Here is an 88,505-nt window from a genome sequence, read left to right as displayed (position 1 = left end):
AGCCAACCTCATCCCCTACCCAAGGATACCTCCACGTTTCCATCATTTCTGAAGCGCCGTTCTCTCTCGAATGCGGGTGCAAAAGTAATGCTATAAAACATACGGTCCAAATTTATCGGGCATTATTTTTCAAGTTTTTTTTCACGAGGGGGATCGCATACGTTAATAATACGTCGATATCCATTCTTGGCTCATGTGGCCCACCACGTGGCCTAACGTGTCACCACACGCACTTGAAACAAGTGCTCCACGAGTACATTCGCACGTAATAAAAACGATGAACATCATCTTGGCCCCGATAGGAAATCACACAGAAAAAACGGCTTTTAGCTCATGAAATCATGCGAAATGCACTTGGTTTTAGTGCTTTCGGATCACGTAAACGTGGGTAAGGACCCATTATATCGCCCCCCAAAGACCCAAAAAGCCGAAGAGGGAAGAACCACACAAACAACTGTATATCCACATGTTAAGGCATCAGGAAAATTCCCCGGTAAAAATCCTAGGGCGCAAAAGGCGCATCTTTACGCTTTCAAAGAAACATTTTTAGAAAAATAATATTTACATCACTCTACAGACAAGAGGGGTATAAACGTTATTTACAGAAAAAGTTTTAGAAACATACATAAAGATGCGCCCTTTGAGCCCTAACCTATCAGCAACATCCCTGATACGGGATACAAAAAAGCCAATGGGACACGGCCGCAAAGCCATTGAGACAACACCTCTATCCCATTGACTTTACAAACCTATCCCTTTGAGATACCAACCCTATCCCATTGAGATGCTATTGACAACCGGGCACTTAAAGAACAAAAAGTGAATGCACAACCGTATATTCCTATTCAATGAACGTGAATGCACTACCGCTGAAAGAATACGTCCTTGCCCATTCTCCAAATTGACGATTTCAAATCTGTCCTCTTCCAAGTGCTCCATCTCGATTTTCCCGTCATATAATTTAGGCCGCCCTCTTTTACCTGTAGGCTCTTCCGTGATGAGATAACGGAAATAGGCGTCATCTCTAAATCGGCTGATTACATGAAATCCCATTTCAAATGCGCCATACACAAAGGTGGATTTGGAGAAGTAGGCATCCGCAACCACATAGTTTGCCAGTCGCTGAAGTGTTTCCTTGCGTGTACACGGCACATGTAGATACCAGTCTATTAATGTGTATGTAACTTGCTCCGGTGTTTTTATCGGCGGTGTTTGAACCACTTCCGGGTGGAAGCAGGCATGAAAGTCCGATAGCGTTGTTCACCAAAGCGACCATAACGACCCGGTTGAAGGAAATTAATCCGCCCGGGGATAATCAAATATAAAAGTAGGACTTCAAGCATAAACTTCTCACGCCATTTGTTTAGCTTTACCGCTGATTTAAGCAGCACACTATTTATTAGCTCTAAATATTGGTCAAGTTCGTTCAGATTCATTTTTTCAGGATGTGGAAACCCTTAATATAATGAATCGGGAGGACTTGACCTACTTTTTATTTGTTAATTCAAAACTTAACGAACTATTGCATAGGGAAGATCTCCAGAAATTGGCAGAAGAAGATAATCCCATCATAATATTAATGGAATAATTTTTGGTGGTACGAGCGAACTGTGTCAACTAAATATTTTTCATCCGTTGTCATATCCGGCTGAGCCAAATAGACATGAACCTATCATACACGATATACCCATCCGGTTGCCTCAATATAAACTCCTTATCTATTAATATCCTTAAGGAAGTATTCACGTTACTCACCGCCTTCAAATCATACTTTTTGATGAAGGCGGCAGCATTGACCTCCCGGACGATCCCTTCCTTGGCGATCGCTTTCAATAGCTGGGTTTGATTAAATGTCAACAATTGGAAATAAGTCTGGTAGGTATATTCTTCTTCCTGTAGGATCTCCATCATGAGAGAATCAAGAAGCTCCGGAGAAAGTGTTTTTTCCGGTAAAGCGAAGAGACGGTTCAAAAGATATTGCACATACCAAGTATGCCCATCTACCCATGTGTACACCTTATCAAATATTTCTTCCGGAAGCTCCTTCCCTTCCTTCTCGAAGAAAGAATGGGCAAAGGAAAAATACACCTCCTTGCTGATCTTGTCTAAAAATAATTTTGGGGTGGATTGATAGAAGGGGCGCTTGATTGAGAAGAATATATATTCCATCAAGTGCTTTTTACTCCCCGAAAAGATAAAATGAACATTCGGCAAAAATTGAATATAAGAACGCAATAGGCCTTCCACCCCTTTCTCAGGATATTCCATGATTTACTGGAACTCGTCAATAGCCAGATAACATTCTCTTCCAGACTGCCGCAAGTAGTCGAAAATCTCCTTCAGCGTAGATTGCGAGAGGTTATCCGGCTTACCAACGTGATATTTCTCCCATTATGAAGAGCGGATAAAATCACTTCTGTCTCTTTCTCCCGATCACAAAAATATTCTGGACCTTGATAACCAACTATTAAAAAAGGATTATTCATATTCAGCATCTTATCTGCGTTTCGCAATTCACGTAACGCAAATTACGTAATAAAAAACCAGAATAACAAGTAAACCGACTACTACTTACATATCCCGACACTCACCGACACTCGCCGATTCCCGTTTTTCAGAGGGTCTATCTTTGCATTGTCATTAGTAATTAACCTTTTAAAATTTAAAATTATGGCAGTGAAATTTAAAGTAGTAAAGCGTAAGGTATTGAACGGCGCAGAGAAAGACTCAGTAAAGAACTACGCGATCGCTAAAACGTCGGGGACTTCGGACCTCAACAAATTATGTAAACTGATTTGCTCTCGCTCCACGCTTTCGTCGGCGGACGTGAAAGCGGTGCTCGATTCATTAAACTGGGCGATGGATCTGGAACTGTCCTCCGGCAACGTGGTGCAATTGGGAGAATTTGGTAACTTCCGTATGTCTATTAACTCCGAAGGAACGAATACTCCCGAGGACTTCGACGCCACCAAGATAAAGGGGGTACGTATTATCTTTTTCCCGGGCTCGGCCCTGCGGACTACCCGCAATGAGGTGAATTTCGAGCCTCTGGAGGTTACGAAAAAGAGCGCAGGTTCTGATAGCGAAAGCCCGGACGAGATATGAGAAAAATTGACCTGATCATGATTCATTGCTCGGCAACCCGTGAGAATACGGATTATAGCCCGGAGCAACTGGAGAGTGACCACAAGGCACGGGGATTCCTCCGTGCCGGTTACAACTTCTACATCCGTAAATCGGGAGAAGTGGTGAACCTGCGCCCGCTAGAGCAAATTCCGGCTCATGCGAGAGGACACAACAAACACAGCATCGGGATTTGCTACGAGGGTGGACTGGACATCACCGGACAGTCACGGGATACCCGCACACAGGCTCAAAAGACCTCGTTGTTACGTTTGATCCGGCATCTCTTAATCTGCTTTCCCGGCTCATGGGTCTGTGGGCACCGGGATCTCTCGGAGGACTTAAACGGAGACGGGACGATCTCGCCGGATGAATGGATCAAACAATGCCCCTCATTCAACGCAATCTCCGAATACAAAGAACTCGTGTATGAGCTACGAAAAAAATAAGTAAAAAATCCATGCTCCCACTAAGGGTTTTCAAATTTGGTTGCGACTATTAGTATAGAAACAACTTAAAATGGAGAATAGCATAGATCATATTATCACAAGGATATTAAGTGGCAACAGCTCCTCGGAAGATTTTCTTTCGCTGAGCGAATGGCTGAACGCAGACGAAAAGAACAAAAAAGAATTTCGGTTGCTAAAGAGTTATTGGGATGCGGAAGTCTCGTTCAGCCATTCCTTAATGCCTAATGTGTCCCTCGATAATTTGAGAAAGAAGATCGACGATCAAAGCAGGCAAAAGAGATTGAGGCTGATCCGTTTCATCGCTACTCCCATTGCGGCGGCAATCGCCTTTCTTGTTCTGTTTTTCGCAACAATACACTTAAATACCCGGGAAGCTAAGGTTCAGCAATTCTATACCTATATAACCGATAAAAATAAATCTCATTTTACGCTAGATGATGGTACGAAGATCATTTTGAACCGGAATAGTCGCTTTACCTACTCTGACGCATACGGTACGGATCAGCGAAAGGTTAATTTGGAAGGAGAAGCCTATTTCGAGGTGGCGAAAAATCCGGAAAGACCTTTCATCGTCGATATGGGAAATGCCTCCATACGGGTATTAGGTACGACCTTTAGTGTAAAAGCCGATAAAGGGAAGGATCAGATCACGGCCGTCCTGCTGGAAGGGTCTATCCGTTTCGAAAGCCCGACACAACAAGTCTTACTCGCTCCCGACCAGCAACTTACATTCATCCGTTCAACGAACAAGATTGATATCCAATCCGTCAACGCAAAAGAAAATCTGGCATGGAAAGACGGCTTGCTAAAGTATAAATCGATTGCGCTTTGTACCTTGCTGAATGAGCTTGAGAAAAGATACGAGATTCCGATCCATATAGAAAACAAGAGATTGCTGGACCCGAATGTCACTGTATCCGGAACATTCAGTGAGGATCAATCTTTAAAGGAGATTTTACAAGTGATCTCTCGTAGTTTGCCGATCAAATGGTCACAAAGAGATGGAACTTACTATATTCAATAAAATAAAAATATCAACACATCTTAAAAAACAAGCAATGCCTATGAGATAACAGGGATCCTATCTTTCAAAAAAACAAAACCGGCTGCAAAAATACAGCCGGCCCCATTAAAAAGAATTAATTCCTGCTTCTGCTACTCCACGACCAAATTTTGTGGCAGACGCATATTATCAACCTTTTATCAGTACAAAAATATGGAAAATGTTTCGTATTATAGGTCTTTTAGGTCCAAAGACTTAAAAAAAATGCTCTCGGTCCTAAAAATGTCCTTTATTTTACTTTTCTTGACACTGTTCCAAGCGGTAGCGACTAATTCCTATTCACAATCTGTAACGATTTCCGTGAAGACGGATCAAGCCCCGCTAACCGATCTATTCGCTATTATAGAAAAACAAAGCGATTTCTTATTCTTCTATGTGGATTCTGACGTAAAGAACGTAAAAGTGAGCGTGAACGCAACCGATAAGTCCATAGAAAATATCTTATCGCAAGCACTACGCAACACGAGTTTGAAATATTCGATCGAAGGACGAAATATCAATGTATTTAATAAAAACATTGTTGCCCAACAGACTAAGAAACGCATCACCGGTGTCGTTAAAGACCCGGAAGGAAACGCTATTATCGGTGCTAACGTAGTCGAGAAAGGCACGACCAACGGCACGATTACAGATCTGGATGGTAAATACGTTATGGAAGTATCCTCAAACGCGACCCTTGAGTTCTCCTATATCGGTTACATGACACAGTTGCAACCGGTAGGCGGCAAAAACGAGATCAATGTAAACTTGAAAGAGGACACTCAAAAACTGGATGAGGTAGTCGTAGTGGGTTACGGTACGCAGACGAAACGTGAGATTACCGGTTCTATCACCAACGTGACCGCTGAGGATTTCAACCAAGGTCTGACTCGTAACGCAGCGGATTTGTTGCAAGGTAAGGTGGCCGGTTTAACGATCAATACAGGTTCCGGCGACGTAACGGGCAACTCGACGATTCAATTAAGAGGTCTATCCACTTTGCAAAACGACCAAGGCCCGTTAATCGTTATCGATAACGTGCCGGGCATGGACATGTCTACGGTTAATCCGCAGGACATCGAATCTATCTCTATCTTGAAAGATGCCTCTTCAGCCGCTATCTACGGTTCCCGTTCAGCGGATGGTGTTATCCTTATCACGACTAAGAAAGGTTACGCCAGCAAACCGACCATCGCTTATAATGGAGCGTTCGGTGTATCTACCTTGGCTAACAAGCCGAATCTGCTAACAGCGGACCAATGGCGTAGCTATACTTCCTCTACCCCGGGTAAGGACGGTAAGGATTTTGACATGGGAGCGAACACGGATTGGTTCGACGAGATCACGAGAATCGGTTTCCAACAGGATCATGCCGTGTCTTTATCAGGAGGTGGTTCACACCATAACTATAGAGGTTCCCTTTCTTATATGCAACGTGAAGGTATCGCACGCGATAACTCCATGAACCGTTACAACGCCCGTTTCCAATTCTCCCAACGTGCTCTGGAGGATCGTTTGAAAGTAAGCATCACCGGCGTGGCTACCGTTACAGATAACGCGCCGACCAATGCGACCAATTTCTTACTTGCCTACAATATGATTCCCGTTCGCCCGGTTAAGCTAGAGGATGGATCTTGGTTCGACACACGTGAATACGACCAAGGAAACCCGGTACGTAACCAGAAAGAGAATACACATAAGAACCGCATCAATAATTTCTATGGAACCGCTGATGTCGGTTATACGATTATCGATGGCTTAGAGGCTAAAGTTCTTTTAGCTAAAAGCCGGAATACGGAAGATGAGAGCAAATACAACAGTATCGAGTCTCAAGCCGGTTACAACGATGGCGGTAAGGCCGAACGTTGGTCCAGACTACGTGATAAAGACTTGATGGAATGGACCGCCAATTATTCAGCTGAGTTCAATAAGCATAAGATCAATGCCTTGATCGGTTACTCTTGGGAAGAAGAGAATTATGAGGAGACTCACGTACAGACCCGTGGTTTCGTCACTGATTTATTAGGTGCTAACAATTTAGCCGCGGGACAAAATCTGAATCCGGGAGACGCAGAGTCTCAAAAATGGCAAAGTCGCCTGATCTCTTTATACGCAAGAGCCAATTATAGCTTCAATGAGAAATATATGTTGACAGCTACCGTACGCCGGGATGGTTCTTCTAAATTTGGAACGAATAACAAATGGGGTACCTTCCCTTCCGTTTCCGTGGGTTGGAATATCACCCAAGAGTCATTCATGGAAAAAGTAAACTGGCTTAACGACTTAAAGTTAAGTGTCGGTTATGGTATCACTGGTAATCAAACAGGATTGGACCCCTACAAAACCCTCGAGCTTTACGGCACAGATGGTGTATATTATGATACCGGTTCTTGGCTACCTTCTTATAAAATCAGCCAAAACGCAAACCCAGACTTAAAATGGGAACAGACAGCGATGTTGAACATCGGACTTGATTTCTCCGTATTGGATAGCCGCCTAGGTGGTCGTATCGAATGGTATAACAAAAAGACCTCTGACATGCTTTATACCTATCCGGTGCCAACCCCTCCTTACCTATATAGCGAGATCATGGCTAACGTGGGCGATATGCGTAATACGGGTATCGAGTTGAGTTTGAACGCAGACGCTATCCGCACGAAGGATTTCGATTGGAACATCTCCTTAAACTTGGCTCATAATGAGAATGAAGTGACTCGTCTATCCAACGACGTATTTACAATGGATAAGATCTTATTAGGTGACGTATTCATCCGGGGTGGAAGCTCCAGCGGTACACACGTATTGGAAGAGGGACGCCCTATCGGACAATTCTATGGCTTGGTTTGCAACGGTATCGATGAGAACGGCAGATATATCATGGTAGATAAAGACGGTGACGGCGAGATTTCCGATCCGGCGGATTATGACTACATCGGATCCGCTCAACCGAAACTGACATATGGTATCACCAATACTTTCCGCTACAAGAATTTTGATTTGTCATTCTTCTTGCGTGGAACGATCGGTAATGATATATTGAACGCGACCCGCATGGCATACGCTCAATCCGGATTCTTGCCGGGAACAAACGCATTGGATGATCCATTGACCTATACGTTAAGCGAAACTCCAAGATTCTCCAACTATTACTTAGAGAAAGGTTCTTTTATGCGTCTCGACAACTTGACTTTAGGTTATAAGATCAAAGCATTGAATGGTATCCGTGTTTATTTCACGGCGCAAAACCTATTCGTTATCACGAAATATAAAGGTCTTGATCCCGAAGTTCCTATGGATTCAGGAGACGGTTTGACCCCGGGTGTAGAACCTCGTGAATTTTATCCGAAGGCACGCACATTCTCTGTTGGATTAAACTTGAATTTCTAATACACAAACAGTAACGATCATGAAAAGATTATTCAAAAATATAATATGTGCCGTACTCGCTCCGGTAGCACTTGTCTCTTGCATGGATTTGGACGAGAACGTATACGACAAGCTTCCTACCGACGAATTCGGGACAACAGAAAAGCAGATTAATGCGATCATGGCTCCGGCATACCAATCCCTAAAGAACATGCTGGCTTATGACGGTCCTTGGGGAGCGGCCGATATGACAGCCGATATCTTGATAGCACCGACACGTGTAGGTGGCGACTGGTGGGACGGCGGACAATACATGGAACAATGTATGCACAGTTGGAAACCGAACTCTTACTCCGTAGAGAATTGCTGGACATATTGTACGGAAGGTTTAACCACAGTTAATTCCGTATATAATATTATAGAGAAAAGCGAGGCGATGAGCGATGAACTTAAGCTTCAATACTTGTCTGAGCTAAGAGGATTACGCGCTTTCTGGTATTATGTAATCGTAGATATTTTCGGTAACGCTCCATTAGTGACAGATTTTGAGGATACCTCCTTGCCCTCCATCACGAGCCGTGCGGATCTGTATAAATACGTGGTGAAGGAATTAACCGAGATCATCCCGAACCTACGCTCCGATGTATCAGACGCCAGCTACGGTAAGTTCACGCAAGGGGCTGCCCGTATGGTATTGGCAAAGATGTACCTCAACGCCGAGGAATGGATCGGCGAGCCGAACTGGAAAGGTGTAGTGGAGCAGTGCGACGAGATCATGAAACTCGAATATATCATCGAGCCGAATTGGAAAACCAATTTCGAGGTTCATAACGAGGTATCACGAGAGATTATTTTCCCGATCTGCTACAAGGCATCTGATGCTTGGGGTAACTCCATTCATCTTTGGACATTGCATTATCTGGATCCCGATGTATTAGGTTTCACCGGCGGTATGTGGAATGGTATCAACGCCCAGCCGGATTTTGTCCGCACATTTGATACGGAAGATCCTCGTTACGAAGGTTCGTTCTTGATTGGCCCGATGATCGACCCTAGCACGGGAGAGATTTTGAAAACGACCCTAGGACATGACTTGATCCATACGATCGACTTAAATGTGGTACCGGGAACTGAGAAAACCGATGCGGATGGTAACTTAACCCCGTGGGGCGAGGTTCACCAAGAAGACGGCGCACGTATCAATAAGTGGGTATATGAGAAAGGCATGCAAAATACCAATATGGAGAACGATATCGCTATCTTCCGTCTGGCCGATGTATACCTGATGAAAGCGGAAGCCTTGGTTCGTATGGGCGGGGATCTCGGTGAAGCTACTCGTCTGGTAAACGCTATCCGGGAAAGGGCTTACGGCAATTCCGATCATAATTACACGAGCGTGACATTGGACGATATCTATAACGAGCGTGGTTATGAGTTGGCATTCGAATTTGTCCGCCGCCAAGATATGATCCGCTTCGGGACTTATCTGAAACCGAGATATATGAAGCCGAAACAGACTCCGGAATATCGTAAGATCTTCCCGATCCCGTTCAAGGCTTGGCAGAAGAATAATAATTTGGTTCAGAACCCGGGATATCCGGCATTCTAATCATATCAGTCTGTTTTTAATATCAATTCTTTAGACCCCAATTCAATTATTAATCATAATATGAACAAATTTATGAAAGAGGTAAATAAACAATCCTGTCCGACTGGAATCTCGAGAAGGGAATTCCTTGGGATGGCAGCCACAGGTGCTGCCGCCCTTACGATCCTGCCCAGTTTTACCGTAGCGGGATTAGGACACGTAGCTCCCAGCGATAAGCTTTATATCGCGAAAATAGGCTGTGGCGGTATGGGAGCCGCCGATTTGGGTAGCTTGATGAATACGCCGCACAAAAACGCAGCGATCACCTGTCTGTGCGACGTAGACGACCGTCAGTCTGCCGACGCTCGTAAGAAATACCCGAAGGCGAAGTATTTCAACGACTTCCGTGAGATGTACGACAAGGAAGGCAAGAACTTCGATGCCGTATGTATCTCCACCCCGGATCATAACCATGCGATCCAAGCTTTCGGCGCTATGCGGATGGGTAAGCACGTATATCTGCAAAAACCGATCGCGCACGATATTTACGAGGCACGTATCCTTACCGAGGCCGCCAAGAAATACAAGGTCGTGACCCAAATGGGCGACCAAGGTAACTCTTGCGACGGTATGCGTACCCTTCGTGAATGGTTCGAGGCAGATCTGTTAGGTGACATCCAGAAGGTATATTGCTGGACCAACCGTCCTGTATGGCCGCAAGGTATTCCTTGGCCGAGCCAGAAGCCTGAGGTTCCCAAGGAATTAAATTGGGACTTATGGGTAGGTACCGCCGAGTATGTGGATTATATCGATAATCTTGTTCCGTTCAACTGGCGTGGTTGGTGGCGTTTCGGTACAGGCGCTCTTGGAGATATGGGTTGCCACATCATCGGCCCTCCATTCAAATTGCTTCAATTAGGTTATCCGACTGAGGTTTCTTGCAGCACGACCAATGTCTACTCCGGTATCTTCGAGGAGGCTTATTATCCTGAGAGTTGCCCGGTAGCCAGCTCGATCCGTTATAAATTCAAGAAGAAAGACGGAAGCGACCTGAATCTCTATTGGATGGACGGTGGTATCATGCCGGAGCGTTTCGAGGAGATCGATCCGGATGCAGACATGACCTGCACGATGGGAGACTTGGATATGATGGACGTAGAAGGCGCAACCGTATTCGTAGGTACGAAAGGTATGGCTTCTTGCGGCTGGGGCGGTTCCGACCCGAGATTCTGGCCAAAGGGACAGAAGGCGAACAAGAAACCGCTGTTCGACAAGGACGTGAACATTCCTCATAAATACAAACGTATCGAAGGCGGCACGAACGGTCATTACTGGGCGTGGATCGACTCTTGTATCGCAGGATACGACAAGGCGGACGTAGAATCACCATTCGAAGGTTACGCCGGTCCGTTGACGGAGACCGTATTGATGGGTAACCTGATCTTACGCAGCTATAATATCCGGGAACAAGTGAAACATAACGACTCGATCTACGGAGAACGCGAGGGCTTTATCTATCCGGGAAGAAACAAAACTTTCCAGTGGGACGGAGCGAACATGCGTATCACCAACTTCGAGCAAGCGAACCAATTCATCAAGCGGAAATACCGCGATGGATGGGAAGATCTCAAGTTATAAAAGCGAACAACAATGGGATGAGACGGGGCACACCCCGTCTCTACAACTAGATAATTTACTTAAATAACTATACAAAGATGAAAAAGATTTATAGCAGTATTATGGCCGTAGCCTTATTCGCATCGGCTCTATCATGTACCTCTGGCAACAATAACAATACGAACAATGCCGGAACGCAAACCGCCCAAACCCAAGCCCTCGATAGCGATGGTATCCCTACGGGAGGCGAGTGGATCACCATGTTCGACGGGAAAACCTTGAACGGATGGCGCGGCTATTGCCGTCAGGATGTACCCCAAGGTTGGGTGGTTGAAGACGGATCGATCACCTATAAAGGTAGCGACAATAAGGCAGACACGGGCTTCGGCGACTTGATCTACGACAAGAAGTTCAAAAATTTCGTTTTCGAGATCGAATGGAAGATCGACAAGGCCGGTAATAGCGGTATCTTCTATACTGCGCAAGAAATTGAGGGTACACCTATTTATTACTCCAGCCCAGAATATCAGTTACTCGACAACGAGAATATGCCGGACGCATGGGAAGGTTGCGATGGTAACCGTCAGGCCGGTGCCGTATATGACATGATTATGCCGGATCCACAACCCGTAAAACCGTACGGAAACTGGAACAAGACGAGAATCGTTGTCTATAACCAACGCGTGATCCATTACATGAACGACGTGAAAGTGCTGGAATTCCAGTTCGGTACACCGGTATGGCGCGCGTTAGTGGATCATAGTAAGTTCAGCAAGTTCAGCACGAGTCCGGAGAAATGCCCGGAAGCTTACGACTTGATGCTACAATGCGGAAAACAACCGGGTTACATCGGTATGCAAGACCACGGTTATGGTGTTTGTTTCCGCAATATCCGAATCAAAGAGCTCTAAAATCGTATGAGAATAGAGATTTGTCAATCTTATGAGGCATTAAGCCTTAAGGCAAAAGAGATTGTTACCTCAGAGTTAGGGCAGCACAAGGCACTTACGCTTTGTGCCGCCACTGGGGGCTCTCCTACCCGGATGTATGAGTTGCTGGTAGAGGAAGCCGGTCGCCAACCGGAATTATTCTCCCAATTCACGGTACTAAAGCTTGATGAATGGGGAGGAATCCCGATGGACCACCCGGGTACGTGCGAGTCGTATCTACGGAACTATTTCGTAGGTCCGCTTCAAATCCCGGAAGACCGGTATATAGCGTTCCAAAGCGATCCGGAGAACCCTGAGGCGGAATGTGAGCGGATCCAACAGATACTGGATCAAAAAGGCCCTATCGACATTTGTATATTAGGAATAGGGATGAACGGCCATATCGCCTTGAACGAGCCGGCTCCTTCCTTACATACGAATTGCCATGTGGCTCATCTGTCCCAGAAATCATTGCAACATCCCATGATCGCCGGGGATACGGAAAAACCGGGATACGGACTGACATTGGGCATGGCGAATATCTTTCAGTCACGCCTGATTATCCTTCTTATCAACGGGATAAAGAAAAGGGAGATTACTCAAGCTTTCCTTGAACAGAAGATCTCGACGGAGTTGCCGGCCTCCTTATTGTGGCTGCACCCGAACGTGATTTGCCTGATCGACAGGGAAGCGGCGCATAGTTCTAATTAAGCTTTTACAATTATCATGAAATACGCTATCGCATTAGACATTGGAGGAACAAGCATAAAATATACTCTTGTGAACCAGAATGGCGACATTCTTTACGAATCGTCGGAAACCACACAATCAAAAGAGAATCCACGCCCATTATCCGATATCATAAAAAGTATCGTACGGAAAATGACAGACTACGCCCGTTCCCGGGACTGGGGGATTTACGGAATTGGCATAGGTGTACCTTCCGTAGTAGATAAGGGGGTGGTTCTCTTTGCCAATAATCTTCCTGAACTGGACAACCAACAATTGGATCTTGCGTTAGCGGAATTTAATCTACCGGTATTCATCGACAACGACGCAAACCTTATGGGGTTGGGCGAGGTGATATATGGGGCGGCTAAGGGCCTCTCCGATATCGTTTTCTTGACGGTGGGTACCGGCATAGGGGGCGCCTTGTTCTTGAACGGCCGGCTTTATGGCGGCTACCGGAACCGGGGCACCGAACTTGGGCACTTAATTATTCATGGTCTGAATGGGAATCAATGTACTTGCGGAGCGTCCGGTTGCCTAGAGGCACACGCTTCCGTAAGTGCGTTGATCGCCTTATATCGGCAATTATTGGAGAAGAACGGACGGGAGATACCTTCCCGTATCGATGGAAAATATATAGTAGAGCGCTATAAAGCTCAAGAGAAAGAGGCCGTACTCGCTATGGAGGATCATTTCCGGAATCTGTCCCTAGGCGTAGCGAGCCTTATCAACATTTTCGCTCCGCAAAAGGTGATTATCGGCGGAGGCATTTCGGAATCCGGAGATTTCTACATTAATAATATACGGGAACAGGTCTGGAAATTCGTGATGAAGGAAACCTCGTACTTCACGACTATCGAACTTGCCCGATTAGGAAATAAGGCCGGATGCCTCGGGGCGGCGGCATTGGTGTTTAATCATTGAATCTATCTATCATGAATAAGAATAATTGGATCGTACTCCTCATCTTGTGTATTTGGTTTGTCATTTCTTTTGTTACCAATATATTAGGCCCTATGCTACCGATGATTATCGATAGTTTTGGGCTGAGCCTGACATTGGCCGCATTCTTGCCGTTCTCGTTTTTCTTGGCATATGGCATCATGTCCATCCCGGCAGGAATGATCATCGAGCGTTTCGGGGGAAAGATTTCCTTATTGGTCGCTTTCAGTCTGACGTTTTTGGGTGCGGGGCTTTTCGTCATGTTCCCGACCTACCCTATCGTATTGACCTCCCTTTTCGCTATCGGTCTGGGCATGGCGATGCTACAGGTGATTATATTGCCCTTGATGCGTGAGGCGGGCGGAGAGAAAAAATATGCCTTTAATCAGGTATTGGCCCAGATCGTATTCGGGGCCGCTTCTTTCATGAGCCCGTTCGTCTTGGCCGGGCTTATGCGGAAATTAACCGGTGAGGATCCGGCGAACGACTTCTTCATCCGTTTCCTCAAAGGGATAACGCCGGAGAGCTTACCTTGGAGCTCGCTCTATTTTATCTTTACGATTGTTTTTGTCATCATGTTAGTGGTTATCTCTTATGTCAAATTCCCGAAAGTAGAATTAAAGGAAGATGAGAAGGCGGGAACGGTACAGAATTATAAAGAATTACTCAAGCAAAAACAAGTTATATTCTATTTCTTGGGGATTATCGCTTATGTGGGAACCGAGCAAGGATTGGCGAATTGGATGAGTCTTTTCCTGAATATGTATCATGGGGTCAGCCCGGAAGGAGCCGGGGCTACTACGGTTGCTTGGTTCTGGGGATTGATGTCCATCGGCTGCTTGTTGGGATTGGTGATCGTAAAGTTAATCGACTCAAAGCTGATGTTACGTATTTTCTCGATGATAGCGATCCTTAATTTATCGATAGCGCTCTTCGGTCCTACGCAAGTAGCGATTATCGCTTTCGCTTGTTGCGGCTTCTCGATCTCGATCATGTTTTCGGTGATATTCGCCTTAGCCCTTAACTCCGTGGATAAGCATCATGGGGCTTTTTCCGGTATCTTGTGTACGGGTATTTTCGGTGGGGCATTGATTCCGTTCATCATTGGTGGACTTGGAGATCTGATCGGGTTGCGCTATTCCATGTTTTTCCTATTTATCACGCTGGGCTATATCTTGAGTATTTCCTATTGGGCAAAACCATTGGTCAAGAATGAGACCGTCAGCCTTAAAGAATTGTTGAAGCAGTTAAACCGTACAAAATAAATATGTATATCTTTGGCCTATAAAATTATCATCCATGAAAAAAGAATCAATCTACCTCATTCTGGCATTTTTTATACTTTGCGCTCACTCTTTATACGCAAATAAAAGCGTGCGATTGTCTTCTCCAAACGGAAAGATCAAGTTCTCCTTGGTTTTGGATAAGAATAGCCCGGTATACAGCGTAGCGTTTAATAAACAAACCCTGATCCAAGACTCTCCGCTAACGTTGACTTTCGATAATGGGGCGTTCGGGGAAAATGTAAAGATCAACAAACCCGTGTTCAGTACGAAGGAAGAGACCTACGAATTGATCGTTGGTAAGGCGAAACATATACATAGCCTTTCCAAAGAGGTAATCATCCCGCTAGAGGAAACCGTTCAGCCTTTTCGCAAGATTAATCTGGTCTTGAGGGCTTTCGATGACGGTATCGCCTTCCGCTATGAGTTTCCGAAGCAAAAAGGATGGGATTCGTATATCATGTATGACGAGGGAACCACCTTCAACCTACAAGGGAATCCGAACGTAACTACTTTATTCCTCCCCAACTACCAAAGTTCCCACGAAGGTAAATATACGGTCACAGATTATGCCGACATGGATAATAAACGATTGATGGATATGCCCGCCCTATTCTCTTTCCCGAACCATGTTTATATGGCGATTACCGAGGCGGCGGTTCGTGACTACGCCGGTATGTACCTATGGAAAGAAAACGGGACTCTTCTCGGGAAACTATCACCTAAACTGGGACAAGAGCGTATCAAGGTAGAGGCATCCCTACCCCATCAATCTCCTTGGCGGGTCTTGATGATCAGTGATCAAATCGGTTCCTTGATAGCGTCCAATATCCTTACGAATCTCAATGAGCCTTGTAAGATAGAGGATACGTCTTGGATTAAGCCGGGTAAGACTACTTTTACGTGGTGGAACGGAAATGTCGTTCCGGATACGACTTTCCTTGGCGGAAACAATTTCCCCACGAATAAATATTACATTGATTTCGTAGCCCGTAACGGATTGGATTATCACTCGATCTACGGGAACGCCGAGCAAGCTTGGTATGACGAGGATGGAGCCGGATTCGGTTCTCCGGGTCCTAAAGCGGACATCTTGAAAGTCGTTCCGAGCCTCAATATGCAGGAGATTTGCGATTACGCCAAGAGTCAAGGCGTACGTATCCATTTATGGACCAACTGGAAACCTCTGTACGCAAAGATAGACGAGGCTTTCGCCCAATTCGAGAAATGGGGAATCGCCGGCATGATGATCGATTTCATGGATCGAGACGATCAGGAGATGATCCGCATCCAAGAAGAGTTCTTGGCGAAGGCGGCTAAGCATCATCTATTCGTGCAATTCCACGGAGCTTGCAAGCCGTCTGGATTGAGCCGTACCTATCCCAACGAGTTCACCCGCGAGGGTACGCTTAATTACGAGCATTGCAAATGGGATAAGGATACCGACGCAGATCATGACATCCATATGCCTTTTACCCGTTTATTAGCGGGAGCGACTGATTATCATTTAGGAGGTTTCCGCTCTTTGCCAAGGGATAAGTTCAAGAACCAAGAACGTAACCCTTACGTAATGAGTACCCGCTGCCATATGTTAGCGATGTACGTGGTATTAGAGAGCTATCTCGGCATGATTTGCGATACGCCGGAGGCTTACGAAGGACAACCGGGATTCGAGTTCCTGAAAGCCGTGCCTACGACTTGGGACCAAACAGTCGTTCCGAACGCTTCCGTCAATGAATACGTAACGATCGCCCGCAAAAAGGGAGAGGATTGGTTTGTCGGTACGATCAATAACAGCCAAGCACGCAGTATCGATGTAGACCTCAAGTTCTTGGATAAGGACAAGAAATATAAGATAACGATCTATAAAGATGCTGAAGATACGAATATAGACTCGAACAAACTCGTAAAAGAGGTTGAGGAGATCACCTACAGGGATAAAATCACCCTTCCGCTGGCCTCCGACGGAGGATCAGTCTTTCATATTCAACCCATCTGACGTAACTCATCCACTGCAACCTGGGTTGCGGTGGTACTGCAAGGCTGATGCAGTAATACTGCAACGCCCATACAGTAACGCTGCAACGCCCGTGCAGTAACAAGACACAAAGCTTTCGGATAAAAGCAAGTATTGGAGGAACCGGAACAATTGATTACTTTTGTGCTCAAAAATAGATAAATGAGTTACAATTGGAATACACGGACGGAACTTTTGTTCGGAGCGGAGCATATGGAGCGCTTATCCCGTAGCCATGTATTGGTAGTTGGCCTAGGAGGTGTGGGAGCTTATGCCGCCGAGCAGATTTGTCGGGCCGGAGTAGGAAAGATGACGATCATAGACGCCGATACGGTAAACGAGAGTAATATCAACCGCCAATTGCCCGCCCTTCATTCCACCCTAGGGATGCCGAAAGCCGAGGTCGTGGCCAAGCGTTTGCTTGATATCAATCCCCAGTTGCAACTAACCGTCCTGAATGAATTCCTGCGAGACGAACGGACGGAGGAGGTACTCTTATCGGCCCCTCTCGATTTCGTGGTAGATGCCATCGATTCCCTAAGTCCCAAGGTATACCTGATGTACCAAGCATATATCCATAAGATCCCCATCGTGTCCTCCATGGGGGCGGGCGCTAAGGTAGACCCATCCTTGGTACGGATAGCGGATATCTCCAAGACAATCAATTGCGCCCTCGCGAAAGCGGTGCGGAAACGGTTGCGTCCTCTAGGCGTAAGCAAGGGGATTCCCGTCGTATTTTCCACCGAGTTCGCCGATCCGGACGCCGTGATCGAAGTTGAAAACGAAACATGTAAACGTACGACCACGGGAACGGTCTCTTATATGCCGGCAACGTTCGGTTGTTTCCTTGCCTCGCACGTCCTAAGAAACTTGATATGATACAAACCGAAGGAATAACGAAAAGTTTCGGTGCCTTACAAGTATTGAAAGGCATCGACCTCACGATAAACAAGGGCGAGGTTGTCGCTATCGTAGGCCCCAGCGGGGCGGGTAAGACAACCTTGTTGCAAATCATCGGCACGCTCGACGCACCGGATAGCGGGCGACTGGTTATCAATGGCACGGAGACAAGACGATTGGGCGATAAGGAATTGGCGGCTTTCCGCAACCGGAATATCGGCTTCGTCTTCCAGTTCCATCAATTATTGCCGGAGTTCACGGCCTTGGAAAACGTGATGATCCCAGCCCTGATCGCCAAGGAGAAATCGGCCATAGCCGAGAAGCGGGCGAAAGAGATGCTGGACTTCTTGAAACTCTCCGATCGTATGGCACACAAGCCCGCCGAGCTATCCGGCGGAGAAAAGCAACGGGTAGCGGTAGCCCGTGCGCTTATCAATAACCCGGCGGTTATCCTCGCCGACGAACCTTCGGGAAGCCTCGATACCAAGAACAAGGAAGAATTGCACGCCCTCTTTTTCGAGTTAAGAGACCAGATGAACCAGACGTTCGTCATCGTGACGCATGACGAACAGCTGGCCACAAACACGGATCGGGTGATCCATATCAAGGATGGAGTGGTAGAAACGAACTAACAACAAGGGGGTTTATTTACAATACCCGTAGTTTCACCGTCTTTTGGTCGTGGGCGATCTCCGTGCGGATAATGTAGATGCCTGCCGGGAGATCGAACGTATAAGTCGGACGGGCGGGATATAAGGTACGTACCAAACGACCCATCGGCGTAAACACCTGTATCCGCTTCAACGCCTCGCTAGCACTGGCCACTATCCTACCCGATACGGCGGAATAGACAGAGATAGATTCTACGTTGTCCACCCCCTCATTACCGGTAGGCGAGCCCGCACTTAGGAAGTAACGTCCATGGCTGCTGCCGTCCAAACGCAAGGTATACGTATTGTCCGACAACTCCGTACTTTTACGGGTCACGGCATCGTACAGGTAAAGCGTCTCCGCCCAATCGCCGATACCCTCTATCGTCAGTGTAACCTCCCCCTTACCCTCGCCGGCATATACGCCAAGGGGCACTTGGTCGATCCGTCGTACTACGTTCACACCCACGGCACGAGTCCCGGCGATAGTGTACACCTGCGGGATCTCCTCCAGTTCCGTATCCAGCAAGATTACGGCATCCTTATCTGCCTCATAGCTATTCGCGGCATCATCCTGCCGCGTCAACAAGGCCGTGCTACGATATGCATCCCGCTCTGCTGTCAGCCTCAATACCGGTTTTTTGGCCGTAGCGGTACGTAAGGAAGAAGAGACCTTCTCCGACTCTCCTTGCATCATGGAGGGATCGAAATGAACCACCTTCAGATCGGTACCGGTTGCCGTACCTTCCGCTTTCGTTTGAGCCGCATCTTTCAGCTCTACGAAGAAGGCTTGCATGGAGGCGATAACGGCTCCGGATGTAGCATCAGTAACATTTCCACCTTCCCATGCCACATCAGGTGTACCGACAACAAGCCCCTCCTTCACATCCAATGTCCAATATTTTTGCTCTAAGATAGCCTCATTCTCTTTCAAGAAACGAACGATATCCAACGGATACATATAAGGATTACCCAACAGGAAGTGCTTGCCGTCACCATCAGCAATAACACGGACGGTTCCATTATCCGTATTCCACCAATCTTCCGTTCCATTCACATCTGTCAATACCACCTTGATCGACTTGTTATCTGCCAGTTTACCAGCATTGATCCGATTTGCTAAAGTCGGGGCTTTGGTCATGGCGGCTCTCAATGTAGCGCTTTTCGTATCCGGTTTCCACGGTTCATATTTGTAGGAGTCATCCGCTTTCGGCAGGCGTACCAATACTTTCTCACCTAAGCCGGTCGCATTCTTCTTTTCTACGCTGGCATAGAATCCCTTTCCTAAAGCGTAGGGCACATTCACATCGTTATATTCACGGCTCCAGTTGGATTGGACTACCTCGTAATGAGTTGTATCCAAACCATTCTCCGGAAAAGAAACTATTTGATCTGCTTCGCTCTTCGGCACGTACATCGTGATCGCCTTGTCCCAAGCTTTCTGGTAGAAGGCTGGGGCTTGGCGGTCGTTGTCAGCCGTGCTGTAGGTGATATCGGCGAAAGCATAGGTGTTCTGACGGCCCGTGTTCTTCACGGTGTACATATCGCCGGCGAATACGCTTTGCAGGGGCGATGCCATCCAATATTTCGCGTCAGGTGTCATCTCGAATTCCACATGGGCAGTGTCGTACGTCAGGAATTGCTGACGGCGTAACTGCGCCTCGGGTTTGAAATAGATAGCCTTTACCTTATTTATATAGTACGGGGTTACGATCGTATTATCTCCGTCTTTGTCTACCGCCATATCATATTGGATATACTCGGTAGCCTTTGATGAGTTCGCTTCGGGAATCTGTAACAAATGATCTTTCGTCTCCAAGCCTTCCAATTCCAGCATCTGCTTTTCCGGGATCGTGATACGGGTGAAATGAAGCGGGGCGAAGGCGGCGGTCAAGTCTGCATCATTGCCATTGGCGTCTGTTTTATCTTCTCCGTTTGGATCTATGTACAATTCCCCTTTCGTAGACTGATGCCAGTTTGCGTCATTATACCATGCCTCAGCGTCCTCACCGGTGTTCGTACCCTTCCAAGTCAGATATTCCGGCACGATCTTGATAAGTAAGGTAGCGTATCCTTCGCAAGAGCCTTTTACGAAAGCTTCGTCCTTATATTCACCGAATGGGATATAGAGGGCATAAATCTGGCCTTCGTCAAAATTTGTATAAGCTTTATCGTCAAAAGTCATGGAGAATAATCCACCGCCATAGTCAGTTTCACCTGCCTCATTTTCACTTTTAGCTTTCGCAGACAACTTTGTCAAATTACCCACCTTTGTATAAGTAGCCCCTTGCCGCAAGAAGATATCCGTAGTATTGCTTTCGGGCAGACCTAATTGATTGGATTCTGTCATACCCATCTTTAGGCCATTGCTTTGGATAGGAATATCGGTTATGCTTTTCTCCATGATATTCGGCAAGCCAATACGCAGGGGAACATTGGGATAATGCTCCATTCCTTCCGGATACTTCACGTCCGGGAAACCAACAAGTAGTTTCGGGGCGGGAGCGGCTTCCAGTGATCGTTCTTGAGGTCTATCGCAGAAAAGCCAAAGTCTGTCCTCCTCGGGAATACTCTCCGGTAGATAAGGAATCGCTACCACTTTTTTTACCCAACGAAACTCCGCATATCCCAATTTCCCGCCAATCACCAATTTCGGCTCTGTATCTACATCACCTAAAAGCAATGTCTTCAATTTCGCAATAAGCCCAGGCTTATCTTTATATGCGTCTAATTTTTCATAATACTCAATCAAATTTTTCGCGGGGAAAGACGAAGCTTTCTCGCCATCGGGAAGGGTATTTCTATAAGACTTCAATATATCTTCTAAAGCGAATCCATATTCATCATAGAACGCAGCAAATTCCAGCGAGTCTCCCAAGAACCAGTCGAACGTATATGAATAACCCTCATATTTATCTACAAACTTATCTGTCTCTCCGGTCATCAAGTTGTTGTTCTCATCATATCTTTCAACCCACATGGTTGCCTCCTCAATCTGACTGATCCGTCCCTCGCAAGCGATCATGCCCTCCGGCAAATCTGTCTTGGTCTTTGCCACGATCGTGAAGGAAGGGAGTACGGTGAAAGGGGTAGTCAGCAAGCAAGGATCGTTGAAACTATCTCCCGCATGGGCATTCGGGAAATTCACGATTTCATCACTAGTAACTGTCGCGGCCGCACTAAAGATTACCACATCATACCTACCGGAGGCGGCATTCTCTTTACTTCCGAAATTTTGCTCCCCTTTATATTTCAACTCAGTCTTGTCCACATCAATGGCACTCAAATGGATGGTATTGCTATTTCCTTCATCCCACCAAGGCACACGAGGACGAGAAATACCCATTACCGAACAAACGGCCCGTATCAGTTCTTCGTACAGATTATTGTCATTCCCCTCCATTATTCTATCTATCTGGTTAGATAGGTCTTTCGGTTCCGGAATCTTATAGTCCCACTCTGAATCCGATTTGCCACAGAGTACACTCAAATTTTGTTTCAAGTACGCAATATACTCTTCTTCCGGGAATTTATCCCCATTTGTTTTTTGGGCATGATCTAGTATGTCTTTTTGCCAAATTTTATGCTCAGCGGCATCATATAAGAAATCATTGATCATACGCAGGTTTACGACAATTTGTCGTCGCATCGCAGTTTCATGATTTGTCAGATCCTCAAATCCTTGATGCTTCAACCCTTCTTTAGTCGGAACGATAATACGATACACCTTGCTTCGGTTGTTATAGCGCTCATTACTATAATCCTTCAAATCCGTATTTAATGTAATCCAATCTTCAGGCTTCTTTATATCCCCATTTTCCTTTTTATCGGTAGCTCCAATATAAACATTTCCGATCGTTTTATTAAGATTCTCATTTCTTTTCCTTGGATCTCCACCCATCAAACCATAGCGGTATTTCCATATATGCTTTGAATCTTCCGTTATGCTATTCCCCATATTCAGATCGGACAATACATCCGGATTAATGCTCCAACCCATATTCTTGAGCAGAAGTTCGTAATCCGTGGCAACGGTCAGGCTGGCAGAAGAACACACGTCTACTCGCTTTACGTCGATTTGCGGTATGGAGCGATAAATACGCAGACCATCGATGGCGTAGTCCGCACCATATGAATGAGCTGTATTGTTTTGTACCTCCAGATAATATCCTACATAATCATCAAGCGATTGTGACAAGGAAAATGAGTACATTAATTGCTGCCATTTACCAATATTGTTATTAGCCGGCCGCCCTTCCGAAGTCGAGGTATAATCAGTCAGTGCATCCCCTGAAGTAAAACGATGTAAAACAACTTCTGTACCATCTGCTTTTAATCCGATAAAATTCATGTTTACATTAGGAGGTAGAGGTTTTCCTTCGGCTTGAGTATCTTTCCATGTCGTCATATCATTCACCCAAAAGTTCACTAAAATACCCGTATGCGCACAGATATTACCATCCAACGGAATTTTCACCAAACGTCCCGGCAAATTGGCCGCATCCACATAAAAGAAATATCCCAATGATTTTTTCCCCGTATTGTAATAAGTCCGGTCATAGATTGCCACTTTGGGCTTACTTTGGGCACTTGCAAACCAAAAATAAGTCTTTCCCTCAACCTTTTCATTATTCGTTGATACTTTTTCCACATCCGCTGTTCGAAACAAACCATATTGGTTTTGTAAGGTCTGAATCCGATTATCCTTATTTGGTTGAATTTGATAATTAAATGGAGCATATCCCGTGATCTCCGGATCCAACCATTTACCTTTATCCTCTTTATTATCAGAAAAACCAATCTTTGCCATATTATTAACAGAGTTCAAATCGTCTACAGATATCGAATCATTCCGGTCAAAATTTATATATCCTATTCTTTCATAAAACTCCGGATAGTTATCCGGATTACGCCTTGGGTCAGAATCTTTTTCTTGCTTTTCCTGTAACATGAAACCATGATCACCAGGGATAAGATTATATCGCACCAACAGAGGACTCGCTTTCGTCTTATCTTTACCCACCGCCCGAATTTCTAATTTTACAGGTTGTGTTCCAACCGTTATCAAATTATTTATAATCTGTGTCCAGCGATTACCCAAATCTTTCCATTCGCCATTGTCTTTCTTATATTGATAAGTTTCTCCCTGTACTATTTGATCTCCGTCATACCACGCATAATTATTAGCGATCCTACCCAATTGTATATTAATCGTTCCATTATTTTGCGGGACATATATGGTTTCATCCATAAAAGGAGTGGTTTCATCCGCTTTAGAATCTTTTATGCGATTCGCAATTTCGCTTGCCGGACGAATCACAAATTTATAACGTATGGACAAAGTAGGTTCAGTGAATGTAGTCCCATCCACCTTATAATTGTTATTTAAACTCACATCACAAACAACAAGATCTTCTTTTACATTCACCGCTGAATATTCAACCGTAGAGGCTCCGAGAGGGACAGAGCTATTTATAGCAGTTGTACCTTCTATCTTATAAAAGTCTTTATAAAAAAATAAAGAAGTACCTGCGTCTCTCAACGAGCTTGGATAGAGATTTATAAGATCCTGTAAGGCACCACCCTGTACAAAAGAACCATCTAACTTAGGATTTATAGCCTTACCTTTTATATTTTCGCAACTTAAATTACCTTCATTAAGCTGATACCAACGTACATACCACCGATAGTTCGCATTATAAAAGCCATCATTATTCCTCAACTCAGGAATAAACAACTCCCTCTCTTCCCCATCTGCCACATACACCGTATCCACACGTTCGGTAATACCGGTTTGGGGTGAACCATTCTTATAATTGATCGTGTACGTCTGCCCCCACGCCGGCACAGCCACACCAGCGGAAAAAATTAACAAGCAAGTTAATAACAAGGATTTATATCGTAGGTTGATTGATGGTTTCATCCGTCAGGTCCTCCTTTTTTAGTTTATTGTTGTTATATTATGGTTGTTATTTGTAGTTTCTGATCTTGATGGTGTAGGGGATTTGCATCTCTTGCTTCTCCTGACCCACATAATAGTTTATAATGAGCGTGAGGATGACTGTAGCATCCACGTTTCCACCCAGTTCCCGAGTGCGGATCGTGAAGGAACCTTTCTTTCCTTCCTTGATCGAAGCCTCGGGAAGGTAGAAACGCTGTTTCTTGTCACAATCCTCTCCGTTTACGGCCGTAATGAGACGTTTCTCGTCGCTTTTTACTTGGATCGAACTGATTTTCGCTGTTTCCGTAACCGTTCCCTCCTGCGGGAGACCTTTGATCGTGAAATCTCCTGTCACGCCTTCTATGCTAGATATCTCGAAACGGATCGACAAGTCGCCGGCGGCTTGCAAGGTATGCTCAACAGGCGTCAGTATTTGCACGCCCGTCTTCTCACCATAGACCAAGGCGGTCGGGTAGACCCCGATGGGGAGGCGTTGCTCGGCTACTTCCAAATTCGTCGTGATGTTGGTTATCAAGACAGGGATGACCAGCAGGTCATTGCGGCGTACGAAGTCGAAGCCCGTGAGGTGCTCCGTACGAGGGCGGCCTTCGATCTCTACACCGAGGTGGATGCCACCGCCGTTCTCTCCGACGGCTGCATTGGTCTCAGGAATGTAGCGAATATAAGCTCGTTTACTACCGTTCTCGCCGTCCACAGGTTTGGCTTGTATTTCTTTTTCATTATCACCGGGTTTGATAGATTCAGTATAAAGATCCTCTAGACTTACTACAGGAGGATTCGCATCTTTCGGAAAAGATGGAGCCAAAGGCTCTTCCAAGTCCTTGTTATCCTTAAACTCCAAATAATTCTCATTTCCCCAAGGCAAGAGCCAGATCGGCAGGCTTCCCTTGCGGAGGTTCATGATGTCCAATTGGTTTACGGTTATGGATTTATCTAAGTTATTGGTTATCTCCACTTGCACCTTGCCGATCATGCGGATCAAGGGAATCTCGAATTTGTTCTCTGCCGGAGCGGGCAATACCGTATGCTTTTGGGCGTAGCTGCTCATAGGAATACGCTTTCGAGACGCTTCCTCGCCTCCGAATTTACCTTTTTTCTCCTCATTCCTTGTATCAATACTCGTTCCCGAGTCCAATATCTTCACCTCCGACAGTTCCGCCAAGGAATGGGCTTCGGTAATTTTTTGATACAACGATGTACCGTCTTCCAACGATTGTAAATTGGCGAACGCATAAAAATGGTATGTGCCAAAGGGTAGTTTCATCTCCACCGTAGTACGAGAATCCTCATTACTGATATCCGGAGTCCATGTTCCATCTTTGCCGGATATATATCCGGCAAAATCCGCATTCTCATCATAGGCCACCACCAGCCAGTTCGTGATGTCTCGCTCGTATTCTTCATCTTTTGCCCAGAAATCCGTCTCAGTAGTTTCATCCGCCTTCGTCATCATCCCTCCGGCCTTCGTCTGCGGCGGGCGTACCGAACGGGATGTCCGCAAAGTGATAGTTACAACACAATGGTTCGGGTCGTCATCCGGGAGATCGCCCCCCCGGTCTTCACCACAAGCCATAAAAAGCCAACAGAGGCAAAGACCAGCGGCGACCGCCGTCAATCGGTTATATATGGTATAGCGTCTCATCATTAGCGATATTTAATAAATCTCTGTTTACAATATGCCATCGTTGATACGAATCACCCAATCCTTCACCTGTATCTTGAAGCAGGCGTACCCCACGATCGTAGGGTCTTCCGGATCGGGACCATCGGGATTATCCGGGTTATCAGGATTGTCAGGATTATCAGGATTGTCAGGTCCCGAAGGATCCGGAGGCGTAGGCTTATCCGGACAATCGGGGCATACCTTCGGTGTAAGGAAGAAGATGATAGAATACTCGTCCTGCCGGTCCAGATACTCCTGCGGGGAGATACGGTGCCCCTCCATCTTGGTGAGAAGGAGGTAATCGTTGAGGTTCACGTTCAGCACATCCTTCTCCCATCCGTGATGACGGATGATGAGGCGGTAGTTACGGCCCGCCATCAGGCGCATGGTGTTCATCTCGGCCACGGCCACGTATTGCCCGCCTACGGTAGCGCCGGGGGTCGGGTCGGCTCCCAACTCCACGTTCTCCGTATAATAAGGCAGGTAGTGGATGGTGGGATCTTGCAGCAGGGAATTGTCGTAATCCATATACCCGTTGTCGGCCACGATCCGGAAGGAGAAGTTGTTCACGTCCATGTCCTCACCCATCACGTTTTGCAGCACGACCCGCAGCTTGTTGGTATTCTTGGCGAGTGAGATGGTGTCGGCCTCGGGCATGTCGCGCGTCACGGTGAAGGTATCGAGGCTATGCCAAAGCGGGTGCAGTTCGTTGGGTTGTGTCGTATCGTCCTCACGCAAGGTACGTACCTTGACGCCTTGCGCCCTCTCGACAGCCTGCGACGTCTCGGCAGGGTCGTTCCATGCGTAACTGCCCTTGTCCAGCCCGGCCCAAGTGACTACCTGATAGGTACCCGGCTCCATGTCGAAGGCGATGGAGTTCCGCTCGTCCAGCTCGCTCTTCTCGATCCGCCGCTGGAAAAGGAAGTTCCCTTCTTGGTCGCAGACGAAGAGCGTAACGAAGTCTACCTCATGCTGGAAAGCGTCGGCGAATTTCATATTATAGTCGTACTTGAAATACAGGCGGAACTCGCAAAGCGGCAGCGAGTCGTCGTGTATCCAATCGCAAGCGTATAGCTCCACGGACAAGGCGGCTATGCCAATCAACTGTTTGCAGGTATGAAATAAACGGTTCATAATCATTTTATTAAGATACACAGTAATCCTCCGCCCGTACTACCGGAGATGGAGGTAAACCATGATGCCCATTATAAGGTTTTTATGATGGGCATCGTAAGGTTGCTTGGATGGGCAGCATAAAGTGCTTACAATGCCCATCGTAAGAATCCCCCGAAGGGTAAAGTTATAGGATAATGTCTTTGTTCGTACGTTTTACCCAATCCTTCACGTAGATAGTCACGTCGATAGTGACATCATCACTCTCATCCGGCGTACCGGGATCATCCTTACCCGGGGTATAAGGTAACGGATCGCCCAAGCCACGAATACCTTTCACATACAACTGGTACACGTTATTGCGTACGATACAGAATTCCATCACGCCCATCAGACCATCGTTTCCGTTATCGTTATGACGGATCCAAAACTTGTGATAGCTTCTTCCGCTTTTGTATAGGGAAACATTATAGTATTGGTATAAATTGCCGATCTGCTCTGAGCTGAATTGAGATACAGGGGTAATATTAGAAGGAAGATGCGAAGCTTGTCTCCTAAAAGCCGCATAAGTCAATTTCTGTTTAAGATCCTCATCAAGAGTTGCTTTACCAGTCAAAATCCCATCCAAATATTCCTTAAACGCGCTTTCTAATCCATTTTGAGAAGACATATCTTGAACCGCCTTCTTCACAGCATTGACATCCGCAGTTATATCGTCCCAACCATCCATAAAGCCTTTCAATAAATTTTTCTTGTCGTTTTCCAAATTGAACGCACGGGCGGCAACGCTCTTCACATCTTTATAAACAAGACGTGACACAGAACCATTACTATTATAATGAGCCGCGGAAAGAAACGTTTTATCACCATTAGGCAAATTCACAGACTTGATCTCCCCATTTTCATAGGAACTCACCTTAAAGTCGTTACTCGGAGTAAATTCAGACTCGAAGATTACACCAGTAGTATAGCCATGTACCTGCGAGTTCAGATCCAACGTATTTTCCTTGGTATAAACAACCGGGTAATATGTCCGACTATCACCACTTACTTCCTGTGTATAGCTTAATCCAGAAGTAGGCATAGACACCATCTTATCCAAGTTATTCAAATCAGTTGAATTGCTCGGATTAAAATAATTAACATATGAATCTTTAAATTGATCCCAAGAAGAACTTTCCCCTTCCGGCAATTTCTTTTCCCGGATCTTCGGATCTAACACATAATTGTACGATCCGGCACCAGTGTCATTATTCTTCCATATCCATTTCTCATCACCTAAATATCGAACAGGATCGTTGGTACCATCTGCCGGCAATACCGCATTAGCACCATAGTTATACTGTACCGTAGGAGAAACTTGCTTAAAAAGATAACTTTCGCCCTTCCACTGATTCACTACCTTATACCTCTTCAACGTGAACGTACCCTTATTCTTTACAGGAGAAGTTCCCGGTATATTAGTCAGATCTAAATTCGAGGAGTATGCCAAATCAATACGAGCGGCTAAACGTTCTACGAACACCGTTGTCCGAGCCGGATATGTCTCATCCATATTCGCAGCAGAAAGTTCAACGATAGAACTGCCGTTAGAAGGAATAGCACCACTTATCATCTTATGTGTAGACATTACAAAATGATGGTACTCCGCCATATTACTAGCAGGAGTCCACAATGCCCTATCGTTTGCGGCAACTCTATCGCGCAAGTCTGCCAACGTACTAATACCAGTCAACCTTCCTCCCGCATTAATAACGGCAAATACCTGATAATTGCTCTTATCTTGTGTCAGAGGATTCTTCATGGTTACTTTCATCGTAACCTTTCCGTCACCATGACCAGGCTCAGTTCCACCTAAACTCGCATCAATACCTTCCAGATTCGAATAATAACCTTGGCCTGCGATCTGTATACTACTACCATTGTCAGTATTTAGTAACTCTAGCTGATTGCCATCCCCCAAAGACTCTTCATCTGTTGGCACCAAGAATATATTAACATCATATACCATACCCTCCTTAGAGCCGGAAAGCTCACCAAGAGAACCATTACCATCCTCGCCCCAACCGGCTCCCCCCTGATTAGGATTAGAAGGAGTAGTATCTGCTTTCGTTAGCGTTCCTTGCGAAACCGTAGAGACGTTCACCGTCATATAGACCTTCTCGCCATCCTCTTCCGCCCCGGTGTTATTTTTTCCGTTGTCGAGATCATCGGAACAACCGGCCGCCAATAAAAGTGCCGTTGCCATCGCTACGTACCATTTTTTCTTTTTCATAATATTAAAATTTTTGTCTGTTATCTTATCCTATTTTTACTCTTGCCGTTTCTCTGCGATCTGCCTCAAGTTCTCCTCCACCTGCGAGGCCATGGAAGGATTGTCCGACAACTTACCCAGCAGGGCCTCCGCCTCGTCCAAGCGGTTCTCCAGCATGGCGATGGCCGCCTCCGCCAAGGTACGCTCCGCGGAATTGGAAGTCTTCGCCAAATAACGGCGGGCCGATTCCAAGCGACCCGCGTCGATCGCCGTAAGGGCGGCGTTCAGATTCGACACCGGATCCTCCGGATACATACGCACGGCAATCTCGAACACCTCGCGGTAAGCGTCGCTACCCGGTTCCATCGTCTGCGCCACCCGGAACATCTCGTTTAGACTCAACTGCCTAGGGTCCGAATAGATCAACTCACGGGCCTCTTCTACCGTAAACGAACGGATCGTGTAGCGCACCGCGTAATCCGAATGGCGCAAGGCTGGATAAATATCGCGCAAGAGCACCCGATACGAGGCCCCCCCGTTCAACGCCTTTAGCTTCGCCTCGCGGCGGTCGTAATCCTTCGGCTCGTCCGCACGGATGATGGCCAGCAACTCCTCCTTGTCCGCAAGCGAGGAGTTCTCCACCCGTTTCTCCAATCCGGCCCAGTCCTCCGGCTCGAAATCCACCGTGAAACGGGCCTGCTCAAAGTGGTAAAGGCCCTTCACATATTCGATCAACGCCTTGGCGCGATGCTCGGCCAAATAAGTGTTATGCTTATAGGTACCTTCCGGCGATGCGAAACCCTTGATATATACCTCCGTGATGGTAGCGTAAGGATCCTCCTTCACTGACGACACGGTCTCAAGGATCTTGCGCAGCTCCGAGGGATTGTCGCGATACTCAGGATATATCTCCGTGCGGTTTACCGGGAAGTCGAGGAAGGCGCTTCCTTCCTTCACACGCTCTTTCACACGCTCCGCCTCCGGCGTGACGTAGGCCAAAAGCGGCCGCAATACCACAGGCTCCGCGATTCGGATCGGGAAAAGCGGCGACTTGTCATTACTCAACGCCTCCCAACCGCAACCGCAAAAATCGGCTACCAGCGACACCTCCGAACGCTCCATCCACTTGGCGAAAGGAATAGAGGCATGGTAATCGAACGTCTGCTCCTTCCCATTGTGACGGCGTAAGACAAACTCTCCGTTCGCCGTCGCATCGCGCCCAGACCGGTCGTACTGGATCTGGCGGTTACGCCCGTTCACGATCACGGGAGGCAAAGCCCTTACGCTATCGCCCCGCTCGATCAGCGGCGTACAGACCAAACTCCGGTTGGCCGATAGCGACAACTCATCCAGCGCTAGTTTCATATCAATTATCAAGCGATCGCCCACATGCTCCACCAACCGCTCCTTCACGACGATGGCGGTAGCCGTCTGCTGCGCCTGTACGGGAATCGTAGTACCCACACAACCGGCCAAACAGGCGATCCCAAGTATCATCCATCCTTGTAGATTCTTCATTTTTCAGTCCTCCATCGATTTAAAATTGGTAAATCAGATTGATCGCCGCCTGCGTAGGCCCGAAGTAATGCTTCTTGATCCCTTCTTGCTTGCGACCGCAATTCGCGCAGGGATACTTGTCCGACTTCAAGTACAGATAGCCCACGCCCACCGTGGCCTCCAAGTTCCAATGGCGAGACAGCAGCCACGAGTATCCATAACTGATACCGGCTCCCGCGCCCCATCCCTGGTGACGCTCGCCCTCTGTACCCAGCCATTTGATATCGGCTACATTATATAATAGGTACGGAGTATGCACGCCGAGGAAATGACCGTTAAACGTCTCGCAAAACCAATACCTCAACTCCGGGTGCAGACGCAAATGCTTCAGTGAACGGCCATAACTCCCATCATCGTTCTTGCCGCTGAACGGATTCAAGCCTGCCTCCAACTCAAGTGTCCAATGACGGGCGAGATAAACTTCAGCCCCCAAATTAAACGTGGCAGTAGCCCAATAAGGAATTTAGGGGAAGCTATGTCTTTAAAATGAACCATATTCACCTTTATTGATTCACTCTCTCAACTAAAGAGGAATTTCTATACTCTACAAATTCCTCCTGAATATCAAAAACAAATAATACAATAAGCTCGTTTGGATAGGCCTATATGTAAGCCATTGATTGGCAGCTGTATAGAAACACCATAATATTTATTGGATTTCATGTACGTGTTTTCCAAAAAACATGTACGTCTTTTCAGGAAAACATGTACATGTTTTTCTGAAACGTTCCGTGTGGTCTATTGATATACTATATAAACGACAATAAAATGTTGTTTAACGTTTATTCTCCGCTGACGTTTTTGAAACGCTAAACCTTATTCCATAAATAAGTTCACAAACCATCCATCCTTTTCTCTAAAATCCGATTTACAGAGCCTATCACCTTCATGTTCGCATGAGCCAAACGTGATATATCCAATTCTTCCAGATAAAAACGAGTCGTTTTCTCCGACGAGTGCCCCAACGCCTGGCTGATCAAGGCCATCGGCATATCGCAACGTAAAGCTTCTGATGCCCAGCTATGGCGAACAACATACGACGTAAACGGATTCGGTAACCGTAAAGTTTGCCCAATCCGTTTCAGCCGGGCATTATGCCGAGCCAAGCTACGCTTATACCTCAAATGGTCCGGATTCCCGGGCGGAAGAATCGGGAACAAATACGACGATCCGGTCGCTCGCTGCCGATCCGCGTATTTCCGGATCAATTGCAACATACTACTGGTTATCTCCAACCGGATCATACGTCCTGTCTTATGACGGTGATATACCAACTCATTCCCCCGGATATTCTGCCTCGTCAAGTACGCTATATCCACAAAAGGCATCCCGCAAGCCATAAAACTGAATAGGGAAAGATCTATCGATAATTCCACTTGCGGGTCATCCACCACCTTGATCTGAGCGATTTGCTGGAACAAAGATGCGGGAATCGCACGCCTCGCCGTCATCGCACGCCGGAGTTTCAAATTCTCAAACGGATAATATGACGCAGGAACCAACGACTCTTGGCAAGCCATATTATAAAGCGCCCGCAAACTACTGATATACGTATTTACCGTATTAGTAGCTAATCCTTTTCCCTGAAGATACGTGATGAAATCTATCACCAACGCACGATTCAAATCGGCCAAACAGAACCCCGGGTTCTTCACGAATCTTAAAAAATGCCTTACGGCCACCTCATACAACTCAGCTGTCCCTTCTTTCTTTAACTGCCGTTTCATGTCTCTTCGTTTTCCCATATAATCCATCAATGAGATTGCTAACTTTTTCTTACGTCCTCGTTTCATACTCCTTTCACTAAATTATTTATACTTTACACGAACAAATTAATTCAAATTATTACTTTTGCTCCCGAAAATAAGAAAATAGGTAACAATTAAAAGCATAAAAGCAACAATAAATAATATGGCAAACAATCGAGTCACATTCGGTAGTAAATTGGGCGTAGTACTAGCTACCGTAGGATGCGCCGTCGGATTGGGAAGCGTATGGCGCTTCCCGTATATGCTGGGAGCGAACGGAGGTGCGGCCTTCCTACTGGTCTACATACTTTTCATGATATTCTTGGGCATTCCGGTGATGGTAACCGAGTTTTTCATTGGCCGGTATTCCCGTAGTAATACGGTGGGTTCTTTCAAGAAGATGGCTCCCGGAACAAAATGGTGCTGGATCGGGTACAACGGGATCTTGGCCGCATTTTTGATATTAAGTTATTACTCGGTTGTCTCCGGTTGGACGCTTGAATATGTTTGGCAAACGCTAAGTGGCCGTTTGTATGGACAGCCGGATATAGACTATACGGCCGATTTTCAGGATTTCGCCTCCAATGTCTTCCGTCCGATCTTTTGGATGGGCGCTTTTATCGGGTTAACTCACTTCGTGATTGTCTCGGGTGTAGAAAAAGGTATCGAACGGGCCTCTAAGATCATGATGCCGCTTTTATTCTTGATCTTGCTGATCATGTGCGTACGTTCCGTGACCTTACCGAACGCTGAGGCCGGATTGCTTTTCCTTTTCAAGCCAGACTTTAGCAAATTGACTTCCTCAGTGGTCTTAAGCGCACTAGGACAGGCTTTCTTCTCTTTGAGTTTGGGTATGGGCTGCCTGATCACTTACTCCTCTTACTTCGGGAAAGATACGAATATGCAGGCCACCGCTTGGCAGGTGACAATCATTAATACGCTTGTCGCCGTATTGGCCGGTATCATGATATTCCCGGCGGTATTCAGTTTCGGCATCACCCCTTCCGCTGGTGCGGAACTCGTGTTTATCACGTTACCGAACGTATTTGGGCAATTACCGCTGAGTGGCTTGTGGTCCTGTATTTTTTATATCTTGCTAGCGATGGCGGCACTGACTTCCACGATCTCTTTACATGAGGTAGCTACGGCCTACGTTCTTGAGGAGTTCCATATGACACGCAAGAAAGCGGCTTTGATCGTTTCCTTAGGAGTCTTTTTCTTAGGTATTTTCAGTTCACTCTCATTCGGGGTGATGAAAGGATTCACGATTGGAGGCTTGGCCTTTTTCGACGCGCTGGATTACTTGACCGCCAAGATCATGCTACCGCTGGGAGGTATGCTCACTTGTATTTTCGTAGGTACACGTGTCGATAAAAAAGTATTGAAAGCCGAGTTGACCAATGAGGGGACTCTTAAGTTCCGTCTTTTCGGCGCTTACGTATTCTTTATGAAATACGTGGCCCCAATCGCCATCGGTATCGTATTTTTGAACGAATTAGGGATCTTGAAATGGATTACCGGTAAATAATACCGAGAATTCCTTGTCAATAGAAACGGAACTTCTACCTTTGTCGGTGGAAGTTCCACAAATCAAAACATAAGACTATGAAATGGCGTGATTTACTTTATTTCTCCAAGGGGGAAAGGCAGGCTCTTACCCTACTCCTTTCCTTAATAGCGATGGCATGGATCGCAATTATCGGGACGGATTTCTACCGTTCCCAATTTCAAACAGTCCCATTGGCAAACACCGGAATCAAACAAGATTCCTCACGGATCTATTCGAATAAAACACCTTCAAATTCCATTCGGAAAGAAAAAGAATCCCATTCGAACGAAACTAAAATCCCTTCCGAATGGAAATCCAAACGCATCCGAAGGGAATCAAAGCCCCATTTTCCCTCTTATCCCAAAGCAGAAAAATGGCCGCAAGGAACGGTTGTCGAATTAAACTCGGCTGATACCACCGCCCTTAAAATGGTTCCGGGAATTGGTAGCGTTTTTGCCAAGCGGATCATTAAATACAGGGACTTATTAGGAGGATTTTATTCCGTAGAACAACTAGGAGAAGTATATGGTATTGACGAGGATCGTTATGAAGCGATGAAATCGTGGTTTTCCGTGGACCCGTCAGTTATTAGTCATCTATTTGTCAACCAACTGTCAGCTAAAAAACTAGCCAGTCACCCATATGTCAGTTATAAACAAGCTAGGATCATCGAAAAAATGATCCGGAAAAAAGGGAAATTACAAGGTTGGGAGGATTTATCCCTATTGGAAGAGTTTCCGGAGCACGAACAACAACGATTACGATATTATCTTTCATTCCATTGATATTTTCACTATGTTTGTAACAAAACATATTCTGTATGATCTATCTGAAGCAAGTAAAATTACTGGACCCGGACTTGGTAGCCGGCGATCCCGAGGAGCTAAAGTATCCTTATAAAGCTCCGGCAGTACGTTTCACGGAATCATTCATTTTCCGCAAGCCGGTCACTTTCCTTGTCGGGGAGAACGGGGCGGGAAAATCCACCCTGCTGGAAGCGATGATGAGTAAATATGAGGAAAGGGATGAGGAAGAACCGGGTATGCTATATGACGGAACCGAGGCATACAAGATTTACGCCAATGTCTTACCCGAGCATATTAAACTGATCGAGACCCAAAAACCGGAAAAGCATTTCTTCTTCCGGGCAGAATCCTTTTTTAACCATGCGGCCGAATTGGATAGGCAAGCCCAACTGGAATTACGTAAGTACAGCCGGATCTACGCCTATAAAGCTTACGGTGGCAGGAGTTTATTGGAGCAATCGCACGGCGAGAGCTTTCTCTGCGCTTTTCTGAATTATGCCAGCCGCAATACATTATTTATATTAGACGAACCGGAAGCCGCACTCTCCCCACAACGGCAGCTGGCCCTTTTAGTGCGTATCCACGAACTGGTGAATAACGGTTGCCAACTGATTATCTCCACGCATTCCCCGATCCTGATGGCTTATCCGAACGCGGACATTTACGCCATCGATGATACCGGAGCGCATGTCACCCCGTATGAGGAAACCGAGCATTACCAACTCACTAAATATTTCCTCACGCATACGGAGCAAATGATGAAAGAACTGCTTGGGTGATATTATTTCTCCCAAGCATTCAAGATCTCGGCAATGTAAACGATATGCGCATTACCGTTCTTCTCATCATACCAACGAGGGAAAACGGTAGGATCTAAAAACTTGGCCTCCTCGATCTCGGACTTATAGACCACTTTGCATTCCAACGTAAGGCGAGCTTCCTCGAATACCGGGTTGCCGGCCTCCGTAAAGAGCGGCGTCAACCCCGTAGCGGCCACTTTATCAATCTCCCGTCCGGATTTAGAGCCACAAATGCTATGGGCTTTCCGGTGCTCCGGTCCTAGGAAAGTAATCGTGAATTCATTCCTAGCATCGATAAACTCACGGGTATAACGCTCCGGACGAATAAAGGCAAACACCACCGGACGGTTCCATAACACTCCCACGCCGCCCCAACTGGCAGTCATCATATTAAACTTCTCCTTATCACCGGCGCTTACCAGCATCCACTCCTTACCAATCAACTCGATAAAGTTGTCTTTGATCTCATTCGGATTAATCGCTTTCATATCTCATTTTATTTTTCCTCAAAGATATAAAATATTCCCTTACTTACCGGTACTCATCACACCGGAGTCATTATCAGCGTTATTCACCTTCTTCTGGCCGGCGCTGAACTTACGGCCGAAGGAGAAATTATAGGAGATCGTCGCGATGAATAAGCGAGAACTTTCCTTGATATAATTTGAACGGCGGAAAGAGGCGTATTGGTTCCAGTTCTCCGTCTCCTGCTTATAATTATCCGTAAACGGATTGATGACACGCAGGCCAACCATCAAGTCCTTATGCCGATAACCGAGTTGAATTCCTTGGATATTCTCACCCCCACTCATCGTCTCGCCCTTAAACCAGTTCCAATTTGTCATTACCATATACCAAAGCGACCATTTCTTCCATGTAGCGGAAACATTCGCCTCGCACCACCAGTTCGTATATCGATGCGTGTAGGTATTACCGTTACTCATATAATGGTTCATACCACCATTGACAGAAAATTGCAAGATGTCCTTGATCGGACCGACCCGCAAATTGGCAGACGCGACAACCCGTTGCCAGTTTTTCTGATTATCCCAAGTCTGGATGATCTTATTTCCTTCCAGATATTTCTCGTCCATGATAGCGTCCGGCTGATACTCATAAGCGCCCAAGGCATTCACGTAAAACAGACCTTTGCGAAACTCGTAATTCAATTCCGTATAATAACTCATATAAGACTTCAGGTTGGGATTACCCCGCTGTATTTGCAAGGAATCGATCACTTGGTCAATCGCACTCAACTCACCCAAAGAAGGAGTCACATTCCCCATCGTTGATTTCAAACGGATGGAAGACTCCCCGGGCAAAGCATAAAACAAGGTCAACCGGGGACTCACCGTATAACGTTCATAATCCGCATCCTCACCCCGTTGACTATAAGACGAGCGATTCACGGTCACACCCAACGAGTAATCCAGTTTTTTCACCTTTCCCTTGAACTCCGCATATACGGAACTCTCCATCTGTTCCATATGCGTCTTATAGTTATGCCCATTGATATAACTGTTATCCGAGAAAGATTGGTTATGGCGTAAACCGCCGCTCAACCGATTACCATTCGTTAATTTCTTCTCATAGATAGCCTCGCCGATAATCGAGTATTTATCACCATCCACCACATTATTTACATCAGTCAACAATTGTTCATGTTTACTCTCTTGATAGATACGGGTCGATTTCGTTTGGTTATAAGTCCCTACCACGTTAAACACCAAGGTCTGGTTATGCTTCAAATCCCGTTGGTAATATAAATCCAGCGCAGGAGCTTGATAGGCTGATCCCGATAGATCGATCATATCCACTTTATCCTCCGGATTCGCCTTATTCATCAAGACTCCTTGATAATCCCAATGCGGTTGATGATTATTCCGGTAGCGGAACGTGGCGTTAAACATATACTTATCCGGCTTTTGATAGCTATAGTTCACATTCAGGTTATGCATGAACAAACGAGCGCGCGAAGGTTCGCCTATTTCCACACGGTTCAAGGTCGTTCCATTCGCTAAATGGAACTCTTCCTCGTTATTCCGTTTCATTCCATAGAAATCACGAGGACCGATCCGATAAGAAGCGCCCCATTCCGAGTTCTTATGATTGATCTTTCCCCAAGCATTATGTTCACCCCACATGGAATTGATACCTTGCGCCATGTCCAGACCAAAACTACCTCCCGTATCCGGCCGGCGAACAATATAATCCAGCACGATATCGGCATTGCCGTAACGTAAGCCCGGGTTATCATGATATTCTATACGGATGATATCCGAGGGATTCAAGGCCTTGATCTCATCCTGTTCCACCTTCACGCCATTGATACGCACTTGGACTACCCCATTTCCCGTGGCCTTGATCTCGTTGTTCAACAAATCCACCTGCACTCTCGGTAGCATCATCTGCTGCAACAAATCCATACCGTTTCCCGAAGCCTTCATCTGGCGATCCGATGGGAAGACCACTTTTTTATCGGCATGGCTCGTCTGGGCAGAGGCGCTAACCGTCACCCCGTCTAAGGATACCGCATCATCATTTAAGGATATTTCTCCCAAAGAAATATTCTTGGACAAGCCTTCCAAGGAAATATACTCCGTCTTAAAGCCTAGACTAGAGACAGATAGAATATAACTCCCTTTTTTAATCTTATTTAATAAAAAATGCCCCTTCATATCCGTAGTCGTACCCGCTACAAAAGAAGAGTCCATTGTTTGCAATACCACATTTGCAAATTCCAAGATTTCTTTGTTGCGAGCGTCCCGCACCATTCCCTTTATCTCCAAGTTCTGAGCAAAAGCTCCCTGTACCATACCGCCTAGCAGTATGATCCAAATCATCATCCGTTTCATTTTTATCGTATTTTTTCCGAATATAGCAGGGTGGCCTTTCCCGCTTATCATTTGTTTCTAACTATAAGACGACAGCCGTTTGGAAAACGTTACAAGAAAATGATAAAAAAATAATATTTCGATGAATTTGCTTCGTAGATACGTATCTTTGTAACCAAACAACAGATTATAAATCATGGAGCTATTGAATAATTGGATCAACGGAGTCAACGATATATTATGGTCATACATCCTTATTATCATGTTATTGGGATGCGCCGTATGGTTTACGATAAAAAGTAGGTTCGTGCAATTCCGCATGATTGGCGAGATGATCCGATTATTAGGCGATTCTGCCGGGAAAGGAGAAAAAGGGGAAAAGCATATCTCCTCTTTCCAAGCCTTCGCCGTATCTTTAGCCAGCCGTGTAGGGACCGGAAACCTAGCCGGTGTAGCGACAGCCGTAGCGATCGGCGGACCCGGATCCGTATTCTGGATGTGGCTGATCGCTTTACTTGGTTCTTCCAGCGCATTCGTGGAGTCTACGTTAGCTCAATTATATAAAGAAAAAGGGAAAGACTCGTTCATTGGCGGTCCCGCTTACTATATGCTACATGGTTTGGGGTTACGATGGATGGGGGTATTATTTGCCGTATTGATTTCGATAACCTTTGGCTTTGCCTTTAATTCCGTACAAAGCAATACGATCTGCGCAGCTTGGGAAGGCGCTTTTGGCATCGATCATGCTTGGATCGGAGCGATTCTTACGGTACTTACGTTAATCGTCATATTCGGAGGTATTCAGCGCATCGCAAGAGTAAGCAGTATTGTCGTACCGGTCATGGCATTAGGATATATAGCATTGGCGTTGGGAATCGTACTGTTTAATATTACCCGCCTACCCGCTGTTATAGAAACCATTCTGTCAAACGCTTTTGGTTGGGAACAGGCGATAGGCGGTAGTGTCGGAGCGGCGTTGATGCAAGGGATTAAACGAGGTCTATTCAGTAATGAGGCCGGTATGGGATCGGCACCGAATGTAGCGGCTACGGCGCATGTCTCCCATCCAGTCAAACAAGGATTGATCCAAGCATTAGGCGTATTTACCGACACGCTGATTATCTGTACCTGCACGGCGTTCATCATCTTGTTTAGCGGAGCGCCATTAGACGGCTCCATCAATGGAGTCCAGCTCACGCAACAAGCTTTGAGTAACGAGGTGGGTAGCATCGGTAGTACGTTTGTCGCTTTAGCGATCCTTTTATTCGCGTTCAGTAGTATTATCGGTAATTACTATTACGGAGAAGCGAATATTCGTTTTATCACGTCCAAGAGAAGTGTCTTATTTATTTATCGTATATTAGTCGGTGGAATGGTCATGTTCGGTGCGTTGGCTAGTTTAGACTTGGCTTGGAGCCTAGCGGACGTGACCATGGGACTGATGACGATCTGCAATTTGATCGCGATCTCATTGTTGAGCCGTCAAGCGTTCCTATTATTACAGGATTACGTAGCCCAAAAGAAAGCGGGTATTAAAAGCCCTGTATTCGATAAGAACAAGATACCCGAGTTGAAAGACAAAGCGCAGTGTTGGTGATCAGACAAACGTATTGAAGTATGATAAAAAGCAAGATGATAAGCTTTTACATAGCGGTCATGATGATATGGACCTGTACGGTAAAAGCTCAAGATGATGATAAATCCATTATCCACAAAATAGGATTCGACGTACGTCCCTCGTATGTCGCCCCTACTAGTAAATTCCTCAAAGATGACGGCTATGGAAACGGGCTTACTTTACGTAAGGCGGCTTCATTCCATTTGAAATACGGATTCCAACTGAATCCTAACTCTAAGGAGGGCCAGCTTTATCCGCACACTTACCAAGGAATAGGCGTCTCTTATAATACCTTTGGAAACCGGCAGGAAGTTGGTAATCCTTGGGCGGCGTATGTTTTCCAAAGCTCCCGCATCGCCAAAATTTCTTCCCGGCTATCCTTCGATTATGAGTGGAATTTCGGAGCCTCATTTGGTTGGCATCCGTATGATGATAACAATAATTACCGCAATAAGATCATCGGTTCTAAGATCAATGCCTATATCAATCTGGGCTTTTTCCTCAACGCGAAACTATCCCGTTATTGCAACCTGCTTGTCGGGGCGGATTTAACGCACTACTCAAACGGAAATACTCATCTTCCGAATGCGGGATTGAATACGATTGGTGGCCGGATCGGACTCGTCTACACGCTCAATCCTATCGAGGAAAGCCATCATGAGATAGGTACCGCACGTTCCTTACCGGCAAATCAATTATACCTCTCCAGCTTTTGGCAACGTGTCAGTTACGATGTCATCCTATATGGTGCGACCCGTGCTAAGGGGGTTATGCTAGGTGATGAGGCCCATATTTTTCCAGGTCAGTTCGGCATCCTCGGATTCAACCTCAACCCGATGTACAAATTCAACCGGTTCCTAAAAGCAGGTATCTCCCTAGACGGCCAATATGACGAAAGCGCAAATATTTATTCCGACGAGATCATCCAAGTCGGCGAAGAACCCCGATTCTACCGCCCGCCCCTCCATGAGCAAATCGGTATCGGCCTCTCTGCCCGTGGCGAATTCACCATGCCATTCTTCTCGATCAATATAGGAGTCGGACATAATTTATTTTACAACAAGGGCGACCTGAAAGGATTATACCAGATCCTAGCCCTCAAGGTATCGGTTACACGAAATTTATTCCTGCATGTCGGATACCAACTGCACAAATTTCATAATCCGAATAACTTGATGTTGGGGGTTGGGTATAGGTTCCATAATTAGCCTCACTCATAAATCAAGCAAAACAACCGTTCCGGAGCGAACACCTCATTCGCCACGTCTAGGATTTGCCCGGCGGTTATTTTCTCGATCTGGGCGAATACTTCAGGGAGGGTGTCGTAACGGTTGTAATGGAGGTAGCTTTTTCCTAAGCCAAGGAAAAGACCCTCCCGGTTATCGCCCGACACGCCCAGTTGACCGATTACCTGCTTCTTGGCGGCGGCTAATTGAGTGGCGGACAGCTTTACGTCACGTAAACGGGCCAATTCCTTATGCACCAAACGCATCGCTTTCTCACGGTTCTTCGGGTCTGTCCCGAAATAGATACTGGCTAGTCCGGTATCGGTATAAGAGGTTATATTGGATTCTACGTTATAGACCAAGCCATGCTTTTCCCGCAAGGAGACATTCAAGCGGTTATTCATGCCCGGACCACCTAAGATATTGTTCAACAAGAACAAAGGGATACGTTTTTTGTCGTGCATACTGAAAGCCCGGCCACCGATCAGTACATGGGCTTGATGGGTATCTTTATGGATCTGGCGTACGCAAGCCTCGATGGGGTCCGGAGCTTTCCGGATCCGTTCAGCCATCGGGAAAGAGATATCGCTTAAAGCGGATTCCGCTGATTTCAAGATATTCTTGAAGTCTTTTCGTCCCATCGAGAAGAACACCATATTCTCCGGGGCGTAGAAACGACGCATGAAAGAACGACCGGACTCGGAGTCAAAGCGAAGAAGAGATCCCTCATCCCCTAAGATATTATGCCCGAGGGCATGACCCTTATAAAGCAAGTTCTCAAACTCGTCGAATATAAGTTCCGAAGGACTATCCTCATACGAATTGATCTCATCCAAGATGACATCTACCTCCTTCTCGATCTCCTGTTTGGGGAATTGGGAATGGAAAACCAGATCGGTCAATAGCTCAAACGCCCGGCCAAAATCCTCCTCCATAAAAATGGAATAAACAAAGGTCTCTTCCTTCGTAGTATAGGCATTCAACTCCCCTCCTACGTTCTCCATACGATTCAGGATATGCCACGCTTTCCGTTTCTCCGTACCTTTGAAGATCATGTGTTCAACGAAATGCGCCAAGCCAAATTCATCCTCGTTCTCATCCCGTGTACCGGCGTTCACGGCGAAACCGCAGTAAGAGACCGGGGAATTAACCGGGAGATGTACCATGCGAAGTCCATTCGGCAATGTATGAGCGATATAATCCATTTTCCTTCTTGTTTGTATCAGCCCGCAAAGGTACGAAAGACTTTCCGGAAAAACATGTACGTCTTTTTCAAAAAACATGTACGTGTTTCCGGAAAAAGACGTACGTGTTTTTTTCGATCTATTTGCCTCCTTGGAAAAAATACCTACATTTGTGTAAATTAAACAGATAAGGCTATGGGAAATATCGTCCGAAAATTACCGATAGGCATACAGAGTTTTGACAAACTACGTACAGAGAACTATTTGTATGTTGACAAGACCGAGTTCATTTATCAAATGGCATACCAAGGTGTCCCTTATTTCCTGAGCCGCCCCCGGCGATTCGGGAAAAGCTTGCTGCTATCGACATTCAAGGCATATTTCGAGGGGAAGAAAGAATTGTTCCGGGGATTAGCCATAGAGAAACTAGAGACCGAGTGGAAAGAGCATCCGGTACTTCATTTCAGCCTCAACGCCGAGTTGTACGATAGCCGCAAGGCATTGGAGAATATGCTGGAACGCCAGTTGAGGGAATGGGAAAAAATATATGATACCGGAGGAGAGGGTATCACCTATTCCGGACGGTTCATGACCATCATACGAAGGGCGGCGGAGATAACCGGAAGGAAGGTGGTCGTACTGATCGACGAGTACGATAAGCCATTACTTAGGAACCTGCACAACGAAGAGCTACAGAACGAGTTCCGGGAATTATTGACCGCTTTCTATACGGTCCTCAAAGATGCCGATCCTTGGCTGCGCTTCGTATTCATAACCGGTGTCACCAAGTTCGCGCAAGTCGGTATTTTCAGCAACCTAAATCATTTGAACGACATCAGCCTAGCCCCGCAATACGCGGCCCTTTGTGGCATGACATTGCCCGAGATCGAGGCGACTTTCCAGCCGGAGCTTTATGCCTTGGCCGAGGCGAATAAGCTTTCATACGAAGATACCATCGAGAAAATTACACGCCGATACGACGGCTACCATTTTGATTTCCGCAGCGGTATCGCCCTTTATAACCCGTTTAGCGTATTGAACGTGTTGAGTAAACAGGTCTTTTACGACTATTGGTTTGCTTCCGGTACCCCGACATTCTTGGCGGAGATGTTACGGAAAACGAATTACGATATACGGGAGCTGGACGGGATAGAGGTATCCGAGGTATCCCTTTCGGACGATCGGGCGAACATCAATAATCCCGTGCCCATGATTTATCAAAGCGGATATTTGACAATCAAAAGCTACGATGAACGTTTTCGGTTATATACGTTAGGATACCCGAATGAGGAAGTTAAATATGGATTTTTGAATTTTGTTGCCTCCATGTATGCGCATTTACCGGAAACCGAGACTCCCTTTTATATCGGAAAGTTCATTCAAGAGCTGGAAAGCGGAAACACCGAGGCTTTCCTCACCCGCCTAAAGGCTTTCTTCGCCGACATACCCTACGAGCTGAATGACCGGACCGAGCGTCATTACCAAGTGGTTTTCTACATCGTATTCAAGCTACTAGGGCAATTCACCGAGGCCGAGGTACGTTCGGCCCAAGGACGTGCCGATGCCATTGTAAAAACTCCTCGCTACATCTACGTATTCGAGTTTAAGCTGAGAGGTACGGCGGAAGAGGCGATTCGGCAAATCGACGATCGAGGCTATCCGATTCCTTATACGGCCGACGAACGGGAAGTAGTCAAAGTGGGGGTCGCTTTCGACGCAGCCACTCGCAACTTAGGTGAATGGCTGATTGAAAAAACATTGTAATTCTATGAGAAACATGAAAATAATAACCTGTTTACTAACAATCACTTCCTTGGTTTTTACCGCTTGTGGAGGAGGAAGTAATGATATAGAGAAAGCGAAAAGCGTAGCGACCACGGAACATTTAAAGCGATACACCGAGGCCATCTCGCATGACTCCTGCCAAGGCCGTAAACCATTCTCGGAAGGGGCCGACCGTGCGGTGAACTATATCGCTCACCAAATGAAAGAGGTTGGGCTGAAACCCATCAACGGCGATTCTTATTTCCAACAGGTTAATATCATATCCTCACGCACACGATGCCCGGACCCGATGGTCCTAAAGACCCCGAAAGGGAAAATCCCCTTAGATTGGTTGGAAGGTTACACCGCTTTCTCCGCACGGATCGAGCCGGAGATCGATATAGACAACGCAGAACTGGTATTCGCCGGCTATGGGATCGTAGCCCCCGAGTATGGGAAAAATGATTTCGAGGGAATCGAGAACCCGCAGGATAAAGTAGCGGTCGTTATCGTAAATGACCCGGGACTCGGAAGCGACAACACGGATTATTTTAACGGTGATATCATGACCTATTACGGTCGTTGGATGTATAAATTCGAGGAGGGCGCCCGACAGGGATTAAAAGGAGTTTTGATCATCCATGAAGACCGGGGAGCGGGCTATCCTTGGTCGGTCGTACGAGCTTCCGCCCAATCTAAGATGTATGTGGACAGCGATAGCGATGCCTATCATTGCCCGCTAAACGGCTGGATCCAATTCAATGCCGCCAAGCAATTGCTGGCCGATAATGGCTACGACATTGACCAACTAATCGAGCAATCTAAATCGCCAGACTTCAAGCCCATCTCCTTGAAATCTACGGTAACCGTCTCGATGAGGAACACCTTCGACCGCCAGCAAAGCCCCAACGTAATCGGTTATATTCCCGGTAGCGGGAACACGGATGAGAGTGTTATTTATCTAGGCCATTGGGACCATCTAGGCTATGGAGCACCGATCAACGGCGACAGTATCATCAACGGCGCTACCGATAACGCCGTAGCCATCGCATGGATGCTCGAGATGGCACGTTGTTTCAATGCCTTGAAAGAGAAACCCCGCCGGAATATCGTCTTCCTCTCCCCTACTTGCGAGGAGACCGGATTCCTCGGTACGAAATACTATGTGGAGCACCCGTTGTTCCCGATTGATAAGATAGCCGCCGTAATCAATCTGGATGTCTTCCCGCTATGGGGCGAGAACAACGATGTCACGATCACCGGATACGGCAACTCCGAGCTGGATGATACCCTAGCCGAGCTAGCGAAGAAATACAACCGTTACATCATGCCCGACCCCGACGCTTATAACGGGATGTTCTATCGCTCCGACCATTTCCCTTTCGTACAAAAAGGCATCCCGGCCATGTTCGCCAAAGGTTGGAACGACAACCGCAAACAGGGTAAGGAGTGGGCCAAAGAGCATATCGCACATTATTGGGCGGAAACTTACCACAAACCGACCGACCAGACCCATCCCGACACGGATGATTACAGTGGTCTGTTACAAGAAGTACAATTATTCTTCGACCTCGGTTATAAACTGGCACAAGATACCGGATACCCGAAATGGAAGCCGAAGTCCGAATTCGCAAACGTCTTAAAAAGATAAATTGTCTGAAATAGATGATGCCAATATCAGTAAATATAAATACTTTCGCGATCGTTATTCAGGCAGGAATGCCGTAAAACAATCAATCAACAATATGGTAAACGAAAATATCACCTCTTTATTGGAGCAGGAAGCGGAAGCGGTTCGCAACATACCCGTTACACCCGGATATGAGGAAGCGGTATCGCTTATAGTGAAACATGTACACGACCTAGGTGGAAAACTGATCATGAGTGGAATGGGTAAAGCCGGGCAAATCGCCTTGAATATCGCTACCACCTTTAGCTCGACCGGTACACCTGCTTTTTTCTTACATCCCAGCGAGGCACAACACGGAGATCTGGGAATCGTATGCAAGAACGATATCATGTTATTGATCTCCAACTCAGGAAAGACACGTGAACTGGTGGAATTGGTAGATCTCACGAGGGGTTTGGTGCCAGACATGAAATTTATCGTTATCACCAGTAACCCGGATAGTCCTCTAGCCGCCGAGGCGAACGTATGCCTGTTGACCGGCGCTCCCAAGGAAGTTTGCCCGTTAGGCCTTACGCCGACTACCTCCACGACCGTCATGACGGTAATAGGCGATATCCTCGTGGTCGGAACCATGAAGCGTATCCATTTCACCAACAAGGATTACGCCAAGCGCCATCACGGGGGCTACTTAGGCTCCAAGAGCCGTGAGCTAAGCAAGAACGAATAACAAACCAGTATATAGTCATGAGAAAAGTCTTTGGTATAGGAGAAACCATCCTCGATATCATTTTCAGGAACGACCAACCACAGAAGGCCGTTCCCGGTGGCTCCGTCTTCAACGGATTGATATCATTAGGTCGATTGAATGTCCCCGTATCCTTTATCAGCGAGCTGGGCAACGACCGGGTTGGCGACATGATTCGGGATTTCATGGAAGATAACCACATCACGACCGAGTTCGTAGACCGTTTCCCCGATGGGAAAAGTCCTATATCACTCGCTTTTCTGGACGACGATAAGAACGCTAATTATATCTTCTACAAGGATTACCCGGCGCAACGGCTGGAGGTGCCCCTGCCTAAGATCGAGAAAGACGATATTTTCGTGTTTGGCTCTTATTATTCCCTGAACCCGGTCTTGCGGACTCGTATGGTAGAATTTCTGCAATACGCCCAAGAACGGAAAGCGATCATCTATTACGATCCCAATTTCCGCAAGGCACACGCTCATGAGGCGATCCGCCTCATGCCTACCGTACTGGAAAATCTGGAATTCGCCGACATCGTCCGGGGCTCGGACGAGGACTTCCAGAACCTTTATGGCAAGAGCGACGCACAGGAGGTTTACAAAGAGCATATTCAGTTTTATTGTGATCGTTTCTTAACAACTCACGGGGCAAACGGAGTCAATCTCCACACCCGTAATTTCACACGACATTTCGATTCCCCGCAAATCCAGCCGCTTAGTACCATCGGCGCCGGCGACAATTTTAACGCGGGTATTATCTACGGACTTCTAAAGTATGACGTACGCCATGCCGACCTTCCCTCTCTGGATCAGGATACTTGGAGAAAAATCATCCGCTGCGGAATGGACCTCGCCTCCGAGGTTTGCCAAAGCTATGATAATTATATATCCAAGGAGTTCGCGGCGAAGTATGTTAGTCAGTCTTAAATATCATTAATGAAGAAGCGGGAAAAACTTGTTTTACTATCTTTGTAAGGAAAGCTTATTATCATAGAAGACAATGTTAGGAAAGATTCTCTCTCTATTCGCCAGTGTGATCCTGTTAGTGGGTTGTTCCTCTAACGCACCCGACATACGAGCTATTTGCCTACGTGATGACATCGGAAATTACGTGATAAAATGGGAAACCGATCCGGTAATGGAGGGGATTGTCAAGATGACCGTGTCCGACAACCCGGATCTTTTCACCAACGAGTCCCCGATCATTTACGCCAACATCAAGGATGGCGTAGCTACTTACATCACGAACGATAATATATCACGTAAGTATTTCCGCCTTTCTTTTAATGATAAATACCCACGGATCATCGGGGCACGCTCGGCGGTTATGGATAGCGTACAGAATTTCCGGGATCTAGGCGGTTATACCTCTACAAACGGGAAGACGGTGAAATGGGGCAAGGTATTTCGCTCCGGCGAGTTAAGCAGCTTGAGCGAATGGGACTCCATCCGATTGGATAATCTAGGGATCAAGACCATCATCGACCTCCGTACGAACCAAGAAACCCTCACCGCCCCTATCAAATATACGAAAGCAAATATCCTGCAAATCCCCATCTCGGTCGGCAAGATCGCCGATGCCCCCCAACGTGTTATCGAGGGACGAATGCGGAAAGGAGACGCCGGGGTATATATGGAAGACGAGTACCTGCAATTCGTGACAGATAATACCGATCAGTTCGCCAAGGTACTGGAACAGTTCCAGAACGAGGATAATTACCCCATTCTCATCAGTTGTTCCTACGGAAAGGATCGTACCGGGTTTCTCACCGCCATGTTACTCGCCGCCTTGGATATTCCCCGGGATGCCATCATGGAGGACTACTTGACTTCCAATCAATATATCGATACGAGTCATTTAGCTGATATCGTGAAACATCTCTCCACAGACGCCCAAGAAAGCATTACGGTATTCCTTACGGCCAACGAGGGGCTCATGGACCTAGCTTTCCATAAAATCAAGAAAGAGTACGGTTCCACCGAGAAATATTTGTCGAAAGGATTACGTCTTACTGATAAGAAACGTGAAAGGCTAAAAGATATATTACTTTATTGATATGAATCCGAATTATTTACGTACCTTTGCGGCCACTGAATATTATCATATATACACAATCGCATTTTGAAAACATTTGAAGAATTAGGAGTTGCCGCACCGATATTAAAGGCAATCCAAGAGATGGGCTACGAATCGCCCATGCCCGTACAGGAAGAAGTGATTCCTTTCTTACTGGGAGAAGATAACGACGTAATCGCATTGGCACAAACAGGAACCGGCAAGACAGCCGCTTACGGCCTGCCGATCCTGCAAAAGATCAATGTCTCTCAATATCAGCCTCAAGCGCTTATTCTTTGTCCGACACGCGAGCTTTGCCTACAGATAGCGGACGATTTGAACGATTATTCTAAATACATCGATAACCTGAAGGTTCTCCCTGTATACGGAGGTTCCAGTATAGAGAGCCAGATCAAGACACTGAAGAGAGGCGTACACGTGGTAGTGGCTACCCCGGGACGTTTGATCGACTTGATGAACCGCAAGACGGTTGACTTAAGCAACGTAAAGAACGTCATTCTTGATGAGGCGGACGAGATGTTGAACATGGGTTTCACCGACAGTATCAACGAGATCTTGGCGGCTATACCGGAAAACCGCAATATGCTGCTCTTCTCCGCTACCATGCCGAAAGAGATTGCCTCTATCACCAAGAAATACATGAAGGACCCGAAAGAGATCGTCATTGGCAGGAAGAACGAGGGAAACAAGAATATCCGCGATATCTATTACATGGTTCGTGCGCAGGATAAATATCTCGCGTTGAAACGTCTAGCCGATTATTACCCGAACATCTACGGTATCATCTTCTGCCGTACCCGTAAGGAGACACAGGAGATCGCCGATAAATTGATTCAAGACGGCTATAACGCCGACTCCTTGCACGGCGAGCTGAGCCAAGCGCAACGTGATTACGTGATGCAGAAGTTCCGTATCAAGAATATCCAGTTATTGGTCGCTACGGACGTAGCCGCACGTGGTTTGGACGTGGATGACTTAACCCATGTAATCAATTACGGTCTGCCGGATGAGGTAGAATCTTATACCCACCGCCGCGGACGTACGGGCCGTGCGGGAAAAACGGGTATCGCTATCTCTATCTGCCACGTAAGGGAAAAAGGCAAGATCCGCGAGATCGAACGAATCATTAACAAGAAATTCGATAAAGGCAAGATGCCTACCGGTGAGCAAATCTGTGAGAAGCAATTGTTCAACTTGGTGGACCAGATCGAGAAAGTGAAAGTGAACGAGGAGGAAATCGCTAGTTTGATGCCTTCTATCTACCGTAAATTGGAATGGCTGGATAAGGAAGATATCATCAAGCGTGTCGTATCCTTGGAGTTCAACCGGATGATCGACTATTATAAAGATAACGATGATATCGAGGTTGTAGACGAGAGCGCCCCAAGAGAAAGAGGCAAACGTGGTGGTAGAGGCGAAGCGGAAGAAGGCTACACCCGTTTCTTTATCAACTTTGGAAAGACAGACGAGCTTACACCTCCTCAACTTATAGAGTTGGTTAATAAGTGTGTACCGGGTAAGGTTCGTATCGGTCGTATCGACTTACGTGATAATTTCTCATTCTTCGAGGTAGAAGAGGGAGAAGCCAACCGTGTCATGGACTCGATGAACGGCTTCGAGGTAGACGGACGACGTATCTCCGTAGAACCGGCGCAAGCGAAAGGCGAAGGTGGTAAAGGCAGTCGTGGTAGCCGTGGAGGTAGCCGTAGCGGAAACGGTTTCAGAGACCGACGGGATAGCGGTAGAGGAGGCAGAGACAGCCGCCGGGAAAGCGACCGTGGCGGCAGACGTTCCAGCCGTAGCGATGACAAGCCGAAGCGTAAATTCTACGATGACGCTCCTCGTAGCAGGAAGAAACGTAAGTAACATACAACTTATACATAATTTATCAAAGAAGCGTGGTTCGTTTATTACGGATCACGCTTCTTTTATTGTATATTTACAGCCAGAAAATCACAGTCAATCACAAATTCAAAGATAAGTCACATGAAGACACTGCTTAAACATCTTTCCTGCTTTTGCCTCTTCTTTATATTCGGAACAAACTATGCCATAGCGCAAAACTACCAACATGATTTTGACCAAGTCGTAAAGAAGGTAGATGACCTCCTATGGTACGAGAAAGTGGGCGACATCGCCCATATCGACAAAGTCTACCTTTGCGGTCCCGCCCGTTGGAAAGAAACGAATCCTACCGGGATGAGCGCCGGAAACGAACTGAAGTTCTGGACTTATATCTTCATCCCTAAAAATGTGGATCCCGACAAGAAATATCCTTTGATCGTTCTCCCGCACAGTGGCGTACACGCTGATTTCAATACGTATTACGCCCATATCGTCCGTGAACTGATCACCCAAGAATACATCGTGGTCTCCGCCGAATACCGGGGTAGCACGGGGTATGGCAAGGCTACTTACGATAATATCGATTACGGAGGATTAGAAAACGAGGATGTCTACGTCAGCCGCAATTACATGGTAGAGAATTTCGATATCGTAGATGCCAATCGTATCGGCATCATGGGATGGAGCCACGGGGGAATGATCACACTGATGAACCTCTTCACCTACCCCGGTAAATATAAATGCGGTTTCGCCGGAGTACCGGTAAGCGACGTGATCATGCGCATGGGATATTCCACCGATGATTATCGGAAAATCTTCTCCGACGAGGGCCATATCGGGAAGACTCCCCGGGAGGATATGGCGGAATACAAACGCCGCTCACCGGTCTGGCACGCGGAAAAACTACAAGATCCCCTGCTCATCCATACCAATACTAGCGATGATGACGTGAACGTAGTGGAAGTAGAGCATATGATACGTGCTCTCAAGGCCGAAGGAAAGAAGTTCGACTACAAAATATTCGACCGTGCTCCCGGTGCCCATAGCTTCGACCGGACCGACACGAAACAAGCTTCCGAGATACGACTCGGCATCTACCAGTTCCTCGCCAAGCATCTAAAACCCAATAAGCCATTCAAATCCGTAAAAGACGTACGAAAAGCTGCCTACAAATTTAATTGATACAAACATCTAAATAACACAAGAAATATGAAGAAACTTTTTACCTATGTTCTTATGCTTTGCGCCAGCCTATCTGTTTCGGTGGCGCAACAAATCCAGTATCCGGAGCCGATCTTGAACCCGGAGAGTTGTACGAGTATCATGGTCGGCAAAAAAGCCTCGGCAGATGGCTCCGTGATGACTAGCCACACCTGCGATAGCAATTACCGCACTTGGATGGATATCGTACCTTCCGCCTCGTACGATCACGATACGACAACCACGGTCTATACCGGACGTATGCATACCGAATACGCCGAGGGAACCCGGGGGATGATCGCGAAAGGAACGCTGCCCGAAGCGCGGTCTACGTATCAATTCCTCAACACCGCCTATCCCTGCCTCAACGAGAAGCAGTTGGGTATCGGCGAGACAACGATCACCGGCCGGAAAGCCCTTGTCAACAAGAAAGGTATGTTCATGATCGAGGAACTTCAGCGAATCGCCTTGCAACGTTGCACGACCGCCCGTGACGCGATCCGCTTAATGGGCGAGTTGATCGAGAAATACGGATATGGCGACTGGGGCGAGTGCCTTACGATAGCGGATCCGAAAGAGGTATGGCATTTCGAGGTCTTCGGCGAGGGTCCGGATAAGATCGGTGGCGTATGGGCGGCGATCCGCATCCCCGACGATCATGTGGGCGTATCGGCCAATATCCCCCGTATCTCCAAGGTAGATCCGAGCGACAAGGAGAATTGCATGGCTTCCGCCAACGTATTCGAGGTAGCCAAGCGCATGGGCTTCTGGGACGGGAAGAAACCGTTCCGCTTCTGGGAGGCCTATGGCGGCGGGAACTATTCGGGAGAATTGAAATCCTTCAGCATCCGCGAGTTTTTCATTTTGAATAAGCTGGCGCCATCCTTGCATCTTTCTTATGATGCCGAGGAACTTCCGATCAGCGTAAAACCGGAAAAACCGGTTGACGTGACCGACGTGATGGCCCTTCTCTCCGAGACGTATGAGGGGACGGAATATGATATGACGAAGAACCTGAAAGTCGCCGTCAAGAAAAAAGATAGTAACGAGACAGATACCATTATCAGCCCGGTAGCGAATCCGTGGATGACTACGGATATGGTAAACATGTTAAACGGACTCAGACCGGATGCCGTGAAACGCTACCGCCTTGTAGCCGTGCCGCAATGCTCCTACTCTACCGTGATCCAATTGCGTGACTGGCTGCCCGACGCGGTAGGCGGCGTGGTTTGGATGGCCTATGATAATCCCGGACAAAGCCCCCGCATCCCCATCTTCTGTGGGACGAAAGATCTCCCGGCTTGCTTCAAGGTTTGCGGACAGCACCGTTACCGGGAAGATGCCGCCGTATGGGCTTTCCGTCGTGCCAACAAACTCGCCACCGTACGTTGGGGAGCGACTAAAGATCGTATGAAAGCATCTATCGCCCATTTTACGGAGAAAGGGCAGACAGAACTTCCTTTCGTAGAGAGCCGTTACAAAGAGATTCTTACCCAACAAGGTGAGGAGGCCGCAAAAGAATACCTAACCGGATATACCGCCGATTTCGCCGGAGCCACGATGCTACGCTGGAGAGAAATGGGAGACTCATTCTGGACCCAATTCGAAAGAGGCTTCTAATCACCACATCCGATAGTAAAGACGAGGCACGCCCCGTCTCTACAATAATAATATAAACTTAAATTCATATACAATGAGAACATTCATTCTATCATGCGCCTTAGCGTTAGGTTCCTTGAGCACATTCGCCCAAGGCTACCAATTTACGGATGTAGTAAAGGTACCCGCCACGCCAGTCAAGAATCAAGCATCCACGGGAACCTGCTGGTGTTTCGCCACGACCTCTTTCATGGAGTCCGAATTACTCCGTATGGGAAAAGGGACGTACGATCTCTCCGAGATGTTTATCGTCCGCCAGAAATACATGAACCAGTTGCAGGATAATTATGTCCGCCAAGGTAGAGGTAATATCGGTCAAGGAAGTCTCTCCCACACCTTCATGAACGCTTTCAACCAAGTAGGTATCGTTCCTGAAGAGGTGTACTCGGGTATCAACTACGATTCCGACCGGCACAATCATGCCGAGATGGTAAAATACATCAAGGCAATCGCAACGACCGCCGTGGATATGAAAAAACGGAGCCCGGAATATTACAAACTAATCGATAACCTATTCGATACCTACCTAGGCAAGCTTCCGGAGAAATTCACCTATCAAGGCAAGGAATATACCCCGAAGACATTCGCCGCCTCCCTAGGGTTGAATATGGACGATTATATCGAGCTGACAAGCTTCACGCATCATCCGTATTACCAGAAATTCGAGGTAGAGGTTCCCGATAACTGGGAGCATGCGCAAATGTATAACCTACCATTGAATGAAATGATGGAAGTAGCGGATTATGCGTTGAATAACGGTTACACGGTATGCTGGGATGGCGACGTGAGCGAGAAAGGCTTCTCTTTCAAGAATGGCGTGGCGATCAACCCGGAGGTAAAGAAGGTGGAAGATTACTCGACTACCGACCGTGCCCGCTTCGAGAAAATGGACGAGAAGGAACGTCTGGAGGAAGTCTACAAATTCGAGAAACCTTTCCCGGAAGTAAACGTCACCCCGCAGGTCCGTCAAGAAGGCTTCGAGGCGTTCGTCACGACCGATGACCATTTGATGCACCTTACCGGCATCGCCAAGGATCAAAACGGCACGAAATATTATATCACGAAGAACTCTTGGGGAACCGAACGTAATACATTCGGCGGTTACCTCAACATGTCAGATAGCTTTGTCCGTGCCAAGACGATTTACATCATGGTGCATAAGGACGCAATACCGAAAGCAATCAAGTCTAAATTAGGCATTTAGTACAATGCCCATCGTAAGGCGCTTACAATAGGCATTCAAAGCACCTTACGATGGGCATTATAAGCTCCTTAGAATGGGCATCCGCGGAAATCACGGATGCCCATCTCTTTTTTCTCTCATCGAACCAGTTTCAACTCCTCAATCAACCTCGGGCATTTACCCCATTTATCGATCATGAAAAGGACATAGCGGATATCTACGCCGATGCAACGTTGCAAATCCGGTTCAAAAGCGATATCACCACTCATCGCCTCCCAGTTACCGTCGAAAGCAAGTCCAATCAAACGGGCGTTCTTATCGAATACCGGGCTACCGGAATTACCACCCGTGATATCATTGTTCGAGAGGAAGCACAGCTGCAATTCCCCTTTTTCATTCGCGTAAGGTCCGAAATCACGGCTACGAACCAGATCCAGTATCTCCGGTTGTACCCAGAACTCATCGCTCGTCGGGTCCTCTTTCTCTAGGATACCTTTATCCGTTGAGTAATAATTGTACCATGCGGCATCATAAGGACGATACCCTCCGATAGAACCATAGCTCAAACGCATCGTGAAATTAGCGTCGGAAGACAAGGCTTTCTCCGGATACATCTCCTTCAAGCCCGCGAAATACAAACGTTCTCCCTTAGCGATATCATACTCCGCATCACCCATCAACTGCTGTAACTGGAAGATAGACACCAATACGGACAAGCTCAGTTCCGCCGCCGGATCTTTTCTCAATTTCTCATATTGCTTCGGATTTCTCAACATCTCGGCGATCTTGTCGTACGACAATAAGGAAGTCTTCTTAAATACATCCGCCGCATATTTCTCATAATTTCCTTTATACTTCTTATCAACGCTCGTATAAATATCCGGCAAGAACTCCGGAGATACACGTTCTTTCGCGATCTTCATCATCGCGGCCAGTACCTTCTGATCCAAAGACGGCTCGTAATCCTTGAAGAACGGTTGGATACGATCCTCTAAAAAGACAGTAATCTCTTCCGGGGTAGCTCCTTCAATATCCACCGATTGCACCATACGGGCCAAACGAATAATCTCCGCTCCACTAGAAAACGCCTCATTCAAATAGGTCAAAGCCTCTCTATATTTATTGGTCGAGGTATATCCTTTTTCCAGCAAATTCAAGACCTCGCCATATTTAGCGCCCCGGGCCTGATCTTTCGCTACCCAATCAGCGAAGGCCGTCTCCTCCGCACGTTTACGTTCGATCACGTTTAGATTCGCCAATCCTTTATTCATACCGATCGAGTTCTTCCAATAATTGGAGCTTCCCGCATACTTAGAGGCATATTTGATACGTACGGCGTCGCTAGCCAACATCGCCTCTTTCCAGATGCCCTGCTTGATGCCACGCACCTCGATACGGGGCTTATTACTATTCTCGATACGCTGTTGCACGCCCCAAGAGCACAAATAACGATCCGTGCTTCCCGGAAAACCGATTGTCATGGCATAATCTTTATCTTGATAGCCTTGCATAGACACCTCCGCTACATATCTCGGGGTATAAGGCTTATTATCCGCATTGTATTCCGCCGGTTTATTATCCGCGTTGGCGTACACACGGAATACGGAAAAATCACCGGTATGCCGAGGCCACATCCAGTTATCCGTATCGCCACCGAACTTACCGATAGAGCTAGGCGGAGCGAAAACCATACGCACGTCACGATAAACATCGTACACCACCAAGAAATATTTATTATTGCTATAGAAAGGAACAACATCAGCCGCTAGGAACTCATTATTTCCCACGGAATCACAAATCACACGACCGATAGAATCAGCCGCCGACAAACGCTGGAACTCATCCTCGATACCGGAGATCTGGCTGTTGATACGATCGCTCACGTCTACGGTCTCTTTCAGGTAACGTACTGTCAAGCCTGGAACCGGAAGTTCTTCCTGTTTACTTTGAGAGACAAAACCATCTTTCAGATAGTCGTGCTCCACACTACTCAACTGCTGGATGGCTCCGAAACCACAATGGTGATTCGTGAAGATCAATCCCTCGTTAGAGACCGTAATACCGGTACATCCCCCACCGAAGATTACCACGGCGTTCGCCACGCAAGGATCCGTCTCACTATACAACTGATCATAGGATGGGGTAAAACCCAACTCGGCCATTCTCGCCAAATTCTGCTTATTTAATTCCTTCAACACCCACATGCCCTCATCGGCATATAACTGGCCGGAAGCGGCTAAAAGCAACAAAGCCGCCCACACTCTTTTCATCAACTTCATTCTACTCTGATTAGTCTAAATTATTCGATTAGTAATTTAATATTTTTCATTTCCACACGAGCCGACAGCCATTCCTTGATCTTCTTACGTTCCGCATCTTTAATGATCGTCTTACTTTTCAGATAAACCAGCATAACCGTATCCGGCTTCGCCGTCTCCGTATTCACGATATAGGTATTCGAGCAAGAAGCCTCGACTACATAGGGGAAAAGAACCTTCATCTCCGGGATCAACTCGGATGTCAAACGCCTATAACTCTGATATTTGTCAACCTGTCGTTTTAACGAATCTATCTGGATGGTCTGCGCACGTAGCACCTCCTCGCTATTCTTATATAAATCCTGCATCAAGAGGCTTTTCAACTCATTGATATCCGTGGCCTCTTGTCCGAAGCCTTGTTGCACGACTAAATGCACATCTTTCAATCCATACTTAGGCAATTTAGCCCGGGCGTTAGCGATCATCTCATCCGGTACCGTCTGGCCGATCAAGACTACTTTCACCTCCTTTTTCTCGCTCGTATCCGTAACGACCTTATTCAAGATTTGCGTATTCGGGAAAGTCAACTCCTCCGATACGAAGTTACGTACCCGATCATTGAAATAACTACTCCGGATCAAGTTATAACTCAAGAAAAGGCTCGGCACGATCGTGAAAAAAACAATGATACCCACGTAACGAGTCACGATCTTTTCCCGTTGTTTATCCAAGAAAACTTTCTTCGGATATTTCAACAAACGAACGACAACAAACGTAGCCAAACTGATAAAAACCGTATTGATAAAATACAGATAAAAAGCACCGAAAAAGTAATACAAATTGCCACTCGCCAACCCGAATCCAGCCGTACAAAGCGGAGGCATCAAAGCCGTAGCGATAGCTACACCCGGAATCACGTTACCCTTACTCTTTGTCGAGCTCGCCACGATTCCGGCCAGACCGCCGAAGAAAGCGATCAATACATCGTATACCGTAGGTTGCGTACGGGCAAGCAACTCGCTTTGCGCCTCGCTGATCGGTGAGATCAAGAAATATAAGGTGGAGGTAATCACGCTAAAAATAGTAGCGGTAGCGAAATTACGGAACGAACGCTTGATCAACTCGAAATCGGAGATTCCCAATCCCAAGCCGAATCCCATGATCGGTCCCATCAACGGCGAGATCAGCATGGCGCCGATAATCACGGCCGTAGAGTTCGTATTCAATCCGAGAGAGGCCACAAATGTAGCGAAAATAAGTACCCATAAATTTGTCCCCTTAAATTCGACTCCCTTCTTAATAGATTCTATCGTGTCCAGTTCATCCTCTTTGTCCTGCCTGACGTCGAAATTACGGACAAAAAAATCCATAATCTGTTTATGTAGCAATCCTTTTTCCATGCGGTATTAATCTTGTCCCATATTTATGCAAAGATATTTCAATTGTTTGTTTTTCTAACTATTTAATAGCTTTTTTATGGTGAGATTACGTATATTTGCATTTGTAATACAATAAACACAACAAGAGATTCTATTTGTATGAAACGATATCTAATACATTTATGCTTATTATTTATGTCCTTTGTCGTTTCATCTCAAACGACTACACCAGACTCGCTTAAAAGCGCCTTGCAAAAAACGACCTCCGAGCGCACAAGGCTGGAAATCCTCGCCAACTTGATGGATATCTCACGAAACGATGACATATTAGTAAACGCTAAACAACTCTATCAGGAAGCCTTAAAAGCGAATGACAATTACTATAAGGAAGCGGCATTGACCGAGATTCTCCGGCATTATATCAACACGGACCAAACCGATAGCGCAAATGTCTATATCGCCAAAGCCGAGCAGGAGCTAAAAGGAGAAGCCAGAACCAGCCTCGTATCGTTCATGAAAATGATCCAAGATACGCGCGTCATATTCTACACATCCGGTGAACCAAGAAGGAAAGTCCTCATGAATTGCCTATTCAAGCTGGAGGAACCCGACAAATTGTCTCCCTATGAGAAAATAGCCTGCAATTATGTACTTGGTATGGCTGTCAGCAACAGCGTCATGGAGGAGAACATGCTTAAGGAGGACTTCAAGCAAGGGAAAGAATATTTCGACAACGTCTTGACCGAGGCTGAAAAACTGCCCCTACGATACGCATACAATTTCTTGCCTAACACCTATTTCATGCTATGCGCCTACGCTGCCGACCCTTGGGAGAGAGGGAAATACGCAACCCGCTATCTCAATACGATCTTAGGATACTCCAATATCCCGGAGATGAGCAAACGTCCTTACGCGACTAACAAGCGCCACTTGCTAAGCGCCTACTCCAACCTCGCCATCAGCGCCGAGGCTATCGGGAAGGATTTGGCCACTTCCTATTTCCATGAGTTCCAAAAGTTATTGAAGGCTTATCCGGAGGCGGCTAGCACCACCCCGGAATACGAGCTATACTATACTTCCGCCAATTATTACCTAAACATCAAGGACTACATGAAATTCATTGAGTTCAGCGACTCCTTGATCAATTTCTCCAAACAAATACCGCTTTACAAGGAGCATGTAATCGCCTATGTATCCGCAAAAGCCGCCGCCTACGACAGCCTCCGGATGTACAAGGAGGCCTATGAGACATCCAAAGAGTATGCGGTATTGCTAGATACCTTGCGTATGCAAGAACTCCGGAAGAAAATGGAGAATCTCGAGATCGAGAAAGGGGCGAACAAGTTGGTGATCGAAAAGAAATCATTGGAATTGGAATTGCAGAAAAGCAAGAAGGAGAATTACCTATATATATCCCTATTGCTTCTAGCCTTATGCGCCGTGTTCTATATCTTTTTCCGGTTAGGCAAGATGAGATCTCTTTATCAAGCATTACAGAAATCCAACGAGCAGGTCCTGATAGCGAACCAGAAGGCACAAGAGAGCGAGGAGATGAAGACCGCCTTCATCCGGAATATGTCGCATGAGATACGGACTCCCTTAAACGCGATCAACGGTTTCTCGGAACTCATCACCAACGACGATATCTCCATGGACGAGAAACAGGCTTTCAGCCGTATTATCTATGAAAACTGTTACCACTTGACTTCCATGCTGAACAATCTCCTTGAGATCGCCCAGCTCGATAGCGGCAATGATTCCCTTCCTCTTGTTCCCACACGAATCCATGAGCTTTGTTTACATGAGATGCAACAGGTAAAGAAATATCAAGAGAAGCCGGAGATCAACTATGTGGTGGAAGGCGATAAGGAGAATGATATGATCTTGACCAACCGCGCTTATTTCAGCTTGATCATCTCACATCTGCTGGCAAACGCAAATAAATTCACGGAGAAAGGAAGCATTACGCTTTCATACCATCTGGATAGCGGAGCCAATTTAGTGACCCTGTCGGTAACAGATACGGGTTGCGGCATCCCCCAAGACAAACAGGAATGGATATTCGAGCGTTTCACGAAGACCAATGATTTCATTCCCGGCTCTGGCCTAGGGCTTTACCTATGTCGCTTGATCGTTAACCGGCTAAACGGTAAGATAAAGACAGATCCGTCTTATACGAAAGGCTCACGCTTCGTTATCACGATGCCAATCGCCACGCCGTCCAAACCGTCCGAACCTACCGATTAACGAAAGAAACGTCCTACGTACGGGAGTTCTCGTAAAGGTAAATCCCTTTTAACCATAAACGCGATGAATACGCCTAATAAGATCGTACGGTATCCCAACCGGAGCCATTCAGACTGTATCGGCAGTGCCATGCCTGCCACGTATAACACCGTCGCCACTCCGAAATAAAGAAACGCGGATTTCAAGTCGTACTCGATCGGGAATTTCTTTTGTCCTACAAAATAGGATAAAAGCATCATCAATAAATTACAAAAGAACGATGCCCACGCACAAGCCATATAACCGTACGAGGGACCGAACAGCAAGATGATAGAGACCGTGGCCACACATCCGATCGTGGAGAAATAGGCGCCCCATCGTGTCTGGTCGATCAGCTTATACCATAAGGAGAGGTTGAAATAAATACCGAAGAACAACTCGCCCAACATCACGATCGGCACCACCCGTAATCCGGGATAATAGGCCGGCCCGACAAAGTACTTCAAGATATCGATATAGAACATTACCCCGAGGAAGATAAACAAGGCGAATATGATGAAATATTTCATCGCTTCCGAGTAGGCTTTCTTATTATCATCGCTCTTGTTTTTAGCGAAAATAAACGGCTCATAGGCATACCGGAAAGCCTGCGTGAACATCACCATCACCACGGCGATCTTGAAGCATGCGCCGTATATACCCAATTGCTCATTCGCATACTCCTTATCATCAAACAAGAATGGAAACAGGATCTTATCTGCCGTCTGGTTAAAGATACCGGCAATACCTAGAATGAGGATCGGGAAGGAATAACGCAAGATTTGTTTCAATACCGTTCCGTCTACTCTCGCCCGTATGCCCGGCAAGATATCCGGGATCAAAAGCAATAAGGTTATCAGTGTCGTAAACACGTTCGCCACGAATACATAGCCTACCCCATAATCCGGACGATAGAACCAGCTTATCGCCTCCGGATAGTGCGTATGCAACCACGGACAAGTGATCAAGAAGAATATATTCAAGATAATATTCAAGAAAATACTCAGCAACTTAATCCCGGCGAAACGCCATGCTTTCCCCTTATACCGAAGATAAGCGAACGGAATGCAACAAAAAGCGTCTACCGCCACGATACCCGCCATCATCCCGATATACTCCGGATGGTCGCCATATCCCAAGCCGGCGCTAATAGATGGCAATAAGGCGAAAACCGCTACGCTAAACAGCGCCGAACTTCCCAGCAAGCAATACAGCACGGAAGCATACACCCGCATCGGCTCTTGCTCCTCTTTCTTATTGATGAAACGGAAGAACCCCGTCTCCATGCCATAAGTAAGCAAGACCAGCAACAGGGCTGTCCAACCATATAAATTCGTCACGATCCCATAATCCCCTGTTCCGGCCAACACACGTGTGTACATCGGCACCAACATCCAATTCAGGAAACGCCCCACTATACTACTCAATCCATAAACGGCTGTCTCTTTAGCGAGCCGCTTCATTCCTCCTGCCATATCTATCTGTCTAATCAAATAAAAAACCTTGTTCCCCCACCCGGCTACGTCCCAGATGGGTATAAGCTAAATCGGTGACCTCACGGCCACGGGGCGTGCGTTTGATAAAGCCCTCTTTGATCAAGAAAGGCTCGTACACTTCTTCTAGCGTTCCGGGGTCCTCGCCCAAAGCCGTGGCGATCGTCGTTAATCCGACCGGGCCTCCCTGGAATTTATCAATGATCGTCGTCAGCAACTTATTATCGATCTGATCCAAGCCATACCGATCTATATTCAACGCCTCCAAAGAGAAGCAAGCGATCGCCTTATCGATATCTCCGTTCCCCTTCACTTGAGCGAAATCACGCACACGGCGCAATAAAGCGTTGGCGATACGAGGCGTACCCCGGCTACGGGAAGCGATCTCCCTAGCGGCGTTCAACTCACATTTTACATTCAAAATATTAGCACTACGGAGCACGATCTTCGTCAGCGTCTCCATATCATAATACTCCAAGTGCATATTGATACCGAAACGGGCACGCAGCGGACTAGTCAGCAAGCCGCTACGGGTCGTAGCGCCAATCAATGTAAACGGAGCCAAATCGATCTGTATCGAGCGGGCGCTCGGTCCTTTATCGATCACGATATCGATCCGGTAATCCTCCATAGCGGAATACAGGTATTCCTCCACGATCGGGCTCAGCCGGTGAATCTCATCGATAAAAAGCACGTCGTTCTTCTCCAGCGAGGTCAATACCCCGGCCAGATCTCCCGGCTTATCCAGCACCGGCCCCGACGTGACCTTGAAACCAACCCCCAACTCGTTCGCTATAATATTCGACAACGTCGTCTTTCCCAACCCGGGAGGTCCATGCAAAAGCACATGATCCAGCGCCTCCTTACGCATGCGGGCAGCCATGACGAACACCTTCAGGTTCTCCACCACCTTCGCCTGCCCGCTGAAGTCACGGAGCGAAAGCGGCCGAAGCACGTTCTCGTACTCTCGCTCGTTTTCCGGCATCCGGGCATCCCTTATATCAAAATCATCTTCCATATTCACGTTCATTGACTTGCAAAGATAATGTTAAACAACACATTCACGAAAATAGATGTATAAAATATTTTTCTGACAGTGAGAAAAGCATATGTTTGCCAAAAGAACACCTTTAAAAACATACTACCATGAAACTTATACTCACAATCTCTGCGATGATCCTGTTCCTGATAACGGGATGCGAAAGTGGTAAGCAACCGGCTAACGACTTTTTAACCGTGGATATCACGGCAAATTATCCGAAGAAGGAACTGATTCTTCAAGACTTTTTGGATGTGGAATACATCCCATTAGAAACGAATGAGGAGTTCATAACCTCAGCCAGCATGCAAGCCATCGGCAAAAATCTCATAATCCTTAGAAACAAGAACGGACAAGACGGAGATATATTTATCTTCGACCGGACCGGAAAAGGCCAGAGAAAAATCAACCGCAGCGGCCAAGGTAGCCAAGAATACACGAATATCGGGTCTATTGCCCTCGATGAGGAGAAAGGTGAGCTGTTTATCAACAACTACTACTCGAGCCAGTTTATCGTATACGACCTGTCCGGAAACTTTAAGCGAACTTTAAAGTACGATAAAGATTTTAATTTCAATAGCGGGAAGACATACAATTTCGATCAAGACAACTTAATCTGCTACGATGAGATTGGCAATTATATAAATCTGAGAAAAAGCGCATTTTGGCTCCTGTCCAAACAAGACGGGAGCATTGTCAAGGAAATCGAACTCCCTTATGAGCATAAGATATCACCGTTTTTATCGAAAGGAGGTTGGGCCGCGGGACCTCGTAATACCGAATTAATTTCCCAAAATGGAAGTTGGGTTTTAGTAGAGCCATCTACAGATACGATTTATAGTTATTCGCAAGATCACTCTATCAAACCCTTTATCGTAAGGACTCCACCTATCCGCTCTATGGCCCCGGAAGTATTTCTTTATCCAAGTATTCTTACCGACCGGTATTATTTCATGCAAACAACAAAGAAACAATGGGATTTTGAGAAAGAAACCGGATTCCCCAGAACCGACTTGGTATATGATAAACAAGAGGACGCTATCTTTGAGTGTGTCGTATATAATAACGATTTCGTAGATCAGACACCCGTTAATATGTGGTACGAACACGGAATACTAAAGATCATCAATAACGATGGGATCGCTTTCATAAAGAAACTAGAAGCCAATGAGTTGGTGGAAGCCTACGAGAAAGGTAAGCTGAAAGGCCGATTGAATGAGATCGCAGCGGGATTGAATGAGGAATCCAACCCCGTGATTATGGTGGCTAAGTATAAGGAGTAAAAAACTTCTTACTTATTGTCTATTTTTCCAGACTTGTTTTTTATTCGTACATGTTTTTCGGAAAACACGTACGTGAATTCCCAAAAACACGTACGTGAATCCGTGAAAACATGTACGTGTTTTTACGGAAATCCGACAAGCACATTTATCTATCTTATTATCAGCGAATTGTAAATCAACTTCATAGTAAGATATTATTGTTGAAAATTTACTTCTAAAGATACGGTTCCTCTCCTATATTTTATGTAACTTTGCTTATAAGTCGCATAAAATATAGGACGATATGAACCAGACAATTTATCCCATCGGCATACAGAACTTCGAGAAAATTCGCAAGGACGGCTATCTCTATATTGACAAGACAGCCTTGGTCTATCAATTGGTTACTACCGGACAGTATTACTTCCTCAGCCGCCCCCGACGCTTCGGGAAAAGCCTGTTGCTGTCCACGCTGGAGGCCTATTTCCAAGGGAAAAAGGAGCTGTTCGAGGGACTGGCCATGGAGAAACTGGAAAAGGACTGGAAAGAATACCCGATCCTCCATTTTGACCTGAATATCTCCCAATACGACTCTCCGGATAGCTTATACAAGATATTAAACGACATCCTGTCCCGGTACGAAGACGAATATGGGACACGTCCCTCGGAAGTGACCCTGCCCCTCCGTTTCGCCGGAATCATCGACCGGGCCTACCGCAAAACCGGACAAAGGGCCGTGATCCTGATAGACGAGTACGACAAGCCCTTGCTACAGAACTTGCACGACGAGGAGATGCAAAACCGGCTCCGGAACATGCTCAAACCCTTCTACGGCGTATTGAAGACCATGGATAGGGCCATCCGCTTCGCCCTGCTCACAGGTGTGACCAAGTTCGGCAAGATAAGCGTGTTCAGCGACCTCAACAACCTCATGGACCTGTCGATGGATAATCGGTACGTCGAGATATGCGGCATCACAGAGAAAGAGATACATGCCTATCTGGAAGACGAAGTGAAGGAACTGGCTGATACCCAAATGACGACCTACGAGGAAACCTGCCTAAAACTCAAGCAACGCTATGACGGATACCATTTCACCGCCAAGTCCGAGGGTATATACAATCCATTCAGCCTATTGAATACCTTCGCTAAGATGGAATTCGGAGACTACTGGTTCGAGACCGGAACACCCTCCTACCTCGTGGAGCTGCTCAAGCACACCCATTACGACCTCTACGAGATGGCCAACACGGAGACCGACGCCGATGTGCTGAACAGCATCGACTCCGCCTCGAACAATCCCATACCCGTCATCTACCAAAGCGGATACCTGACCATCAAGGGCTATGAACCCGAGTTCGGGATCTACCGCCTAGGTTTTCCGAATCGGGAGGTGGAAGAGGGTTTCGTCAAATACTTGTTACCCTTTTATACCAGCGTCAGAGCCTCTAAGACCCCCTTCGAGATCGGACAGTTCGTTCGGGAGATACGGTCTGGCAATTACGACGCTTTCTTCCACCGCCTCCAAAGCTTCTTCGCCGACACACCCTACGAGGTGATCGCCGGGCAAAAGCCGGAACGAGACACGGAGCTGCATTACCGGAACGTCCTCTTCATCGTTTTCAAGCTGGTCGGCCTGTACACGCAAGTGGAGTACCATACCTCGAACGGGCGTATCGACCTCGTATTGCAAACCGATCGCTATGTATATATCATGGAGTTCAAGCTGAACGGAACCGCCGAGGAGGCCCTGCGGCAAATCGAGGAGAAAGGCTACGCCCTACCCTTCGCCGGAGACAATCGGGAGGTCTTCAAGATCGGCGTGAACTTCTCTTCCGAGACCCGCAATATAGAAAAGTGGCTGGTTGAGCCCACGCGATAGCTGTGGAAAGGCAAAACGCTCACGGCACGCGCCATCCACGGATCGTACCGTACAGAAAAAAGCGCCGTTACTTGCCCTTTTGGGAGAAAGAATTACCTTTGTATATAAGTCACATAAATACACAAAGCCATGAGCCAGACAATTTATCCAATCGGCATACAGAACTTCGAGAAAATTCGCAAGGACGGCTATCTCTATATTGACAAGACAGCCTTGGTCTATCAATTGGTTACTACCGGACAGTATTACTTCCTCAGCCGCCCCCGGCGCTTCGGGAAAAGCTTGCTGCTGTCCACGCTGGAGGCCTATTTCCAAGGAAAGAAGGAGCTGTTCGAGGGACTGGCCATGGAGAAATTGGAAAAAGACTGGATAAGATACCCCATCTTACATTTGGATTTAAATGCGGAGAGATATTCTGACCCTGGGGCATTAGAGAGTATATTACGACGTTATCTGAACCTTTGGGAAGACCTGTGGGGGAAAGACGAGAGAGAGATAACACCATCCGATCGTTTCACCGGCGTGATACGCCGTGCCTATGAGAGAACAGGACGGAGAGTGGTCATACTGGTAGACGAGTATGACAAGCCTTTGCTACAGGCGATCGGGAATCCGGAGTTACAGGAGGCCTACCGCTCTATACTGAAAGCGTTTTACGGCGTTCTGAAGAGCATGGACGGATATATCCGCCTAGCGTTCCTGACCGGCGTGACCAAGTTCGGCAAGGTGAGCGTGTTCAGCGACCTCAACAACCTAATGGATATATCAATGGATAACCGGTACATAGAAATATGCGGCATCACCGAGAAAGAGATACATACTTATTTGGAAAACGAATTGAGGGTATTGGCTGATGCGCAAGCCATGACCTATGAGGCTACCTGTCTAAAGCTGAAGCAGCGATACGACGGATACCATTTCACCGCTAACTCAGCAGGAATGTACAATCCTTTCAGTCTCTTGAACACCTTCGCCAAGATGGAATTCGGAGACTACTGGTTTGAGACCGGTACCCCCTCTTATCTGGTGGAGTTGCTCAAGCACACCCATTACGACCTCTACGAGATGGCCAACACGGAAACCGACGCCGATGTGCTGAACAGCATCGATTCCGCCTCTAATAATCCTATACCCGTCATCTACCAAAGCGGATACCTAACCATCAAGGGCTATGATCCCCGTTTTGGGATTTATAAACTAGGTTTTCCAAACTTGGAGGTAGAGGAAGGTTTTGTTAAATACCTCCTGCCTTTCTACACGAGCATAAGCGCCGCAAAGACACCCTTCGAGATAGGACGTTTTGTTCAAGAAGTGGAAAGCGGCAATTACGACGCATTCTTCCGCCGCCTGCAAAGCTTCTTTGCCGACACACCCTACGAGGTGATCGCCGGGCAAAAGCCGGAGCGAGACACGGAGCTGCATTACCAGAACGTCCTCTTCATCGTCTTCAAGCTGGTCGGCCTGTACACGCAAGTGGAATACCATACCTCGAACGGGCGTATAGACCTCGTATTGCAAACCAACCAATACATCTATATCATGGAGTTCAAGCTCAACGGAACCGCCGAGGAAGCCCTGCGGCAGATCGAGGAGAAAGGCTACGCCCTACCCTTCTCCGGAGACAATCGGGAGGTCTTCAAGATCGGCGTGAACTTCTCCTCTGAGACCCGGAATATAGAACGATGGCTGGTTGGATAAAAAAGCCTGTTTTATCCATATATACTTACTTTGCGGATGAAGTATATATCCTATGCCCGGAGAAGATATACTTCATCGGCAAAGTAAGTATATCTTCTCTGGGAAAAGGCTTCTCAAGTGAATAACTGATCACTTCCCAAGCCGTTAACTGACGGCTACCCCTACTCGTTAGTTATTCACTTGACAAGCCGTTAGTTATTCACTTGTCAAGCCATAAGCGGATGACTTGCTTCTAGCGTAACCATCTGTTATTCAAGATATTTGTAATGGAAATAAAAAATAGATCCAAAAAGTCGGGATTTCCAGCCAAGATATTCTCGTCTTTTTGTATTATTTTTACCCCCAACAAATAACACGCAGATGAAGAAAAACATTGTTTTCCTGTTAATTCTAATACCTATTATATGGATCTCTTGCGATGGAATGGGCCATCAAACCATAGACTTCCGAAAAATAGAGAACCTTATGCCCCAACATCCGGATAGCGCCTTAATGCTCCTTGAACAAATAGAGAACAAAGAAAACCTATCCCGAAAAGATAAGGCACATTATTATTTGCTGTTAACAGAAGCACAAGACAAGACTTTTGTTAAGTATGAAACCGACTCGCTGATCACGATTGCGACGGATTATTATGAGGAAACAGACGATCTGGAACGAAAAGCGAAAGCTTGGTTCTATAAGGGACGGATCAATCAAAACCTAAATCATCCATTGAAAGCGCAAGAGTGTCTCTTAAATGCCTTACAGAATGAGGAGCAGATTGAAGACCACGCATTACTGGGGAGGATTAATAACGGTATCGGGATGCTTTATACCCAACAAGACGTATATGAGCGAGCCTTACCTTATCAGCAAAAAGCGGTCATGCATTTCAAGGCAATAGCAGATTCTATCGGTCAAGTCTATGCGCTTCGAGATCTAGGACGTATTTATAAGATACTCCATCAAAAAGATAGCGCTATCGCCTGTTATTCTAAAACTCTCGATTTGATGGAGAGCAGGAAGGTACTCTCTGTTTATTCAGAATTATCGAGTCTGTATATAGAAACAAAGACCTACCCGGAAGCGGAGTGTCTACTTCGTGAGGTCATGGCAAACAAGCAGGCATTGGGAAATAACATTTATCCGTTCTATTTGACACTAGGCAAATATTATTATCATTGCGGCCAATTAGATTCAGCAAAAATCTATTTGGAACAATGCACGGAAAAAGCGGTGCGATTGGACACGAGAGCAGGGGCTGTTTATCATCTATCCAAAATAGCCCTATCGACAAAACAATGGATCCTTTATGCGGAGTTGAATCAACGATATGAAATGATGCGTGATACACTCGACCAGATAGAAGTCACGAATACGATTAGAGGCAGACAAGTCCTTTACGATGAACAGGATAAACAAAAATCCTTAGCGGAGGAACGAGTAAGAACGGCCTATGCGAACCTACGGATGGCCGTAATCAGTCTTATTGCTCTCTGCATAATTCTACCAACCACTTATCTTTTGTTTAAGTACAAGAAAAGACAAAAAGACCTATTGAAAATCCAAAAAGAAAACCGGGAAAAGATTTTCTCTTATGATAAAACAGTCCTAGCATATGAAAAACAGATAGAGCATAATGAACAAATCATAGAGACATTAAACAAATCTTTACAAGAGAAAGATCGAGAACAGGAAGAACTCAAGAAAGAGCTACGGCAGGAGTTCGAACAAAAGAACCAAGCATTATATGCCCAAAAAGAGCATCAGATTGAATCATTACAGAATTTGAAGAATTCATCTGTATATAAAAACTTTCATGAAAACGAGGATTGGAAACCATCTACCGAGGATTGGGAAGAGTTGTTTCATCTTATAAACGCTATTTATCCGTCTTTTGCACAAAAACTTCAAGAAGCTTACCCTAAAATACCGATACAGATGGAACGGTTATGCTATTTAGTGAGAATCCATGTGAAACCCTCACGTCTTTCTATGTTATTAAACCATAGTAATATATCAGTCTTACGAAAAAGACTTTATCTGAAGATGAGCGGCAAAACAGGAAAAGCCTCCGATTTCGATCTATATATCAATGACCTATAATCAGTGTTAGAAAATGAACAAAAACGAAAATGCCAATTGTTCATCCATGTTCATTGTTATTAGAGAATAAAGCTTTTCTTTGCAAAAAGAAAAACAAAATATTATGAAAACAAAATTATTAACCTTATTGATGCTATTTGGCCTCTTTTCGCCACTGTCTGTTTATGGAGATAATGTACCGACCAAAGGCGAATGGCATGACGATTATTATCGCTCTGTCACTCCTGCTCCTCCAACAGTATCCATCGACGGAAATCTATTGAGCATACATTTTATCGATGCTCTAGATGATTTGACTGTCCAAGTTGTAAATGAGCAAGGAGCTATCCTATATAACGAAGTAGTCTCCGGCGAAGCAGGTGAATGTGTATCCATCTCTTTAGATCAGGCTGGCACAGGATGCTTTTATCTAGTGTTAGAACATCGCCTAGGGCAGCTTACGGGAGATTTCATCATACAAAATAATTAGGTATTATTCTTTATCATATGCAAGCTTCAGGATTAAACAGTATCATATAGTTGATCTATCACTATTAACCAAAAAAGATCGTTAAACGTGATAATCACTGTACAGTGCCCCCAATGATACGTTTTTCCTGGATGCTTGCATTGAATTATGTTATTAGGAATTCTAAGCGTAACCTAACAAAAATACTAAGTTTGTCATTAATCAAGAACTAATACATATTATGATAATCTACGACCCCAAAATAGCGATTCTCCTTATAGCCTTTAATCGATCAAATATAAAGCAAGTATTTGATCGTATCAAAGAGGTGAAACCGAGAAGACTATATATAGCAGTAGATGGATCAACTAATGACACACAGTGTAAAATATGTAAGGAAACAACGTCCATTGTTTCCCACATTGATTGGGAATGCCAAGTATTTAAACTATATCAGGGAAAAAATCAAGGATACGACAAACACTGTTTTCATTCGATTTCTTGGTTCTTCGAGCAAGAGCCCGAAGGAATCATACTAGAAGATGACTGTGTACCCTCTCTTTCATTCTTTGGTTTTTGTACGACATTACTAAAAAAATTCAGAAATGACGAACGCATCGGACATATATCCGGAAGTAATTATCAATTCGGTAAAAACAGGGGAGACGGAACTTACTATTATTCTAACCTAACCCACGTATCCGGATGGGCTGGTTGGAGACGAGTTTGGCAAGAGCATTGCCTTAACGAAATTTTTAATCAACTGAATTACTTATCAAATCTACCTTCTCACGCTCCATTCCAATATCGTTGGAACAGACTCTTTAATATAGCGAATCACAGCAATGCAGTCTGCATGAGTAAACTAAAAAATTAACCTAAAAATAATCTGATTATGAATACCATTGAAGATATTTTTTCCGAATATGCAGAAAGAATAACAGATAGCGCCAAAGAACAAAAGTCTACATTTATTCAATATTGTAAAGGAATCTCTTCCCTTATCCCCGATAGCTTCTATGTATTGGATATCGTTCAAAAGCAATTCATCCACATCAAGCCCGACAATCTTTTTCTGTGCGGCCATTCCGTGAAAGAGGCGATGGAATTAGGATATGATTTCTTTTCTAGGGTGATTCATCCCGAAGATTGGCTGTTGTGGAAAAGTTTCTTGGAGAATTTGCCACAAAAATTACATCGCCTGCGAGAAGACACAAATGAGCGGGGAGAGTTTTTCTGCCTGTTCCGGTTGTCACGAAAATATCCTTTCCTAAAAGAGCCGGTGGAGCTACATACTTACCACCGACTCATCCCCATCTGCGAAGATTCGAACCCGATTTATCTAATAGACATCATCTCATATACAAACTGCAAAAAAATAGGATGTTACCTAAACGGTTACGACCACCTCATATACCAAACTTATGATCCAATGAAATGCGATTGGCAAATATTGCCCATTCCCCAATTGAGTAAACGAGAAATGGAAATCTTAACGATCGCCAAAGGAGAACAGGATATAACTACCATCGCAGACAAGCTCTACATAAGTTATCATACAGCAAGAGGACATATCAACTCCATCAAGAAAAAACTACAACTCCAAGACTTGCGAGAAGCAACCGACTGGATCTCTTATCTCCATATCTTACAATCTCCACAAGAGAAATATGCGAAAGGAACCTATTGCTCAACAGCAAATCCCACTTTCAATAAAGAATTGAATGATATACAAGCCTTATTGGACAAAAAACAAAGTGTCCGATCAATCGCACTCGCTACAGGAAGATCTGAAAGTACAATTCGTAGCTGGATTCAGAAAGGATTTTTGAAGAAATAAGCCAATACACAAAAAAACAGTCAGATTGGCTATAAAATATACGCATAGAAAAGTATATATTTGAAACATACAATCCATCAGGTGATGGATATTGTCTAATTTTAAAACGAAAAGGCCATGAGCGAAAAGAAGCAACAAGTGCTGAAAAGCTTAAAGCTGAATAAGCTTAGTGAGAACCACCTTGAGAAACGTGAGATGAAGGTGCTAAAGGGTGGGTGTGGTTGCCAAAACCATGATCCTAATCTATCAGCAAGTTATGGAGGAAATTAGGTCTTAGAAGAAAAAGAGGCTGCCTATTAAGTTTAAATTTGAATTTATATGACAGTCCTCTTTTTTATTATACTAAAATTATTCAATATGGAAAGCACCATAATATCTTATTCTAATAAAAAGAACATATATCTTTATGATATAAACCTTTCATTATCTATATTGATTCATCCTAAATTAGAGAAAGTTATCAAAAATAGAGGTTTGGAAGAGTCGTTTGATCCATATTATTTTAAGAAATATCAATATCTAAAGAGTCATGGTTTATTCTCAGATACAAACAAAATAGATTTTGAAGATATTGAAGACGTGTCAATCGAAGATAATATCAAAAATATCGAACAAATAGTATTTGAAACGACAGACCACTGCAATTTAAATTGCACTTATTGCTCGCTAGGAGATCTTTACACTTTTAGCAAAAAAGAACGAAGAAATATAAATAAAGAATATGCCATAACTTTTCTGAGGTATATCTTTAGCATAAAAAAAACAGGAAGCGAACTTACTATTGGATTTTTTGGAGGAGAGCCTCTAATGAATACGGATTTTATAGAAACAATAGTAAATGAATCAAAAAAAATGAATATAGATAAATGTTTAAATTTACATTTCAATCTAACAACAAATGCAACACTAATTCAAAAAAACTTAGAATTCATAATTAATAATGATTTTCAACTATTAATCAGTTTGGATGGAGATTGTAAAGCGCAAGGCCATAGAATATTTACTCATAGCAATAAGAATTCGTTTTCTAAAGCTATTGAAAATATCGACTATTTATATAAGAAACATCCCGTTTTCTTTGACAAGAATATAAGATTCAACTCTGTTCTCCATAATTTGAACTCTGTAAAAGAAATCTATGAATTTATTTACAATCGTTACCACAAGATCCCAATGATCGCACAATTGAATACAGATCATGTAAATTCTAAAAACAAAGAAAATTTAGACAAGATGTTTCATTCTAGAACACAAAGCGATATTGAATTTACACAAAGTGATTCTAAATTGGTTCCAATCATGCATCAAGAGCTATTGAATTTCAAAAAAACAAAAAAGTTTTTAGCAAATTATTCTATTAATTTTTATCTAAACAATGCACTTAATTTATTATATGAAAATGTATCCATAATTCCAACAGGAACATGTTCTCCTTTTCAACGTAAAATATATATGAATACCTATAACGACTTACTCCCTTGCGAAAAAGTAAGCTACAAACATTCTTTAGGAAAAGTAAATGACAAAGTAATTATTGATATTGATCTGATTTCTAAAAAATATCAATATTACTACAATTACTTCAAGCGCATATGTGCTAATTGTTATGCAGGTAGACATTGTTCCATTTGCATTTTTACATTGGATAATTTAGATAAATTGGGTACGCACGAATTTGAATGCCCAGAATTCCAGAAAAAAGAAGATCTTGAAAAACATATAGATAACATTTTTTCTTTTTTGGAGAAATATCCTTTTGATTATTTCAATATTATTAAATCTCTAATAATTTAATAAAGTTATGAAAATAAATTATTGGTTTACAATAGAACCTTATGTATATATAAATATAGTAAACAAACAAGCTTTACTCTATAATACATTAGATGGCAAATATATAAAAACTTGCAATTTAAAAATTATCCAAATTTTAAAAGAAATTCTATGCGAAAAAAATTGTGGTGTAGTATTATTGCCACAACATATATATGATGATATAGAGATTAAAACATTCATAAATGAACTACAGTCTAAATTTATGGGAGATATCATAGAAGTATCTTTGTCCGAAGGAAAACCAGTGCAAATATTACCATATTTAAATTATAAAGACTTACACAAAAATAAACATCAGTTTTCTTCACTTGAGAACTTGTTGCAAACACTCTGTGAAATAACTATTTATTTAGACAACACAGTTAATATAAAAACATTAATAGAATACCTGCGTTCTTTTTCTCTTAATTTAACTTATAATATTATAGGTGACTGGAAGGATATACCACATGGGTCTTTATTAATAGACTATTTGGGGCAAATGTCTTACTCAAATTATATACAATGTTCTTACACTCATATTCCATTGTTAGAATCATCACTCAAGAAAAATTTTTCATATCAAGTATATGTCTCTTTGCCAGTAGATCATTCTCTTATGAATAACACTTGTATATTTCTTGACCAGCAAAAAATCCCTTTTCAGTATATATTTCAAGTTACTTCTTTAGAGGATTGTAATGAAGCAGTAACCTTAATTGAGAAATATGATATTGATAAATATCAGTTAAGACCATTATATACCAAAGATAATATCTCTTTTTTAGCAAAAAACACTTTCTTAACAGAAGAAGATATTCTATCAACAAAGATAAGCATGAAAGATATTTTTCGGAAACATATCATAAATAAAGATAATTTCGGAAAGCTTTTCATACTTTCAAATGGAGATATTTATGCGAATATATTGCACAAAAAATTGGGAAATATCAAAACAGATTCAATTTATCAAATCGTAAAAAAAGAAATAGAAATAGGGGAGTCTTGGTTGCGTATACGTAACCAAAAACCATGCTGCGATTGTTTGTATCAATATATTTGTCCTTCACCTTCTGACTTAGATCTTATGATTGGGCAATTGAATCTTTGTACAGTTAATAATAAATAATCTTTTATATATTCGAATATGAGAAAAACAGAATGGAGCTATACGCTTATTTTTCTACTTTTATTAGCATGTAATAATAAAAATGTTCAAGAGCAAGATCTTATCACAGTAGACGTTACGATAAGTTACCCTAAGAAAATACTGATACTGCAAGATCTTTTTGACATTGAGTATGTATCACTGGAAACATCAGATGAATATATCACATCTGGCACTCCCAATGATATAGAAGGAGATTGTCTTCTCATATCAGATGCCATCCGTAACAATACCGGAAATATATTTCTTTTTGGGAAAGACGGGAAAGGTATTAAAAAGATCAGCCGGCTCGGACAAGGAGCTGAGGAGTACACGATCAATTTGGGGTGTATATTTGATCTAAAAGAAAAAGAATTATTTGTCAACAATTATGTTTCAAGAAAAATTATGGTTTATGATCAAGATGGGAATTTCAAGCGATCACTAAATCAAAAAGAAAATTTCTATTATGATAAGCTGGAGAATTTCAATCAAGACTATCTACTTTGTCATGACGGTTATCTTAGCTTGAAAGATGAAGTTGTGGCAACACGGAACTATTTCATGCTTGTTTCTAAAAAAGACGGAAGTATCAAGGAAATCTCGATACCTTACAAAAAAAATATTTATCCACTGGTAACCGCAGAAGCAGCGGAAGGAGAGATTATATATTGTATTTATAACAGCCCACAAATACCTTATCAAGATAAGGGCTTTTTATTGATGGAAGCATCATCTGATACGATCTACCATTATACCTCAAATCAACAACTGATACCCCGAATCGTAAGAACCCCATCAATTCAAGACATGGAAACCAAGATTTTTCTTTATCCGGGTGTCCAAACGGATCGCTATTGTTTCATGCAAACGGTAGAAAATATTTTTAATGCCCAAAAGGAAGTCGGTTTCCCTGTTGTAGAATTGGTATATGACAGACAAAAAGAAACTATTTACGAATGCGAGATGTATAATAATGATTTTCTAAAAATGGAGCCAATGACTATGGTTTACAATTTTCATGACCGTCTATACTTCCAGAACAGCAAGGATGTTGCATTCATGAAAAAACTGGAAGCCGCAGACTTAGTAGAGGCTTATGAAGATGGAAAGCTGAAAGATGGCCCACTAAAAGAAATTGCCTCAACACTTGATGAAGAAGATAATCCGATTATCATGATAGCCAAATATAAGAAGTAAAATCGAAAATCCACATAATGCCATGGAAAAGGAAGAGGAATTGAGTCTGATTTCCAATCAACTCTTATTGAACGGCACATTAACAAAATGCCCGAGCTTATTACACGGAAAGATGGGGATTTCCATTTTCTTTTTCCATTATGCCCGATATGTACAAGACGATTTGTATTCGGAATACGCCATGGATCTGATCAGGGGATTGTTGGAACAGCTACATGCCAATTATCGGGCGGATTACGAGAAAGGGATAGCAGGCATAGGGGTTGGATTTTCTTACCTGCTCGAAAAAAGGTTCCTGGATTTGGAAGAGGAGGCGTTCGATGATTTTGACGAACGAATGTACCGAGCCGTATGGTATGATCCTTGTCCTAATTTCAGCCGTTATGAGGGAATGTGTGGATATGGGGAATATTGGCTCGCTAGATTACGGCGAAATTTCTCTTCCAAGCGGGCATTGGATAGTTTGTCGCAAATCGTGGAACGGATCGAGATGGCATCGGAAGAACTAGACTGGGATGAATGGCAAGACGCATATAGGTTCTTCCAAGGATTGCGGGTTTGTCCCGCTTTAAATATACCGCCAGTATTGCTAAAACGGTCTGCTCTTGCGATGGAGCATGGATCAAGAGAGGATAATTCGGATTTATCTCAAGCAAAAGAGACGGTTTCTATGGGGCTCCTTTCTGGTTACGCTGGAAAAGGGTTGGCTTTATTAACCGAACTGGGGGCGATGGATTCCTCATGGAAAACTTTTATCTAAAGAATTGTGCCATGAATCTATATATCATAAGCCAGAAAAGCAGAGGTACGGTATTTGGTGTCGGTACCTATATCCATGAGTTGACAACCGCCCTAAAAAGCAGTGGTATACGGATTTTCCTTGTAAACATACTTTGTGACGGGAAGTGTGTACGGAAAGAGGAAATGGAAGGAATTACCCAATGGTATTTCCCAACTCCCTGCTCAGAACAATGGAATTTTTTGGATAAGGAACAAAGGAAGTTGTACTTCCATAACCTTGTTTATTTGCTACGGGTTCATATCCGCGACCGAAAGGAGTTGGTTTTCCACCTGAATCATTATCAAAACGAGGATCTCGCAACGGAACTGAGAGAGGCTTTTGATTGTAAGGTCATATCCGTATCGCACTCATCGGACTGGACTGCGGGAATCCATGATAACCCACAACGGCTACGGGCAATCTTAAAGGGAAACCGTTCAGATGTATGGAGTGAGGATGTACGATACGCCTTTGAGGAGGAAAAAGCGGACTATATGAAGATGGATCGCGTGATCTGTTTATCCAGCTATATGCAAGACTTATTATCGCATGATTATGGACTTGATCCGGACAAGATAGTGATTGTCCCTAATGGATTGAATGATGCTACGACAGGCCAGTCTGTCGATCAAAAGACTTTGAAAAAGAAATGGCATATAATGGAAAAAGAACGAATCATTCTTTTTGTCGGGCGTATGGAAGATATTAAAGGTGGGCATTTTTTGGTTAGAACCTTTATGAAGGTATTGGAGGATTATCCGGAAAGCCGCTTGATGATAATAGGAGATGGAAATTATGATCTTTTTTTGCGAAATGCTAAACCGTTCTTCACCAAGATCACGTTCACGGGACTTTTAAATAAAGAAGATTTATATGAGTTATATCGTTTAGCCGATGTTGGTGTCGTCCCCTCCTTGTTCGAACCATTTGGTTATGTCCCTGTGGAGATGATGATGCATGAATTGCCCATTATAGCGACCGCTACCTCCGGATTAAACGAGGTAGTAGACGAATCTTGCGCATTAAAAATACCTCTTATCGTATCTTCTGATAGCGTAGAGATAGACGTCTCCTTGTTGGCAGAAAAGATCTTGTACCTGCTGCAAAACCCGGAGGAAGCGAAACGTCTCGGTAAAAACGGCCGCAAGCGATACTTGGAAAAATATTCCTCTGAGGTATTTAGGGAGAACATGTTGACGTTCTATAAGTCTTTATGGCCATGAGTAAGCCAGATAATAAAATAGAGGTTTCGGTCATCATCCCGGTATATAACGTGGAAAAATATTTGGTTGCATGCATAGATTCCTTGATGTGTCAAGGTGATTTGAGCATGGAATTTATCCTAGTGGATGATGGATCGACCGACTTGTCCGGAAAGATCGCTGACGAATACGCAAAAAAAGAGGATCGTATCAAGGTGATCCATCAAGAGAACGGGGGAGCGTCTGCTGCCCGTAATGCGGGTTTGGATGTTGCCCAAGGTGAGTATATCGCTTTTTTAGATAGCGATGACTGGATAAAAGAAAGCTCATTATCTCTATTATACCATGAGGCAATCAAATATCAGGCCGACGTAGTGATGGGGAATATGTGGTTATGTGATCAAGATGGAAGTATAAATGAACCCTTCAAATGGATTTCCGGCGAATCGCCCCATAAGGTACTTTCCGGGAAAGAGGGTTTCATCTGGCTCGTCAGAACTTGTTTTTACCTTCCTACCCCTGTTAAATATATATACAATCGAAAATATCTGCATAAAATGCAGGCTCGTTTTGAGGAAGGCATCATGCATGAGGATGAGTTATGGTGTCCCATCGTCCTTTGCCAAGCGGAGAGGATGGTTATCACCAACATTGAGTTTTATTATTACCGCCAGAACGAAGAATCGGTCATGCATACGACAAGCCTAGCCCGAAGGCTGAAATCATTATTTCAAGTTACTGAGGGATTGATTAAATTCTCTGATCAATTTGTTTCCTCTAAGACGAGCGTTGACTTGAGAAGCTGGTGGTATGTAAACATCCTCAGGCTTTATTCCATGGCCTTCACACTACTTCCCAACATGAAAGATTCCTCATACATAGTACACAAACATTATCTGGATCGATTTTGGAGGGATTGCGGGCAAATGATTCCGGAATCTATACAAAGATGCAGAAATTATTACTACAAGGCAGAAGCCGGGCTGAAAGAATATACGGATTGGCGTGTGTCTGATTAGGTAGCAGGCGTAGATTGCCAAGTAAAGGCTGGTAAAAAAGTGATGCTCGTATTCAACACGATAAATGGGGAAGATCTACAGTTGAAAATAGAGGATGTACCCGTTGATTGGGTGATAACCACCGACAGGAAATATTTCCAACAGGCGACTATAGTCGTTTTCCACCTTCCCACATTGCATTATGAGCTAGAGAATGATCTGGATAAGTTGGAAGGACAAACATGGGTCAGCTGGCATCTGGAGTCCGAAAAGGATGATCCGGGAATCAACGACCCGGAAATAAGCGAACTATTCGATCTTTCGATAAGTGACCCACAAGATAGCGAGAGGAAACAACATCCATTGCTAAGCCTTTGCCTAAATTATGTAAATAACGGATAGAATTCCATTCACCGCTATAAGTTTTGAGCAAAAAGAAGAGATGTCGAGAAAAAATAACCTATTTTTGTAATTAGCATGATTGAGCGAACGTATCGCCCTAAGTGTTTAACCTTAAATCGTAAGAATAATGAAATGGATAATCACAATACCAGCGATCCTCCTCTTTGCGTTAGCGGGATGTGGAAAAGATAAGCAATCGACAAATGAACTCATCATAGTTGATGTTACAAAGAATTATCCTGAAAAGGAATTGATATTACAGGATTTCATGGATGTAGAATACATCCCGTTGGAAACAAATGATGAGTTTGTTACCCAAGGCAAAGTAATGGCCATTGGTGCAGAAGTTATATTAATAACCAACTGGGCCAACGACGGGAATTTGTTTGTTTTTAACCGAAAAACCGGCAAAGCCTTGAAGAAGATTAACAGGAAAGGGCAAGGTGGCGAGGAATATGTAGGTATTACGGAGGTTGTTCTGGATGAAGCAAACAAGGAAATATTTGTTATAGCCTATACCGGAAGTAAAATCTCTGTATATGATCTATACGGAAATTTTAAAAGGAGTTTCAAAGCCGAAGGTACGGAATCTCATATAAATACATTTAATTACGACCGGGATAATTTGATCTCTTATGTACCAGATAATAGTCTGGAAAACCCGTCAAACGCCATACCTCCATATTATTTAATCTTTTCCAAGCAGGATGGAAGTATCACCCGGAAAATATCAATTCCTTTTGATGAAGTTAAAAGCCCGGTCGCAAGAGACGGGGAAGCTTGGGCTGTTCCAGTTCCAACCGCTGTGTACCAAATAGTTCCAGATCATACCAATTGGGTACTTATGGAGACATCATCCGATACCATATACCACTATTTGCCGGATGCTAATACGACAATCCCCCTTATCGTAAGAACCCCCTCCATACACTCCATGGATCCTCCTGAAGTATTTCTTATACCAACCGTTTTTACCGACCGTTATTATTTCATGAGCCTGTTGAAAGCGGAATTTAATTTTGAAACAGGGAGAGGGTTTCCAATTTCCGGATTGATGTACGATAGACTGGAAAATTCTTTATTCATACCTAAAATATACAATGGTGATTATACCAGCAAAAGAGAAGTGGATATGACGTCGAGACCTTTAGATGAGGAGTTCGTAATCGGACAGTCATTGCAAGCCCACGAACTTGCCGAGGCTTACGGGAGAGGAGTACTGAAGGGCAAACTGAAAGAGATTGCGGCTAAATTGGATGAAGAGTCCAATCCGGTGATTATGCTGATAAAACACAAGAAAAATAAATACTAGCATGAAAGTAAATTTAATTTCAGCAGTCCTCCTCTTTGCCTTAGCGGGATGTGGAAAAGATAAGCAATCGACAGACGAGTTTGTCACGATCAATGTTAGCAAAGATTACCCAGAAAAGGAGCTAATCCTTCAGGATATTATGGATGTAGAATATATTGCGCTGGAAACGACTGACGAATTTATCACACATGGTAATGTCATGGATATCGGCGAAAAATTTATAATAGTAAAAAACAACACAAACGACGGGAACATATTCATTTTAGACCGGAAAACGGGGAAAGCTATACGGAAAATAAACCGTTTAGGACAAGGTGTCGAAGAATATCCGGGGATTGCAGGAATTACACTAGATGAGGAAAACAATGAGCTATTTGTTACACATACAGGGAAAATATCAGTATATGATTTAGACGGGGACTTTAAAAGAAGCTTTAATTTCCTAGACCCCGAGAGTGACTACCTTAAGGTTTTTAATTATGACAAGGATAATCTGATCACTTATGATAACAAAGGCTATGGAATGGTGGCAGACCAACAGCCTTATCATTTGATTATCTCAAAGTATGACGGAAGTATTATCCAGAAAATTACAATTCCTTCTAAAGAACAGAAAACACTGGTTATATTCGGAGATAATGATCAAAAAGTAATTCCTACTTTTTTTGCTACAACCGCCACTTCCGATAATTGGATACTTATGAATCTCTCATCCGATACCCTATATTCCTATTCGCCAAATGGTCATATTAAACCTTTTATCGTGAGGACACCCTCTATATATTCCATGGATACAGAAATATTTCTTTTTGTAGAGGAGGTGACAAGCCGTTATTATTTTATGAGAACCGTAGAAAAAAAACTCGATATTAAAACGAGAAAAATACCGGTGAGTAGGTTGGTATACGACAAACAGGAAGATTCTATATTCAAATATCAAATATATAATACTGATTTTTTATATCAAAGACCGATCTATTGGATTTCATCTATTAATCAAGATATCGCGAACTGGTATCCCTTTGATGCGCCTGAACTGATTGAGGCTTATAAAGAAGGGAAGCTCAAAGGTAGGCTAAACGAAATCGCGACGAAATTGAATGAGGATTCCAATCCCGTCATAATGCTGATCAAGTATAAGAAATAAGAACTAAATCATGTCTATATCCTAATGTTTTAATTTATGCTAAGATCGTTTCCACATTATCAGCAATTGGATTCTATGGACTGTGGTCCTAGCTGCCTCCGTATGATCGCCAAGTTCTATGGTCGTGTGTACTCGATCCAGAACTTACGGGAGAAAGCCTTCATCACACGGGAAGGAGTCTCCATGCTGGGTATCAGCGAGGCGGCGGAAGCGATCGGGTTCCGAACACAGGGCGTGCGGATCACGGTGGAGGAATTGGAAAAGGAATGTCCCCTACCCTGCATACTGCACTGGAACCAATGGCATTTCGTGGTTTGCTACAAGATAAGGAAAGGGAAGTTCTACATAGCGGACCCGGCGGCGGGACTTATCACCTATACGAGGGAGGAGTTCAAGCGGTGCTGGGTCAGTACCAAGGTGGACGGGCAGGATACCGGGACGGTGCTCTTGCTGGAACCGGGGCAGGAGTTCTACGGGATGGAGGACGAGGAGAGAGACAGGAAACGTAACCTCGGATTCTTTTTCCGATATATATCGCCCTACAGGCGGGAGATGGCACAGCTCGTGCTGGGCATGGTGACAGCCAGCGTACTGCAACTCATCCTGCCTTTCCTCACGCAGAGCTTGGTAGATACCGGTATACGGGACAACAACCTAGGTTTCATAACCTTGATCCTTATATCGCAATTGGTGATCTTTATCGCCAAGCTATCCGTGGACTTCATACGGAGCTGGATATTGCTGCACGTAAACACGAGGATCAATATCGCCTTGATCTCCGATTTCCTCGCCAAGCTGATGCGCCTGCCCCTGCATTTCTTCGATACCAAGATGGTGGGCGATATCATGCAGCGCATCGGAGACCATGACCGCGTCGAGGCTTTCATGACCGGGACATCCATCAATACGCTCTTCTCTTTTGTCAACTTCATCGTGTTCGGGTTCGTGCTCGCCTACTATGACTGGACCATACTGGGACTCTTCTTGGCGGGTAACGGCTTATACGTGGCGTGGGTACTCGCCTTCATGAGATGGAGGAGGGAGCTGGACGTAAAGCGTTTCTCGCAAGCGGCCGGGGAGCAAAGCAACCTATTCCAGCTCATCACCGGAATGCAGGAGATCAAGCTCAATAATTGCGAGACCAAGATGCGATGGAAATGGGAACGGATACAGGTAAAACTTTTCAAGATAGGGATCAAGGGGTTGGCGTTACAACAATATCAGCAACTCGGGGCGGTCTTTTTCAACCAGACCACGAACATACTCATCTCCTTCATCGCGGCGCGGGCCGTCGTGCAAGGGGATATGACGCTGGGTATGATGATGTCGGTGACCTACATCGTGGGGCAGCTCTCTTCGCCTATCGAGCAATTGATCGATTTCTCACGGTCCCTACAGGACGCGAAGATCAGTCTGGAGCGGCTCGGCGAGATACACGGGAAGGAGGACGAGGAACAGGCAGGCGGGATAAGGCTGAATGTTCTTCCCGATGACAGGACGCTACGGCTGGAAAACCTCAGCTTCAGCTATGACGGCGCAGACCGGGATTACGTGCTGGAGGATATCAACCTGACGATACCCCATAACAGGGTGACCGCCATCGTGGGGGCCAGCGGGAGCGGAAAAACGACGATCGTGAAACTCCTGCTCGGTTTTTACAACCCCAACAAGGGGGACGTGAGGATCGGCGATACCTCCCTCAAGAACTTGAATCCTCACGTATGGCGTAGCAAGACCGGTTCGGTTATGCAGGATGGTTTTATCTTCTCGGATACGATCGCCAACAACATCGCCCCCGGCGAAGAGGTGGTGGACAAGGAACGCCTGCTGCATGCCGTGACGGTGGCGAATATCCGGGATTTCATCGATTCTCTCCCGTTGGGCTATAATACGAAGATCGGCATGGAGGGAAACGGAGTGAGCCAAGGGCAGAGACAGCGTATCCTGATCGCCCGGGCGGTGTACAAGAATCCCGACTTCATCTTCCTTGACGAGGCCACGAACGCTTTGGACGCCAACAACGAGCGGGAGATCATGGAGCAGTTGCACGCCTTCTACAAAGGACGGACGGTGGTGGTCGTGGCGCATCGGCTAAGCACGGTACGTGACGCGGACAAGATCGTGGTGCTGGACAAGGGACGCGTCGTGGAGGAAGGGACGCATCAGGAGCTCACGGCCTTGCGGGGGACTTATTATAAGTTGGTGAAGAACCAGTTGGAGTTGGGGAATTAATCACTTAACAATCTAAATATGCAAATACCATGAAAATATCAATGTACACATTCCTATTTGAGATAGACAGTAAATTTTATGCATATAATACATTGTCTAATGCCTTGATCGAAATAGCAGAGGATACATATAAGATTTTATTAGTCAACAAGAATAGACATACACCTTTACAAGAGAAAGACTTGGGATGTGATGAACTTTATCAAACTTTGAAAGAAAACCATATGATCACTGAAAATGATCGGGATGAGTTCTTACTGTATAAAAGTATTATCCTAGCAGGACGCTCCATCAATATCTTAAATCTAACGATAGCTCCAACCATGGATTGCAATTACTCGTGTTCTTACTGTTTTGAAAATTGCAAACGTAATATTTATATGACAGAAAAGGTCATAAGCTCAATTATTAAATTCATAGAACAATATGAAAACATTAAAAATATTCACGTAGTTTGGTTTGGAGGAGAACCTCTTCTAGGCATTAAGCAAATAGAATCACTTTATCGTAAGATGATTCTGATTCCCGATAAAAATTATTCTTTCTCAATAATCTCTAATGGGTTCTTGATATCACCGGATATTATAAAACTCTTTAAGGAGATGAAGTTACAACACATACAAATTACGCTAGATGGATTAAAAGAGACTCACAACAAGATAAAATTCACAAAAAATGAAAACGATACTTTTTCTAGAACTATAAAGAATATAGACTTGCTAGCATCTTCTGCCCCAGAAATACGAATTAGTATACGAGTAAATATGAATAAAGAGAATTCTTCTGAATTTATAACTTTATATTCTTTCATATTACAACGATATAAGAGCAACCCATTGATTGGAATTTATCCTGCTTTTATAACATCTACTTCTTCTAAATCAAGTTCTTCTTGTTCTTTACTTTTCAATAGACAAGAGAAATCTGAGTTTATACAACAGCTCTACTATGACAGAGGTATCGTAACCAATTTATGTGGATATCCAGATTCCTCTTTTACAGAATGTTCTATTCGAAATAAACACACATTTACAATAGATCCAGAAGGATACTTATATAAATGTTGGGAAATTATAGGCGATCAAAAATATGCCATAGCAAAATTGGATTCAGAAGGAACTATTCAATCCATAGATCAGAAAATTCTTAACCGATACCTCTATGCCGCAGATCCACTGGAAGATAAAACATGTTCTAAATGTCCTTATCTTCCTATTTGTTTTGGAGGTTGCCCCCATAAACGGATAGAAAATATATTTAAAGATAAACATTATGATACATGTACATACCTTAAGGATTCTCTCAAAGAATTTATAAAAATTCATTTGTCACAAAATAGCTGAATAAGATTATAATAAAAAGGCTATTTATTTAAAAACTTAATATCATTGCGTTATGAAAAATTTTAAAGTGATTGAAAAAAGCCGTCTAAATGAATTTACAATGGCTAAACTTATAGGAGGACGGCCTTGTAACGAGCGTAATACAAATTGTGGAGCAACAGGATACTCATGTAATGCGGCTTTTGGCATTTCTGATCCATGTGGAAATTTTCGAGATGGTACTAATTGCCCTAGAAACTATGGAACTTGTTCTCCCAACATAGAAGTGTGCCCTGAACGTCGCTTACCTGATTTGCCGGTACTAATGAATATATAAATTTATGAAATCTATTATCATTAGTATTATCCAAATTCTTTTTTTGGTATCTCCCGTTTCTGCATCGGAACGGGAGACCGACTATATTGTTACGTTTTATCCTGAAAGTGGATCTATTCTTCAAAATATCTCATGTAAAATAGTTTTTACAGCGGAAGGAATTGACAAGAAAAAGATATCCATCACTGGAGTAATTATAAATGAGAGAGGGGATACGGTTCAATCCGTGAAAACGCTATTGCCCGGAATAGGCTACTTTCATATTTATGCAAATCCAGGAGAAAGATATATCTTAAAATGCGAAAATCGAGATAGAATCCGTAAGAATTTTTATTTGCCAATGATGAGTGAAAATGGCTTTGGTCTTAAAATAATTGAAAATAAAGAACAATGGTTCTTATCCGTTATCAACTCTTCGAGGGAAGTGCCAATGAAATTATTATATTTAGTGGCCCAATCGGAAGATTCTATTTTTTTCCAAAAAGTCTGGAATCCTAAAGATTCTTATTTAGTTTTTGACAAAAAACATTTTCCAAAAGGGATATCCTCGTTCGCTTTAGTAGATTCTATGAAGAATCTATTGTGTGGCCGTGTCGTACTAAACATACAAGAACAGACTGATTTCCAGTCATTGCCTCCAGACTTCCGAATGGGATTGCTTCCACTTAAGAACCAAATAGATTCAGATCCCTCACGATTGAGTTTGGCCTGGGATTTAATAGCTATGACATTAGAGGTTACTCCCATTAAAAACTTATCACAACCAAATCCGGATATATGGAAAACCGTAAATCTCGATGAAGTTTCTATTATCGCAAGCATGAGAAGAAAACAAAAATATAATGGATTGTATTCTGGATCTTTGCCATCCAGTCGTGTAATCTATCGACAAAACATAGAACAATGGCATATACAGGATATGAGGTCCTTACTTTATCTATTGGGGAGTGTTAACATTTCGTGGTATGTAGTAGATCATGTGTATAAGGAATGTGTGTTTATTCAAGATTATGGAGCCATTTCATTCCAAACGGATCCTGTAAAAAATTATGAGCCACCTTTATTTGTCGTTGATGACGTTCCATATCAAAATTATGATATACTTTCGTTTCCTGTGACCGAAATAGAAGAAATTTTTATCCTAAAAGGTGTTGATGCTGCTATATACGGTCCAAAAGGGAAAAGAGGGATTATCGTAGTTACCACCAAACGAAATAAACCACCTTATGAAAAATAATAAAGATATAGAGTTACGTAGCGAGGAGGTACAGGAGGTGATGGGGCAAGTGCCGGCCTGGATCGTACGGTGGGGGATAACGCTGTTATTCCTCGTGGTCGTAGCGTTGCTGGTGGGGAGCTGTTTCTTCAAGTATCCTGACGTGATCACGGCTGACATGACATTGACGGGGCAACATCCCGCAACGGCGGTGGTGACACGGGCGGCGGGAAAGATACAGGAGCTGCTCGTCAGGGATAATCGTCCGGTAAGGCAGGGGGATTGGCTGGCGGTCATAGAGAATCACGCCGACACGGACGATGCCATCTATCTGGATAAGGCGTTGGAACGATCCGGAAGCGACGTGGATAGCTTGGACAAGGCATTATCAAAGTACAAGGAGCTATCGCTGGGTGATATGCAAGCGGCTTACTCGGGACTACTCTCGGCGCTCCATGCCTGTATCAATTACAGGGAGATCGATTATTATCCGCAAAAAATGACCTCCATCCGCAAACAGATAGCGTTGTATAAGGCTTACTATAACGAGACCGAACGGCAGCGGAAGACCCTCTCGGAGCAATTCGCCTTGACAAGGCGGCAATACGCCCGGGATTCATTATTGTATAGCCGGTCCGTGATTTCCTCCTACGAGCATGAGACCGCA

At 44.8% G+C, this 88,505-nt stretch carries 63 protein-coding genes and 2 pseudogenes (1 of these 65 only partly in view); 50 read left to right on the top strand and 15 right to left on the bottom strand.

Going from position 1 to position 88,505, the window contains the following annotated elements; genetic code table 11:
• Nucleotides 1–333 precede the first annotated feature (333 nt).
• The gene (locus tag HMPREF0999_RS06850; RefSeq protein ID WP_005865070.1) at nt 334–558 is read left to right on the top strand and encodes a hypothetical protein; all 225 of its coding nucleotides are present in this window, start codon (nt 334–336) and stop codon (nt 556–558) included.
• A gap of 1,080 nt (nt 559–1,638) precedes the next feature.
• Here the strand turns inward: HMPREF0999_RS06850 and HMPREF0999_RS06835 are convergent.
• Nucleotides 1,639–2,486, bottom strand: a pseudogene (locus HMPREF0999_RS06835) (AAA family ATPase).
• A gap of 184 nt (nt 2,487–2,670) precedes the next feature.
• Between HMPREF0999_RS06835 and HMPREF0999_RS06830 the strand changes: the two are divergent.
• The 13 genes from HMPREF0999_RS06830 (at nt 2,671) to HMPREF0999_RS06770 (ending at nt 18,638) form a co-directional block, all read left to right on the top strand.
• The gene (locus HMPREF0999_RS06830; RefSeq protein WP_005860639.1) at nt 2,671–3,105 is read left to right on the top strand and encodes an HU family DNA-binding protein; all 435 of its coding nucleotides are present in this window, start codon (nt 2,671–2,673) and stop codon (nt 3,103–3,105) included.
• Complete coding sequence (locus HMPREF0999_RS06825) at nt 3,102–3,572, top strand: N-acetylmuramoyl-L-alanine amidase (RefSeq protein WP_010182744.1); 471 nt, start codon at nt 3,102–3,104, stop codon at nt 3,570–3,572. Before HMPREF0999_RS06830 ends, HMPREF0999_RS06825 begins: the two co-directional genes overlap by 4 nt.
• A 70-nt stretch (nt 3,573–3,642) precedes the next feature.
• The gene (locus HMPREF0999_RS06820) at nt 3,643–4,617 is read left to right on the top strand and encodes a FecR family protein (RefSeq protein WP_005860635.1); all 975 of its coding nucleotides are present in this window, start codon (nt 3,643–3,645) and stop codon (nt 4,615–4,617) included.
• A 261-nt stretch (nt 4,618–4,878) separates the two neighbouring features.
• Nucleotides 4,879–8,022, top strand: a complete 3,144-nt coding sequence (locus HMPREF0999_RS06815) for a SusC/RagA family TonB-linked outer membrane protein (protein ID WP_010182743.1) — start codon at nt 4,879–4,881, stop codon at nt 8,020–8,022.
• A gap of 19 nt (nt 8,023–8,041) precedes the next feature.
• Nucleotides 8,042–9,610: a RagB/SusD family nutrient uptake outer membrane protein gene (locus HMPREF0999_RS06810; RefSeq protein WP_005860631.1), complete on the top strand. Its 1,569-nt coding sequence runs from the start codon at nt 8,042–8,044 to the stop codon at nt 9,608–9,610.
• A gap of 72 nt (nt 9,611–9,682) precedes the next feature.
• Complete coding sequence (locus HMPREF0999_RS06805; protein WP_009275540.1) at nt 9,683–11,227, top strand: Gfo/Idh/MocA family protein; 1,545 nt, start codon at nt 9,683–9,685, stop codon at nt 11,225–11,227.
• A gap of 77 nt (nt 11,228–11,304) precedes the next feature.
• Nucleotides 11,305–12,117 (top strand): DUF1080 domain-containing protein, encoded by an 813-nt coding sequence (locus HMPREF0999_RS06800; protein WP_005860627.1) that lies wholly within the window; start codon nt 11,305–11,307, stop codon nt 12,115–12,117.
• Nucleotides 12,118–12,123: 6 nt separating this feature from the next.
• Nucleotides 12,124–12,846, top strand: a complete 723-nt coding sequence (locus tag HMPREF0999_RS06795) for a galactosamine-6-phosphate isomerase (protein ID WP_008773295.1) — start codon at nt 12,124–12,126, stop codon at nt 12,844–12,846.
• Nucleotides 12,847–12,861: 15 nt separating this feature from the next.
• Complete coding sequence (locus tag HMPREF0999_RS06790) at nt 12,862–13,788, top strand: ROK family protein (RefSeq protein ID WP_009016474.1); 927 nt, start codon at nt 12,862–12,864, stop codon at nt 13,786–13,788.
• Nucleotides 13,789–13,799: 11 nt separating this feature from the next.
• Nucleotides 13,800–15,071, top strand: a complete 1,272-nt coding sequence (locus HMPREF0999_RS06785) for an MFS transporter (protein ID WP_009016475.1) — start codon at nt 13,800–13,802, stop codon at nt 15,069–15,071.
• Nucleotides 15,072–15,105: 34 nt separating this feature from the next.
• Nucleotides 15,106–17,088 (top strand): glycoside hydrolase family 97 protein, encoded by a 1,983-nt coding sequence (locus tag HMPREF0999_RS06780; RefSeq protein ID WP_009275539.1) that lies wholly within the window; start codon nt 15,106–15,108, stop codon nt 17,086–17,088.
• Between the two features lie 180 nt (nt 17,089–17,268).
• Nucleotides 17,269–17,985 (top strand): ThiF family adenylyltransferase, encoded by a 717-nt coding sequence (locus tag HMPREF0999_RS06775; protein WP_005860617.1) that lies wholly within the window; start codon nt 17,269–17,271, stop codon nt 17,983–17,985.
• A complete protein-coding gene (locus tag HMPREF0999_RS06770) occupies nt 17,982–18,638 on the top strand; it encodes an ABC transporter ATP-binding protein (protein ID WP_008778861.1) in 657 nt (218 codons plus the stop codon). The genes HMPREF0999_RS06775 and HMPREF0999_RS06770 overlap by 4 nt, the downstream gene beginning before the upstream one ends.
• A gap of 16 nt (nt 18,639–18,654) precedes the next feature.
• On the opposite strand, the gene HMPREF0999_RS06765 is transcribed toward HMPREF0999_RS06770, so the two are convergent.
• The 7 genes and pseudogenes from HMPREF0999_RS06765 to HMPREF0999_RS06735 form a co-directional block, all read right to left on the bottom strand.
• A complete protein-coding gene (locus HMPREF0999_RS06765) occupies nt 18,655–24,579 on the bottom strand; it encodes a hypothetical protein (RefSeq protein ID WP_009275538.1) in 5,925 nt (1,974 codons plus the stop codon).
• Nucleotides 24,580–24,625: 46 nt separating this feature from the next.
• The gene (locus HMPREF0999_RS06760; RefSeq protein ID WP_010182732.1) at nt 24,626–26,263 is read right to left on the bottom strand and encodes a FimB/Mfa2 family fimbrial subunit; all 1,638 of its coding nucleotides are present in this window, start codon (nt 26,261–26,263) and stop codon (nt 24,626–24,628) included.
• Between the two features lie 24 nt (nt 26,264–26,287).
• Nucleotides 26,288–27,415, bottom strand: coding sequence for a FimB/Mfa2 family fimbrial subunit (locus HMPREF0999_RS06755; RefSeq protein ID WP_005860610.1), 1,128 nt, complete (start codon nt 27,413–27,415; stop codon nt 26,288–26,290).
• A gap of 166 nt (nt 27,416–27,581) precedes the next feature.
• Complete coding sequence (locus tag HMPREF0999_RS06750) at nt 27,582–29,669, bottom strand: Mfa1 family fimbria major subunit (RefSeq protein WP_009275536.1); 2,088 nt, start codon at nt 29,667–29,669, stop codon at nt 27,582–27,584.
• Between the two features lie 36 nt (nt 29,670–29,705).
• Nucleotides 29,706–31,166: a DUF3868 domain-containing protein gene (locus HMPREF0999_RS06745; RefSeq protein ID WP_010182728.1), complete on the bottom strand. Its 1,461-nt coding sequence runs from the start codon at nt 31,164–31,166 to the stop codon at nt 29,706–29,708.
• A 19-nt stretch (nt 31,167–31,185) separates the two neighbouring features.
• Nucleotides 31,186–31,668: pseudogene (locus HMPREF0999_RS06740) on the bottom strand (DUF3575 domain-containing protein); the annotation flags it as partial.
• Between the two features lie 370 nt (nt 31,669–32,038).
• Nucleotides 32,039–32,998, bottom strand: a complete 960-nt coding sequence (locus HMPREF0999_RS06735) for a tyrosine-type recombinase/integrase (RefSeq protein WP_009275534.1) — start codon at nt 32,996–32,998, stop codon at nt 32,039–32,041.
• 118 nt (nt 32,999–33,116) lie between these two features.
• Here HMPREF0999_RS06735 and HMPREF0999_RS06730 point away from each other — a divergent pair, with 118 nt between their 5' ends.
• The 3 genes from HMPREF0999_RS06730 to HMPREF0999_RS06720 all read left to right on the top strand — a co-directional run bounded on the left by HMPREF0999_RS06730 (nt 33,117) and on the right by HMPREF0999_RS06720 (nt 36,087).
• The gene (locus tag HMPREF0999_RS06730) at nt 33,117–34,481 is read left to right on the top strand and encodes a sodium-dependent transporter (protein ID WP_009275533.1); all 1,365 of its coding nucleotides are present in this window, start codon (nt 33,117–33,119) and stop codon (nt 34,479–34,481) included.
• Between the two features lie 77 nt (nt 34,482–34,558).
• Nucleotides 34,559–35,287, top strand: coding sequence for a ComEA family DNA-binding protein (locus HMPREF0999_RS06725; RefSeq protein WP_009275532.1), 729 nt, complete (start codon nt 34,559–34,561; stop codon nt 35,285–35,287).
• Between the two features lie 35 nt (nt 35,288–35,322).
• Nucleotides 35,323–36,087 (top strand): AAA family ATPase, encoded by a 765-nt coding sequence (locus HMPREF0999_RS06720; protein WP_005860596.1) that lies wholly within the window; start codon nt 35,323–35,325, stop codon nt 36,085–36,087.
• A gap of 2 nt (nt 36,088–36,089) precedes the next feature.
• On the opposite strand, the gene HMPREF0999_RS06715 is transcribed toward HMPREF0999_RS06720, so the two are convergent.
• Together HMPREF0999_RS06715 and HMPREF0999_RS06710 are read right to left on the bottom strand one after the other, a co-directional pair.
• Nucleotides 36,090–36,596, bottom strand: coding sequence for a flavin reductase family protein (locus HMPREF0999_RS06715; RefSeq protein ID WP_009016484.1), 507 nt, complete (start codon nt 36,594–36,596; stop codon nt 36,090–36,092).
• 39 nt (nt 36,597–36,635) lie between these two features.
• Nucleotides 36,636–38,963 (bottom strand): TonB-dependent receptor, encoded by a 2,328-nt coding sequence (locus tag HMPREF0999_RS06710; RefSeq protein WP_009016485.1) that lies wholly within the window; start codon nt 38,961–38,963, stop codon nt 36,636–36,638.
• A 175-nt stretch (nt 38,964–39,138) separates the two neighbouring features.
• Between HMPREF0999_RS06710 and HMPREF0999_RS06705 the strand changes: the two genes are divergently transcribed.
• The gene (locus HMPREF0999_RS06705; RefSeq protein ID WP_005863901.1) at nt 39,139–40,539 is read left to right on the top strand and encodes an alanine/glycine:cation symporter family protein; all 1,401 of its coding nucleotides are present in this window, start codon (nt 39,139–39,141) and stop codon (nt 40,537–40,539) included.
• A gap of 20 nt (nt 40,540–40,559) precedes the next feature.
• The gene (locus HMPREF0999_RS06700) at nt 40,560–41,768 is read left to right on the top strand and encodes an acyloxyacyl hydrolase (protein ID WP_011967058.1); all 1,209 of its coding nucleotides are present in this window, start codon (nt 40,560–40,562) and stop codon (nt 41,766–41,768) included.
• A gap of 2 nt (nt 41,769–41,770) precedes the next feature.
• Here HMPREF0999_RS06700 and HMPREF0999_RS06695 read toward each other — a convergent pair whose 3' ends face one another.
• On the bottom strand, nt 41,771–42,991 hold the full coding sequence (locus HMPREF0999_RS06695; protein ID WP_009275529.1) for a M16 family metallopeptidase: 1,221 nt from the start codon (nt 42,989–42,991) through the stop codon (nt 41,771–41,773).
• A gap of 174 nt (nt 42,992–43,165) precedes the next feature.
• On the opposite strand from HMPREF0999_RS06695, the gene HMPREF0999_RS06690 reads away from it, so the two are divergent.
• The 9 genes from HMPREF0999_RS06690 (at nt 43,166) to HMPREF0999_RS06650 (ending at nt 55,096) form a co-directional block, all read left to right on the top strand.
• The gene (locus tag HMPREF0999_RS06690) at nt 43,166–44,734 is read left to right on the top strand and encodes an ATP-binding protein (RefSeq protein ID WP_009275528.1); all 1,569 of its coding nucleotides are present in this window, start codon (nt 43,166–43,168) and stop codon (nt 44,732–44,734) included.
• Between the two features lie 4 nt (nt 44,735–44,738).
• A complete protein-coding gene (locus tag HMPREF0999_RS06685; protein ID WP_005860582.1) occupies nt 44,739–46,385 on the top strand; it encodes a M20/M25/M40 family metallo-hydrolase in 1,647 nt (548 codons plus the stop codon).
• A gap of 94 nt (nt 46,386–46,479) precedes the next feature.
• The gene (locus HMPREF0999_RS06680; RefSeq protein WP_005860581.1) at nt 46,480–47,091 is read left to right on the top strand and encodes an SIS domain-containing protein; all 612 of its coding nucleotides are present in this window, start codon (nt 46,480–46,482) and stop codon (nt 47,089–47,091) included.
• Nucleotides 47,092–47,108: 17 nt separating this feature from the next.
• Nucleotides 47,109–48,038, top strand: coding sequence for a carbohydrate kinase family protein (locus HMPREF0999_RS06675; RefSeq protein ID WP_009275527.1), 930 nt, complete (start codon nt 47,109–47,111; stop codon nt 48,036–48,038).
• 73 nt (nt 48,039–48,111) lie between these two features.
• Nucleotides 48,112–49,167 (top strand): tyrosine-protein phosphatase, encoded by a 1,056-nt coding sequence (locus tag HMPREF0999_RS06670; protein ID WP_005860577.1) that lies wholly within the window; start codon nt 48,112–48,114, stop codon nt 49,165–49,167.
• 123 nt (nt 49,168–49,290) lie between these two features.
• A complete protein-coding gene (locus HMPREF0999_RS06665) occupies nt 49,291–51,054 on the top strand; it encodes a DEAD/DEAH box helicase (protein ID WP_009275526.1) in 1,764 nt (587 codons plus the stop codon).
• Nucleotides 51,055–51,174: 120 nt separating this feature from the next.
• On the top strand, nt 51,175–52,215 hold the full coding sequence (locus tag HMPREF0999_RS06660) for an alpha/beta hydrolase family protein (RefSeq protein ID WP_009275525.1): 1,041 nt from the start codon (nt 51,175–51,177) through the stop codon (nt 52,213–52,215).
• A 27-nt stretch (nt 52,216–52,242) separates the two neighbouring features.
• The gene (locus tag HMPREF0999_RS06655) at nt 52,243–53,853 is read left to right on the top strand and encodes a dipeptidase (protein ID WP_009275524.1); all 1,611 of its coding nucleotides are present in this window, start codon (nt 52,243–52,245) and stop codon (nt 53,851–53,853) included.
• 73 nt (nt 53,854–53,926) lie between these two features.
• Nucleotides 53,927–55,096 carry an aminopeptidase C gene (locus tag HMPREF0999_RS06650; protein ID WP_005860557.1) on the top strand — a complete coding sequence of 390 codons (1,170 nt, stop codon included), beginning with the start codon at nt 53,927–53,929 and terminating at the stop codon, nt 55,094–55,096.
• A gap of 116 nt (nt 55,097–55,212) precedes the next feature.
• Here HMPREF0999_RS06650 and HMPREF0999_RS06645 read toward each other — a convergent pair whose 3' ends face one another.
• A complete protein-coding gene (locus tag HMPREF0999_RS06645; RefSeq protein ID WP_009275523.1) occupies nt 55,213–57,345 on the bottom strand; it encodes a S46 family peptidase in 2,133 nt (710 codons plus the stop codon).
• 29 nt (nt 57,346–57,374) lie between these two features.
• Nucleotides 57,375–58,733 carry a TIGR00341 family protein gene (locus HMPREF0999_RS06640; protein WP_009016492.1) on the bottom strand — a complete coding sequence of 453 codons (1,359 nt, stop codon included), beginning with the start codon at nt 58,731–58,733 and terminating at the stop codon, nt 57,375–57,377.
• 138 nt (nt 58,734–58,871) lie between these two features.
• Here HMPREF0999_RS06640 and HMPREF0999_RS06635 point away from each other — a divergent pair, with 138 nt between their 5' ends.
• Nucleotides 58,872–60,959 (top strand): sensor histidine kinase, encoded by a 2,088-nt coding sequence (locus HMPREF0999_RS06635; RefSeq protein ID WP_009275522.1) that lies wholly within the window; start codon nt 58,872–58,874, stop codon nt 60,957–60,959.
• Here the strand turns inward: HMPREF0999_RS06635 and HMPREF0999_RS06630 are convergent.
• Nucleotides 60,956–62,452 (bottom strand): lipopolysaccharide biosynthesis protein, encoded by a 1,497-nt coding sequence (locus HMPREF0999_RS06630; protein WP_009275521.1) that lies wholly within the window; start codon nt 62,450–62,452, stop codon nt 60,956–60,958. The two genes, HMPREF0999_RS06635 and HMPREF0999_RS06630, sit on opposite strands and share 4 nt — an antisense overlap.
• A gap of 10 nt (nt 62,453–62,462) precedes the next feature.
• On the bottom strand, nt 62,463–63,488 hold the full coding sequence (gene ruvB, locus HMPREF0999_RS06625; protein WP_010182716.1) for a Holliday junction branch migration DNA helicase RuvB: 1,026 nt from the start codon (nt 63,486–63,488) through the stop codon (nt 62,463–62,465).
• Nucleotides 63,489–63,616: 128 nt separating this feature from the next.
• Between ruvB and HMPREF0999_RS06620 the strand changes: the two genes are divergently transcribed.
• From HMPREF0999_RS06620 to HMPREF0999_RS06525, 21 genes are all read left to right on the top strand, one after another.
• On the top strand, nt 63,617–64,792 hold the full coding sequence (locus HMPREF0999_RS06620; RefSeq protein ID WP_009016496.1) for a 6-bladed beta-propeller: 1,176 nt from the start codon (nt 63,617–63,619) through the stop codon (nt 64,790–64,792).
• A 283-nt stretch (nt 64,793–65,075) separates the two neighbouring features.
• Entirely contained in the window at nt 65,076–66,653 is a 1,578-nt protein-coding gene (locus HMPREF0999_RS06615) for an ATP-binding protein (RefSeq protein WP_009275520.1), read from the top strand.
• Nucleotides 66,654–66,782: 129 nt separating this feature from the next.
• Nucleotides 66,783–68,351 carry an ATP-binding protein gene (locus HMPREF0999_RS06610; protein ID WP_009275519.1) on the top strand — a complete coding sequence of 523 codons (1,569 nt, stop codon included), beginning with the start codon at nt 66,783–66,785 and terminating at the stop codon, nt 68,349–68,351.
• A 360-nt stretch (nt 68,352–68,711) separates the two neighbouring features.
• Nucleotides 68,712–70,439: a tetratricopeptide repeat protein gene (locus HMPREF0999_RS06605; protein WP_009275518.1), complete on the top strand. Its 1,728-nt coding sequence runs from the start codon at nt 68,712–68,714 to the stop codon at nt 70,437–70,439.
• A 103-nt stretch (nt 70,440–70,542) separates the two neighbouring features.
• Entirely contained in the window at nt 70,543–70,908 is a 366-nt protein-coding gene (locus HMPREF0999_RS06600) for a DUF3244 domain-containing protein (protein ID WP_009275517.1), read from the top strand.
• Nucleotides 70,909–71,782: 874 nt separating this feature from the next.
• Complete coding sequence (locus HMPREF0999_RS06590; RefSeq protein WP_009275515.1) at nt 71,783–72,727, top strand: response regulator transcription factor; 945 nt, start codon at nt 71,783–71,785, stop codon at nt 72,725–72,727.
• A 117-nt stretch (nt 72,728–72,844) separates the two neighbouring features.
• Entirely contained in the window at nt 72,845–72,997 is a 153-nt protein-coding gene (locus HMPREF0999_RS21780) for a TIGR04149 family rSAM-modified RiPP (RefSeq protein ID WP_009275514.1), read from the top strand.
• An 87-nt stretch (nt 72,998–73,084) separates the two neighbouring features.
• On the top strand, nt 73,085–74,521 hold the full coding sequence (locus HMPREF0999_RS06585) for a radical SAM peptide maturase (protein ID WP_029257166.1): 1,437 nt from the start codon (nt 73,085–73,087) through the stop codon (nt 74,519–74,521).
• Between the two features lie 7 nt (nt 74,522–74,528).
• Entirely contained in the window at nt 74,529–75,671 is a 1,143-nt protein-coding gene (locus HMPREF0999_RS06580; RefSeq protein ID WP_009275512.1) for a TIGR04150 pseudo-rSAM protein, read from the top strand.
• Nucleotides 75,672–75,689: 18 nt separating this feature from the next.
• Nucleotides 75,690–76,889 carry a 6-bladed beta-propeller gene (locus HMPREF0999_RS06575; RefSeq protein ID WP_009275511.1) on the top strand — a complete coding sequence of 400 codons (1,200 nt, stop codon included), beginning with the start codon at nt 75,690–75,692 and terminating at the stop codon, nt 76,887–76,889.
• A gap of 22 nt (nt 76,890–76,911) precedes the next feature.
• Nucleotides 76,912–77,649 (top strand): hypothetical protein, encoded by a 738-nt coding sequence (locus tag HMPREF0999_RS06570; protein WP_009275510.1) that lies wholly within the window; start codon nt 76,912–76,914, stop codon nt 77,647–77,649.
• A gap of 11 nt (nt 77,650–77,660) precedes the next feature.
• A complete protein-coding gene (locus HMPREF0999_RS06565) occupies nt 77,661–78,893 on the top strand; it encodes a TIGR04157 family glycosyltransferase (protein WP_009275509.1) in 1,233 nt (410 codons plus the stop codon).
• Nucleotides 78,890–79,891 (top strand): glycosyltransferase, encoded by a 1,002-nt coding sequence (locus HMPREF0999_RS06560; RefSeq protein WP_009275508.1) that lies wholly within the window; start codon nt 78,890–78,892, stop codon nt 79,889–79,891. Before HMPREF0999_RS06565 ends, HMPREF0999_RS06560 begins: the two co-directional genes overlap by 4 nt.
• Before the next feature lie 42 nt (nt 79,892–79,933).
• On the top strand, nt 79,934–80,272 hold the full coding sequence (locus tag HMPREF0999_RS22885; RefSeq protein ID WP_009275507.1) for a glycosyl transferase: 339 nt from the start codon (nt 79,934–79,936) through the stop codon (nt 80,270–80,272).
• A gap of 127 nt (nt 80,273–80,399) precedes the next feature.
• Entirely contained in the window at nt 80,400–81,584 is a 1,185-nt protein-coding gene (locus tag HMPREF0999_RS06550; protein WP_009275506.1) for a 6-bladed beta-propeller, read from the top strand.
• Nucleotide 81,585: 1 nt separating this feature from the next.
• Nucleotides 81,586–82,731: a 6-bladed beta-propeller gene (locus HMPREF0999_RS06545; RefSeq protein WP_009275505.1), complete on the top strand. Its 1,146-nt coding sequence runs from the start codon at nt 81,586–81,588 to the stop codon at nt 82,729–82,731.
• 36 nt (nt 82,732–82,767) lie between these two features.
• Complete coding sequence (locus HMPREF0999_RS06540; protein ID WP_009275504.1) at nt 82,768–84,963, top strand: peptidase domain-containing ABC transporter; 2,196 nt, start codon at nt 82,768–82,770, stop codon at nt 84,961–84,963.
• A gap of 29 nt (nt 84,964–84,992) precedes the next feature.
• The gene (locus HMPREF0999_RS06535; protein ID WP_009275503.1) at nt 84,993–86,306 is read left to right on the top strand and encodes a radical SAM/SPASM domain-containing protein; all 1,314 of its coding nucleotides are present in this window, start codon (nt 84,993–84,995) and stop codon (nt 86,304–86,306) included.
• 52 nt (nt 86,307–86,358) lie between these two features.
• On the top strand, nt 86,359–86,622 hold the full coding sequence (locus HMPREF0999_RS21775; RefSeq protein ID WP_005860508.1) for a hypothetical protein: 264 nt from the start codon (nt 86,359–86,361) through the stop codon (nt 86,620–86,622).
• A gap of 4 nt (nt 86,623–86,626) precedes the next feature.
• Nucleotides 86,627–87,859 (top strand): TonB-dependent receptor, encoded by a 1,233-nt coding sequence (locus tag HMPREF0999_RS06530; RefSeq protein WP_009275502.1) that lies wholly within the window; start codon nt 86,627–86,629, stop codon nt 87,857–87,859.
• Nucleotides 87,849–88,505 carry the 5' portion of an HlyD family secretion protein gene (locus HMPREF0999_RS06525; protein ID WP_009275501.1) on the top strand. Its footprint extends 636 nt past the window's final position, so 657 of the gene's 1,293 nt are visible here — the first part of the coding sequence; it begins with the start codon at nt 87,849–87,851; the stop codon falls past the right edge of the window. Before HMPREF0999_RS06530 ends, HMPREF0999_RS06525 begins: the two co-directional genes overlap by 11 nt.

Origin of the sequence: Parabacteroides sp. D25 (assembly GCF_000307475.1) — a bacterium.
GTDB classification, from domain to species: domain Bacteria; phylum Bacteroidota; class Bacteroidia; order Bacteroidales; family Tannerellaceae; genus Parabacteroides; species Parabacteroides distasonis.
This window is presented reverse-complemented; position numbering and strand designations above follow the sequence as displayed.

Bases quoted from the DNA above. Each gene is read 5' to 3' on its own strand.
- ruvB (WP_010182716.1), bottom strand. From the start codon at position 63,488: ATGGAAGATGATTTTGATATAAGGGATGCCCGGATGCCGGAAAACGAG.
- HMPREF0999_RS06785 (WP_009016475.1), top strand. From the start codon at position 13,800: ATGAATAAGAATAATTGGATCGTACTCCTCATCTTGTGTATTTGGTTT.
- HMPREF0999_RS06705 (WP_005863901.1), top strand. From the start codon at position 39,139: ATGGAGCTATTGAATAATTGGATCAACGGAGTCAACGATATATTATGG.
- HMPREF0999_RS06670 (WP_005860577.1), top strand. From the start codon at position 48,112: ATGTTAGGAAAGATTCTCTCTCTATTCGCCAGTGTGATCCTGTTAGTG.
- HMPREF0999_RS06800 (WP_005860627.1), top strand. From the start codon at position 11,305: ATGAAAAAGATTTATAGCAGTATTATGGCCGTAGCCTTATTCGCATCG.
- HMPREF0999_RS06565 (WP_009275509.1), top strand. From the start codon at position 77,661: ATGAATCTATATATCATAAGCCAGAAAAGCAGAGGTACGGTATTTGGT.
- HMPREF0999_RS06730 (WP_009275533.1), top strand. From the start codon at position 33,117: ATGGCAAACAATCGAGTCACATTCGGTAGTAAATTGGGCGTAGTACTA.
- HMPREF0999_RS06600 (WP_009275517.1), top strand. From the start codon at position 70,543: ATGAAAACAAAATTATTAACCTTATTGATGCTATTTGGCCTCTTTTCG.
- HMPREF0999_RS06640 (WP_009016492.1), bottom strand. From the start codon at position 58,733: ATGGAAAAAGGATTGCTACATAAACAGATTATGGATTTTTTTGTCCGT.
- HMPREF0999_RS06530 (WP_009275502.1), top strand. From the start codon at position 86,627: ATGAAATCTATTATCATTAGTATTATCCAAATTCTTTTTTTGGTATCT.
- HMPREF0999_RS06695 (WP_009275529.1), bottom strand. From the start codon at position 42,991: ATGGATTATATCGCTCATACATTGCCGAATGGACTTCGCATGGTACAT.
- HMPREF0999_RS06770 (WP_008778861.1), top strand. From the start codon at position 17,982: ATGATACAAACCGAAGGAATAACGAAAAGTTTCGGTGCCTTACAAGTA.
- HMPREF0999_RS06655 (WP_009275524.1), top strand. From the start codon at position 52,243: ATGAAGAAACTTTTTACCTATGTTCTTATGCTTTGCGCCAGCCTATCT.
- HMPREF0999_RS06720 (WP_005860596.1), top strand. From the start codon at position 35,323: ATGATCTATCTGAAGCAAGTAAAATTACTGGACCCGGACTTGGTAGCC.
- HMPREF0999_RS21780 (WP_009275514.1), top strand. From the start codon at position 72,845: ATGAGCGAAAAGAAGCAACAAGTGCTGAAAAGCTTAAAGCTGAATAAG.
- HMPREF0999_RS06560 (WP_009275508.1), top strand. From the start codon at position 78,890: ATGAGTAAGCCAGATAATAAAATAGAGGTTTCGGTCATCATCCCGGTA.
- HMPREF0999_RS06775 (WP_005860617.1), top strand. From the start codon at position 17,269: ATGAGTTACAATTGGAATACACGGACGGAACTTTTGTTCGGAGCGGAG.
- HMPREF0999_RS06765 (WP_009275538.1), bottom strand. From the start codon at position 24,579: ATGAAACCATCAATCAACCTACGATATAAATCCTTGTTATTAACTTGC.
- HMPREF0999_RS06570 (WP_009275510.1), top strand. From the start codon at position 76,912: ATGGAAAAGGAAGAGGAATTGAGTCTGATTTCCAATCAACTCTTATTG.
- HMPREF0999_RS06805 (WP_009275540.1), top strand. From the start codon at position 9,683: ATGAAAGAGGTAAATAAACAATCCTGTCCGACTGGAATCTCGAGAAGG.
- HMPREF0999_RS06650 (WP_005860557.1), top strand. From the start codon at position 53,927: ATGAGAACATTCATTCTATCATGCGCCTTAGCGTTAGGTTCCTTGAGC.
- HMPREF0999_RS06605 (WP_009275518.1), top strand. From the start codon at position 68,712: ATGAAGAAAAACATTGTTTTCCTGTTAATTCTAATACCTATTATATGG.
- HMPREF0999_RS06535 (WP_009275503.1), top strand. From the start codon at position 84,993: ATGAAAATATCAATGTACACATTCCTATTTGAGATAGACAGTAAATTT.
- HMPREF0999_RS06700 (WP_011967058.1), top strand. From the start codon at position 40,560: ATGATAAAAAGCAAGATGATAAGCTTTTACATAGCGGTCATGATGATA.
- HMPREF0999_RS06690 (WP_009275528.1), top strand. From the start codon at position 43,166: ATGGGAAATATCGTCCGAAAATTACCGATAGGCATACAGAGTTTTGAC.
- HMPREF0999_RS06710 (WP_009016485.1), bottom strand. From the start codon at position 38,963: ATGAAACGGATGATGATTTGGATCATACTGCTAGGCGGTATGGTACAG.
- HMPREF0999_RS06635 (WP_009275522.1), top strand. From the start codon at position 58,872: ATGAAACGATATCTAATACATTTATGCTTATTATTTATGTCCTTTGTC.
- HMPREF0999_RS06550 (WP_009275506.1), top strand. From the start codon at position 80,400: ATGAAATGGATAATCACAATACCAGCGATCCTCCTCTTTGCGTTAGCG.
- HMPREF0999_RS06755 (WP_005860610.1), bottom strand. From the start codon at position 27,415: ATGAACCGTTTATTTCATACCTGCAAACAGTTGATTGGCATAGCCGCC.
- HMPREF0999_RS06725 (WP_009275532.1), top strand. From the start codon at position 34,559: ATGAAATGGCGTGATTTACTTTATTTCTCCAAGGGGGAAAGGCAGGCT.
- HMPREF0999_RS06540 (WP_009275504.1), top strand. From the start codon at position 82,768: ATGCTAAGATCGTTTCCACATTATCAGCAATTGGATTCTATGGACTGT.
- HMPREF0999_RS06825 (WP_010182744.1), top strand. From the start codon at position 3,102: ATGAGAAAAATTGACCTGATCATGATTCATTGCTCGGCAACCCGTGAG.
- HMPREF0999_RS06545 (WP_009275505.1), top strand. From the start codon at position 81,586: ATGAAAGTAAATTTAATTTCAGCAGTCCTCCTCTTTGCCTTAGCGGGA.
- HMPREF0999_RS06660 (WP_009275525.1), top strand. From the start codon at position 51,175: ATGAAGACACTGCTTAAACATCTTTCCTGCTTTTGCCTCTTCTTTATA.
- HMPREF0999_RS06630 (WP_009275521.1), bottom strand. From the start codon at position 62,452: ATGGCAGGAGGAATGAAGCGGCTCGCTAAAGAGACAGCCGTTTATGGA.
- HMPREF0999_RS06830 (WP_005860639.1), top strand. From the start codon at position 2,671: ATGGCAGTGAAATTTAAAGTAGTAAAGCGTAAGGTATTGAACGGCGCA.
- HMPREF0999_RS06685 (WP_005860582.1), top strand. From the start codon at position 44,739: ATGAGAAACATGAAAATAATAACCTGTTTACTAACAATCACTTCCTTG.
- HMPREF0999_RS21775 (WP_005860508.1), top strand. From the start codon at position 86,359: ATGAAAAATTTTAAAGTGATTGAAAAAAGCCGTCTAAATGAATTTACA.
- HMPREF0999_RS06750 (WP_009275536.1), bottom strand. From the start codon at position 29,669: ATGAAAAAGAAAAAATGGTACGTAGCGATGGCAACGGCACTTTTATTG.
- HMPREF0999_RS06790 (WP_009016474.1), top strand. From the start codon at position 12,862: ATGAAATACGCTATCGCATTAGACATTGGAGGAACAAGCATAAAATAT.
- HMPREF0999_RS06760 (WP_010182732.1), bottom strand. From the start codon at position 26,263: ATGATGAGACGCTATACCATATATAACCGATTGACGGCGGTCGCCGCT.
- HMPREF0999_RS06715 (WP_009016484.1), bottom strand. From the start codon at position 36,596: ATGAAAGCGATTAATCCGAATGAGATCAAAGACAACTTTATCGAGTTG.
- HMPREF0999_RS06580 (WP_009275512.1), top strand. From the start codon at position 74,529: ATGAAAATAAATTATTGGTTTACAATAGAACCTTATGTATATATAAAT.
- HMPREF0999_RS06610 (WP_009275519.1), top strand. From the start codon at position 66,783: ATGAGCCAGACAATTTATCCAATCGGCATACAGAACTTCGAGAAAATT.
- HMPREF0999_RS06645 (WP_009275523.1), bottom strand. From the start codon at position 57,345: ATGAAAAGAGTGTGGGCGGCTTTGTTGCTTTTAGCCGCTTCCGGCCAG.
- HMPREF0999_RS06590 (WP_009275515.1), top strand. From the start codon at position 71,783: ATGAATACCATTGAAGATATTTTTTCCGAATATGCAGAAAGAATAACA.
- HMPREF0999_RS06810 (WP_005860631.1), top strand. From the start codon at position 8,042: ATGAAAAGATTATTCAAAAATATAATATGTGCCGTACTCGCTCCGGTA.
- HMPREF0999_RS06615 (WP_009275520.1), top strand. From the start codon at position 65,076: ATGAACCAGACAATTTATCCCATCGGCATACAGAACTTCGAGAAAATT.
- HMPREF0999_RS06665 (WP_009275526.1), top strand. From the start codon at position 49,291: ATGGGCTACGAATCGCCCATGCCCGTACAGGAAGAAGTGATTCCTTTC.
- HMPREF0999_RS06680 (WP_005860581.1), top strand. From the start codon at position 46,480: ATGGTAAACGAAAATATCACCTCTTTATTGGAGCAGGAAGCGGAAGCG.
- HMPREF0999_RS06745 (WP_010182728.1), bottom strand. From the start codon at position 31,166: ATGAAGAATCTACAAGGATGGATGATACTTGGGATCGCCTGTTTGGCC.
- HMPREF0999_RS06815 (WP_010182743.1), top strand. From the start codon at position 4,879: ATGTCCTTTATTTTACTTTTCTTGACACTGTTCCAAGCGGTAGCGACT.
- HMPREF0999_RS06620 (WP_009016496.1), top strand. From the start codon at position 63,617: ATGAAACTTATACTCACAATCTCTGCGATGATCCTGTTCCTGATAACG.
- HMPREF0999_RS06795 (WP_008773295.1), top strand. From the start codon at position 12,124: ATGAGAATAGAGATTTGTCAATCTTATGAGGCATTAAGCCTTAAGGCA.
- HMPREF0999_RS06585 (WP_029257166.1), top strand. From the start codon at position 73,085: ATGGAAAGCACCATAATATCTTATTCTAATAAAAAGAACATATATCTT.
- HMPREF0999_RS06575 (WP_009275511.1), top strand. From the start codon at position 75,690: ATGAGAAAAACAGAATGGAGCTATACGCTTATTTTTCTACTTTTATTA.
- HMPREF0999_RS06850 (WP_005865070.1), top strand. From the start codon at position 334: ATGAAATCATGCGAAATGCACTTGGTTTTAGTGCTTTCGGATCACGTA.
- HMPREF0999_RS06820 (WP_005860635.1), top strand. From the start codon at position 3,643: ATGGAGAATAGCATAGATCATATTATCACAAGGATATTAAGTGGCAAC.
- HMPREF0999_RS22885 (WP_009275507.1), top strand. From the start codon at position 79,934: ATGCTCGTATTCAACACGATAAATGGGGAAGATCTACAGTTGAAAATA.
- HMPREF0999_RS06675 (WP_009275527.1), top strand. From the start codon at position 47,109: ATGAGAAAAGTCTTTGGTATAGGAGAAACCATCCTCGATATCATTTTC.
- HMPREF0999_RS06780 (WP_009275539.1), top strand. From the start codon at position 15,106: ATGAAAAAAGAATCAATCTACCTCATTCTGGCATTTTTTATACTTTGC.
- HMPREF0999_RS06735 (WP_009275534.1), bottom strand. From the start codon at position 32,998: ATGAAACGAGGACGTAAGAAAAAGTTAGCAATCTCATTGATGGATTAT.